The organism is Lichenifustis flavocetrariae, from assembly GCF_026130545.1.
GTDB classification, from domain to species: Bacteria; Pseudomonadota; Alphaproteobacteria; order Rhizobiales; family Beijerinckiaceae; genus Lichenihabitans; species Lichenihabitans flavocetrariae.
The window spans coordinates 1-115,343 of record NZ_JAMOIM010000016.1 but is presented as its reverse complement, the minus strand read 5'-3'; the positions used below and the strand labels follow the sequence as shown (position 1 = coordinate 115,343).

Sequence of the window (115,343 nt, the reverse complement as noted above, 5' to 3'; positions counted from 1 at the left end):
AATTGCGGTACGACCTCGTCGACCGCGTCCTGCGCTTTCCACCCTCGGAGCACCGCCGGGTGAAGCCGGCCGAAATCGCAACCATGATCAAGGACGAGGTCGAGCCCCTCGGTGGCTTCATTGGCGACGCCTTCGTCCAGCCGGTCTTCCTCGGCGGTCAAATCATCACGGCCCTGATTTTCATCCTGACACAGAATTTCATGCTGGGGTTGATCGCGCTCGCCCTATTGGCCGTCCAGGGCGTCGTCATTCCGCGATTGCGGCGCAAGCAATTGGTTCTCGGCCGCCAGCGGCAGCTGACCTCCCGGTCTCTCGCGGGGCGCATCGGCGAGATCATCGACGATATGCCGAATATTTTGACGAACGACGTGTCCAATTACCATCGGGCCGATATCGCCAATCGCTTGACCACCATCTTCGGCATCCGGTTCGCGCTGTATCAGTGGAAGTTTTTCGTCAAATTTCTCAATAACCTACTCGCGCAGATCACGCCGTTCCTGTTCTACATGGTGGGGGGATTGCTGGCCATCGGCGGGCACCTGAACATCGGGCAGCTTGTCGCCGTCATTTCCGCCTACAAAGACCTGCCTTCGCCGGTGAAGGATCTGATCGACTGGGATCAGCAGCGACTCGACGTCGAGGTGAAATACACCCAGGTCATCGAGCAATTCTCCGTCGATCCCAGTCTGGAGCTCCTACCGCCCTCCGACTTCGACGGCCCGGTTCCCCACCTGTCAGGCGATATCGTCGCGAGCGGTCTCACCGTGATCGACACGGCCAGCAGCCGTCTCCTCGACAACCTCTCCCTCGCGATCAAGCTCAGCGAGTTCACGGCGATCGATGGCAATGCGACAAGCGGTGGCGAGACGTTGATCGAAGTCCTGGCCCGGCTTGTGTCGCCCGATGCCGGGCGGGTGCTGCTGGCGGGACGTGATCTTCGTGATTGGCCGACGGCGGTCACGGGCCGCCGGATCTCCTTCGTCGGCGCCGAGCCGTTCTTCGCGCAATCGACCATCACGGACGCCCTCCTATACGGACTGCGCCACAAGGTCTTGCGGCCGAGTGAGGGAAGCCAGCGGCATAAAATCATCAAGTCGGGAAGCAACAGCCTGGATTTCGAGGCCGACTGGGTCGACTACGAGGCAGCCGGCGCCACGGGACCCGAGGACATCAACGAGCGCCTGCAGGCGACCTTGCAAGTTGTGGATCTGGAGGCCGAGGTCGTGGGGTTCGGATTGAACCGGACCTTGGCAGAGCCCACCTCAGAACAGGAGCAGGCTTTTGTCGAGGCACGTGCTTCGTTCCGCCAGAAGTTGGAGGAAACCGGGACGGTGCATCTGATCGAGCCATTCGATCCCGAGCGCTACAATGTCCAGGCGTCGATCGGGGAGAATCTGATCTTCGGCATGCCGATCAACGAGGCGTATGAACTCAGGCGCCTCGGTTCCAACACCGAAATGCGCAAAATCCTGGCCGATCTCCGTCTCGACGACACGTTGTTCGGCATGGGCCGCGCAATTGCGTCGACCATTATGGAACTTTTTGAAGGCCTCGAGGCGGACAATCCCCTGTTCGAGCAACTCAGCCTCATGACACCTGAGCAATTCCCCGACTATCAGGCCGCCCTGAAGCGGGTCGGCTCCAAGCCGTTGCGCAATGCCATTCCAGGGGATCAGGCGATCTTTCTCGACCTTGCCTTCAACTATATCGAGCCGCGCGATCGCCTCGGCCTCCTGGACGACGCGCTGATCGGAAAACTCGTCTTGGCACGCAAAGCCTTTCATCAGGCGCTCGGCGACGAGCAGGACAAAATCGCCTTCTTTCACCCGGACGTTTATATTGTCGCGGCCTCTGTCAAGGACAACGTGCTGATGGGCCGCGTCGCTTTCGGGATCGCCGAGGCTGAATATCGGATTGGCGTGTTGTTGCATGAGGTCATCGAGGAACGTGGTCTTCGACCTGCCGTGTTCGAAGCGGGCCTCAGCTTCAACATTGGTTCGGGTGGGAAGCGTTTGACCGGGAGCCAGCGACAGAAGCTCGCGATGGCCCGAGCTCTTCTCCGCCGTCCCGACTTCCTACTCGTTCATCGAGGCCTCTCGCAGCTCGATGTGCACGGGCAGACTGCGATCCTCGATCGTATTTTAGGACTCGGCAAGCCGGAGGATGGTGGGCAAGGGTTCGGGGTTTTGTGGAACCTGGAAAACCCGCAATTGGCCGACCACTTCGATCGTATCGTTCACATGGAAGACGGGCGGGTGGTTTCGGACGATCATCATCATCTGGACGATCGAGAAGACGCTTCGGAGCGGCAAGAAGCGCTGAAAATCCCGGCCTGAGGCAGATCGGGCCGGACACTGTGTGGGGCAGGGGGAACTCGTGAACGCGTTCAAGGAAGATGTCGAGGTTCTGCGTGGAGTTCCCATTTTCGCGTCGGTCGATGCCGCCAAGCTCAAATTGCTGGCCTTCGCCTCACAGCGGCTCGTGTTCGATGAGGGCCAGACCCTGTGCAAGGAAGGCGAGCGCGGCGAGCAGGCCTATGTCATCGTCAAGGGAGAAGCGGACGTTTTCGTGCGAGCCGGTGAATACGATATCCGGGTCGCGAGCGTCGGGCGCAATGACTTCGTGGGAGACATCGCGATCCTCTGCGACACACCCCGCACCGCGACCGTTCGAGCCACCTCGCGCTGTGAGACGCTTGCGATCGGCAAAGCGCAATTGATGGGACTGCTTCGAAGTTTCCCGGAAATGAGCATAGCGATCATGCGCGTTCTGGCGAGCCGTCTCGAGCGCACCAACCATGCTTTGGCCGAGGCGCAACGCCTTGCCAAGGCGCATTGACGCGAAGGAATGAGGCGGCGTCAAATCTCGGGAGGCCGCGAAACAACGTCTGCGGCAACGGCTCTGCGTGCCAGGATCGCGTCGGCCGAGGTGAGGCGCACCGAGCCGTGACTGGCAAGCCACCCAAAGGCGTGATCAAGAAATTGCCACGCTTCGTCATCATGGACCAGATGATGGGTCAGGATGCCGATCGGCTCCGGTCGATCGATAAGGTCGCTCAGACGTTGCACGAGCTTTGCCTCGGCGTGGCAGCGTCGCCCGTTGCGCCAGTCGATGATGTCCAGGGTGCTGTTCAATACGGGTAAGTCGCGGTTGCCGGCATGCGCGTCCGCAAAGGTCGACAGAGCGCAGAACCTGGCGTCGGGCAGGTGGGGCAGCAGGGCAGGATCGACTCTGTTCCAGGGCGGCACGAGAATGTGCGCGTGCCGTCGCCCAAACAGCGCTGCGAGCTTGTCGCGACCCCGCATGACATCGTCGAGAACGGAGGTCAGCGGACGATCACCGCCCATTTCGCAGGCGCGCTCCCCGGCGCGGGCATGATTGGTGTGGGAGAACCCATGCTGGGTGGGTGTAAACAAGGGTTCGGCTGCGATGAAGTCCGCCAGGTTCCAATCGGCCCGTTGTGGAATAACGGCCAGCAAGACGGGCAGCTGTCTGCTCCGCGCGAGTGCAGCCAGTCGGTCAAGGGCCGCGGTCGAACTGACGGCATCGTCATCGCGCAGCCAAACCTCGATGGTTCGACCGCTTTCGGCCGCACGATCGAGGGCGGCGGAGACAGGCGCCCACCGATCAAGCATTGTGCCTATCCACTGCGGCTCTCAAAGTGCGGTCCAAGGCGGCGGCCGCAATATCGAGTGTCCGTTCCGTCCTGACGAATTGGGCAGCGGCTCTCCCGAGGCGCAGGCGTTGATCCGCATTGTCCACAAGCCGTTCGATCGCTGCCGCGTAGATGGCGGGCGTCGAACCGGTGACCAGGATCCCGGTTTGGTCGGATCTGACAACGCTTGACACGCCAGCCGTGTCGAGCCCCACGACAGGTAGCCCCGCAGCCTGAGCTTCCAGGTAAGCCAAACCGAAGGCCTCACCAAATCCCGGCCAGACGAAGACATCGGCTTTCATCAAGCGATCCAGCACCTCCGGACCCGAAACCGCGCCGTGCCACGTGACGCGATACGGCGGCACGCGCGAGAATGCGGCCACGACATCGGGGCGAGCCGGACCATCGCCGACAATATCGAGGTGCCAGTCTCGCCCGGCGATGAGCCTGAGCGACTCGGCCAGCAAGCGGTAGCTGGCAAGCTTGTCGCCCGCCCGCATCATCGCCACCGCGATCAATCGAACCGGGCGACCATCGCGGCGCTCCGGAACCGAGACATCCGCGACATCGATGAAAGGCGGCAGATCGAGGATGGTCGCAGTCGGCCGCACCAGGCTCGCAATCCCCGCTCGATCGCGTGCCGTGAAGCAGACATGGACGTCGGCCATCCGGATTGCCTCTTCGGCTGCCTGATGCCACGTCGTCCACTCTTGTGTCCGCCGAGGCGCGTAACTCGCCTCGGCAACCACATAGGGGATATTGAAGCGACCGCAGAGCCGAGGACCGAGCAGGTCCGGCGCTTTGTAATGATTATGATAGGTGAACCAAAGCTCGGGCCGAGACGTCCTGCCCCAACATTGCGAAATCCGATCGACTTCCTTCTGGGCAGTCAGGGTCAATGCCGATTGGCGATCGGCATCAGGGCTCCCGAGAAAAAGCCGCAGATCGGACACAAGCGCAACTTCATGGCCTTTCGAGCTCAGTGCTCGCATCAAGGCGCGGGCCATGGCTCGATCTCCCGAGGGAACTGGGTGGTCAGGCGACTTCAAAGGCGCGAAGAACGCAATCCGCAAGTTTTGGATCCGTCAGTTATACGGATCCGCCGCATCCCGAAGACCATCACCGAGAAAGTTGAAGGTCAGAATCACCAGGATCACGGGCACGACCGGCAGCATGAGCCAGGGATACAGCGCCACGACATTCATGTTTTGGGCTTCGTTCAGCATCACACCCCAGGAGATGACGGGTGGCCGCAGGCCGAGTCCCAGAAAGCTCAACGCGGTCTCACCCAAGATCATACTTGGAATCGTGATGGTCGCAGACGCGATGAGGTGACTGATAAATCCCGGAAGCAGGTGTCGAAACAACACACGCGGGGTTCCCGCGCCCATGAGGCGCGCTGCCAGGACATAATCCTCCTCCCGGAGCGACAAGAGCTTTGCCCTGACGGCGCGGGCCAGCCCGGTCCAGTCCATCAGCCCGAGAATGACCGTGATGCCGAAATAGACCAGCATCGGACTCCAGGTCACGGGCATCACCGCCGCAAGCGCCAGCCAGAGGGGGATGTGCGGAATCGAATGCACGATCTCGATGGCGCGTTGGCTCAGAAGATCAAACCAGCCGCCGTAGTAGCCGGCCAATCCGCCGATCGTGATGCCAAGCAGGAATGAGATGGAGATCCCGATGAGGCCGACCGTGAGTGAGATGCGGGCGCCGTAAACCATACGCGAAAGGACATCCCGTCCCAGGCGGTCGCTTCCCAGCAAGAATAACGTGCCACCATCGGCGGGGCACATGAGGTGGACGTCGGCGGGAACAAGGCCCCAGAACTGGTAGGGGTCTCCATGGCAGAAGAACCGGATGCGCTGCAGATTGGCATGATTGACCGTATAGTCCCGCTTAAGGTCGGTCATGTTCAACCGATAGTCCTTGCCATAGACGAACGGCCCGACGAATTGCCCGTCGTGGAAGAGATGCATCTTCTGTGGCGGTGACCGGATGAAATCCGTGTTGCGGGTCGACCCGTTGTAGGGCGCCAGGAATTCAGAAAACGGGATGGTCCCGTACAGCACCAGGAGAACCAGGCTCGCCACCACGGCTAGTCGGTGACGTTTGAACTTCCACCACATCAAGCGCCACTGCGAGGCGAGGTAGACCCGCTCCTGCTCAGGGGTCAGCCGTTTGACCGACTGGACGTCGAATGGCGCATCCGAGACATAGTGAACAAGCTTGCCCGAGGAGGGGGGAAGAGCATTCATCAGCGGGCACCTCCCTGCAGCCGAATGCGTGGGTCAAGAAACGCCAGCGCAATGTCGGAGATCAGAACACCGACGATCGTCAGTGTGGCCAAAAACATCAGAAATGATCCGGCGAGATACATATCCTGCGTCTGCAGCGCGTGGATGAGCAAAGGACCTGTCGTTTGTAGCGACAACACGATCGCAACAAGCTCTGCCCCTGACACGACCGAAGGCAAAATGCTGCCGATGTCCGAAATGAAGAAGTTCATGGCCAGCCGCAGCGGATATTTGATCAATATCCGGAAGGGGTGCAGCCCCTTGGCTCGCGCCGTGGTGACATATTGTTTCTGGAGTTCTTCAAGAAGGTTCGCCCGAACGGTCCGGATCATGGCCCCGGTTCCGGCCGTTCCGATGATGAGGACCGGAATCCAGACATGCGCCAGCACCGACCTGACTTTGCCCCAACTCATTGACGCATTGAGGTATTGCGGGTCCATCAGGCCTCCGATGGAGAGGCCGAACCACACATTGGCGAAATACATAAATAGCAGTGCCAGAAGAAAGTGTGGAATGGCCAGGCCAAGCAGGCCCAGGGTGGTCAATCCATAGTCGGCCCAAGAATATTGGTGCGTTGCCGAATAGATCCCGATCGGGAATGCGATCAACCATGTGAACAGGATGGTCGAGAAGGAAACCAGGATCGTCAGATAGAGGCGGTCGCCGACCACGTCCTTGACGGGCAATTGGTACTCGAATGAGTAACCATAATCCCCGTGCAGAAGGCCGCCGACCCAGAGAAAATACCGTTCGACCGGTGGCTTGTCGAAACCATATTCCCGCTTCAGGAATTCGACCCGGCTCATGTCGGCTTTCTCACCCTGAGCCTGGAGTTCGGCCACATAGTTACTGAAATAATCCGTTGGCGACAGGTTGATCACGGTGAAGATGATCGCGCTGGTGAAGAACAGCGTCGGGATCATGATCATGAACCGTCGGATCAGATAACGAAGCACGCGCTCACTCCGACTTCACGTCGTACCAGAACGTGTCCGGCATATAGATGCCGAAGAACGAGCCGGGTTCAAACGAGAACAGCGCGGACTTGGGCACATTGCGCATGTTGCCGTCGACGACGACGGGCTGCTGCGTCCCGTTCACGATGCCAATCGTGTAGACCTGATCGGCGTTGATGCTCAGCATCTCATCCCAGATCGTCTTGCGCTGCGCGTCGCTGGTCGAATGACGCCAGTCATGCAGGAGATCCAACAGATGCTGCGGCTCGGGCATGTCGACCGCTTCGCCTTGACTGCCGCCGGATTCGAAATAGAGGCCCCAGCGTGACCATTGAAACTGCGACTCCGCGCTGGGTGCCAGAGCGTCGGGTTCGAACTTCTCTGTCGGCACGGCATTGTCCAATCCCTCGGCCATCGACATGATCACTTGACCACTGAAGATGCGCTGCCGGAAGGCGTCCCGCTGCGAGGGGTGGTTGAAGATCCGAATGCCGAGTTTGGCGAAATCGTCGCCAACCAACTCCAGAATGTCGGTGTCGACCGTGTCGTTCTCCGCCGTCTCGATGACGATGTCGGCCCGACGCCCGTCCGGCAACAACCGGAAGCCTTCTCCATCGCGCTTGTCGAGCCCTACCAAGTCGAGCAGGCGATTCGCCTCGGCCGGATCGTAGTTGGTATAGGCGTCCGCGTAGGATTGCTTATAAAGTGGGCTTTCCGGCAGAACGGTATTCCCGCTTTCGCGGGCCAAGCCGAAAAACAGCACGCGATTGATGTCGCGCCGATTGATGCCGAGCGACAAGGCCCGACGAAATCGAACGTCGCGCAGGATCTTGCGCCAGATGGGATCGGCCGCATTCAGGTTTGGCATCAGGGCGGCGCGCGCCCCATAGCCCTGTTGCCAAAGTTCAACCTGATAGTTGTTGGCCTGCTCGGCATGTTTGAGGAACGTATAATCCTCGAAATTGATATAGCGGGCTTGAAGGTCGGCTTCCCCACTCGCCACTTTGGCCGGGATCAGATTCGTGGTGCCGAGCATCATGGCGATCTTGTCGATATAGGGAAGCTGGCGACCATTCTCGTCGACGCGATGGTAGAATGGGTTTCTTTCAAAAACAAAGAAATCGGCCGGCGGCGGCGTGGTGTTGCGCCAGGGCTCGAGGGTAGGAAGTTCGGGATTTTCGGGCCGATATTGACGCGACATTCGCTCGTGCAGGGCGCTCCAATCCTTGACGTGCGCATCTTTGATCTTCTTGGCGAGGTCGTCTTTGCCTGCGTAACGGGGATTGAATTGCTTGAGGTAATGAGCCGGCATGAAGATATACACGGGCTGGGATGCCGCCAGGGAGGGCAAGAACGCCGGGTTCGGTGTGTCCCATGTGAAGCGGATCGTCTCCGGATCGATGATCTCGAATTTCGGCTTCTGACCATTCGCCAACAGCGCGACATTCGGCCCGGTCGGCGAGAGCTTGGGGTTAAGGGCTACGTCTTCCCAATAGTACCGGAAGTCCTCCGCCGTAAAAGGCTGCCCGTCACTCCATTTATGTCCCTTGCGCAAATGGAAGGTGAAGACTTTGTCGTCCTGATCCTCAAAGCTTTCGAGTATATCCGGGACAAGCTGCAGCTTCTCGTCGAATACTACGAGCCGCGCATAGGAATAGAGCGTGACCATTCGCAGGTCCCGCTGGTCGCCCATCAACATCCGCCACGTACCACCGGGCTTGCCGGGGATCCGCCCCATGCTCTGCATGTCGAGCACCCGCGGTTGCTCGGGAAGGCGTTGATCGATGGCCGGCAACTTACCCGTCGCGACCCGCTCAGCGAAAAAAGGGGTCTCGATCGCGGCCGCAGCCGCACCCGTCAAGCCGGCCAGAAGGAGCAGCGCGAGGGCGACCAGCCGCTTCATGCCACAAGTTCCTTACGGTCGATGGTCGCTCGGGCCAGAACGATGTGTCCCTGGCCGAGGTCGATGGGCGTCAACGACGCGGGATCGCCTTCATCCTGAAATTGCGGAGCCCAGTTCTTGGGGTTGGAGGCACCACGCAGCGCCACTGATGTGAAGTCGAGCGGATGATCGAGATCAGGAAACGGCACCGCTTTGAGCAGCGCTTGCGTGTAGGAATGGGCAGGTGAGCGAAATAGGACGCCGCGAGGTGCGATCTCGACGATGCGACCATTGGCCAAGACGGCAATGCGCTGCGCGATATAGTCGACCACGGCGAGATTGTGCGAAATGAAAAGGTAGGTGAGGCCCAGTTCGCGCTGGAGATCCTTGAGGAGGTTCAGCACCTGGGCCTGCACCGAAACATCAAGGGCCGAGACGGGCTCGTCGCAGATGATCAATTCGGGATCGAGCGCGAGAGCGCGTGCAATGCCGATGCGTTGCCTCTGACCGCCCGAAAAACTATGCGGATAGCGATTTAAAAAACGACGATCGAGGCCGACTGCGCTCATCAGGTCGGCGACGCGCGCGGTCTGCTCGCTTGGGCTGCCTTGGTTGTGGATCTCCAACGGCTCGCGGATGATGTTCAGCACGGTCATGCGCGGAGAGAGCGAACTCACCGGATCCTGGAAGATCATCTGAATGGCCGTGCGGAACCGACGCCCAGCCGGGCCATGAAGGGCGAGAACATCGACCGGGCCCGACCCATTGTTGAACACGACGCTTCCAGAATCTGCTTTGATGGCGCGCATGATCAGCTTGCCGATGCTGGTTTTGCCGCTGCCACTTTCGCCGACCAAGCCCAGGCATTCGCCCCGCTTGATCTCGAAACTCACGTCGGACACCGCCACGACGCGCTCTGCACGCTTGCCCAGAATACCGGATCTCTTGCCCGGGTAGGTCTTGCGCAGGTTGTTCACCGCGAGGATCGGCGTGCTTGGTTGCGCCGTGCTTGTCTGCTCAGCCAGGGTCTGCCGGCGCGAGGTCATCACCGGAGCGAGATCTCCACTCGTATCGCGTAGTGCGGTCAGCCGCTCGCCTGGCTTCATGTCGAAATGCGGGAGTGCAGCCAGCAAAGCCTTCAGATAGGGATGCTGCGGATGTCGGAAGATGTCGTTTGCGCTTCCGGCCTCCATGATCTCGCCATGGTAGATCACCACCACTTCATCGGCCATGTTGGCTACCACGCCGAGATCGTGGGTGATCAAGAGAATCGACATGCCGAGATCGCTCTGGAGCGATCGCATCAAGTTGAGAACTTGGGCCTGGATCGTCACATCGAGGGCCGTCGTGGGTTCGTCGGCGATGAGCAAAGCGGGGTGGCAGATGAGGGCCATGGCCAGCATCGCGCGCTGCCGAAGGCCACCGGAGAGCTCAAACGCATATTGCCGGTAGGCACGATGCGGATTTTTAAACCCGACCATTTCGAGCATGGCTTCGGTGATGCTGCGACCTTCGCCGGCTTTGATCGGGCGATGCAGGCGCAGGGCCTCCTCGATCTGGTTGCCGATCGTATGGACCGGGGACAGGGACGACATCGGCTCCTGAAAGATCATCCCGATACGGCCGCCCCGCAGGTGGCGGATCTCGCGTCCGTCGCGCGGTAGTCTCGCAATGTCGACCGGCTCCCCGCCGTCGACTTTCAGCGGATCGTCGAACAGGATCTGGCCCCCGCTGATCGATCCCGCTTTCGGCAACAATCCCATAATGGCCTGGGAGATCACCGTCTTGCCGGACCCCGACTCACCAACGAGCGCCACAGTCTTGCCAAGCGGAACCCGGAACGACACGCCCCGCACGACATCCAACGCGCCACGTTGAAGCTGGAAGCTGATCCTGAGTTGGTTGACCCGAAGGATGTCCGGTGTCTCACTCATGGCTGATCCAGAATCCCTTCCTGCTTGTGGCCCCGGAGAATGCGACCCTTCGGCTAACGATGTCACGACTCAGCCGAGGGCACCAGAGAGCTCGCTCTGCGCCATGGTTTGTCCGCGAATTCGAGCCTGCTTGAGGTTTTGCGCTGCCATCGTGTAGCCGCCGCCGGCGCCATCGACGAAATGGATATGGCCGGGCAGGCTCGGGGACGGGACAATACATGTCAGGAGCGCTGAATCCTGGCGATGGATGCCGAATTCAATGAAGCCTTGGCCTCGCGCCTCCGTAAGGCGCGCCTCGATCGAATCGCTGAGGGCGGGACTGCAGTCGACCGTCATCATCAGCCCATCCTCGAATTTGCGGAAATCGGAGTTCTCGCCGATTTGCGCGCGATACCGCTTGGGCGAGAAGCCCCCGACGGGTCGGCCCAAGTTGACGATGACGGCTGCCGCCAAGGTGCGCAACCCGACGGTGATGCGGCTCATCAGCAGAGATTGGCCGGGGCGCCGCTGTAGTCGCGCCTCGGCATCCAAACCGTCCGGCGGCCAGCCCCAGTTCGGTCCTTCAATTGGCACAGGCCGACCGGCGCCTGCGCCGATCATGGTGAGCAAGTCGTTGACGAGTTCGCGGAACGAGGCATCCGCACCCGTCCCTCGTGGCGTGACAATCAGCGACAGCATCACCCCTTCTTGTGCCGGGATCGGCTTGAAACGACATGAAAGGCCGGAAAGATCAGGATGTTTGTTGTCATACCGTTCGACCTGGGGCAGGGCGCCCGACTTCAAGGCTGCTTCCGCCCAAGCCAGGCCTCCGCCTGAGAACATCGCATAAGTCACATGGGGCGACGGTTTGAAGCGGGCCACACGCACGTCATGCCCAGCCTCGCGGATTTGCGCGACCGTCACGACAGCACTCCGCAATTCCAGGCTCAGGGCAGCCCCGACCCAGCCGACGGTAGCACCAAGAGCTAAACGCAAGTTACCTTCGAGCGACGGAGCAACCGCACAGGCCATTCCGTCGCCCGTGAACACATAGGCGAAATCAAGCGTCTTCAACGCATTTGCGACCGCAGACACGACCGCTGCGCCGGCCGTGTTAACCGCCTTGTAGCGGCCTTGCGCAACCGCCGCGGTCGAGGACACGACATCGGCGATCCCGATGACCCAGTCGGCCGGCAACGCCCTATAGGCGTCAGCATCGACGATGCGCTCGAAGGCCGTAAAGGTCGGGAGGGACGCATAAAAGTCGTTCATTCCATCGATGTGCCCCTCACCTCAAGAGCAAATCGCTTCGAGGCGGAAGAGTTGCGACCTAAGCGCTGCTATGAGGGTTATAGCATGGCATTTTCAAGCTTGACGCGGAGGCGATCGCCATGACCTCTTGCATCGGGATCTGCTGGCACGAAGATTGTTTAATACGAACGTCATGGACGCGGTCGTTGGGAGAGTAGGCTACGTGTCATTGCCAGGGCTGTTTTTCGACGAAATGAGCGAAGCGGGCGGCCAGCCGCGCCAAGTCTATCAACGTTTGGCGCGTTGGCTTGAGACCGTGCCGCCGGACCTGCTCGCTTCGAGGCGGCGCCAGGCGGATCTCCTATTCCGACGCATCGGCATCACCTTCGCGGTCTATGGCGACAAGGACGCAACCGAGCGGTTGATTCCGTTCGACCTTGTTCCGAGGCTTATTTCACGGACCGAATGGGCCAGGCTCGAAATCGGCCTGATTCAGCGCGTCAAGGCACTCAACATGTTCTTGGCGGACCTTTACGGCGCCCGCGAGATCATCAAGGCTGGCGTGGTGCCGTCCGACCTCATCTACCGGAACCCGTACTTCCGGCCCGAGATGGTGGGCCTCAAAGTCCCCCATGATGTCTATGTCCATATCGCGGGAATCGACATCGTCCGAATCGACGACAAGGACTTCTATGTCCTCGAAGACAATGCCCGAACTCCTTCAGGCGTGTCCTACATGTTGGAGAACCGGGAGGTGATGATGCGGCTCTTCCCCGAATTGTTCGGGTCGCATCGTGTTGCCCCGGTCGAGAACTATCCCGACATCCTCCTGAATTCGCTGCGCAGCGTTGCGCCCCCGACCGCCGGCAGCGACCCCACCGTGGTGCTTCTGACGCCCGGAATGTTCAATTCCGCCTATTACGAGCATTCGTTCCTGGCCGACAAGCTGGGTGTCGAGCTGGTCGAGGGCCGCGATCTGTTCGTGGACAACGACGTGGTCTTCATGCGCACCACCGAAGGGCCGAAACGGGTCGACGTGATTTACCGCCGACTCGACGACGACTTCCTCGACCCTCTCGCGTTCCGACCCGACAGCGCGCTTGGCGTGCCTGGACTTATGAATGCCTACCGGGCCGGGTCGGTGACCCTCGCAAATGCGGTCGGCACCGGCGTCGCCGACGACAAGGCGACCTACACCTACATGCCGGAGATCATTCGCTTTTACCTGGGGGAAGAAGCGATCTTGAAGAATGTGCCGACCTATCGGTGCCGCGAGCCCGAAGCTCTCAGCTATGTGCTTGACCATCTGGACGAACTCGTCGTCAAGGAAGTCAACGGCTCGGGTGGCTATGGAATGCTGGTCGGCCCGCATGCCACCAGGGATCAACTGGCGACCTTTGCGGCGAAGCTGAAGCACGACCCCGCCAACTTCATCGCCCAGCCGACATTGGCCCTTTCGACATGCCCGACCGCGGATGCGACGGGCATCGGGCCGCGGCACGTCGATCTCCGGCCCTTCGTTCTCACAGGCGCCAAAGGGACGCGTGTGGTGCCGGGCGGTCTGACCCGCGTGGCCATGAAGGAAGGGTCGCTGGTGGTCAATTCGAGCCAGGGCGGCGGCACCAAGGACACATGGGTCGTCGATGATGGGGAGGCAGGCCGATGATCCGGGCTGGATCCGAATTCGAAGCGCCGACGCTCGCCTTGGTGCGACCCGCGCGAAAATACACCTTGCTGTCGCGCACGGGCGACAGCCTGTTCTGGCTGGCTCGCTACATGGAAAGGTCGGACTTTCTCGCCCGCACCGTCGAAGCTGCTCAGCGTCTCGCAGCCTTGCCCCAGGCCTACAACGAAACCGGCAGCGAGTGGGACAGCGCGCTCGAATCCTCGGGGGCCGTCGAGGCCTATCACGCCAAATACGGTACCACCGAGCCGGACTCGGTTGTGGACTTCCTGACGTTCGATCCCGACAATCCCTCCTCGATCCGCAACTGCCTGGAGGCGGCACGGACAAACGCCCGTTCCGTACGAACGGCGCTGACCGCCGAAATGTGGGACGCCATCAATGGCGCGTGGCTTGAACTCAAGAGCTTTGAGCAGGCGGCCCCGGTCAAGGGTGAGGAACGGGAACGACTGAGCCGTTTTCTCGAATTCGTGAAGCAGACATCGCTGCACTTCGACGGCGCCGTCATTCGCACGATGTTGCGCGACCCCTCGTTCTGGTTCTGCCGGCTGGGCCTGCATATGGAGCGCGCCGACAACACGGCGCGGATTCTCGACGTGAAATATCATGTGCTTCTGCCGGATACCGAGCAGGTCGGCGGGTCTCTCGACTATTTCCAGTGGACCGCGATTCTCCGCGCGGTCTCGGCCGTGACGGCCTATCACTGGGTCTATCGCGAGAACATCAAGCCCTGGCTGGTCGCCGACCTTCTGATCCTGCGGCCGGAAATGCCTCGGTCCCTTATTTCCTGCTATGACAATATCGTCAGGTCGCTCGACTCGATCAGTCAGGCCTATGGCCGGCAGGGCCCTTCGCAGCGGCTCTCCCACAAGACCCTGGCCCAACTGGAAAACAGCTCGATCGAAGCGATCTTCCAGAGCGGACTGCACGAATTCATCACGACCTTTCTGGAAGACAACAACCAGCTCGGGTCAGCGATCACAGAACAATATCTCGTCTGAAAGCCGCCCGATGCGTCTTCGCCTTCGCCATCATCTCCGCGTCCGATTTTCCGAGCCGACCCGAAACGCCATCAGCATCCTGCGCATGACACCACGGAGCCACGAGGGCCAACGGGTGACGAACTGGCGAATCGATGTCGAGCCCGACTGCCTGCTGAAGTCCGGTGAAGATCACTTCGGCAATCTGACCCATACCCTCACGGTCCCGGGCATCGTCTCCGAATTGAGCATCACGGCCCAAGGCGAACTCACGTGTTTCGATGCGGCCGGCGTGGTACGAGGAACGGCAGAGCGACTGCCCCTTGATATCTATCGCCGCGACACCGCAACGACGATGCCGTCCGAAGAATTGCGGAGTTTCGCCAGCGATGTTGCGGCGGCTTCCGACAATGACCTCGGCAAGTTGCATCAACTTCTCGGGGCCGTACATCAGCGCATCGCGACCTCATCCGAACCCACGGCGGTTGTCACGGCTGACGCTGCCTTCAAGGCTTGCAAGGGGACGAGCGGGGATCACGCGCAGATCTTTGCAACATGTGCGCGTCACCTTGGATTTCCGGCGCGTTGTGCTCACGGGTTTTATTTGGACGATGACGGGCAGTCGACCCGGCACGCCTGGGCGGAAGCCTATGTGGACGGTCTCGGTTGGGTCGGATTCGACCCGGTCCACGACATCTGTCCACAGGATTATCATGTCCGGGTGGCTGTCGGGCTCGACGCCCTCGACGCCGCCGCATTGCGCGGAACACCGGGGCAGAACGCGGCCGAAACCGTCGACGTCAACTGGATGTTCGGGCTCGATCAGCGGCGCAATGCGCAGGCCGCGACAATCTCCTTCTCGTAACGGCGGCTATGGCGACGCGAGCGTCGCTCGTGCGTGAGCCGACGGCGCCGAAATCCGGCTGAATCCAGGACGCGTCGCATGGCGCGCAGGACAGCAGGGCTTCGGATGAGCGGCATCGTGATCGTTGGCACAGGGCAGGCCGGCTTCCAACTTGGCGCATCGTTGCGACAAGGCGGCTACCGCGAGCCGATTACGCTGATCGGGGACGAAACGCATCTCCCCTATGGCCGGCCGGCGCTGTCCAAGGCCTATTTGATGGGCAAAACCAACGCTGCCGCCCTGCAATTGCGACCGTCGGCCTTCTATGCCGACCAATCTTTGACGCTGCGGGTCGGAGAGCGCGTGGCTGAAATCGCCCCAACGCTCCAGCGGGTCATTCTGACCTCCGGCGAAAAGCTCTCCTACGATCACCTCGTTCTTGCGACCGGGTCGCGCAACCGGCCGCTTCCGGTCCCGGGCGCTGCTCTCCCCGGTGTGTTTCAATTGCGAACCCTGGCTGATGCGGACGCGCTGAAAGCGGCTCTCCACGACGTCAAGGCGGTGGCGATCGTCGGCGCCGGCTTCATCGGCCTTGAATTCGCAGCCGTCTGCGCCGGGAAGGGCATCGCGGTCACGGTGATCGAGGGTGCGAACCGTATCCTGGCCCGTTCAGTCTCCCCCCTCATGGCGACCGCAGTCGAGGCGACCCACAGGGCCGCCGGTGTGCACTTCGCATTCGGGGCTGTCGTCAGCGCCATCCTCGAGCGAAACGGCCGTGCTGTGGGAGTCGCGGCGACGGACGGGTCGAACTATGCGGCCGACCTGGTTCTGGTCGGCATCGGTGTGCTCCCGAACCAGGAACTGGCGCGTGACGCGGGATTGCCGGTGTCCAATGGGATTGAGGTGGACGAGACGTTGTTGACGGTTGATCCCGCAATTTCGGCTATCGGCGATTGCGCCCACCACCCGTCGCCACATTCGCATGAGGGACGAGTCCGCATCGAATCGGTCCAGAGCGCTGTCGACGGCGCGCGATGCGTGGCCGCTCGGATCAATGGCCAACCCGGTTCGCACGTCGCGGTGCCCTGGTTCTGGAGCGATCAGGGCGCCTATAAGCTGCAGATTGCCGGCTTGGCGGCCCCGCACGATCTGGCCGTATTGAGGGGCTCTCCCGACGACGGCGCGTTTTCGGTCTTCTGTTTTCGTGAGGGGTCCCTTGTGGGCGTCGAATCGCTGAACAAGCCGGGTGATCACATGATCGCCCGCAGACTGCTCGAAGATCGCCAAGCGAATCTTACACCCGAACAGGCGGCTGATACGACCTTCGACCTGAAGGCCAGCGTTGCGGGTCATCGGCGGCAGAACTGACACCGGAGAGAGCAGCCGAGTTGCCTGTAGGCGGTCCTGATCGGGACCTATCTCGCCGGGAGATCTGCAACCGGCCCTTCCGAAGCAAGGGGCGGGCACTTACACCGATGCCCTTTCCCGTGGATGTGGCTTGTTGTTGTGCGGCGCCCCTTGCACGGCATCGCCGATCTCGGATCGAAAATCTGCTGCGGCCTAGATTTCCGTTAGTCCCTTTACGTTCTGGAGTTCGGTCTCCAGGTCGTTAAAGCTCCCTGCCTGTTCGGGCTTTTGGCCGTCAGACAGAACCTGCATGGCAGCGAGCCATTCCACGGAATCCTTCTTGGTCGGATCGGCGACCACCCGGCGCGCTGCGGCGCGAGCTTGCAGGACACTGTCCGGTATTGCGGGCCCGCCAGACCCAAGGACTGACGAGCGGCCAGCCAGGATCTCGTCAAGCCACGTCGTGTGCATCTCCGGAACTGAGGTGATCAGCTTCTCGGTGTAGGGGTGGAAGGGAGGCGAGAAGATCTCGGCGGTCGGGCCCTGGGCGATGATTTCGCCTTTGAGCATCACGGCCGTACGGTGCGCAATCCGGCGAACGGTTCCGAGATCATGCGTGATGAAAATGTAGGCAATACCCAGCTCGTCTTGCAGGCGTTTGAGCAGTTTCAGGACGCCTTCCGCGACCAGTGGATCGAGCGCCGACGTGGGTTCGTCGCAGATGATCACTTCAGGGTTGGCCGCAAGCGCCCGGGCGATACAGACGCGCTGCTTCTGCCCCCCCGACAATTGCCCAGGCCGGCGCGTGGCGAAATCTTCCGGCAGTCCGACCAAGGCCAGCAACTCGTGAACACGGGTGCGGACATCCTTGGTGAGAGCGTTGAAAAAAAACGAGACCGGGCGGCCGATGATCTGTTCCAAGGTTTGGCGCGGGTTGAGCGCGACATCCGGCATCTGATGCACCATCTGAAGGCGTCGAAGAGTGTCGGGTGCGCGGCTGGCGAGCGCGGCCGGCAAGCTTTTACCCGACAGGTCGATCTCGCCTTCCCATCGCGGCAGGAGGCCCGTGATGATGCGGGCGACAGTGCTCTTGCCCGACCCTGATTCTCCCACGACGGCCAGGGTTTCACCCTTGGCGAGGTCGAAGGAGACGTTCTTGACGATCGCGGTGGGACCATAGCCGGCCGTGACGTTCGCGACGCGCAGGATGGGCTGGACCACCTTGTCGGGAATGCCCAGCGCGAGGTGCTCAGCCTCACGGCGCTCGTTCACCAGCGCACGGGCATATTCGGTCTTGGGTTGTTCGAGGATCTGTTTGGTTTCTCCCATCTCGATCATCTTGCCGTGACGCAGCACCATGATCCGGTGCGCAATCTGCGCCACGACGGCGAGGTCATGGGTGATGTAGAGCCCGGCCGTGCCGAATTCGCGGATCAGGTCGCGCAGCAGCGACAGAACCTCGATCTGGGTGGTAACGTCGAGCGCGGTGGTCGGTTCGTCGAGCACGATGACGTCCGGGCGGCAGCTCATCGCCATGGCGGCCATCACGCGTTGCAGCTGCCCGCCAGAGACCTGATGCGGATAACGCTCGCCGATCGTATCGGGATTGGGCAGTTGCAGCTTGCGGAACAATTGTTTCGCATAGACCTCGGCATCGGCCCGGGACATGACGCCATGCGTCACAGGCGCCTCGCAGACCTGATCCATCAAGGTCATGCTCGGGTTGAACGACGCCGCGGCGCTCTGGGCGATATATGCGATGCTCTTGCCGCGCATGTGGCGCCGTGCGGAGGCAGTCGAGGCGCGCAGTTCTGTTCCGTCGAGCGTGATGCGGCCCCCGGTGATCCGCATGCCGGCACGCGCATAGGCCATCGAAGCGAGGCCGATGGTCGATTTGCCTGCGCCTGACTCACCGATGAGGCCGAGGATCTCGCCACGTTTCAGGGTGACGTCGACATCATCGACGAGCACACGCCCCGTGATGGTCTCGACCTTGAGTTTCTGCAGTTCGAGGATCGAGTCATCGGCCACGGCGTGCCTCCTACATTTCGGCTTGGGCACCCGACGGGCGGGCATCGATCGACAGGAACCAGTCGACCACGAGATTGATCCCGACCGTCAGGATCGCGATGGCAGCCGCGGGATAGAGCGCCGCCGGCAGACCAAACGAAATGCCGCCGACATTGTCCTTCACCATACCGCCCCAGTCCGCATAGGGCAGGGGGACGCCGAGTCCGAGGAAGCTCAAGGCGGCGATGAACAAAAAGTTGAAGCAGAAGCGGAGACCGAATTCCGACATGAGCGGCGCGGCGGCGTTCGGCAGCACCTCGCGTCCGATGATCCACCACAGGCCTTCGCCGCGCATCCGAGCGACTTCAACGAAATCGAGTGCGACGAGATTTATGCCGAGGGCCCTGGACAACCGGAACACACGGGTCGAATCCAGGAACGCGATGGTGAGCACCAGCGATGTCAGCGACTGCCCCAGCACGTTGAGGATCATCAAGGCCCAAATGAGCAGCGGGATCGAAAGGACGACGTCGACGAGCCGCGAAATCACCACGTCGACCCATTTGCCGAGCACGGCCGCCACCAAGCCCAACGTGATGCCGATGAAGAAGGACAGGATGGTGGTCACGAAGGCGATGCCGATCGTCATTCGCGCCCCATAGATCAGGCGGGTCAGCATGTCGCGACCGATCTGATCCGTGCCGAACCAGGTGGTGGCCGAGGAGGGGTCCCAGCCCCCGCCCACGACCTGCGTTTCGCCGTAAGGTGCCACCATGGGGCCGGCGACCGCGACCAGCACGTTGAGCAGGATGATCAGAAGACCCACGAGTGCGGTGGCGGGCGCTTTTTGTCCGAAAATGGTCATGCCGGACTCCTAACGCGGGTGACGTAAGCGGGGATTGAGCACGATGGCCAGCACGTCGGCCAAGGTGTTCAGGGTGATGAACACGGAGGCGAACACGATGCCGCACGCCTCGATCACCGGCACGTCCCGCTTGGTCACCGCATCGATCATATACTGGCCCACGCCGGGATAGGTGAAGACGTTCTCGACCACCACCACGCCCACCACGAGATAGGCCAGGTTGAGGGCGATCACCGAGATGATGGGTGACGCGGCATTGGGCAGTGCATGCCGCGTCACCACGCGACCGCGCGTGAGGCCCTTGAGGAAGGCCATTTCGACGTAGGGGGTCGACATGATTGCAAGAACCGAATTGCGCGTCATGCGCAGCATATGGGCGGTCACCAGGAGCGTCATGGTGATCGCCGGCAAAGTCACGGCCCAGACCCGCTCACCGAACGGCGTGTCGGAACTCACGGTCGCGAGCGACGGGAAATATTCGTGGTTCACGGAGAAATTGAGGATCAGCAGATAACCGACGAAGAATTCGGGCATCGAGATGCAGATCAAAGCCAGGATATTGGCCACACGATCTGTGAGCCGACCTTCGCGAACAGCCGCCAGAATGCCGAAACCCACCGAGATCGGCAGGGCCAGCAGGGCGGCATAACCTGCCAGAAAAAGGGTATTGCGAAAGCGGGGGGCGAGTTCCTGGATGATGTCCCGCTTGTTCGTCAATGCGACGCCGAAATCTCCATGCAGGACGCCCCAGAGCCAAGTGAGGTAGCGGGACAGCGCTGGTTGATCGAGCCCAAGTTCGTGCCGGAAGGCCGCAAGGTTCTCCGGCGTCGCGTTCTGGCCCAGTACGGACGAGGCCACGTCACCGGGGAGGATCTGCGTCAAGAGGAAGATGACCGCGGAGACGACGAATAACGTGAGCAGCCCGAGACCGATGCGCATCAAGATCAGGCGTATCACGAAAGGCGTCTCCTTGAAGGCTTACCGCGGACGGTTTGAGGTGATGGGTTCAGACCGAGGGGCACCGATCTTCGGCCCCTCGGTTTCGCGGCGATGTGAGAACAGCGAAGCCGAGAAGACCGGCTTCGCCCTAGTTCAGGAGAACCAGGCCTTCTCGGCCACTTTCTGGTCGCACATGTCGTAGCGGGGATGGGGTGCTGTTCCCTGCACCTTCTTCGAATATCCGTCGAGGTAGTCGCCTACCGCGAAGCACACCATGCCACCCGTATCGGCGATCATGTTCTGCGCCTCCGCATACATCTGCTTGCGCTTGGCCTCGTCGAGCTCGACCCGCGCGGCCGTGATGATCTTGTCGAACGCCGGCTCGCGCCAATGGGTATCGTTCCAGTTGGCGGTGGAGATGAAGGTCTGAGACAGCTGAAGATCGACAGTCGGTCGGCCGCCCCAATAAACGGCGCAGAACGGCGCCTTGAGCCAGACATTGTCCCAATAGCCGTCGCCCGAGACGCGTTTGACGTTGAGATTGATGCCGGCCTTCTTCATGGCTTCCTGATAGAGGATGCCCGCATCGGTCGCGCCCGAGAAGGCACCTTCCGATACCTGCAGCTCGATGGCCGGGCTGCCGGCCTTCTTCCACAGTGAAGCGGCCTTATCAGGGTCATAGGTGTGAGGGGGATTGTTCGGCGCGTAATATTTGTTTGCCGGCCCAATGGTCGTGTCGTTGCCGATCGACGCATAGCCTTTATAGACGGTGTCGACGATCTTCTGACGATCGATCCCGTATTTCAGGGCCATCCTGAGATCGTTCGACTTGAACGGATCGGTGTCACACAAGGCCACGAAGGCGAAACGGTTACCGGTGCCCTTGGTTTGCAGCACAGAGACCTTGGGCGACTTTTGCACGAAACTGACGGTTTTCGGATCGAGACGGTTGGCGGCATCGATCTGACCGGAAATCAGCGCCTGTGTGCGCGACGAGGTATCCGGAATATATTTGAGTTCGATCGAGTCGAACCAAGCGGAATTCGGCTTCCAATAATGGCCGGTGTTCTTGGTCAGGACACGAACGCCGGGCTCGAAGCTCTCGAGCGCATAGGCACCTGTCCCGTCCGGCTTCGAGAAATCCGTGAAGCCGTTCGGAACCACCAGCATGTGGTAGTCGGTCAGGTTGTAGGGCAGGTCGGCATTGCCGCTCGATAGCGTGATCTGGATCTGGTTTGCACTTAGCTTCTTGATGTCGCTGATCGCGCTGAGCAGGTCTTTTGCGGCGGACTTTGTCTCTCCGCGATGAAGGTTCAGGGAGTAGATGATGTCGTCCGCGTCGAGCGTCTTGCCGGAATGAAACGTGATTCCCTTGCGCACGTTGAAGATCCACTCGGTCGCACCAGGCTTTGTCTCCCAGCTCTCCAGCAGCTCGCCTTTCGCATTGCCGTCCGCATCCAACTCGACCAAACCGTTGAAGATTTGGTACCCATAGGAGATCGGGATCGAATCCGCGTAGGTCCGAGGATCAAGGCTGTCCGACGCGCTGCCGCCTTCCATTCCAAGTCGCAGCGTTCCGCCTTTCTTGGGCGTCTCTGCCGCTTTCGCGCTGCCGCCGAGGGAGCCGAATGCCAGCCCGAGCGCCGCGGCTCCGGCCATGATCTCGCGTCTGTCGAGAAGCAGGGTCGAGGCATGCGGGTTTGGTGATCTGGTGCTTGTCAATGCAAAAGCCCTTCAAGGTTGTCTTCGGACTGCACGCGTCCGTATGATCGATCCGCCCACCTCATCGTCGGTGGCTTGCAAGCAGCATGCCGAACCCGACATCGCTCTGATACACATTGTGAAAAGGGCTCAGAGTTCCCGATCCGAGCTTTGATCCATGCGGGTTGAAGCAGAACCGCCTTGCGATGCGGGGCACACGGCAAGGCGGCACAACCATCCGAGCAGACAAGGATACCGTCGATGAGCCGCAATCCGAAGTTCCAGATCGCGGCATGCGCCTCGCGGTTCTACTTGGGAAGTCGATCGGTGAAATCTCCGGTACGCTGCTCCGGCATGCGGAACAAAGGCAAAACCCACGGCTGCTCACGGTCCAATCCTCAGGTTCTCACCCGGACTATCACCCATGCACGGGCCGCAGACCAGCTTTTCTCTAAAATGCTGGCTCGCGCCATTCCACGCCCGACGGTGATCACCGCAAACGCGACCTTTGCCACAATCTCAAGAAGTTCGGTCACCGATATGCCGAGATCTCAACAAGATTGTCATCTGGATCACGCAGGTTGATCGACCGCATCGGTCCAGCACGCCCAATCCGATCAACCGGGCCAAGCTCGACGGAAAGCCCACGCTCGTCGAGGAGGACCATGACGGCCTCAAGCGGCCGATCCGCGATCAGGCAGAAGTCGGCGCTTCCGGGCGTGGGAGCATGCGCGCGCGGCCGGATCGGTGGCCCGTCTGCCGGGTGCAAGTTGAGTTTCTGCTGTCCAAATAAAAGTGCCGTGCGGCCGTCAACTGTCTGCGCTGTCATACCGAGCCCCCGCACGTAGAAATCGCACGAGCGCGCAACGCTATGGACGGTCAGAACGAGATGATCGAGCCGGTCTATCACGTCTGTCTCCTATCCGATCCACGAGGACGGCTCACGCCAGGACCTCCCGCCGATCTTTGAGGCTGATCGCCAGGCTCTCGCGCTTCGATGACAGGAGACCGTCGTCGATGGCCTCCAGCACGTCGCAAAGCTGCGAGGCCTCAGTGAGGCGGGTCACCATCACGTAATCGGCACCGGCCGCATAAAGGGCATCCACGTCGGAAATGAGCTCGGCCGGCGCGAGGATCGTTGCTGTCGGATTGAGCGAGCGAAGCTGGCGCACGAGACGCTCGTTGGTCACTCCCTTCAGCAGAAAGTCCGGCACGGTGCAGATCAAAACCTCCGCATGGCGGACGCCGGCGTGGATCAGGGTTTCTGGCTGGCTAATGTCGCCGTAGGCCACTTTGATCCCACGCTCCATAAGACCGCGATGCACCACAGGATTGAAGTCGACGACCGCGACGTCGGCCAAAGAGGCCGACTGGCGCGCCTCAAGCTCAGCGATCAGCGAACTCGCGGTGCGAAAGAAGCCTAGCAGCATGATCCGCGCGCCGTGCTCTGAGGTAACGGTTTCCAGGGGCATTTCGCCGTCCAGGTCTCGGAGCCCAAGACGCTTCAGGGCGGCAATTGCGCCGCGCACCAGTGCATCGCTGCGACCCATGCCGAAGGTGCTGATGGCTGCGAGAACCACGAAACTGATCGAGGTCGCGGCTTTGACGGCCGGGGCGACATGGCCGGCCGCTACACCGATCTGCAGGAGAACCAGTGAGAACTCGCTGAGTTGCGACAGGTTGATGGCCGGCAGCAGGCTAGTCCGCAATCCCTGCCGCAGCGCATAGAGTGGTGGGATGATCGTGACGAGACGGCTCGCGACCGTGAAAACCACCAATACCGCCGCAAAGCCGAAGACGTCGAGACTCGGGATTGGGATGGTCATCCCCACGCCGACGAAAAAGAGCGTGACGAAGAAGTCGCGCAGGCTCGTCACCTTGGCCGCGACATCGAGCGCGTAAGGGAAGGTCGACAAGGACACACCTGCCACGAGCGCCCCCATCTCGCGCGACAGGTGGAGGAGTTCGGCCAATTGTCCCAAAGCCAGACACCAGGCGAGGGCGCCGACGAGAACGAGTTCTGGCAACCGTGCGATGCGAAAGAAAAGGACGGGAAGAATGAAACGGCTGACCAGGAGTGCCGAGGCCACCAGCACGCCCACCCGGAGGATGGAAAGCACAATGACTTCTGCTCTCAGATCGTTGAGGCTCGGCTGGATGGCAAGGAACAGGATCACGAACAGGTCTTGCAGCACCAGGACGCCGAGCGTGATCCGCCCTGGCAGCGTGTCGAGTTCGCGCTTGTCGTAAAGCACCTTCACGATGATCACGGTGCTGCTGAGGGCTGCGGCAACGCCGAGATACAACGCGTCCCAATGGCCACCGCCCAACGGCAGCCCGATGTAGAGAAAGAAGAAGATGCCGAGCAGGCAGCATCCGCCGATCTGCGCCAGTGCCGCGACCAGGATCACCGGTCCCGATCTGATGATCTTCCGAAGATCGATCTCGAGCCCGATCATAAAAAGCAGAAAGATCAACCCGAGTTCCGAGATGGTTGCGATCGATTCCTCGGAACTGACCAGCCGGAACCCCGAAGGGCCAATCACGAACCCACCAATCAGATAGGCCAGGATCACCGGTTGCCCAATCGCCTGAGCCGCAACGGCGAGCGTCCATGCCGTCACCGTGCAAACCGCAATGTCGAAGACAAGATCGTGCATTTGTACTCGGCAGCAGCGGCCCCAGGACCTTTCTTGTGCCAAATCGCTTGGCGAAAGGAAACTCGTATCGGATGTGGTGCCCGCCCGCGACGGTCCGTCGGGTTGACGACATCGCGGCCCCGCGATATTTGTTTGCGTACAAATAAAATTAGGGATCGCTGCTGCTGTTATGCAGGGCTGCCTTGCAGCCCATTCGCATTTTCTGATCTTGACGGAGCGGCGCGAACCACTTTCAGACACGTCAAGACCAAGGTCGCGGCGCCACACATCGGATGTCAGCCGCCTTTGCGTGTGGAGATGATGTGAGCAGTTTGCACGAAGAGAAGGTTCTGGACGTTCGGCATTGGACGGACAGGCTGTTCAGCTTTCGCACGACTCGCGACCCGTCGTTCCGGTTCCGGAACGGTGAATTCACCATGATCGGCATCAAGGTGAATGGCAAACCGCTGCTGCGCGCCTACAGCCTCGCCAGCGCCAATTACGAAGAGCAGCTCGAATTTCTGTCCATCAAGGTCCCCGAGGGGCCGCTGACGTCGCAGTTGCAGCATCTTAAGGTCGGGGATCAGGTGATCGTCAGCCGCAAGGCAACCGGCACGCTCGTGGTGGATAATCTGCATGCCGGCCGGAACCTCTATCTGCTCTCGACCGGAACCGGGCTGGCGCCGTTCCTGAGCGTGATCAAGGATCCCGAAACCTACGACCGCTTCGAGAAAGTGGTTCTGGTTCATGGGGTCCGACACGTGTCCGAGCTTGCCTTCAAGGACTCGATCGCCGAGGATCTGCCCAAAGATGAGCTTCTGGGTGAACTCGTGAGCGAGAAGCTCATCTATTATCCGACGGTGACGCGCGAGCCATTCCGCAACAATGGGCGGATCACAGCCCTGATGGAATCAGGCAAGCTCTACGCCGATCTCGGCCTCGCGCCCCTCGAGGCCGAGCATGACCGCGTGATGATCTGCGGGGGTCCTCACATGTTGGCGGACATCAAGCAGCATCTCCTCGATCGCAATTTCATCGAGGGCAACCATGGCGAGCCCGGACAATTCGTTGTGGAAAAAGCCTTCGTGGACAAATAAGTGCCGCGGGGCGCCGGCTGATCCGGTGTCACCCAGCGGTTTAGGAATCGTCGCATGAGCCTGTCCGCCGTCTCTTCCTCCGCTTCCGCGAGTGCGGGTTTCGCCTGGGATGATCCGCTTCTTCTCGATGACCAGCTCACCGAGGACGAACGGATGATCCGGGACACGGCGCGTTCCTACGCGCAAGACAAGCTGCAACCGCGCGTGGTGGAAGCCTACGCTCAAGAGATTACCGACACGGCGATTTTCCGTGAAATGGGGGAACTCGGCCTTCTCGGTGTGACGATCCCGGAGACCTATGGCGGGGCCGAGGCCTCCTATGTGGCCTATGGACTTGTGGCCCGCGAGGTGGAGCGGGTCGATTCGGGCTATCGCTCGATGATGAGCGTCCAGTCCTCGCTCGTCATGTACCCGATCTACGCCTATGGCGACGAGACACAGCGCAAGAGCTATCTGCCCAAGCTGGCCTCGGGCGAGTGGATCGGCTGTTTCGGATTGACCGAGCCCGATGCAGGCTCAGACCCGGCCGGCATGAAGACCCGCGCCACGAAGATCGACGGCGGCTATCGCCTCAACGGCGCCAAGACATGGATCTCCAACGCGCCGATCGCCGATGTCTTCGTGGTCTGGGCCAAGTCGGATGCGCATGAGGGCGCGATCCGGGGTTTCGTGCTGCGCAAGGGTACGAAAGGCCTATCGGCGCCGAAGATCGGCGGAAAACTTTCGCTGCGTGCTTCGGTGACGGGTGAGATCGTGATGGAAGGCGTCGAGGTGGGCGAGGATGCCCTGCTGCCGAACGTTTCGGGTCTCAAGGGCCCGTTCGGATGCCTCAATCGGGCACGCTATGGCATCTCCTGGGGGACGATGGGCGCGGCCGAGGATTGCTGGCACCGGGCACGGCAATACACGCTCGATCGCAAGCAGTTCGGCCGCCCGCTGGCACAGACCCAGTTGATACAGAAGAAGCTCGCCGACATGCAGACCGAAATCGCGCTCGGCTTGCAGGCAAGCCTTCGTGTTGGACGGCTCTTCGACGAAGGCCGCATGGCCCCGGAGATGATCTCGCTCATCAAGCGCAACAATTGCGGCAAGGCGCTCACGATCGCCCGCGAAGCCCGCGACATGCATGGCGGCAACGGGATCATGGGCGAGTACCATGTGATGCGTCACCTCCAGAACCTTGAAACGGTGAACACCTACGAGGGCACGCATGACGTCCATGCCCTGATCCTCGGGCGAGCGCAGACCGGGCTGCAGGCCTTCTTCTGACGGGACGGGGTGGTCATGAGCCCCACCAAGCCGCTGGCCGGCCTCAAGGTTCTTGAACTCGCCCGCATCCTGGCGGGACCGTGGATCGGCCAGGTGCTGGCCGACCTCGGTGCCGATGTCGTGAAGGTCGAACGGCCGGGAACCGGCGACGACACGCGGACCTGGGGGCCGCCCTTCGTGCAAGGCGCTGACGGCGAACATTTGTCGGCCGCCTATTTCCATGCCGCCAATCGCGGCAAGCGCTCGGTCGCCGCGGATTTCGAGACACCCGAGGGGCGCCGGATCGTCCTCGGCTTGGCGAGCCGCGCGGATGTGGTGGTCGAAAACTTCAAGGTTGGCGGTCTAGCGAAATACGGGCTCGATTTCGCAAGCCTTAGCGCCGGAAATCCCGGTCTCGTCTATTGTTCGGTCACCGGGTTCGGCCAGACCGGGCCCTATGCGGCCCGTGCGGGCTATGATTTCATGATTCAAGGCATGGGCGGCATCATGGACCTCACGGGGGTGCCCGAGGGAGAGCCGCAGAAGATCGGCGTCGCCTTCGCGGATATCTTCACGGGCGTCTATGGCGTCATCGGCATCTTGGCCTCCCTGCGCCGCCGCGATGCGACCGGCAAAGGCGGCCACGTCGATATGGCGTTGCTTGACACGCAGGTCGGGGTGCTGGCCAACCAGGCCATGAACTATCTGGTGTCGGGCCATGCGCCCCGGCGCATGGGCAACGCCCACCCAAATATCGTTCCCTACCAGATCTTCCCGGTCGGCGACGGGCATGTGATCGTGGCCGTGGGCAACGACGGGCAGTTTACAAGGTTCGTCAATGTGCTGGGGCAGGGCGCTCTCGCCCTGGATCCACGCTTTGCGACAAACCCGCTGCGGGTCGCCAATAGGGCCGCCCTGGTTCCGCTGCTCACCGCCTTGACCATCACCGTGCCGCGAGCCGAATTGCTTCGGCGCCTCGAAATCGAAGGGGTGCCGTGCGGGCCGATCAATTCTGTGGCCGATGTCTTCGACGATCCGCAGGTTGTCGCCCGCGGGCTCAAGGTCGACCTTCCGGACCCGCGCGCGGCGGGCGGCAGCATTCCCGGCGTGGCCTCGCCGATCGTGATCGACGGCCTCCGGATGGTGGCCGGGCGACCGTCGCCGGGGCTCGGCGCCGATACGGCGGACGTGCTTGACGATCCAGCCTGGTCGGCTTTGACGCGCGCTACCTGAAGCCGCCTCCGGTCGCCCCGACATAGCCGCCGCCAAAAGCGTATGGCGCGCTCGACGGTCGCTCGACGGCCTGATTCAAGACAGGCTTCTCGCCGTGCGGCCCGGCGCAGGCGGCGAGCAGGCAAGAGGTGCCGATGGCGATGATCATGGGTTTCAAATAACGCGTCATTCTTACTCTCGGGTGCTTGCCACGGATGTGAAGACTTGGCCGCCTGCCGGTTCCGGAGACGTTAACCAGGGAGGTGGGATATTCAGGCCGCAGTCTGGCCTTCTGGCGCGAAGCTGCTGCGGGGGTAACCTTGCGCGAACAACAAAGCCGTCAGGTCGTTGTGATCGATCTGGGCGGCGGCGGCGGCGGCCACGGCCGGTTTCGCCCGGAACGCGACGCCGAGCCCCGCCTCCCCGATCATCGCCAGATCGTTGGCGCCGTCGCCGACCGCGAGCGTCTCGTGCGGCGCGAGTCCGAAGCGGTCCCGCAATTCGACAAGAGTCTGGAGTTTAGCGGCGCGGCCGAGGATCGGTTCGGCGACTTCGCCTGAGAGTTGGCCATTCTCGCTGAGGAGAATGTTGCCTCGGTGTTCGTCAAACCCGATCCGGGCCGCGATCGGCGAGGTGAATAGCGTGAATCCACCCGACACGAGGCAGCAATAGGCCCCGTGCGCCTGCATGGTTCGAACCAGTGCGGTGCCGCCAGGCGTCATCGTAATGCGCGTGCCGATGACCTCGTCGACGACACCGAGCGGCAACCCCTTCAGAAGGGACACGCGTTCGCGTAACGCAGGCTCGAAAGCGAGTTCGCCCCGCATCGCCCGCTCGGTGATCGCCGACACGCGTGGCTTCAATCCAGCGAAATCCGCCAGTTCGTCGATGCACTCCTGTCCGATCATGGTCGAATCCATGTCCGCCAGGAAGAGTCGCTTGCGACGGCCGCCGCTTGGCTGCACCACAATGTCGATGCCAGCATCTCGACTTCGCCGGGACATCAGAGTGTCTCGCAGCGACGCAAGGTCGTTCAGGTCGGCTTCGAAGAAAATGTCGGCGGCGCGTTCGGGATCGAGCCAGGTCGGCGCACCTGCCTTCGGCAACAGAGACTGCGCGGCCCGGAGGGTAGGAAGCAGTTCCGTGTTGGCATCGGGCGCGATAAATGTCGCAACGCAGGGAACGAAGTCGGAGGTCATGGGCGACGTGCAGCTTCCAGGGAAACGGGCCATCCTCATCGCAGGCCCGACCGCGAGCGGCAAGTCGGCGCTCGCCCTGACCCTGGCAGAGCGCTATGGCGGTGTGGTGATCAATGCCGATTCCATGCAGGTTTACGCGGACCTGCATATTGTGACGGCGCGCCCCTCGTTGGCCGACCTCACGCGCGTCCCACACCGCCTTTTTGGCCATGTGGATGCGGCCCAAGCTTACTCGGTTGGCCATTGGCTCGGCGAGGTCAAACGCGAGATCGAGGCGGCTCGGCTTGCCGACCGTGTGCCCGTTCTCGTTGGCGGAACCGGCCTCTACATCAAGGCGCTCACGCAGGGTCTGTCGCATATCCCCTCCGTCCCCGACGAGATCCGGACGCGCCTGCGTGCCGAAGCCGCGGTCTGCACGCCTTCGGACCTCCATGCGCGCTTGGCCGCTTTGGATCCCGGTATGGCGGCAAGGCTGCGTCCCACCGACCCGCAGCGAATCCTGCGCGCGCTTGAGATCTTCGAAACGACCGGAGAATCGCTTCTCAGCTTTCAGGCCGTCCGGGAATCGCCGGTCCTTCCGATGTCCGATGTTGCGGGTGTCTTCCTGGCCCCGCCCCGTCCCGAACTGAACGGACGCATCGACCGTCGTTTCGACATCATGATCGAAATGGGCGCCGAACAAGAGATCGCTGCCCTCGCGGCCCGCAAACTCGATCCGACGTTGCCGGCGCTCCGCTCCCTCGGAGTTCCGCCGCTCATGTCCGCCCTCGCGGGCGACCTGTCTCTCGCCGAGGCCATAAATCAGGCGAAGCTTGCAAGCCGGCGTTATGCCAAACGCCAGTTAACCTTCGCCCGGCATCAAATTGAGGGCCTGACTTGGATCGATCCGAGCGATGCCGAGGCTCACCTCACCCGCCAATGGGCGTCGTGATTTACTGCAAACGATCGCTGAACCGCCGACGTGACGACACCACTCCATCCGCCTGGGCCTTTGCCAGGGCAGCCTGCAGGCGTGGGTAGCTGGCCAAAGGCGCCTGCCACGAGTTCATACGGCGCTGGGCCGTCTTCATGCGATTGAAACCAACCTGTTTGCTCGCCGACGCGAGAGCCAACGACAGGCATTGATCCACAACGCTACTCAACATGATGCGACCTCCTGGCCGCCTCAACATACTCTGATTGCTCCACATTGACGCCACTTGTATGAAGATATGGTTACCGTGGCACAGGAACGTGCCGGAACGAAACAAGTTCCCGGCGAGACTGCTTTGGCTTTGCTTCGCCGCTTGTCAGCGATGCAGAATGAACATCTGGGCCAGGGTCAGGATGATCTCCATGACGATCAAAATGACGATAGTCCCTTCAAGCCGTGTCGCGCGATCCGCTTCGATCACATCCGTCAGAGCATGGGCGGTCTCGACGATGACATCGAGCTTGCGTTTCAGGGTGCGGGTTCGTTCCTGCAATTCGTATTCGTCCTCGACACGCGCATAGAGCCGCTCAAGGTCGGGCCGGTCCCACAGAACGTCGGGCTTTTCTTCCACCGCAACCCGGCCGGCTACCCGATGCTGCACCAGCAGCGCCTGTCCGATCAGCTTGAGCATGTTGCGTCGCGTCCCAGGGGGACGACCGGTGCGGCTCAGCCCAGCCGCGAATGGCTCGATAATGTCGAGGACGCTGTTGACCTCGCGCTCGTCGCGCCCGAGCGAGACGCTCTTGGCCAAGCCATCGGCAACCACGAGCAGGCGCTGCGGCGAAAGGTCCCGCATGCCGATCGGACCGCCGGGCGAAATGCGATCTTCGCCGTCGGCGGAAATCTCGAGGACCGCCGTCTCGTCGTCCACGCGATCGCGCTCGCCGGAGACGCGGGCCTTGATCTGGCGAATGAAATCGTCCTCCTCGACCGGCGAGAGGCCGACCAGCACCGCCACGCCGAACCGGTAGAGAGCCACAAAGCCGGATGTGCCAACATGGAAGGCCAGGGGGGTCGACGAGATCGTGTCGGGGCGCTCCAATCCATGCGCATCGAGCCGAGCCCCGAGGGCCAGGGCGCGGGCCGTCACACGGTGAGCCAGTACGCGGCTCGGGACGTTGGTGGGCTCATGCATTCCGGTCATGGATCCTTTTCACAAAACGACGCTGGGTGACCTGAAGCACTCCGTCAACCGAGTCGGTATGCGCCCCGGGAAAAAAGCCAACATGATTCAATTTCGAATGGTCTCGGCCATGGAGGCGTAGCGAAACATCGGCTTTGTGAGTGCTCGCGTCCCCGCGTGCACCGGAGTGAATTCACGTGCCCAATCCTGTTTCAGGCCCAGAATTCGCGCGGCTTTCGGCCCTTTTCAAATATGGCATCCTGGATAGCGAAGCTGAGCCGATATTTCACGTCATCGTGTCGGATCTTGCGCGGAAACTCGATGCACCTATGGCCCAGCTGGTCTTCGCCGATGCACATCGGATCTGGGCCAAGGCCGGGATAGGAAGCCTGCCGACGGAAATCCCGCGGCTCGGCAACCTGGCCGACCTTGTCATTTCAGAGCGCGCCGTCATCAGCGTGTCAGACGTGCTCGAAGATCCTCTCTGCTCAGGATTGTTGATTGGCGATTGCGATCTGCGCGCTTATCTCGCGACCCGGATCACGAGCCTGGAGGACGACGCGATCGGTGCCGTTTTCGTCGCTGACACGCGACCTCGCGTCTTCTCGGAGGCCGAAATCGAAGCCGTCAACCACGCCGCCGCGGATATCACGGCCCTTCTGGCCAGCCGCCGTGCGGCTCGGATCGATCGGGAAACCGGGGCCCTCGAAGGTAGCGCCTTTGTCGATCAAGTGCGCCGCATGATCGAGGTCGCTCAATCCGGCGGGCAGCCTCTCAGCCTGGTCCTGATCGACATTGCCGGCTTTCGCGCGCGCCTTGAATCCCTGCAGGCTGGTCTCGGCGCGATGGTGTTGCGTCGCCTGGCGGACCTTGGACGTGATCAGGTCCGCCGCCGAGACACGTTCGGTCGCCTGTCTGAGAATGTATTCGGACTGCTGCTGACCGACACCGAAGGGGCCGGAGCACAAGTCCTCGCGGGCCGCCTGACGAAGCACATGGAGCAGGGATGGTCTGCGCTGCTGGCCGTGCCACCGCTCCAGACCGTCAAGGTGGATATCTCCACCATGCGGGCCGGCGCGGCACCGGATGCCGCGGCTTTTCTCGCAGTGGCCGAGGCCGCTTGGCATTCGGAGCGCTTCCAGGACGGACGGGCGAGAGTTGCCTGAGGCTCTGACCGCAGATGAGCTTTGGATATGTCTTAGGTGACCGACGAGAAGCTCGTCGGCTGAAGCAGAGCGTTGGCGATGTCGGTGACGATCGGGCCGTTCTGTTCACTGGCGTTTTTGGCCGCGATCCACTCAGGATCCGTGGCGAACGCGGTCCATTTCGTGTCCCGCTCGGCAAGCGACTCCCAGGCGAGCAGATAGGTCAGAGTATGATTCGAGGGCCCGACCAGGGTGGTCCAAAAGCCTGCCTGCCTGATGCCGTGCTTGTCCCACATCTTTAGCGTCGTGGTTTGAAATCGGTTCAGAAGGTCGGGGAGACGCCCCGGGGCGCAGGTGTAGATGCGAAGCTCGTGGATCATGGTGGACCTTGTCGTGCCGCGGAGGGGAGCTCCTCGCGTTTCTTGACCCTAGAGCCGACGGCTTCGAGATGCCACGGGTTACAGCGCGGCTGTACGGCTTGCACTGGGATCGCACACGGGCCACAACCCAAGCATGCCCATGCTTGTCGCCGGACTCCTGCTGCTCTGGCTGTCGTCCATCATGCTGCGCGGCTTCGTCCGCAGCGATCCCGCAGCCCTCTCCCGTTTTCTCCGGAAAGGCGGTAGCGGACTGGCGCTCCTCCTGGCCGTCATTTTGATCTTGCGCGGGGAATTTAATATTGCGCTGCTGGTTGCCGGGTTTGGATTTTGGCTTGCGGGCTCCAAGCCGGCGTGGCTGCAGAGTCCTTTCTCGTTCGGAATGTCCCGCACAGGCCGGACGCCGGCGGGCGGCGGTTCCCATCTCAGGACCGCAACTCTCGATCTTACGCGCGATCCCGCGACCGGGCAGATCGGCGGCCACTATCACGCCGGCCCTATGGCCGGGCGGTGGCTCGACGAACTCTCACGAGAGGAGTGCATCCAGGGCTACTGGTGGTGTGTTCGAGTCGACTCGCAGGGAGCCCGGCATCTGGAAGCTTACTTCGACAGCCGCTTTTCCGGCTGGCGTGAAGCAGCGGATTTCCGACACGACGCCGGGGGCGCGGAGACGGGTCACCGGGGTGGCCGCTCGGCTGGCATGCCGGACCACGAGGCCTACCATGTCCTTGGCCTTGCGGAGGGCGCGAACCGGGAAGAGATCGCGCGGGCTCACCGGCGGCTGATGAAAAAATACCACCCCGACCACGGTGGCTCCACCGAAATGGCGGCCCGGGTGAACGAAGCCAAAGATGTCCTGATGCGCCGACATCCGTAAACTCGCTACGCTGGTTGGATACACGGTTTGGGGGCAGTGGTTCGTCACACAGCATCCCATGTGAAAATGCGGGCTACCGTCAGTCTTTCGTCGCGAAACATGCGAAGCCCGATCGCTTGAGGGTGCGGCACGCGGCTTGTGCCTGATCCGGTTCGAGTCCCGCAAAACGGGCACGATAGAGGGTCGCGCCACCCTTGCGCACCTTTTCGGTCATAGGCCGGGCGCCGTTCAGGGCCGAACGGCCATCGGTCTTGGCCTTGCTGAGGAGGTCGCTGGCCTCCCGCGCGCTCTCCGTGGCACCGATCTGTATCACCCAATCGCCACGACCGGCGGCCGATAAGCCGGCCTGGGTCGCCATGGCGGCGCGCGTGACGGGCTTAATTGTGGCGGTCTCATCATCGGCACTGGCCACCCGCACCAACTTGCCGGGAGCGCCAGCGGTCGGCCTCGCAGGAGGTGGGCCGGGAACCCAATGCATGGTCGAGGGCGTCGTCGTAGCGAGTGCGACGGCGTTGCTGCTGTCGTTCTCCGACCTGTTGCTGGTCGACCCATCAAGGGCGATCCGCCTCCGATCGCTTGCGGCGAGGGGCGGCGGCAAACGATCAGTGTCGATGACCCGAGGCGCGCCGGCCACAAAAGCGGGACGGGCCCGTTCCAGATCCGCCGGCCGGCTGCGTTTCAGCGGAAGCGGGAGTGGGGGCACGGCCATGGTGGGCGCAATGAGGCTCGGGCTCTGGTCGTGGGGGTCGTCGGCCGTGTCGGGAACATCATCCGTGCTGGCGCTGGCGACTGTTTCAGCCGGCGCCTCGATCTGCTTTTGCTCCTCGATCCGCCCCGCGATGCGGGTTGGGGCGGCTTCTTCGAGATGCTGGGCGATGAGCCCCTCCATGATCCGATCGCGTCCCGCGGCCGACTTGCCGCCCATCACGACGGCCACGATGTGATGGCCGTCGCGATTGACGTTCGACAAGAGATTGAAGCCCGATGCGTTGGTATAGCCGGTTTTGATGCCGTCCATGCCTTCGACGCGTTCCATCAGATGATTGTGGTTCGCCATGAACTCGCCCGCATAGGTGAAGCTCGGCGTCGAGAAGAAATGGTAGTAGGTCGGGAAACGATCCTGGATCGCGCGCCCGAGCAAGGCCAGGTCTTTCGCCGTGGTGATCTGGCGATTGTCCGGCAGGCCGGAGGCGTTCACGTAGGTCGTGCGGAACATGCCCAGCGCGTGCGCCTTGCGGGTCATCATTCTGGCGAAGCTGTCTTCGTCGCCGCCGATTGCTTCGGCCACGGCGACCGCCATGTCGTTGGCCGACTTTGTCACAATAGCCTTGATGGCGTCTTCGACCCGAATGGTGGAGCCCGGCCGAAGTCCGAGTTTCGTGGGTGACATGCTGGCAGCGTGCCGCGAGACGGAAATCCGCGTGTCCAGGCTCATTTCGCCGGACTGCAGCTTCTCGAACAGCAGAAACAGCGTCATGACTTTGGTGATCGATGCCGGATGCCGGAGCTCGTTTTCCCGATCGGCATAGAGTGTCCGACCCGTGTTGACGTCGATGACAAGAGCCGCGAAGTTCGCCGACGAAGCCGCTGGCGACGACGCACGAGCATGGACGGCATGCGATCGCATCGGCCTGTGCCGATGTCCGCGCGCTTCCGCGCTTCCCGTCGTAACGAGCGCAAGAGCCAGCCCTAGGCTCGCGACTGCGAGCCGGCGGCTGCCTGTTGTGCTGTTGCGAACCGCCATTGCTCACCTCGCCTGCGCCCGCCCGTCCGGATGCGCCGTGACCGTGACCGGAAGGGCACTGATCGTGAGGCTATGACGGCGCGGTTACAGGGCGGTTAATGGCGGCTTTCCCGCTTCAATTGGGTTGTCGGAATTTTGGTGCACTGCGGGAGCATTTGACGAAATTGCGGCATTGCAATAAATGCTGGCGGTGATGCTGGTAGCAGTGTGCCGGCACCGCTAGGGAGAGCTACATGTTCAAGTCCGTCGAGGATTTCCAGAAGTTCAGCAAGGAGCAGATGGAAGCGGCCACGCAGTCGGCTACAGCTCTGGGCAACGGCGTGCAGCAGTTGTTCGCGGAAACGACCGAACTCTCGAAGAAATCGATCGAAACCGGGACGGATGCGTTTCAGAGCCTCATGGCGAGCCGATCGATGGACCGCGCCATTCAGGTGCAGATGGAGTTCGCCCGCACGGCCTATGACAGCATGATGGCCGGATCGCACAAGTTCAACGGCATTCTTTCGGTGACCGCCCAGGAGATGTTCAAGCCGATCGAAGGGGCGTTCCACAAGATCAAGAACACCGCGACCGGCGCCACCGGAGTCTGAGCGACGAACACCCCCCACGAAGCCTCTCGGGACCACCGCACCGTCGGCCTCGGGACCTCGTTTGGTTGACGACAAACCCGGCTCTCTGCCGGGTTTTTTGTTATGCGACGCCGTGGCGCGTAGCGTTGCAATGCATTGGCGGGCGTGTCAGCATCCCCCGCATCGCTTCGGCAGCCATGAACGCGCCATGATCGGAACCCAAACTTTATCCTGCTTCGCGTCACGACCTCCTTCTGGAAAAGACTTGGCGTCGTTCACATTTAGTCAACGGGGACGCTACCGGTGAGCGGTCCCACGATCTCTGGATATAAGGAACGATCACCGTGAAGGGCGGATCTTCGCGCCTGTTGCTCAAGCTCATGAAGCCGTTATGGCGTCCTTCGACTGTTGCGGCAAAAGAGCCTCGAAAGAATGGCGATGGTGCCGGTACAGCGGTCATCACCCGACCGAAGACCCAGACCAAAAAGCCAAGCATGTATCGCGTTCTGCTCTTGAACGACGATTACACACCAATGGAGTTCGTGGTCGCAGTGCTACGCAAATACTTCAACAAGACGGCTGACGAAGCCACGCATATCATGCTTCATGTTCACCACCATGGTGTGGGGGAATGTGGGGTCTTCACCTACGAGGTCGCCGAAACAAAAGTGACGCAGGTCATGGACTTCGCGCGCAAGAACCAACATCCTTTGCAGTGCATCATGGAAAAGAAGTGAGGCCGGTGCCGTCATGCCCGCATTTTCACGCTCGCTCGAACAATCCCTCCATCGCGCGCTGGCCATCGCCAACGACCACCATCATGAATACGCGACGCTGGAACATCTCCTCCTGGCTTTGATCGATGACGGCGACGCGAGCGCCGTGATGAAAGCCTGTTCGGTCGATGTCGATGTGCTGAAGAAAACGGTGGTCGATTACATCGACCAGGAGTTGGAAACGCTTGTTGCCGAAGGCAACGACGACGCCAAGCCCACCGCGGGCTTTCAGCGCGTCATCCAGCGTGCGCACATTCACGTCCAATCCTCGGGCCGCGAAGAAGTCACGGGCGCCAATGTGCTCGTCGCCATCTTCGCGGAGCGGGAAAGCCACGCGGCCTATTTCCTGCAGGAGCAGGATATGACGCGCTACGACGCGGTCAATTACATCAGTCACGGCATCGCCAAACGCCCTGGGCTCACGGAGTCGAGCAAGGGGCCGCGTGGCGCTGATGACGAGAATGAGGGACGTGACGGTAAGGAAGCCAAGGAGAGCGGCGACTCCAAGAAGAAGGAGGGTGCTCTCGAAGCTTATTGCGTGAACCTGAACAAGAAGGCCCGCGATGGTCGAATCGACCCTCTCATCGGCCGCGAGCTCGAGGTGCAACGCACCATACAGGTGCTTTGCCGCCGGCAGAAGAACAATCCGCTTCTCGTCGGTGACCCGGGTGTCGGCAAGACAGCCATTGCCGAGGGGCTTGCGCGCAAGATCATCAAGAACGAGGTCCCGGAGGTCCTGGTCGGCGCCACTGTGTTCGCGCTCGATATGGGGACACTTCTGGCCGGCACGCGTTATCGTGGCGACTTCGAGGAACGCCTGAAGCAGGTCATGAAGGAGATCGAGAACCACAAGGGCGCGATCCTCTTCATCGACGAGATCCACACGGTCATCGGGGCCGGTGCGACCTCTGGAGGCGCCATGGATGCGTCGAACCTGCTCAAGCCCGCGCTCGCGCAAGGCTCGCTGCGATGCATTGGCTCGACGACCTACAAGGAATATCGGCAATATTTCGAGAAGGATCGCGCACTGGTTCGCCGGTTCCAGAAGATCGACGTCAAGGAGCCGACAGTTACCGATGCGATCGAAATCCTGAAGGGGTTGAAGCCCTATTTCGAGGAGTTCCATAAGGTTCGGTACACGGGAGAGGCCGTGAAGGCGGCAGTCGAACTCTCGGCTCGGTACATCCATGACCGCAAGCTTCCCGACAAGGCGATCGACGTGATCGACGAAACAGGCGCGTCGCAGATGCTCCTGCCGGAACCGAAGCGGAAGAAAACGATCGGCATCAAGGAGATCGAGGCGACAATCGCGACGATGGCGCGGATCCCGCCGAAATCGGTCTCCAAGGATGACGCGGAAGTGCTCGCCCATCTCGACGAAACCCTGAAGAGGGTCGTCTATGGGCAGGACACGGCCATCGCGGCGCTGACTTCGGCCATCAAGCTGGCGCGAGCAGGCCTGCGAGATGGCGAGAAGCCGATCGGCTGCTACCTGTTCTCCGGCCCGACCGGCGTGGGAAAGACCGAAGCCGCGCGGCAGCTCGCGTCGGGCCTCGGGGTTGAACTCATCCGGTTCGACATGTCCGAGTATATGGAGCGGCACACCGTCAGTCGTTTGATCGGTGCTCCCCCCGGCTACGTGGGCTTTGACCAGGGAGGTCAGCTGACCGATGCCGTCGACCAACACCCGCACTGCGTGCTGCTGCTCGATGAGATCGAAAAGGCCCATCCGGACCTCTACAATATCCTTCTGCAGGTGATGGATCACGGCAAACTCAGCGACCAGCACGGCAAGCAGGTCGATTTCCGGAACGTGATTCTGATCATGACCACAAATGCCGGTGCGGCCGATATGGCGCGAGCCACGATTGGCTTCACACGGGCCCGGCGTGAAGGCGATGACGTCGAGGCCATCAACCGGATGTTCACGCCCGAGTTTCGAAACCGGCTCGACGCCGTGGTCCCGTTTGGCCACCTTCCGGCGTCGGTCATCGGCAAGGTCGTGGATAAATTCATCCTGCAGCTCGAAGCGCAGCTCGCGGACCGCAACGTTACGATTGAGCTGACCGATGAGGCACGGAGATGGCTTGTCGAGAATGGCTATGACGAGGCTATGGGCGCACGGCCCATGGCACGCGTCATCCAAACGCACATCAAGACGCCGTTGGCGGATGAAGTCCTGTTTGGACGACTGAAAAATGGTGGGACCGTTCGCGTCGTGGTGGCGACCGATGAGCAGGGCACCAAGAAGCTGAGCTTCGTGTTCCCTGACGGTCCCGTTTTGCCTCGGCCGGAACGCGACATCCTCGAAGCGGGTAAAAAGCGCAAAGCTCGGACTGAGGCTGACGCGCCCGAAGCCAGTAGTGAAGATGATGATCCGGGTGACGCCGATCCCGACGGTTCGGATGCCAAGCCGGTGACCGCTCGCTCCTGAGATGATGCGACAAAGACAGGCAGGCCTCGAACCTCTATGGTTCGGGGCCTGTTCCCGTTGCGGCCTGTCGCTGGCGGGCCTTCGTCACCAATGAATGTGTTCTCGTCCATGCCGACCCAAGACGATATTGTTGCAGCCTTGTCCGATATGGCTGGCCTCGACGGCCACACGCCCCTGGCGCAATCGGGCTTGCTCGGTGGCGTCGTGGTGCGGGATGGGCGCGTCTTCGTGTCGCTTGAAGGGCAAGGCCGGAAAGCGTCGGATATTGAGCCGTTGCGGGCTGAGGTGGAGCAGCGCATCAAAGCGGTGCCTGGTGTCGCGGCCGTGTTTGTGACGGTTACGGCCGAGAAAGCGCCTGGTTCGGCGCCGGCAACGCCGCCAGCGCCCGGTCATAGCCACGCGCCCGGACCTCGCGCCCAAGCCGCTCGGGCCAACCAAAATGTTCCGGGCGTGAAGACCATCATCGCGGTCGCATCCGGTAAGGGGGGTGTCGGCAAATCGACGACGGCCTGCAATCTGGCCCTCGCCCTGTCAGGCTTCGGCCTGTCGGTCGGTCTCCTCGACGCGGACATCTACGGGCCCTCGATGCCACGGCTCCTGGGTCTTACCGGCAAGCCGGAGGTCGTCGAAGGGCGCATGATGCGTCCGCTGCAGGCGTTCGGTGTCAAGGTGATGTCGATCGGCTTCCTGGTCGAAGAGGAAACGCCCATGATCTGGCGTGGCCCGATGGTGATGTCTGCCCTCACCCAAATGCTGCGGGAAGTGCAATGGGGTGAGCTCGACGTGATGGTGGTCGACATGCCCCCGGGCACCGGAGACGCGCAACTCACCATGGCGCAATCCGTGCCACTCGCCGGAGCCGTGATCGTGTCGACACCGCAGGATCTCGCTTTGATCGACGCGCGCAGGGGCATTGCCATGTTCCGCCGCACCGAAGTGCCGATCCTCGGGATCGTCGAAAACATGAGCACGTTCATCTGCCCGAACTGCGGGCATAGGTCTGATATCTTCCATCATGGCGGGGCGAAGCGTGAAGCCGAGCGGCTCGGTGTTCCCTACCTAGGTGAAATCCCCCTCTCGATGCCGATCCGTGAGAGTTCCGACGCGGGACGGCCTATCGTCGTGTCCGATCCGTCAGGGCCCCAGGCTCAGGTCTACCAGCAGATCGCGCGGGGGGTCCTGGATGCGCTGGCCGGCTCACGGCAACGTGCCGCACCGCGCATCGTGATTGAGTAGGGCATTTTCGGTAAGCGTCCAAGCCGGACGCGAATGTGAGACTCGGGGCGAACTCATGACGAACGACCTTGGGCGCCGGGGCGTGCTGGCCGGCCTTTCCGTGGGCTTGGTGACCAGCGCTACCCTTCCGGTGCGTGCCCAGGCGCCCGAAGCTGCGCCCGATGTGACGTGGCGCCTCGTTTCGAGTTTCCCGAAGACGCTGGATCTCCTCTACGGCGGCGCGGAGCGTTTTGCCCGGACGGTGGCCGATCTGACGGGTGGCAAGTTCAAGATCGAGGTCTCGCCGCCAAGCGAGGCGATCGGCGGGGTGCAGGTGCTCGATGCCCTTGAAGCGGGCACGATCCAGGCCTGCCAGACTTCGCTCGATTATTTCTACGGCAAGGACCCGGCTTTCGCGCTGGCGACAGCCATTCCGTTCGGCATGAACGCGCGCCAGCAATATGCCTTTGCGACCCAGGGGGCCGGGGGCGCTCAGGTCGACGACTTGCTGGCGTCGAGCAATGCCATGGCGTTCGCGGCCGGCAACACCGGCGCCCAGATGGGTGGCTTCTTCAAGCGGGAGATCAAATCCGCAGCCGATTTCAATGGGCTGAAGATCCGCATCGGGGGCCTGGCTGGTCGCGTGCTGCAGAAGCTCGGCGCGGTGCCTGTCGCCACACCACGGGTTGAGATCATGGGCGCGCTTCAGTCGGGTGCGCTTGATGCGGTCACCTGGGTCAGCCCGCATGATGATGAAGTGTTCAGCAAGGACGAGTCGAACGGCGTCCAGAAACTCGCCCCGAACTACTATTACCCGGGCTGGTGGAAAGGCGCCGCCATGGTGCATATCGTGGTCGACCGCACCAAGTTTCAGTCGCTTCCGCCCACCTATCAGGCGGCGGTCCGCGTCGCCGCGGCCGAGAGCGCTTCAGACATGCTCGCGCGCTACGACACCGCCAATGCCACGGCTCTCCGGCGTCTGGTGATCGCTGGCGCACAACTGCGCCCCTTCCCGCAGGATATCCTCGAACAGGCCTATAAGGCCGCAACCGACGTGTACCGGGAAATCGGCGAAGGTAATCCGCGCTTCAAGGCCAATCTCGAAGCACTCGTGACATTTCGCAACGAAGCCTATCTATGGTGGCAGGTCGGCGAATACACGTTCGACAACTTCAACATCCGGCAAAGGGCCCGCGGCTGAAGGGTCGTCACAGATCGATAAAAGAGCGCTTCAGCCGCCCGTGACGCTCATAGGCCGGGCGACCCGGGCTTTGATCGACGCCCGATCGGCGACAAAGTCATGGCCCTTTGGTTTGCGGAGGATCGCTTCATCGATAGCAGCATGCAGGGCATCGTCCTGGACCGAGGAGCGGAGCGGTGTGCGCAGATCGGCCGCATCGTTTTGGCCGAGGCACATGTACAACGTGCCGGTGCAGGTCACTCGAACGCGGTTGCAGGATTCGCAGAAATTATGTGTCAGCGGCGTGATAAAGCCGATGCGACCTCCCGTTTCGGCAACCGCATCGTAGCGAGCGGGTCCCCCGGTGCGCACGGCAAGAGGCGATAAAGTGAAGACCTCGGCGAGCTTGGCGCGCAACGCGTGAAGGGACAGGAACGTATCCGGCTTGCGGCCGAAATCGTTGCCGAGCGGCATGACCTCGATGAAAGTAAGATCCATTCCCCTGCCATGCGCCCAGCGCACCATGGCGGCGGCCTCATCGTCGTTGATGCCTTTCAACGCCACGACATTGATCTTCACATGCAGGCCGGCAGACTGCGCGGCATCCAGCCCCGCCATCACGCGGTCGAAGTCGCCGCGGCGGGTTATCTGATGAAATTTGTCAGCATCGAGCGTGTCGAGGGAAACGTTGATCCGCTTCACACCCGCATCGGCCAATGCGGCTGCGTGCTGCGCGAGCTGCGTGCCGTTCGTGGTCAAGGTCAGTTCGTGCAGGGCGCCGCTTACGAGGTGGCGTGACAAGGCGCGGAAGAGCGCCATGATGTCGCGCCGGACGAGCGGCTCACCCCCCGTGATCCGCAGCTTCCGGGTCCCGCGCGTCACGAAGGCGGTACAGAGCCGGTCGAGTTCCTCGAGCGTCAGCAACTCCCGCCGGGGCAAGAACGACATGGTCTCGTCCATGCAATAGGTGCAGCGCAGGTCACAGCGATCCGTCACCGAAACGCGCAGATAGGAGATTTCGCGGCCAAATGGGTCCACGAGTGGGGTCTGGCGCATGCGCGCCAATTCCGAGGTGGTGGGCTGGATCATTGCCACAACATAGGCTTCGGCACCTGCCGAGGGAAGTGCGGCCTAGATGTAGTCTGCCGGAAGCGTGCTGTCTCGGGTCTCGGGCCCCCCATTCAGGATATTGATCACGACGGTTGCGGCCGTGCCGACCACGATATTGACGAGCAACCCGTAGATAGCCGCATAGGCCGGTACCGTAAGCCCGAACAAGGTCAGGCTGTAGGTCGCGGATTTGAAGCCTGTCAGGGCAACCATCCAGGTGCCGAGGCCGATGCCCGCCGCCCAGCCAAGCAGCAAGCCCCAGGAATTCAGCCGGCGTGTGTAGAGGCCGATGAGGACTGCCGGCAAGGTCTGGCTCATCCACACTCCGCCCAAGAGCTGCAATTGGATCGCATAATCCAGGGGGAGGAAGAGGATGAAGAACAGGGCGCCGAACTTGACGATCAGCGACATCAGTTTGGCCATGCGGGCCTCCTGACGGGCCGAGGCATTCGGATTGATGAATTCGAGGTGGATGTTGCGGGTCCAGAGATTGGCGGCCGCAATGGACATGACTGCGGCGGGCACCAACGCCCCGATGCCGATGGCGGCAAAAGCGAAACCTGCGAACCAAGCGGGAAAGAGCTGCAGAAACAAGGCCGGGACGGCAAAGTTTGCCTTGTATTGCTTGAACATGGCCGCAAAGGCCGGGTTCTGATCCACATGCGCCGCATAGGCCATGAAACCCAGCAGGGCGATCAGCGCGAGCACGATCGAATAGGCCGGCAGCAGAGCCGAATTGCGTCGAATGACGTCGCGGGTCGATGAACTCAGGACGGCCGTAATGGCGTGTGGATAGAGAAACAGCGCTGCGGCGGAGCCGAGCGCCAAGGTCGCATAGGCCGAATAGGCGCCCGTCGAGCCAGGCTGTGGGGTCGCGAGGATCAGATTCTTGGCCGGAATGGCGGCGAAGATGGCACCGAAGCCGCCGAGTTTCGCCGGGATGATGATCAGCGCGGCAAAAATCGTGATGTAGATCATCACGTCCTTGACGACGGCGATCGCCGCGGGGGCGCGGAGGCCGGACGTGTAGGTGAAGGCGGCCAGGATCACAAAGGCGACGATAAGAGGCAATTCACCAAGCCAGCCCGACGATTCGACGCCCAAGGCCGCGATCACCACCTGCAAGCCTTCGAGCTGGAGCGCGATATACGGCATGGTGGCCAGAAGGCCGGTCGCCGCGATCGCCAACGCCAGCCAGCGATTGCCGAAGCGGCCTCGCACGAAATCGGCTGCGGTGACGAAGCCGTTTTGCCGACAGACCGACCAAAGGCGTGGGAACACCACGAAGGTCATGGGATACACGATGGTCGTGTAGGGGACCGCGAAGAACGCGATGGCTCCCGCGCCAAACGCCAGGGCCGGGACTGCAATGAACGTGTAGGCGGTGTAGAGATCGCCGCCGAGGAGAAACCAGGTGATTAGAGTGCCGAAACGTCCGCCGCCCAGGCCCCATTCGTGCAAGAGGTCGAGGTCGCCGCGCCGCCAGTTCGCCGCCATGAAGCCGACCAGCGTGACAAAGCCGAAGAAGGCCACGAAAACCGCGAGCGCAATCCAGTTGACCGGCATCTTTCCGCTCCCAAAATCTTCTTATTGTTGACGCGTCGCGAAGAAGACGATGCCGGTCAGAACGGCGCTGATAAGCACCCAAATCATCTGATAGGCATAGAAGAACGGAAAACCGAGGATCGTCGGTTCGACCCGATTGAAGAACGGCACCCAGAGCACCGCCGCATAGGTGGGCAGCAGGAGGAGATACCAGTTCGACCACAGGCGCGTGCGTCGCGTCCTTTCGTTCCGGTCCATCCATTCCTCCGACTTGCTTTTGTTGCCCGTCTATAACCCATCACAATCTCGGCGCAATCCGCCATGGAGCCGTTTCGATGACGCAAGAGTCCACAGAGGTTTGGCCCACCGAATTGCGCGTGAGAGACGGAGGCACGCGGCTTGCGGTGACGTTCGATAGCGGAAGGTCCTTCGACTTGCCGGCGGAGTATCTTCGGGTGGAAAGCCCAAGCGCCGAAGTGCAAGGCCACTCCGCGGCAGAGAAGAAGACGGTCGCCGGAAAGCGCCAGGTGCGTATTGCGGCCGCGACCCCAGTCGGTCATTACGCGGTGAAGCTGACCTTCGATGACGGACATGATTCAGGTTTATTCACCTGGACCTATCTGTTCGAGCTGGGGCAGGAACATGATCAGCGGTGGCAGACCTATCTGGCTGCACTCGCGGCGCGAGGACTCGGCCGTTGAGCATCACGAGGTCGACCATGTCGACCTCGTCATTTCGGTGGGCTCAGCGGGCCACGACAGCCTTGGCGCCCACTTTCACACGATCATAGAGATCGGCGACATCCTCGTTCGTCATGCGGATACATCCCGACGACACGGCTTGGCCGATCGTATCGGGCTCATTCGATCCGTGAATGCGATATTCGCTGCTGCCGAGATACATGGCGCGCGCACCGAGCGGATTTTCGATGCCGCCGGCCATGTGACGGGGCAGGTCGGGGCGGCGACGCAGCATTGCGGCGGGAGGCGTCCAATCTGGCCATTCCCGCTTGGCCGTGATGGTCTTCACGCCGGACCATTCAAAACCTGGGCGACCGACGCCCACGCCGTAACGGAGGGCCTGATGATCGGGCATGATCAGATAGAGGCGCTTCTCTTCCGTCGAAATGACGATCGTGCCGGGGGCGTATGGGCCGTCGTAGGCCACGACCTCGCGGGGAATGGGGCTCGCCATCGGACGGGTCTGGTCATAGCTCGGGGTGGCGTAGGCTGGAGCGCTGCTGCCGGGGTCGACAGAGGTTTGATCGGCGTCCGGCTGAGCCGAAGCCCTTGCGCCGCCATCCGGCGGATTCAGGAAGAACGAGCCTTCATAAGCCTGGGCCGAGCTTGCGAACGCGATCACGCTCGCCACGGCTCCCAACAGGGCAAGAGATGAACGATGCATCGATGTGCCTCTCAAGAGATCCGTCCAGATGATGGACGGGTTGCGGCATGATCAGCCGCTTCTTTCTTTAATCGGCTAACGAGAGCCCGATCGGCAATCGAAACACGTGCCTTTCTATGGCCTTGATGCAGATCTTCGCGACGCGTGATCCGGCGACAACAGTGGCACCATTATGGCGCGCCTTCAGATGGCACGCGCCAGGGAGATCAGCTTTCGCGCCAGATCACGCTGGCTTTGCCGCAATTCGGCGGCCTTCGCGGCGTCGGATCGGCCATCGCCACGTGTCTGGGTCAACAGCGCCACTTCGGCCGCATGGACCTCCACGTCGCAGCGGCGCATGACAAACCCGACCGCGGCTTCGATCGCGGTGGCGCTGGACGAGATCACCTTGGACTCGGTTGCAATACAATCATCCGCATAATTGACCGCAGTCTTCTGATAGATCGGCTGAAAAAGGGCGCAAGCGGAGAGCACAAGAGCGGCGGGGACGACGTAAAGGAAACGGTAGCTGAACATGCCCTGCCTCGTTAGAACACAATCACATTACCTGAAAGGCTGAAGCTCGGCTGTTGGTCTCAAGCCACAGTGCCGGATTTTTTCAGGCGTCTTGCTCGGAATGGTCACACTCACACCACCACGATCCCGGAATGTTTGGCCTTCTCCTCGGGCTCGACATGGATCGAAACGGTCGTGTCGGGAATCGCCGCCCGCAAGACCCGTTCCAGACGATCGCAAATCTCGTGAGCCGTCGACACCGTCATGTCGCCGGATACAACGAGGTGGAACTCGATGAACGTCATCTTGCCGGCCCGCCGGGTTTTGACGTCATGTGCCTCGACGGCTCCGGTGGCATTGGTGGAAATCAGTTCGCGGACCTGGCCCAGGGTGGCCTCGGGAATGGCCTCATCCATCAGACCGCCCACACTTTCGCGCATGATCTGCCAGCCGGCCCACAGGACGTTGACGGCGACGAGAGCGGCGATCACCGCATCGAGAACGGCCACATGCGTCAGGTACACGATGGCGACGCCGACCACGACACCGACAGATGAGACCACGTCCGTAAACAGATGGCGACCGTCGGCCTCGATCGCAGCCGATCGGTTCGATCGACCTTCACGCACGAGCAACGTCGCCCAGGCCGCATTGAGCCCGGTCGCCACAAGGCTGATCGCCAATCCCGCGACCGGGGCTTCGAGCGGGCGGGGGGCGATGAAGCCCTCATAGGACTCGCGCAGGATCGCGCAGGCCGCGACAACGATCAGGACGCCTTCGACGACGGCGGAAAGATACTCGGCCTTGGAGTGCCCATACGGATGATTGTCGTCGGCGGGCCGCGATGCGATGCGCAGAGCCACGAAGGCTGCGATCGCCGTCGCAACGTTGACGATGCTTTCCAGCGCATCCGACAGTAAGCCCACGCTGCCCGTGACCGCATAGGCCGCGAACTTGATCCCGAGCACGAGGCATCCGACCGCAATGCTCCCCAGAGCAATGCGTTGCAACCTGTCCATTGGCCGTCGCTCCTCCGGGTCGTTCCCAAGCAGGCGCACGTCAATGCGCAAACCCGCGCCAGAAGGCAAGCCGCAGCTCTGTGGCCCGGGATTGACGCTCCGCACAATTCGCGCGACCTGAGATGTATCGCTGACGGCAGGATCTCTCATGACGCGCAAGATCATCATCGACACGGATCCGGGCCAGGACGACGCCGTTGCGATTCTATTGGCACTCGCGTCGCCGGAGGAAATCGAAGTTCTTGGGGTCGTTTCGGTGGCCGGCAACGTGCCCTTGTGGCGGACGACCGAGAACGCCCGCAAGATCGTGGAATTGGCTGGAAAAACGAGCGTCCCAGTATTTGCCGGCTGTGCTCGACCGATGCGGCGGCAACCGGTGACGGCGGAACATGTGCACGGCGAAACGGGCCTGAACGGGATCGATCTTCCGTCGCCGTCGGTTCCGCAGCAGGCTCAGCACGGTGTCGATTTCATCATCGAAACCGTGTTGGCTCACGCCGATAAGGAGATCACGCTCTGCACGCTGGGTCCACTGACCAACATCGCCATGGCCTTAATCAAGGCGCCCGAGATCGCCCTCAAGATACGCGAGATCGTCAGCATGGGCGGTGCGTATTTCGAGGTCGGCAACATCACGCCGGCGGCCGAGTTCAACATCTACGTCGACCCGGAAGCGGCGGCCGTGGTCCTGGAGAGCGGGGTTCCTGTCACGCTCCTGCCGCTCGACGTGACGCACCAAGTGCTGAACACGCATGAGCGGCTCGCCCGGATCGCAAGTCTCGGCAACCGGTGCGGCACCGCCGTCGCGGCGCTGCTCAGCTTTTCCGAGCGCTTCGACCTCGAAAAATACGGATGGACGGGCGCACCGTTGCACGACCCCAACGTGATCGCCTATCTGCTCGACGCGACGCTTTACGAGGGGCGGCACATCAATGTGGCCATAGAAACCGGCAGTGCGCTCACGCAAGGTATGACCGTCGCGGATTTCTGGCGGGTCACCAAGCGCCCGGCCAATTGCAACTACATCCGCAACGTCGATGTCGAGCGATTTTACGCGCTGCTCATCGAGCGGCTCGCCCAGCTTCCGTAAGCTTCATCTCAACAAAACCGGGTACCGCGCGTTGGCTCGCCGAGTTTCCATGGAGAATCGACTTGGCAGGACGCATCGAGGATTACGCGCTGATCGGCAATTGTGAAGGGGCCGGTCTCGTCGGAAAAGATGGATCGATCGACTGGCTAGGTCTGCCCCGCTTCGACTCCCCTGCGTGTTTTGCGGCCATCCTCGGGGACGAAGACAATGGGTTCTGGCGGATCGCGCCAGTGGACCAGGAGGTGCAGGTCGCGCGGCGATACCGCAAAGGCACGCTCGTTCTCGAAACATCGTTCACCACGGCCACCGGAACTGTCGTTGTCACCGACTGCATGGGTCGGCGCGAGGGGCATTCGGATGTCGTTCGCCTAGTTCGTTGCACGCGTGGATCGGTCGCGATGCGCATGTCTCTCTCCATTCGCTTCGAGTATGGGCTGGTTGTGCCTTGGGTGAGCCGGCTCGACGACGGCCGGCTTTCCGCAGTCGCGGGCCCCGAACGTCTGGTCCTCGATTCGAGTGTGCCCCTCCGGGGCGAGGGCATGCGGACGATTGGCGAATTCACACTGTCCGAAGAGGATGACGCGTCCTTCGTCCTGACATGGTCTCCCTCCTTCCGTCCCGTGCCGCCGCGCTGTTCCGCCGGGGAGGTCATCGAGCGGGCGACCTGGGGCTGGCGTGAATGGTCCAAGACCTTCAAATCCGAGGCGAGCGGCCCCTGGGCCGACCTGGTGCTTCGCTCGCTCATCACCCTGAAGGCCCTTACCCATTTCGAAACCGGCGGCATCGTGGCCGCGCCGACGACATCGTTGCCCGAGCAACTGGGCGGTGGCCGAAATTGGGACTACCGCTATTGCTGGCTGCGGGACGCCACGCTGACGCTCTATGCGCTCGTCGATTCCGGCTTCCTCTCCGAAGCCGTCGCCTGGCGAGCCTGGCTTCTTCGGGCAGTGGCGGGATCGCCGGACCAGATGCAGATCATGTATGGAGTCGCTGGAGAGCGGCGGCTCAGCGAATATCAGCTCGGCTGGTTGAACGGCTATGAGGGCGCGCGGCCCGTGCGCGTCGGCAACGCGGCCGCGAATCAACTTCAGCTCGACGTATACGGTGAAGTCCTCGGGGCCATGTATCAGGCCCGGTGCTTCGGCATGGATCACGACAGCGCCGGCTGGCAACTCGAGAAAAAATTGGTGGAGCATCTCGGGACGATCTGGATGGACCCAGATGAGGGAATCTGGGAGGTCCGTGGCGGACGCCGTCAGTTTACCCACTCCAAGGTGATGGCGTGGTCGGCCTACAACGCCGCCATCAAATCGATCGAGGAGTTCGGCCTCGATGGGCCTGTTGATGAATGGAGGGCCACCCGCGAAGAAATTCACCGCCAGGTCTGCGAACAGGGTTTCGACCGGGACCTCAACAGTTTCACGCAGTCCTACGGTTCCAAGACACTCGACGCGAGCCTGTTGCTGATTCCGATCGTTGGTTTCCTGCCGCCAGAAGATCCACGCGTGCTCGGGACCGTGACCGCCATCGAGACCCATCTGCTTCAAGATGGCTTGGTGGCTCGCTACGACACGGGCACATCCGTGGATGGCCTTACGGGCACCGAAGGGACCTTCCTTCCGTGTTCGTTCTGGCTTGTCGACGTCTACACGATGATCGATCGCCACGATGAAGCCCAAGCCTTGTTCGAGCGGCTCGCAAGCTTCTGTAACGACGTCGGCCTTTTGTCGGAGGAATATGATGCGACCGCCAAACGGCAGGTCGGGAATTTTCCTCAGGCGTTCACGCATGTTGGCTTGATTAACAGTGCTCGCAATCTGCTCCGGCCTAAAGGGCCGAGGCTAGCGGCGACCGAGATGGCGACACACTGAGGCAGCCATCGCCCGGAGCTACAGGACCTAGGAGCGACGTGCCGCATAAACTTTTTTGGCCTTGCGAAGTTGACCTCAAATCGCATCACCCCGCAGGGAAGCTCTCACGGCTTCGGACGAATAGCGCGATAGCCGCTGCGCACGAGACGAGAGGGCGAAAGGATTTCGAATGCAGAAAAGAATGGCAGGTGTTTGCGGCATGTTGGTTCTTGCCGCAGCGGTTACGGGTCTTGGCAGCGGGACTTTCGCGCAGGACCGCGGTTCGATGGAAGATCAAATGGCCTGCACACCCGACGTCTATCGCCTCTGCGGCAGCTATGTGCCTGACGAGGATGCGATCGTTCAGTGTCTGAAGCGCAATCTTCAGTCCCTCAGTCCTGCCTGCCATAAAGTCTTCTCGCAGCCGGACACGTCGGCCCGGAAGGGCGGCGATGAGGATGATAATTAGCCGGCGCGAGAACGCTTTACAGGACCGTTCCGTCAGGAACCGCTGGGGGAGACCTACCCCCAGCCTTGCCGGCCCGGGCCCGCAGCCGCTAGAAGACGCCTCGTCCGTTCACCGAGGCCCCAATGCCAACCGCTTCTCCGCAAGAGCCCACGCTCGCCAAAGCCCGCCTGCCGCGGGGGCTCGTCGACCGGCTCCCGACCGATATTGCGGCGACAGACCGGCTCGTCGCCGCCATTCGCGAGGTCTATACGCTGTATGGCTTCGAGCCTGTCGAGACCCCTTTCATCGAATATACCGAGGCTTTGGGCAAGTTCCTGCCCGACCTCGATCGGCCGAACGAAGGTGTGTTCTCCTTCAAGGACGATGACGAATCCTGGCTCTCCTTACGCTATGACCTGACAGCGCCGCTCGCGCGTTTCGTTGCAGAGAACTACGCCAGCCTGCCGAAGCCTTACCGCAGTTTTCGTGCCGGTTACGTGTTTCGCAATGAAAAACCAGGTCCGGGCCGGTTTCGGCAGTTCATGCAATTCGACGCCGACACGGTTGGAACGGCCTCGGTCGCGGCCGATGCCGAGTTTTGCATCATGGCCGCGGATTGCCTGGAACGGCTCGGCATCTCCCGCGGCGACTATGTCATCAAGGTCAATAACCGCAAGGTGCTCGACGGTGTCATGGAGGCCATTGGTCTCGGCGAAGCGGCCGAGGCCGGTCGTCGACTGACGGTTCTGCGCGCCATCGACAAGCTTGACCGCCTTGGCCCGGCCGGTGTCACTGCCCTTCTTGGGTCCGGTCGCAAGGACGAGAGCGGCGATTTCACGAAAGGCGCGGGGCTCGATGACGCGTCGATCAGCCGTGTTCTGGCTTTCACGGAAGCGGGTGCGGCCACGGCAGGTGCGACACTCGATCAATTGCGTTCGGTGGTCGGTTCCTCCGAACGCGGCCTGGAGGGGGTCGCCGAGCTCGGCGACATCGCTGATTTGATCGCTGCAGCCTGCTATGATGACGGGCGGATTCGCATCGACCCGTCTGTGGTGCGCGGCCTTGAATATTATACCGGCCCCGTCTTCGAAGCCGAGCTCACCTTCTCGATCACGGGAGACGATGGCAAGGCGGTGCGGTTTGGATCTGTCGGCGGCGGTGGACGTTACGACGGGCTTGTGGCGCGATTTCGCGGTGAAACGGTGCCGGCTACGGGTTTCTCGATTGGTATCTCAAGGTTGCAGGCCGCGCTGCAGGCGGTAGGTAGCCCCATCGTCACCAGTGTCGTCCCCCCTGGGCCTGTCGTCGTGCTGGTTCTCGACCGTGATCATCTCGCTCACTACCAGGCTCTTGTCACCACTCTCCGAAAGGCCGGCATCGCGGCGGAACTCTATCTCGGTACATCCGGCATGAACGCCCAATTGAAATATGCCGACAAACGCAACAGCCGGTGCGCGGTGATCCAGGGGACCAACGAGCGCGACGCCGCCGGCGGGGCCCAGGTCATGATCCGGGATCTTGTCCTGGGCGCGGAGTTGGCCAAAGCCAGCAAGGACCGCACAGACTACCTTGAGCTTCGGCAGAAAGCACAGGCGGCGGTGCCGGAAGCCCAGATGGTCGAGGCCGTTCGCGAGGTGCTCGGCCGACATGGTGCGTGATCGGCGGACGTGATGCCCTTTGTTCACGCTCGGCTGCGAAACACCTCGCGCTGCCGACAGGGCGCTGCTAGAAGCCGCGCCACAGATGGAGCAGCGGACGCGTGCTGGACCGACCCTTGATATCGACCCTTGAAGCCGTGGGACCGGAGACGGGCAAGATGCAGGTCCTGCTGGCTCAACTGGTGCAGGCGGGTTATCCGCGGATCGAGCCGGCGATCCTTCAGGACGCGTCGCATTTCCTTGATCTCGGCGGCGAAGACATTCGCGCAAGTCTTTACTTTACCAGCGACCGAGGCGGGGCTGAACTCTGCCTGCGGCCAGAGTTCACGATTCCCGTCTGCCGCGCTTATCTGGATTCGCGCAGAGGCGGCGAGGCGGCCTCCTTCAGCTATTGCGGACCCGTGTTCCGATTTCGGGCCGGCGAGCCGGACGAGTTCATTCAGGCCGGGCTGGAAAGCTTCGGGCGCACCGACGCGGCAGCTGCCGACGCGGAGATCCTGGGGCTTGCTCTCGAAGCTGCAACCGGCGCCGGGGCGCCCTCCCTCGCGACGACTTTCGGCGATGCGGGGCTCCTGGCGCAGCTTCTCGATGCCTTGAAGCTGCCTCCGACCTGGCAGCGGCGGCTCAAACGTGGCCTCGACAAGGGAGAGACGCCGAGTGTGATACTTGCGGCCGCTCCTACCCAAAGCGGCGACCATGCAGGTGTGCTTGCGGCGCTTGCCGGGACGGATGCCACAGGTGCCCGCGCTCTCGTCGACGATCTTCTGTCGATCGCCGGCATCACAAGCGTGGGCGGACGTAGCGCGACCGAAATCGCCGAGCGCTTCCTGTCTCAGGTCGCGATGCGGTCTGCACCGCCGTTCGGCGAGGAACAGCGTGCGGTGCTCGATCGCTTCCTGGCCATAGCGGGACATCCGGACGAAGCCGCAACCGACCTGCGGAGGCTCGCGGCGGAAGCGGGGCTCGACCTAGGGACGGCTCTCGACCTGTTCGAGGAGCGGATCAGCTTCATGGCAGTCCATGGCGTCGATCTCGCAACAGTGAGCTTCTCGGGATCGTTCGGACGCAAGCTCGATTACTACACAGGGTTCGTCTTCGAATGCCGTAACCCGACGGCTTCGATCGGACCGGTGGTGGGCGGAGGGCGCTACGACCGTTTGGCGCAATCGCTCGGTAGCAAGGTCGCCGTGCCGGCCGTGGGCGCAGCCATCTGGGTCGATCGGCTGCATGGGGGCGAGCTGGCGTCATGACCAAAAACGCGCTCGTCCTGGCAGTTCCTTCTAAGGGTCGGCTTCAGGAAAACGCCGCACGCTTCTTCTCCCGCGCGGGCCTCGATCTGGTGCAAGGCCGCGGCCTCCGCGACTATCGTGGCACTCTTGCGGGCTTTGATGCTGTGGAGGTCGCCTATCTTCCGGTCTCCGACATTGTCGGGCAGTTGGCCGACGGCTCGGTTCATCTCGGCATCGCCGGGGAGGACCTCCTTCGCGAGCAGGTGCGGGAGGCCGATCAGCGCGTGGCTTTGCTGGCACCGCTTGGTTTCGGCAATGCCGACGTCGTCGTGGCGGTCCCACAGGCCTGGATTGATGTGCGCACAACGGCCGATCTCGAAGACGTGGCGGCGATCTTCCACGCACGCCGGGGCCGGCGGATGCGTGTCGCCACAAAATATCTCAATCTGACCCGCGCGTTTTTTGCGACGCATGGCGTCACCGACTACCGCATCGTCGAGAGCTTCGGCGCCACTGAGGGGGCTCCTGCCGCAGGGACCGCAGAACTCATCGTCGACATCACCACGACCGGCGCGACCCTGGCGGCGAACGGGCTCAAGGTGCTGGACGATGGCGTGATGTTGCGCTCCGAAGCGAACCTCATGGCCTCGCTCCGGGCGACTTGGTCGAACGAGGCGCTCGCGGCGGTCCGCATGATTCTGGCCAGGATCGCCGCCGAGGAAGCCGCTCGCACCTCGCGCGAGCTCCGCGCGCGGTTCAGCCGTCCTGATGCGGCGCTGGCCGATGAGGCACGTCACCTGTTCGACGCCGTGTTCTTTCCCTCGGGATCGCCGGACATGCAGACGTACCATTGCCGCATCAACCGGGTTGGCCCCATGGCGGATTGGCTGGTGGGCAAAGGCGCGGAACAGGTTATCGTCACTCCGCTCGATTATGTCTTCGCCAGCAGCAACGGGCTCTACGAGACATTGGCGGGCCGGTTGTCCGCTGTGGGATGACCGTGCCGCGATTCTTCCGGGATCGCCCCGTCTTTGTCGCGGTGCCGACATTGTCCTGCCCCGGCTCATCTGCTAACGCGAGGCCCGCTTAAGATCCGGGCCGGAGAGATATGGCACGCTCGTACCCTTTTCATGATCGCCTCACCGGAGGTGTCTTTCGCTCTCTCAAAATCGCGGGAGTCTGTGCTTTCGCGGCGGTACTCAGTCTTTCGTCCATGGAAAGGGCTGCGGCGCAAATCGGCGCGAAGGTGAGAAAACAGGAGGAGAAGGCGCCGACACCGTCGGGGCCCGTCGAGCAACAGTTCCCCTTCGGTGCGACCTGGATCCTCGCCGATCTCGGCGGTAAATCCATCGGAGGCGATGCCCCGAGCTTCAACCTGGATGACAAGCTGCGCGCCGTCGGGTTCGGCGGCTGCAACACCTTCTCGATGTCGCTCTATCCGATCAAAGAGCAGAAGCTCGCCGCCGGTTCGATCGCGATGACGCGTAAAACGTGCGGCAAGGAGATCGACGACACCGAACATACGATGCTGGTGACGCTTCACTCGCTTCCTAAGTGGCACCTGGAATCCAACGGCGACCTCACCGTCTCGGGCGTGGGCGGCACCTTGCGTTTCAAGCGCGGTCTCTGAGCGCCTCGGCCGGGTCCTCTCGTCGCTGGCTCGGCGTCCACCTCACCGGAATTGCTTCGACAGTTTGAGGCCCTGGCCCTGGTAGTTCGACCGGATCCCTTGCCCATAGAGCTGGTCAGGACGTTCGAGCATCGGTTCGTATTCGAGCGTACCGACGTGCTGGCCGTGTTCCAGGAGAAAAGGCACATCGTGACTGCGAACTTCCAGCACCACTTTGCTGCCCGTCCCCCCGGCCTCCGGCAGACCGAAACCGGGGTCGAGAAAGCCGGCGTAATGAACGCGCGCTTCCCCGACAGACGTGTCGTAGGCGATCATCTCGGCCGCCTCGCCGGCTTCTACCCGGACGTCTTCGAACGATGCCAGAATGTAGAACTCATCGGGCACGAGAACGAGGTCGCCGCGATCGGCCTCAATCGTCAAGGGCTCCCAGAAATCCCCACGTCGGTGTGCGCCCACGGCGGCTAGATCGACGAGACCGGCCGCGCGCCGCGCCCGATAGCCGATGATCCGGTCGGGGCTGGTCGGCTGAAGGTTGATTGTCACGGCGCTGGTTCGCTTTGCTTCGGCCGGCCCGGCGCCTCGTTCGCGGAAGCGGATCTGGTTGAGAGTCGTGCCCCGGCCGACGATTACCGGGAAGGAACGGGGCACAACCTCGGCGAAGAGGGGACCCTGGTAGCCTTCAGGAATGTCGTCGAAGGCGGTCCCGTAATCCGTGATCAGGCGGACGAAGATATCGAGCCGCCCGGAGGAGCTTTTCGGGTTGGCGCGCGCGCTCGTTGTCGGTCCTAGCCGGATCTCTTCCAGCAGCGGGATGATGTGAACACAGTTGCGTTCCAGCACGCGCGGTTGGGTCAGGTCGAGCACGTGGGTGGACAGGCTCGTCAGGCGTTCGCGCACCGTCCTGTGGGGGCCGGGCAGGAAACTCGCCGGGACCCGATAGGCGCGATCGGCGATCCGGAGATCCATGCTGGCCGGCTGGATCTGGTCCGGAGCCAATGGCATCGCCGGGATGATTATGCCTGTCTCGACGGCCTGCCTGATCCGTTGTGACGGCCAGATACGGAAGGTCATCATTCTGCTTTCTAAATGTCGCTCGGCCGTCATTGCGATCGGGGAATTGAGTTTCCTCCTAGCCCGCTCTCGATCCCCCGTCCATCTCAAGCGGGCAGTCTGCCGCCCCTGGACGGTTGACCACGGGGGCGGAGACCAGCATGTGCAGGGCAGTCGGCCAACCACCGAGCTGGCGCTTCACCCCGGCCCGTCACCCATGATCCAGCTCGTCCCCTTCGGCACTCAGCTCTACGCCCGGATGCTCGATTTTCGCGCGGCGCATCTTCGGCAGCCCCTTGGCCTGACCCAGGATGCTGCGGATCTGGCTGGCGAGGAGCAACAACTGCATCTCGCCAATGTGGAGAACGGGATCGTCCTTGCCACGCTTGTCCTGAAGCCCGTCAATGCTACGACGATCAAGCTGCGGCAGATGGCGGTGGCTGAATCGATGCGCGGGCAGGGGGTCGGGCGCGATATGGTCCGTTTCGCTGAGACCGTTGCGCGCGACCGCGGCTTTGCGAGAGTGGAACTCCATGCACGGGTCACCGCGCAGCCGTTCTATGAGGCGCTCGGCTATCGGGTGATTGGCCCTGCATTCATCGAAGTGACGGTGCCACACGTCCCCATGGCGCGAGATCTTGACGACCGATCGTTGACGGCAGCTTTGCCGGCAGTGTAGTTTCTTCGCGTGGTGATTTTGCTGACTTGCCGCCACGGTAAATAAAGCGCTAAGGGCCGAGCTCTCTCGAGATCCTCTTCCCGCGTCGCCTTTCGCATTGTCGTACCTACGTACGGCTGCGAAACGGGGACAAGTGTCGGCTTAGTGGAACGGAGACGACGATGACAGGCAATGACGGTAGGGATCGGACAAGAGCCGCGACCCGCCTGGTACACGGCGGGACGCTCCGCTCGCAGTTCGGGGAAACCTCCGAAGCCTTGTTCCTCACTCAGGGCTTTATCTACGACACGATGGAAGCCGCGGAAGCACGCTTCAAGGGCGACGCTCCAGGCTTCATCTACTCACGCTTCTCGAACCCGACGGTGGCGATGTTCGAGGAGCGGATGGCGTTGCTCGAAGGCGCCGAGGCGGCACGCGCCACGGCAAGCGGCATGGCGGCCGTGACCGCCTCAATCTTGGGTCAGCTCAAGGCCGGCGATCACGCCATCGGGGCGAAAGCCCTCTTCGGGTCGTGTCGCTATGTGCTTGAAGACCTGCTGCCCCGTTTCGGCGTTGAGACCACGCTGGTCGATGGCGAGGATCTGGATCAATGGCGTGCCGCGATGCGGCCCAACACCAAGACGCTGTTTCTCGAAAGCCCCACGAACCCCACCCTGAGCCTCGTCGATATCGCGGCTGTGGCCGAGATCGCGCATGCGGGCGGCGCGACCCTGGTGGTGGACAACGTCTTCGCCACGCCTTTGCTGCAAAGTCCACTCGCTCTCGGCGCCGATTGCGTGGTCTATTCCGTGACGAAGCACGTCGATGGCCAAGGCCGTTGCCTGGGCGGCGTCATCCTGGCCAGCAAGGCCTTCATCGACACACACGTCCATAATTTGCTCCGGCAGACCGGACCGGCCATGTCGCCCTTCAATGCCTGGGTCATGTTGAAAGGACTCGAGACATTGACCCTCAGGGTGCGGGCCCAGACGGCGGGGGCCGAGGTCATTGCCGATTTCCTGGCTGCACAGCGGGGAATAAAACGCGTGATCTACCCATTCCGTCCCGACCATCCGCAATACGCGCTGGCGCGCCGGCAGATGAGCGGTGGCGGCACGCTCGTCGCCTTTGAGCTCGCCGACAAGCAGGCTGCCTTCCGGATGGCCAATGCGCTGCGGATCATCGGCATCTCGAACAATTTGGGTGACTCGAAGAGCTTGATCACCCATCCCGCGACGACCACGCATCAGCGCTTGGCGCCCGAGGCGCGTGCCGAACTTGGCATCAGCGAAGGCATGTTGCGGCTGTCTGTCGGCCTTGAGGACGTGGAGGATTTGACGGACGATCTCGGCGGTGCTCTTGCGGGGCTCGACGGCGGCAAAATATCTGACCTCGCGTCGCGCTAACCCTCAGTTCGGCGGACACCAAGATGTACACGGCCATCACCCATGACATCCAAGTGACTGTCATTCCCGAGTTCTTGCCGGACCGTTCCGATCCGGACAGCGGGCAGTATTTCTGGGCCTATACGGTCGAGATCGCCAATCTCGGGTCAAAGCTCGTCCAGCTCATTGCCCGGCACTGGCTGATCACGGACGCGAGCGGCAAGGTCGAGGAGGTCCAAGGCCTCGGTGTCGTGGGCGAACAGCCCGTGCTGCAGCCGGGGGAGAGCTTCCGCTATACCTCCGGCTGTCCGCTCTCCACACCGAGCGGCATCATGGCCGGGACCTATCGTATGGCCGATGAGCATGGGAGCGCCTTCCAGGTGCTCATTCCGACCTTCTCGCTTGATAGTCCGCAAGCCAAACGAACTTTGAACTGAGGGGCGGGTTGGAGTTTCCTCTCGATCGACGGACCAGATGCACGGCCAAGTCGATTGCCTCAAAATGCCCGGCCGGAGCCAGGGATCACGCAGGAGACCTCTCCAACCGTCACGGAGACAGCGCGCCCTGTTCAATGCGCATAAGTCTTGCATGGATGTGAACGCCGATCGATGATGCCGGTTCAAACGACGCGAGCCTGACGAACGCTTGATCGCAACCGCCGGCTGCAAGCTTCGACTGCGGCGCACATTTGGCCGGCTCATATCGGTGGGCCGGATCGAAAGGCTTGGGAGCTTCATTCATGCGTGACGATGATCAACACAAAGGGCTGAACAGGCGTGTGCTGCTGAAGACGGCCGCCGTCGGCCTTGGCGCTCTCAGCGCGCCTGCCCTGATTTCCGCCAAAGCGCGGGCCTCGTCCGGCGAAGTCAATTTCATGGGATGGTCGGGCTACAAGTTCGACGATCTTTTCGCCGCTTTCACGAAACAGACCGGCATCAAGGTGAACTTCCTGGATCAGCCCGACCAGGATACGATGTATGCGAAATGCAAGGTCGCGCTGCAGACGGGGGGCGTCGATTTCGTCGAGCCGACGCTCGATCGTGTGCCGGCCTGGGTGTCGAACGGCATCGTTCAACCCTGGGATCTGACCAAGATCAAGCTCGACAACTACGACCCGGCCTTCGTGTCGGGCGCGGCCGGCGCCGCGGCGGAGGTTGGCGGGAAGCGTTACTACCTGCCGAGCGTCTGGGGTACGGAAGCGCTGGTCCATTCGACCGCCGATGCGCCGATGGATTACCCGGACACCACGCTGGCGTCGCTCTTCGACCCCAAATTCGAGGGCAAGGTCGTTGTGCGTGGCCATTCGGCTCTCGCCGCGATGGGTCGCGTGCTCGACGAGCAAGGCAAACTGCCGAAGCCCTTCCTCGACAGCTACAAGGATGAGGCCACGATGAAGCAGATCTGGGACATCGTCCTGGCTGCGGCCATCAAGGCCAAGCCGAATGTCGCCCAATTCTGGAATGGTGAAAACGACGCCCAGGCGGCGTTCCGCACGAATGGCTGCACACTCGGCCTGTGCTGGGATTCCACCGGCTACAACCTTGGCAAGGACGGTCTGCCTTTCGCCTATGTGTCGCCCAAGGAAGGCGCATTCGGCTGGATGCAGGGATATTTTCTGATGAAAAATGCGGCGAACCTCGAGCAGGCGGCGGAATTTGCCAATTTCGTCTCGACCGCTCAAGGCTCCGCGCTCAATGCGACGGCATTCTCGGCCAATCCAACCGGCAAAGGCGCAGCTGCCTTGCTCGATCCGAAGGTCGCGGCCTTCTACAAGGCCGCCTACCCCGGCGATGCTCTGGCCAAGATGTGGTGGTGGCCGGCCCAGGATTCCTGGTTCCTGAAGCTTCGCGGCGAGTATGCGGACAAATACAAAGCCGCCTGAACGCAGCTTCGTGCATGGCATCCGCCATGCATAGTGCAAGGGAGAGACGGCATCCGTTGTCTCTCCGATCCTCGGGTCGATTGATCTCGACACCGCAGGATGAGTTCGATGTGCGCGTAGGAGGCGAATGAGCGAAGACGTTCAACTTTCTCATGTCTGCGTCGATTTCGGCGCCTTCCGGGCTGTCGACGATGTCGACCTGACCATCAGGGCCGGCGAATTCTTTTCGTTTCTAGGGCCGTCAGGGTGTGGCAAGACCACGATTCTGCGGATGATTTCGGGCTTCATCGAACCGACCTCGGGCGAGATCAAGATCGGTGGCCAGAACATGCGCGGCATCGGGCCGAACAAACGCCCGACGGCGCTGATCTTCCAGAATCTCGCCCTTTTTCCCCTTATGACCGTATGGGAGAACATCGCCTTCGGGCTGGAAGTCCGTGGCGTCTCGAAGGACAAGCGAAAGGCCCGCGCCGAGGAGCTCCTGCGCGTCGTCGACCTTGTGGGTTCGGGCGACAAACGCATCAGCCAATTGTCGGGGGGGCAGAAGCAGCGTGTCGCGATCGCCCGTGCGCTCGCGGTCGAGCCCAAGGTCATGCTGCTCGACGAGCCCTTGTCGGCGCTCGATCTTAAGCTGCGGCAGCATATGCGCAGTGAATTGCGCGCGATCCAGAAGCGGACTGATGTGACCTTTGTCTACATCACCCACGATCAGGGCGAAGCTTTGGCCATGTCCGATCGTGTCGCCGTGATGTCGGCGGGCGTGCTGCAGCAGGTCGGCACCCCGGCCGATATCTACAACCAGCCCGCCAATGGCTTCGTGGCGTCGTTCGTGGGCGAAAACAACCGCGTTCCCGGCAAGGTCGTCGGGCTCGAGAACGGCATGGCCCGCTTCCACACGCCCGCAGGCCTCTTTCTGGCTCGCCTGGGTCCCGGCATTCAGGTCGGATCGACGGCCAAACTCTATGTGCGGCCCGAGAACGCCCGGCTGACCGATGCGGTGGAGGGCGACAACAATGTTCCACTGCGCATCAGTGAAGTCGCCTTCGAGGGGAGCTTTATCAACATTCACGGTCACGACGCTGGCGGCCACGCGCATATCGTGCAGATGCGCAACGACCGGGATGCCTCTGTTCCGGCCGTGGGCGATCAGCGCGGACTAACCTTTTCACCGGAACATGCCGTCGTGCTGGCCGATGCCGGAGCGCGGCCGTGACAGCTCTCGTCCAGCGCTATGGCGGTGCGTTAACGGGGATCATCATCGCGCTCACGGCCTTCTGGCTGCTTGCGATGGTGATCCTGCCAAATCTCATCCTGCTTGAATTCTCGTTCCGGCCCTACATTCCGGTCGACCAGATGGGCGGCCCGAACGACCATTACACGCTTGCCAATTATGCAACCTTCTTCACCAGTCCGATCCATCTGCAGATCTTTGGTCTGACGGTCTTCTACAGCAGTGTCGTCACGCTGATCTGCCTCGTTCTCGCCTACCCGCTGGCGTACTTCCTGGCAAAAGTCTCAACGCCGCGCAACGCGGGCACTTGGTTTCTGCTGCTCCTGATCCCGCTCTGGGTCAGCGAGGTGCTTCGCTCCTTCGCCTGGTCGATCATCCTGGCCTATCAGGGACCGCTGAATGCCGCGCTGCACGGTCTCGGTCTGATCGACAAGGGCATCCGGTGGCGCACAGGGTTCAACGGGGTCCTGATCGGCCTCGTCTACACCTATGTGCTGTTCATGGTGTTCCCGATCTATAATGCGATCCAGTCGCTCGACACCAACCAGATCGAGGCCGCGCAGGATCTTGGGGCTCCGTTGTGGCGCATCCATTGGCGCGTGGTGATTCCGCATGCGAAACCAGGCATCGGCTCCGGCTGCATCATGGTGTTCATGCTGTCGGCGGGCTCGATCCTGGTCCCCAGCATTCTAGGCTCGACCACGTCGCGCTGGTTCACCGAAATCATTCAGCAATGGTTTTTCGAGTCGGTCGATTGGAACACGGGTTCGGCCTACGCCTTTCTCCTGCTCGTGCTCTGCACCGTCTTCGTCAGCCTCATGATGCGGATGCTCAACGTCCGCCTCGTCGATATCGCCCGGTGAGGTAGAATGAGACCCTTCAGCCTCGGACGATTGATCATCACCGCCTATATGGTGCTCTTCATCGTCTATTTGCTCGCCCCCCTCGTCGTCATGGGTGGCGCGGCCGTGAATAATTCGCGATTTCCGTCGATTTACCCTTGGGTTGGACTGACGGGGCGATGGTTCGGTGAACTTTGGTCGGACCAGCAGATGTGGCGCGCGCTGCTCAACACTGTACTGGTCGCTGTTGCGGTCGTGGTCCTGTCCGTTCCGATCGGAACAGCCGCCGCGCTGCTCATCAACAGTGTTCAGTCGCGGATGCGGTCGACACTTTATGGCTTGATGGTCGCGCCCATCCTGACCCCGGGAGCGGTGATCGGCATCTCGACGATTCTGTTTTGGAACAAGCTCTCGGTGCCGGCCGGCCTCCATCTGTCCGTGCTCGGCCAATCCTCGTTCATCAGCGCCTATGCGATGCTTCTCGTGCTCGCGCGGCTGCAGAGCCTAGATGCCTCGCTTGAGGAAGCGGCGCTCGATCTTGGCGCGTCGCACGCCCAGGTGATGCGGCGCATTGTCGTTCCGCATCTCTATCCCGCGTTTGGTGCGGCGGCCGTGATCGCGTTCTTTCAGTCGGTGGAGAACTTCAACGTCACGCTGTTCACCGGCGGCAATTCCTCGACATTAACGGTGTACGTCTTTTCCCAAGTCAGGGCCGGCATCACACCGAAGATCAATGCGCTCGCCCTCATCATGGTGCTGATCACGGTGGTCGGCGTCATCCTCTATGAGGTCAAGCGCCGCCAATCGGAGCGGCGGTTGAAGGTGGAGCAGGAGGACACGCTCGAAGACGACGTGATCGAGGGGCTTGGTTTGCCCCAGCTCACCTCGCCGGCTTGAGCTGATCGGGTTTTCGGCTGTCTGTAGCGAGACGTGCCGGGACTCTAGCTTTCGCGCGATCTGGAGCTGGATCGCATTGCTATCGCTCGGTTCTCCGTCATCGCGAGCAAAGCATGGCGATCCATGTCCAGAGCGTTGTAGGCGTTGCCACGGCAACTCCGCTGCCTCCCACTGACCGTGAAGGGTCGCAGCGCCCCACCGCCGGCATTGATCTGGACCGTCACAAACCTTTGGAAGGCGAAAGATCTAGGGATCGTGACCACCTCAGGGCCGGCCATCAAGATCCCCCAGGAGGAGGAGACATCCTCCTCCTCCTGAGTGTCGGCCCTCGTTTCGAGCCCAGCGACGAAACGCCCCTTTGGGCTACTTCTTGGCGTAACCGTAATAGACCACGTCCTGCGTCGGCCCGACGATGAAGTTCTGCAGATTGCTGCGCTCGGCCGTCTGCTTCACCTCCTGGAACATGATGATGAAGGGGCTGTCGTCCAGCAGCGTCTGCTGGAGATCCTTGTACATGGCCTCGCGCTTGACCCCATCCCGTTCTTCCACGGCGGCTTCGGTGCGCTTGCTGATCTCGGGAATGAGCCAGGAATTGCGCCAAGCGAGGGGCTTGGTCGCCGGAGTGTCCGAATTGTCGGTGTTGCGGGCGAAGCTGTCGGCGTTGGAATGCGGGTCCATGTAATCCGGTCCCCAGTAGATCAGCAGGAGCTGGTGCTGTCGCGCCCGGAACTTGGTGATCACCGACTTCTGCTCGCCAGGCAGGATTGTGACTTTGACGCCGCCCTGAGCCATGCTGGATTGAATGGCTTGTGCCATCGTCATGTAGGGTGATGAATTCGAGGCATCGAGCGTGATGTCGAAACCGTTCGGATAGCCCGCTTCCGTCAGCAATTGCTTGGCCTTGGCAGGATCGAACGTGAAGGGATTCTTGTCGAGCGCGGCCCAGAAGCCCGAGGGCCAGAAGGTCTGATGGACCTGGAACTGTCCCTTGAGGAACGAGTCCGCCATTCCCTGATAGTCCACCAGATAGTGGAGGGCGAGCCGCACCTTCGGATTGTTGAGCGGCGCGGCCTTCACGTTGATGCCAACATAGTGAAGGGCCGCCTGAGGCGAGGCCACGATCTTGATGTCTTTGTTGCCCGCGACGGCCGCGACGAGGTCCGGCGAAAGATCGCGGGCGACATCGGCATCGCCCTTCTCGATGAGAAGCCGCTGCGCGGCCGGTTCGGGCACATGGCGGATGATCACCCGCTTCAAGGGTGGCGCGCCTTCGCGGTAGGTCGGGTTGGCATCGAGCACCACGCTCTCGTTGGCCTTCCAGCTCTTCAGTGCAAAGGGTCCGGACCCGGCCGAATGCGTCTTCAGCCAGGCGTTCCCGAGGTCGCCACCCTGGTCATGTTCCATGGCGACGGCCTTCTCGACGACCGAGCCGACGATGGAGGACATCAGGGCCAACACCAGCGTCGAGGCATAATTCGGCCCGATCGTGATCTGCAGGGTCGCGGGGTCGACCGCTTTCACCATCTGATCGACGTTGTCCTTGGTCCAGCCCAGTTGCGAGATCAGAAAGGCCGGCGATTTGTCGAGCTTGATGACGCGGCTGAGCGAGAAGGCTGCATCCTCGGCCGTAACCGGCTTGCCGGACGTGAAGGTGAGCCCCGGATGCAGCTTGAACGTCATGGTCTTGCCGTCGGGGCTTACGGTCCAGCTGTCCGCCACGCCGCCGACGAGCTTCGTTGCGTCCTTGGGGTCATTGCGCACCAATCGGTCATAGATGTTGGCGTCCACCTCGACGCCGGTCAGTTCATAACATTCGGCCGGATCGAGACTGATCATGTCGTCGATGTTCTTCGCCATCACCAGCGTGTCGGCCGGCGTCGTGGCATGAGCCATGGAAGGGGCGGCTAGCAGCGCCCCCAGTGCGAGACCCGTTAAGGCCCTAAGCTTCAACCGATCCGACATAGATTTCTCCTCATCGATGCGGCGTCAGAGCGCCGGATCCTATTAGGACGGTGCAAGCGGCATGCCCTCATGCGGGCTGCCGACACGTCGGTATCCCCGGCTCGCGGCCAGGAGCGTGTGCGTATAGGGGTGCCGCGCCTCACCACGCCGCAGGGCTTCGGCGGTCAGCACTTCGACGAGGGTGCCACGCTGCATCACGGCGACACGTTCGCATAGGTGCGCCACGACGGCGAGATCGTGGCTGACAAGAAGGCTCGTCAGGGCGCGCGTCGAGCGGATGGTCTGGAACAGGTTCAGCACCTCGGCCTGGACCGACACGTCGAGCGCCGAGGTCGGCTCGTCGAGCAGCAGGAGTTTCGGCGACAGGATGAGAGCGCGGGCAATGGCGACGCGTTGGCGCTGCCCGCCCGAAAGCTGGTGCGGATAACGAAACCGCAACGCCGGGTCGAGATCGACGTCCGCCATCGCCGTAGTGATGAGCCGCTCGGGTTCGGCGATTGCGTGGATGGCGAGAGGCTCCTGCAGCGCGCGGTCGACCGTATGCCGGGGATGGAGAGACGCATAGGGGTCCTGAAAAACCATCTGCATGGCGCTGCGCTGCGCCTTGGTGCGCCGCAAGCCGAGCGCTTCACCCGCCATCCTGATGTGGCCTCCACTCGCGGCCACAAGACCCGCAATGGCGCGCAGGACGGTCGACTTGCCCGAGCCGGATTCTCCGACGATGCCGAACGTCTCCCCTGGCTCAACCGCGAAGGAGAGGTCTCGGACGGCCGAAACGGGTCCGTGCGGGCCTTTGAAGCTCACGGAGAGGTTCTGGACAGCGATCATCGGCGGGTTCATGTGAGCCAAGCCGGATCGCGGACAACCGAAGCAAGGCTCGCACGCGGCTCATCGAGGCTTGGGGCGGCGGCGAGCAGAGCGCGGGTGTAGGGGTGGCGCGCGTGCGCGAGATCGCGCGCCGCGCATTCCTCCACCACCCGACCGCCATACATCACAACCACGCGGTCGCAGAGGCCCGCGACAGCCGTAAGGTTGTGGCTGATGAAGATCAGTCCCATGCCGCGTTCGGCGACGAGGCGGTCGAGGATCGCCAAGACCTCGTTGCCGACCGTCACGTCGAGCGCCGAAATCGCTTCGTCGGCAATCAACAGTTCGGGCTCGGCAATCAGCATCGCGGCGATCATGACGCGTTGTCCCATGCCGCCGGACAACTGGTGCGGATAGAGCCTCAACACACGCTCGGGATCGTCGATGCTGACTGCCTCGAGCATCGCGGCAGCGTGCTTGCGGGCCTCGGCGGCGGTCGTTCGGCGATGCAGGCGCCAGGCTTCTGTGATCTGCTTCTCGACCGTCATGATCGGGTTGAGCGAGAACTTGGGGTCCTGCATCACCAATGCCATGCGGCGACCGCGATAGCGGCTCCACTGGTGCTGCGTCAGATGCCGCAGATCCTCGCCGTTCAAGGCAAGGCGGCTTGCGCTGACGGAGCCGTGCGCGGGCACCAATCCCAACACAGCCCGACCCGTCGTGGACTTGCCCGATCCGGATTCGCCCACGATGCCAAGCCGTTCGCGGCCGAGCACGAAAGACACGTTCCGGACTGCCTGAGTCACCACGCCTTCGGTCCGGAACGTTACGCTCAGATCGCGGACTTCGAGCAGCGGCACCGTCATTGTCATGCGCTTTTTGGATCGAAGATGTCGCGCAAGCCGTCGCCCAGGATGTTGAACGCGAGGCTAACCACGAAGATGGCGAGGCCCGGGATCGTCGAGACCCACCATTGGTCAAGCACCACGCTGCGTCCGGTCGCCACCATGGCGCCCCATTCAGGCGTCGGGGGCTGCGCGCCGAGGCCAAGGAATCCGAGTCCGGCGGCGGTGAGAATGATGCCGGCCATGTCGAGTGTCAGACGGATGATGACGGACGACATGCAGAGCGGAACGATGTGCCGCAGCAGGATCCGCCACTTCGAGGCGCCCATGAGCACCACGGCCGCGATAAAATCGGTGTGGGCGATGGAGGCGGTCTCGGCGCGCGCGAGCCGCGCATAGGGCGGCCAAGCCGTCAGCGCGATGGCGATGACGGCGTTGACGATGCCGGGCCCGAGCGCCGCCGCGAAGGCGAGCGCCAGCACGAGGCTCGGAAAGGCGAGGAAGATATCGGTGATCCGCATCAATACGGCATCGAGAAATCCGCCCGTATAGCCCGCCAATGTCCCAACGAGCAGCCCGACGGGAACCACGATCACCCCGACGAGCGCCACGATGGCCAAGGTGGCCCGGGCGCCATAGACCGTGCGGGCGAAGATGTCGCGCCCGAGTTCATCGGTGCCGAACCAATGGGCAGCACCCGGCGGCTGCAGCCGACCCGAGAGATCCTGGGCGATGGGCGAGACGCCGCCCGTCATCGCCGGCGCGAGAAGCGCCATTAGGACCAGGATCACGACGACCGCGAGGCCCAGTATCGTGAGCGGACTGCGGCCCAGTTTGCGAGTCAGGACGGCGGCATGGTTCCACCGCGCCTGCGACGATGACAGCGGATTCTGGGTTGGCGGCAGAGCGAGCAGCCCGTCGACGCGATTTTGGGTAGGCAGGCTCGTCATTGCAGTCGGAGCCGCGGGTCGATGATCCGATACAGGACGTCGCTCAGGAGATTGATGCCGATGAAGACCGCGCCGACCACGATTGTGCCGCCCAGCACGGCGTTCATGTCGGCGTTGAACAGGGATTGGGTGATGTAGAGGCCGAGGCCCGGCCACGCGAACACCGTCTCGGTCAGAACCGCACCTTCGAGCAAGGTCGCGTAGCTGAGGCCGATGACCGTGACGAGCGGTACGAGGATGTTGGGAAAGGCATGGCGCCAGACCATGCCCCAGAAGCTCCGCCCCTTGAGGAGCGCGGTCGTGGCATATTCCTGCGACAATTGCCCGATCGTGAAGCTTCGCGTCATGCGCGCGATATAGGCCAGAGACAGGTAGCCCAGGATGATCGACGGGAGCACAAGATGGGCCGCGGCGCTGCGAAACGCGTCCCATTCGCCCGCGAGCGCGCTATCCAGGAGAAGAATCCCGGTTTTCGGGTCCACGACGTCCTCGTATCCGACATCGATCCGGCCGGGACCAGCGGTCCAGTTCAGCTTTCCATAGAAGACGAACAGGCCGACCAAACCCATCCAGAAGACCGGCATCGAATAGCCGAACAGGCCGACCACCCGCACGATCTGGTCCGGCCAGCGTCCGCGTGTGGCCCCCGCCAGAACGCCGGCCGGGACTCCAACGATCACGCCTAGGACGGTTGCCACCGTGGCCAACTCCAAGGTGGCGGGAAAGAAGTGCAACAGGTCGGTCAACACCGGCTGGGAGGTGATGACCGACGTCCCGAGATCGCCGTGGATCAGCTTGTTCAAGTAAATGAGATATTGCTCGGGAATCGGCCGATCGAGCCCGATCGAGAGACGTGTCTTCTCGTAGGTGCTTTGCGTCGCATGGTCGCCCACGATGGCGAGCACTGGATCGACCGGGATGAAGCGGCCGATCACGAAGGTCACAGCAGTCAGCCCGAGCAGGCTGAGGACCGCTGATACGACGAATTGAAGAAGAAGATCTAAGAAGCGCGCCAGAGTTTGGAGATCCAGGTTGCTGAAGCGGAAGCACGAAGGATGCCAGCATCCTCATCGGGTACGTGGCTTGCTACGATCGCCGCTTATACGCCCTTGCGGCATTGCCGAATGCCTCGAACAAGGTGCGGTTGACGGGATTGCAATGCGGATTGTATTCGGCGTGCCACTGTACACCGAGGGCAAAGCCCGGTGCGTCGGCAACCCGCACGGCTTCGATCGTCCCGTCTTCGGCGACCCCTTCGATGACGATGCGGTCGCCGAAGTCGAGAATGCCCTGGCCGTGCAGCGAATTCACCCGGATCGTCTCTTGGCCGAGCATGCGGGAGAACACGCCGCCCGGGACAAGCCGCACATCATGCCGGTCCGCGAAAACGACTTCGGGGTCCGGGTGGATCTCGCCGGTCTCCAATCGCGGCATGCGATGGTTCATGCGGCCCGGCAGCTCCCGGATTTCAGGATGAAGCGTGCCGCCGAACGCCACATTCATCTCCTGGAAGCCGCGGCAGATGCTGAAGAGCGGCACGCCCCGCGCCACGCAGGCTTCGATCAACGGCAAGGCCACGGCATCCCGCTCTTGATCATAGGGTTCGTGCTTGACGTCGGGTTCGGCGCGGAAATGGGTGGGATGCACGTTGGCGCGGGCGCCCGTCAGCAACACGCCGTCGACGACATCGAGCAAATCAGCGATGCGCGTGATGGCCGGAGAGCCGGCGAACATCAGCGGAAGTGCGTCGGCGACTTCGGCAACTGCGCGGAGGTTGTGGTCTCCGACGAGTTGCGTGGAAAAGCGGTTCTCGACGAGATGCGCGTTCCCGATCACGCCGATCACCGGTCTCTTCATCGCGTCGACCTCAGCCTTCCTTTGCAATGCGTGCCGATTGGGAGAGCCATTTCTTTGCAACCCGGCATACCATCGTATAGGCCGGATCGAAGACGTTGCCGACATCGTAACGCACGACTTGGCCTAACAGATGGCTCGCCGACACGATTGAGAGGCCATAATCGGTCGTCAGCCATGCGAGCATCTCGCTCGTGGCATGCTGCAGGGCCTGATCGAGCGGGCGGGCGTTGCCCACCGTGAAGATGTCGGTCGCGGTTTCGCCTCGCGGCCAGGTGAGCATGCGGTTCTTTTCGACCGTGAGACGGATTTCAACCTCGAAGGTCGTCTCAATGCCAGTTCCGACGATCTCGCCGTCACCCTGAACCGCGTGGCAGTCCCCCAGCGCGAAAAGCGCGCCGGGAACCGCGACAGGGAACCAAGCCGTCGTACCGGGCCCGAATCCGCGGTAATCCATATTGCCGCCGTTCTCGGCACTTGTGGCGTTCGACAAGGCCTGGCCCAGCGCCGGCGCCACTCCGAAACACCCGATCATCGGATCGAGGTCGAGCAGAAAGCCGTCCAGATCGTCCGGCGGATCTTGAAGGCGCACGGTTCGCTTCTCCCGGTCGATCATCCAGGTGAACCGCTGAGGCTTTGGCAGCGAGTGGACGTGGGCGGGATCGACGACATTGGTCGCCAGCGGCGAGTAGGTCCACCCCGTATCGCGGGTCGGCGTCATGCGCAGAATTTCGACACGCAACGCGTCGCCTGGCTCCGCGCCTTCAACGAAAATAGGTCCATTCACCGGATTGGGCCTGGACGCGCGCGCAACGCCGTTCCGGTCGACACCGGCCGCGTCGAGTGTCTCGGTCACGATGATGTCGCCGCTGCTACACCGGAGGGCGGGCTCGAACGTGCCCAATACGTTGTACCATCGTGTCGCTGCGAACTGGTGTGTCGTCATACGTCGCGTTTCATCGGCTGGACCTGCCGGGACCGAACTGGCTTGCAGGAAGGTTCGTGATCATCGACCCATGCAGCCCCTGTTGCAACCGCGAGAACGCTCCTGGCGTGTACCAGGAAGGGGGCTGGTGCCTGGGCCGCCGTTCGATGTCTCGGACCAGTGTTTAGGGAGCCCTGGGCGAGCAGAGCCTCAGGGTGGTGACCGGTGTTGTGTTCTCCTCGAACGCCGAATGCCGATTGGCAGAACGCCTGAAGGGTTCTTCGAAGCGTCTTCAGGTCCCTGATCGATGATCATTGCATGCAGGTGGCGCGCGGAAAGAACCGCTCGCGTCGACGGACTTCACGCAACCCGAGGGCGGGCGTTGGCCGCGCTCCGCCGCGGCACCACGGCGGTCGGACGCCATTAAGAGAGGGAGCCAACTCATCAGAACGAAGAAGATGTTCAAGACGATGAAGATCAGCAGCACCACTTCGACCGCCCGTGCAGTCGGCGGTTTCGGCGCAGGAGGCCTCGAAGGACGAGGGGCCGCGGGCAAGGGTGGAAGAAAGCAGAGCATCGCGCTTCGCCCGACAGACCCATTCAGAATGGGGTAGCCTAAGCGACACGACCCGGTTCTGTCACGTATTCGAGGTGCGGTGTCCTGCCGCTGAGTGGTCAGGCGATGCCGATGCTTCCAAAGGCTGCGGCAGTGGCTCGCACTAGCGTGGCCCTTAGGGCCCCACTCTTCCTTCAGCCGGGCCTACCAACTTCTCGGGTGGGCTCCGATCGGTGCCGACGGCCGTCCCTGCATCCGAGAAGCGGCCGGCCAATGTCCAACTCACCAAGGCGCAGAACAGGCCGCCGGCCCATCCGCCCAGAACGTCGGTGGGCCAATGAACTGCCAGATAGATTCGGCTCAGCCCGATCAGGCCAGTACCGATCCCCGCCATGACGAAGCAGAATCGGGCGAGAGATCGAGACGTGCTGGAGGCCGCAACGATCCCGGCCAGGGTGAAGAAGGTCGCGGCGGACAGCATGGCGTGGGAGCTCGGAAAGCTGGTCGTAAACACCAGGGGCGTGCCGGGCACGAGATGTGGTCGGGGACGGTGAACAGCGATTTTGAGGAGCGCGTTGCAGAGAAGAGCGGAGCCGCTCGACAGCACCAGCGCAAGCAAGTGTTGCCACCGATGCAGCAAAAGCAATCCCCCAGCGACCGTGAAAACGACGAGCCCCATCACGCCGTTGCTGCCGAGACCGGTTAGGTCTCTGCCCGTCTCGGCGAGCCAGGCGGGGCCGAGTGGGTCGGCCAGGTATCCCGGTGTTCTAAGGCTCAGGATGATAGCGACGTCGAGCCCATTCTGTCCCAAGCTGACGACGTAGAGGTCTCCCGCGACGATGAGCAAAAGCGTCAGGCCAACCCAGAGCCGCGCGGAACGGATGAGACCCACCTCAGTGGTGACTCACGTTGCCCTTCACGAATCCAAGCACTTCGGCCGGATGCCACGGTTTGGGGATGAAGCGCGCCCGTGACGGGAGATCATCGGGCGCATCACTGTGAAACCCGGATGTGACGAGCACCGCGATATGCGGCCAGGCGCTGATCACGATGGCCGCAAGGTCGAAACCGCTGGCAGAGCCCAGCATCTCGACATCCGTGAAGATCGCGGCGACTTCCTCCGTACAATCCCAGACATAGGCGAGTGCATCGTCTGCCGAGTCGAACTCGGCGACATCGAAGCCCGCTTCCTCGAACAACAGGGTCGCGTCCATGCGCAGCATTGGATCGTCCTCGACGACCAATATCTTTCCGTGTCGCATGACCAACTCCCGGTTGCCATTGCACTGACGTGACACGTCGGCAGAGTTGGTTGCCGCCGGGACAACATAAGTGCCTGAGAGCGATATGGGGCTGCAACTCCGCCAGTCCAGGCCGACGGCCGACCGCACACGGGAACTTTCGTCAACGAGGGGACGTTGGCTGACCAGAGCAATGGTGCTCGCAAGGAGAGCCGTTATGGGTAGCACGAGCGACAAAGTTTCCGGCGTTGCGAACCAAGCGATCGGCAAGGCAAAGCAGGGGATCGGCGAAGCAGTCGGTTCTGCAAAGCTTCAAGGTGAAGGTCACGCGCAGGAAGTCCAGGGTCAGGCCCAGAAGGCAACTGGCGACGCCAAGGCGGCCGTGAAGGACACGGCTGACAAAGCCTCAGATGCGGTCAATCGGAAGCTCTGATTTCGAGCGAAGGCTTTTTGAAGCTGACCGCGACCCTGTCGCGGTCAGCTTTTTTTTGCCTCTGGCTCACCGCTGTCGTCGACAGCCGCCTCGTCATCCTCCGTCTCTTCGGCCGGAACCGCGTAGGCACCTGAGAGCCACCTGTGCAAATCAACGTCGGCGCAACGCTTTGAGCAGAATGGGCGCAGGACCGGATCGCTCGGCCGCCGGCAGATCGGGCACCGTGCATGACCCACGGGACTTTCGTGATCGATCGGAAGCTTAGCCACTGTCGCCGAACCTCCCACCAAGAACCGGGTAACCCTCTCCCACGAGCAGGGCTGCAGTCTCGTACAACGGCAGTCCGACCACGCCTGAGTAGGAGCCGATCAGCCTTGCGACGAACATCGCGGCTTGACCCTGGATCGCATAGCCGCCCGCTTTGCCCCGCCACTCATCGGTGGCCAGATACATCTCAACCTCACGGCCCGACAAACGCTTGAACCTCAAGCGCGACTCCACGACCCGTTCCCGCGTCTTCCCGTTGCTCGTACAGAGAGCAATACCCGTGAACACACGGTGCGCACGACCCGAAAGAAGGCGCAGGCAATCCTGAGCCTCTTCACGGATCTCGCATTTTGGCAGAATCCGCCGACCGACACAGACCACCGTATCTCCTGCCAGAATCAGGCTATCCGCAAGATCGTCTCGCTTGGAGGCGACGTCGCGGGCCGCGAACGCCTTCTCTAAAGCAAGTCGCGACGCTAAAGCCCGGGGGGCCTCGTTGCGGCGCGGCGTTTCATCGAGATCTGTCGGCAGGAGTGCGGTCGGCTCGATGCCGATCTGTTGCAGAAGGGCAAGGCGCCGCGGGGATGCTGAAGCAAGAACGAGCGGCCTTCGCGGTGGAAGAGACTTGTCCATCGTCGTGCGGCCGAGCCGCTTATTTGAATCGATAGGTAATACGGCCCTTTGTGAGGTCGTAGGGGGTCATCTCCACCAAGACCTTGTCGCCAGTGAGAACCCTGATCCGGTTTTTTCGCATTTTGCCGGCCGTGTGGGCCGTGATCTCGTGCTCGTTCTCAAGCTTGACCCGGAACATTGCATTCGGCAGCAATTCCGTTACCGTGCCTGGAAATTCGAGCAATTCTTCCTTCGCCATATTGTCCAACTGTTCGGCGCCAGCTCAGATGTTGGCCGGCGCGGTGTTCATCGCGGCGGACCCTAATCGAGAACCCGGCGTTTGTGAACAGATGATAGGGACTTGCCTTCACTGCAAGGCCGGGGGAGACCGCGTATGTCACGCAAGACACCTACTTTTCTCGGCCTTTGGGGCTCGGCCGTCGAAGCCCAGATGGCCATGTGGGTTACGCTTGGCGTGCGCGTACCCCAATTGATGGCCGGCACGATGAGCGCAGCTGAACAGACCCGCATGGTGTCTGAAAAGGCCGCGGCGCTGACCGAAAGTTCTCACGCTGCAGCTGTAACATTGGGCCGAATGATGATGACGCCGGCTCGAACGCCCGCGTGCTTGGTCGGATCCATGATGGCGCTCACCGCTGCCGCGTCCAACCCATTCCACCGACGGGTGACCGCCAATGCCAAACGGCTTGGTCGCAACAGCTCGCGTCCGTCACGCTGAAGCTCGCGTCCGTCACGCTGAATTCAGCTCCGCCGCTGCCGCGTGTGACCGCTCATCCTCCTGAAGGTAAAGACGAAAGCGTCTGATGCTGAAGGGAATGAAGCAGAGATAGAACACCGTCATGACGGCCAGCATCTCCATCGTGAACGTCGCTAACAGCAGCAGGGCGGTCGCCACGCCGAACAGCACGACAATAACGTTCTCGCGGGGCACGCGTCCGAGGTTTTTTGCCGAGAAATGAGGAATGCGGCTGGCCATGAGCCCCGCCACGATGAGCAGATAAACGATCTGGGCGACGACCCAGGCGCGACTGTTCTGTAGGTCGAGAACCGAGAAATGGAGATAGAGCGGCAGCATGGCGACGACCGCACCGGCGGGCGCCGGCATACCTGTAAAGAAATGCGACGTCCATGCCGGCTTGTCCGGGTCTTCCAGCGCGACGTTGAAACGTGCCAAGCGGAGCGCGCAGGCGACGGCGAAGACCAGGGCCGCGAACCATCCAAAGCTTTTGATCGAGCTCAGGGACCAGAGATAGAGTGTGAGGGCGGGCGCGACGCCAAAATCGACAAAATCCGCCAGCGAGTCGAGTTCCGCCCCAAACTTCGTCGTGCCTTGCAACGCACGCGCGATCCGCCCATCGAGCCCGTCGAAAACGGCGGCGGCGAGAATCGTCAAGACTGCAAGTTCGAAACGCCCCTCCACCGCGAACCGGATCGCGGTCAGCCCAAGGCACAGGGCCACGAGCGTGATCAGGTTCGGCAGAATGTAGCGGACAGGCACCTTCCGGAAACGTCGCTGGCGCGGCAGGGTCTCCAGCCGGGGTGGAAGATCCTGTAAGTCGTCGTCGAGTTCGGAATCGGTCATTTTGGGCCCGAGGCTAGTCATTGTGGGCGAAACACGGCGACGGGAGTGGAAAATCCCCGGACCGTAAATGCGCCGATCGGCTCGGCATCCTGCCCGAGCTTCGTGACAAAATCGGACGACATGAGAATTGGCTCAGCCAGCCGGGCATTGAGCCCGCCGATGCGACTCGCAAGCCCCACGTCGCGGCCGATCACCGTAAAGTCCAACCGCAGCCCCGACCCCACGTTGCCGTAAGCGGCTTCTCCGTAATGAAGCGCGATGCCGAGTTCAATCGGTCTGCGGTCCGGCCGTCCTTCGTTATAGGCGGCGACACGGGCAATCCCTTCCTTGGCGGCACGCAGAGCGCGGGTCGCGGCATTCTCGGTGCCGTCCCGACCTTCCCGGAAGATCGCCAGCAGACCGTCGCCGATATATTTGAGAACCTCGCCGCCGCGCGTCTCGATCGGCGGCACGAGGCAATCGAAAAAGTCGTTGAAGAGATCGACAGCCTCGACTGCGCTGATCTCGGCCGTATGACCGGTCGAATCCCGCATGTCGGCAAACAGGATGGCCGACCGGATGGTGGAGACTTGCCCTCGCTTGACGTTACCATCGAGGATCGCCCGATGCGGCTCGTCGCCCACATAGGTGCGCAACAAGTGATCGAGCGTCAGCCGGGCGATCCGCATGTTGATCTGCGACCCGATCACCGGAACCACCAGGGCAAGCACCATCTGGTGATCACGCGTGAACCCCGTCGGGGACTTCGTGGCCACTGTGAGCCAGCCCTGAATTCCTGGAGGCGTGCTGAATTGCATGCAGAGATAGTGCGTGTAGCCGCTGGCTTTGAGTTCGGGCACGATCCCAAACCTGTCATCAGGTGTTTCCGGCAGCCACATCTCGACCCATGTTCCAGTGCGAGCGGCTTCGTAGAAGGGACTGTTGAGATAATTGGGGTCCTCGCCGCTCGGTCCCACATAGCGTGTTTCGGTGATGCCCTGGCCTCTCACCCAAATACGCCCGATTGAGTCGGCATCCGCCATCACGACCGTCGTGGATGTGCGATACCGGTCAAGCGGCAGCCCGAGAGCTAATAGTCCGTTGCAGATGGCGTCCACGAGCTTGGTCGGGCCGACAACCTGAGGCGTCGATCTCAACAGCCAGTCGATGTAATCCAGCGTCCCTCGGGCGAGCTCAGGGGGCAGAGCTGCGATCAACGCATGAGAAGGCATTGTAGGGATCGCCGACGCAGTCGGCTCCCCGCGCTGGACGAGGGAGGCGGGGACAGCCCGGTCCGAGGTCATGGCGGTTCCTAGCCGGCCTTGAAGCTACGGGCCGGTTCGGACGCGCGAATGTCGGCCAGCACGGTCTCGCCGGCGATCGCCTTTGAGCCCTGACCCACCAGAACCCGCACCCCGTCGGGCAGGAAGACATCGACCCGCGACCCAAACCGAATAAGGCCGAAACGATCGCCAACCCCGATCGTTTCGCCCTCGCGCACGAAGCACACGATACGTCGGGCCAGCAGGCCGGCAATCTGGACGACGCCGATACGACCCGAAGTCGTATCGAGGATCATTCCCGAGCGCTCGTTGTCCTCGCTGGCTTTGTCGAGATCCGCATTGACGAAGGTACCGGGTCGATACGTGATCTTGGTGATCCGGCCCGAAGCCGGCGCCCTGTTCACGTGGCAATCGAAGACGCTCATGAAGACCGACACACGCTGAAGCGGGCGATCGCCGAGGCCAAGTTCCGGCGGCGGCACGAAGAAGCCGATGGAAGAGATGATGCCGTCGGCTGGCGACACTACGAGACCGTCGCGCATGGGCGTGATGCGGGCCGGATCGCGAAAGAAATACACGCACCAGACGGTTAGAATGCCGCCGATCCAGCCGAGCGGGGACCATAACCATTGCAGGACCAATGTCGCCACCGCGAAGGCGGCGATGAACACATACCCTTCGGGATGCACCGGCACGATCTGCCGCCGGATGCTGGATAGAATCGACATCACTCAAACCTGTTCAAAGTCCGCGCTTGAGTTCAGCTGAACCAAGTGTTCTGCAGACCCGTCGGCGCGCACGGAGAGACGGCCCCCAAGGCACGTCCCTCCGGAAAGGCGGTCTTCTCGCATTGTTTAAGTGCGAAGTCACGCAAGCTTCCGCGAGCGGGCGGACGCTTTCCTGTCGGGTGAGGTTAGAGGGGCCGGAACTCCTTGAAGTCGGAGCTCCGAGACCGCGAGTCCTTAACCTCCGTGCCGGCAGTTTCATTCCTTCGGATAAGCGTCCCGCCCTATTCAGCCGCCGCTACAAGGTCGGGCGGCAGAGCGGACCCATCCTGCTCGGCGTCGACATCCGCTTCCCTCTGGCGGTTCCACAGCCGGGCATAGAGGCCGCCCTTTGCAACCAGCGCCTCGTGGCGGCCCCGTTCCGCGATGACGCCTTTATCGAGAACGATGATCTCGTCGGCATCGACGATGGTGGTCAATCGATGGGCGATCACAAGCGTGGTGCGATTCTCTGAGACGCGCCGCAAAGCCTCCTGGATGTCACGCTCGGTAAAAGTATCGAGCGCCGAGGTTGCCTCATCGAGCACCAGAATGGGCGGCCCCTTGAGGATCGTGCGGGCGATCGCCACGCGTTGCTTTTCTCCGCCAGACAGTTTCAGCCCGCGCTCGCCCACCTGAGCCTCGTAGCTGCCGGTCACGCGCTGGATGAAGCCATCGATCTGCGCTGCTCGCGCGGCCTCGCGCACCTCGTCCTCGCCCGCATCCCAGCGGCCATAGCGGATGTTGTACCCGATGGAATCGTTGAACAGGACGGTGTCCTGCGGGACCATGCCGATCGCCGCGCGCAACGACGTCTGCGTAACGCCGGCGATGTCCTGCCCGTCGATCGTGATTCGGCCCGACCAAGGTTCGTAGAAGCGGAACAAAAGCCTGGAGAGCGTCGATTTGCCGGCGCCGGACGATCCCACGACCGCGACCGTATGGCCCGCCGGGATCGTGAAGGACAGACCTTTCAGCACCTCGCGCGCCGAGTCGTAGCCGAATCGCACATTCTCGAATCGGACGTCGCCACGCGTGACATTCAGGGTTGTGGCATCGCCACGATCCTCGACTTCGGGTGCCTGACCCAGAATGTTGAACATCAGCTCGATATCGATCACCGCCTGCTTAACCTCGCGGTACAGCAGTCCCATGAAGTTCAGCGGCTGATAGAGCTGGATCATCATGGCGTTGATGAGCACGAAGTCGCCGACCGTATTGCGGCCGGCGCGGATACCGGACACGCAAAGCGCCATGACGGCCACCAGGCCGAAGGTGAAGATCGCCGCCTGCCCGGCATTCAGCACGGCCAGCGAGATGTAGGTGCGCACGCTCAGTTTCTCGTAGCGCTCCATGGCTATGTCGTAGCGCGCGGCCTCACGGTCTTCGGCCCCGAAATACTTGACGGTCTCGAAATTGAGCAGGCTGTCGATGGCCTTTGTGTTGGCGTCCTGGTCACTCTCGTTCATCGACCGGCGGATCCCGATGCGCCAGTTGGTGGCAAGGGCAGTGAAACCCAGATAGGCCGCTATCATAATCAGGACGGCCGCGACGTAGCGCCAGTCGAACTGGAACAGGAAGACGCCGAGGATCAGCACGAACTCGACGGCGGTCGGGACCCCCGTCAGCATGATCATCCGGACGATCGTCTCGATGGCGTTTCGGCCGCGTTCGAGCACGCGTGTCAGCCCGCCGGTCTTGCGTTCCAGATGGTAACGCAGCGAAAGGGCGTGCAGATGCACGAAGACATCGTAGGCGAGCCGGCGCACCGCATGCATGGCCACCGAGGCGAATAGAGCATCGCGGCCCTGTGTGAGCAGGGCCATCAGGATTCGAAGAGCACCGTATCCTATCGTCAGTCCCAGAGCGCCGGCGGCGAATGCCGGCAGGTGCTCCGTGAAGGCGTCACGCTTGCCCGTGAGTGCGTCAGTCGCGAATTTGAAGCCGTACGGCACCGCGATCGTGACCACTTTGGCGAGGATCAAGAGACCAAGCGCAAGATAGATACGGGTTTTGAGATCCGCTCGACCGTGCGGCCAGATGTAGGGCCAAAGCCGATCGATTGTGCCGAGCAACGATGCCTGAGCATCGATGCGAAACTGATCGCCACCGGGTGAGGGGGTGTTTGAGCGTTTTGGGCGGGCCATGGACAGCAGAACGAGACGCGGGGATGAGACGCCGCGGCGCCGCAGCTTTCATATAGGAGCTGCGGCGCGGTTCTACACCCTTTCAGGCACAGCGAAGTTCACGCCGCTTCGTCGCGCGCATAGGAAGCCGGCTCGTAGTTGAGAATCGGAGCGAGCCAACGCTCCGCCTCCCGCAGGCTCATGCCTTTGCGTCCCGCGTAGTCCTCGGCCTGGTCGCGTTCCACCTTGGCGACCCCGAAGTAATGGGCATCCGGATGGGCGAGATAGAGCCCCGAGACGGACGAACCGGGCCACATGGCGAGGCTTTCGGTAAGTTTCACACCAATCCGCGCCTCGGCGTCGAGCAGGCGGAACAGCGTGAGCTTTTCCGTGTGGTCGGGCTGGCTCGGGTACCCAGGGGCGGGGCGGATGCCGCGATAGCTCTCCTGCAGGATGTCCTGATTCGAAAGGCTCTCGCCCGCCGCATAGCCCCAGAACTCCCGCCTCACGCGTTCGTGCATGCGCTCCGCCAAGGCTTCGGCGAAGCGATCCGCCAGGGCCTTGGCCAGGATCGACGAGTAATCGTCATTGGCCTTGGCGAACCGGGCCGAGATCTCTTCCTCCTCGGCGCCCGCCGTGACCACGAAACCGCCGATATAGTCGCCGAGGCCGGAGGCCTCGGGCGCCACGAAGTCGGACAAAGCCGTATTCGGGCGACCGTCGCGCCTGAGCAGCTGCTGGCGCAGGGTGAAGAACGTCTCTTCCCGCACCTGCCGCGTCTCGTCGGCATAGACCGAGATGTCGTCGCCATGCGCGGATGCCGGCCAAAAGCCGATCACGGCCTTGGGTTTGAACCAGCCCTCGGCGACGATGCGATCCAGCATGGCTTTTGCGTCATCGTAGAGTTGGCGCGCGGCCGCGCCCTGCTTGGGATCGTCAAGGATCGCCGGAAAACGGCCTTTCATTTCCCAGGTCTGGAAGAACGGTGTCCAGTCGATATAGGGGACGAGCTCGGCAAGGTCATAGCTCTCGAACACCTTTGTTCCGAGAAATGAAGGTTTCGTAGGCTGATAGGCCGTCCAGTCGGGCCGAAACGCATTCGCGCGAGCCTTGGCCAGCGGCATGCGCTGCTTGTCGCGCTCCGATCGGGCGTGGGCTTCCGCCACGCGGCCATACTCCGCCCGCACCGTCGCGACCGTGCTGTCCCGAGTCTCAGGTGACAGGAGCGACGACACGACACCCACGGCGCGGCTGGCATCCGTGACATAGACGGCTTGGCCGCGCAGATAGTTGGGGTGAATCTTGACGGCCGTGTGCACGCGGCTCGTGGTGGCGCCGCCGATCAGCAGCGGAATGTCCATGCCCTCGCGCTCCATCTCGGCCGCCATGAAGCACATTTCATCGAGCGAGGGCGTGATCAGGCCCGAGAGCCCGATCGCATCGACCTTCTCGCGCTTGGCCGTTTCGATGATCCTGGCCGCCGGCACCATCACGCCGAGGTCGATGATATCGTAATTGTTGCAGGCCAGCACGACGCCGACGATGTTCTTGCCGATATCATGGACGTCGCCCTTGACGGTCGCCATCAGGATCTTGCCGGCGCTCGACCGGCCAGATCCGCCGTTCAGGCGCTTCTCTTCCTCCATGTAAGGCAGAAGCAGGGCCACGGCTTGCTTCATGACGCGGGCGGACTTGACCACCTGGGGCAGGAACATCTTTCCAGACCCGAACAGGTCGCCAACCACATTCATGCCGGCCATCAGCGGCCCCTCGATCACGTCGAGCGGCTTTTTGGCCTCCAGGCGGGCCTCCTCGGTGTCGGCATCGACGAATTCCGTGATGCCATTGACGAGCGCATGTTCGAGCCGCTTGGCGACAGACCCTTCGCGCCACGTCATGTCCCTGACTTTCGCGGCCTGGCCGGCGCCCTTGAACTGTTCGGCGAGTGTCAGCAGTCGCTCGGTCGCGTCCGGCCGGCGATTGAGCACCACATCTTCGCAGGCGTCACGCAACGCGGGTTCGATGTCGTCGTAGACGGCAAGTTGGCCGGCATTCACGATCCCCATATCCATGCCAGACGTGATGGCGTGGTAGAGGAACACCGAGTGCATGGCCTCGCGAACCTTCTCGTTGCCGCGGAACGAGAAAGAGAGGTTGGAAACCCCGCCGGAGATGTGGGCGTGGGGCAGGGTGTTGCGGATCGCCCGCGTGGCCTCGATGAAGTCGACCCCGTAGTTGTTGTGCTCCTCGATGCCGGTCGCGACCGCGAAGACGTTGGGATCGAAGATGATGTCCTCGGGCGGGAAGCCGACCTCCTGCGTAAGGATGCGATAGGCGCGGCCGCAGATCTCGACCTTGCGGGCCTGCGTATCCGCCTGTCCTTGTTCGTCGAAGGCCATCACCACGACGGCGGCGCCGTAGCGGCGCACCACCTTGGCGTCATGGATGAACTTCGCCTCACCCTCCTTGAGCGAGATCGAATTCACCACCGACTTGCCCTGCACGCATTTCAGCCCGGCCTCGATGATGCCGAACTTGGAGGAGTCGATCATCACGGGCACGCGGGCGATGTCGGGTTCGGCGGCGATCAGGTTGAGGAACTCGACCATGGCGCGCTCGGAATCGAGCAGGCCCTCGTCCATGTTGATATCGATGATCTGAGCGCCATTGGCGACTTGGTCCCGCGCCACATCGAGCGCGGCCGCGAGATCGCCTTCCTTGATCAGCTTGCGGAATTTCGCGGAGCCGGTGACGTTGGTGCGCTCCCCCACGTTGACGAAGCGGATATCCTGCGTGAGCGTGAACGGTTCGAGGCCCGACAGGCGTAGCTTCGGCCCGACCTCGGGGATGGTGCGCGGCGCGATGCCTTTCACCCGCTGTGCGATGGCGCGGATGTGGTCCGGTGTCGTGCCGCAGCAACCGCCCACCACATTGACGAGGCCCGCCTCGGCGAATTCGCCCACGAGTTCGGCCATGAACTCCGGGCTTTCGTCGTAGAGGCCGAATTCGTTGGGCAAGCCCGCATTCGGATAGGCACACACGAAAGTGTCGGCGCCGCGTGCGATCTCGGCCAAATGCGCGCGCATCTCGCGTGCGCCCAGCGCGCAATTGAGCCCGATCGAGAAGGGGCTGGCGTGTCGCACCGAATGCCAGAAGGCGGTCGGGGTCTGGCCCGACAGCGTCCGGCCGGACAGGTCCGTGATCGTGCCGGAGATCATGATCGGCAGACGCCGCCCCATGTCGTCGAACACTTCATCGATCCCGGCCAAGGCCGCTTTGGCGTTCAGCGTGTCGAAGATGGTCTCGACCAGAATGATGTCGGCGCCACCTTCGATCAGCGCGCGGGTGGCTTCCGCATAGGCGATGCGCAAATCGTCAAACGATACAGCACGGAAGCCGGGATTGTTCACGTCAGGGGAAATGGAGGCGGTACGGTTGGTGGGGCCGATGGCACCGGCCACGAAGCGGCGGCGGCCGTCCTCCTTCTCGGCCAAATCGGCCGCCTCGCGGGCCAAGCGCGCGCCCTCACGGTTGAGTTCCACCGCGATCGCCTCCATGCCGTAATCCGCCTGGGCGATGGTGGTCGACGAGAACGTGTTGGTTTCGACGATGTCGGCTCCGGCCAGGAAGTAGGCGAGATGGATGTTCCGGATCGCCTCGGGTTGGGTGAGGTTGAGAAGGTCGTTGTTGCCACGCAGGTCGCGTGACCATTCGACGAATCGGCCACCCCTGAAGTCCTCTTCCGTAAACCTGTGCCCTTGGATGACGGTGCCCATCGCGCCGTCGAGCACGAGGATCCGTTCCCGGGCGGCAGCATGGAGGGCGTCGGTTGTCTGATGCATAAGGCGATCCACGGCTTCTCCTTCTCCCGTACGAACGGGAGAAGGTGGCCCGGCGGAGCCGGGTCGGATGAGGGTGGCTCGGCGCTGAGGTGGCCCTCATCCGCCCTGCCGGGCACCTTCTCCCGTTTACAAGGGAGAAGGGAATAGCGTGGCTAGGCCGCAACCTGCACGGGCTTCGGCCGCAGGCCCAGCAGGTGGCAGATGGCAAAGACGAGTTCGGACTTGTTCATCGTGTAGAAGTGGAACTCCCGCACGCCGCGTTCGAGCAGACCGAAGACTTGTTCGGAGGCGACGGTCGCGGCCACAAGCTTGCGGGTGGCGGGGTCCTGATCGAGCCCCTCATAGCGGTCGGCCAGCCATTGCGGCACCGACGCTCCCGTCTTCTTCGCGAAAGCCGCCGTCTGCTTGAAATTCTCGACCGGCACGATGCCGGGCATCACCGGAATGTCGATGCCCGCGCCTCGCACCCGGTCCATGTAACGGAGATAGAGTTCATTATCGAAGAAGAACTGCGTGATGGCACGGGTCGCGCCCGCATCGATTTTGGCCTTGAGCCCGTCGAGATCAGCCTCGAACGAAGCGCTTTCCGGGTGCTTTTCGGGATAAGCCGAGACCGAAACTTCAAAATCGCCGATGTTCCTGATGCCCCGCACGAGCGCCGCCGCGCCCGAATAGCCGCCGGGATGGGCTTCGAACTTGCTCCCGAGACCGCCAGCCGGATCGCCGCGCAGCGCCACGATGTGCCGCACGCCAGCCTCCCAATAGCCACGGATCACGTCATCAACCTCGGCCTTTGCGGCGGACACGCAGGTGAGATGGGCCGCAGGGCGCAAATGCGTTTCGTTGACGATGCGGGCCACGGTGTTGTGGGTGCGCTCGCGTGTCGAACCGCCCGCCCCATAGGTGACCGAGACGAAATTGGGGTTGAGCGGGGCGAGACGATTGATGGCCGACCACAGACCCAATTCCATCTCGGCGGTCTTGGGCGGGAAGAATTCGAACGAAACTTCCAAAGCGGCGCGGGCCGGTGGACGTTTGTGCTGTTCGGACGCGGTCATGCAACGGCCCTTTGTGGAATCGTCAGGGGAGCATCGGTGAGGAGGCGGCGATCGCGCCCGATCCAGAGCGAGACAGTGAGCTTGCCGGCTTCGTGGCCCAGCGGTGAGACGTCGTCAGATGCCTCGATGTCCAGCCCGGCATCGGTCATGAGATCGTCGATCTCGCTCCGAGCGAAACCGAGCCGTCGATGTGCGTGCTGGTCGCGAAGCGATTCCTCGTGGTGTGGGGCAAAATCGACCACGACGAGCCGACCGCCCGGCCGTAGAACGCGTGCAGCCTCGCGGATCGCCCGTCCGGGCTCGTCGAGATAGTGGAGCACCTGATGGATCACCACCAGGTCGTAGCCGTCCCGCTCGACCGGCAGAGCATAGAGGTCGCCCTGCCGCAATTGCACTTGGGGCAGGGCCTTCCGGTCAAGCCGGGCGCGCGCGACGCTCAGCATGGCCGGGCTCCCATCAATGCCCACCGCGCGCCGCGCCCGCCCGGCCAGCAGTTCGAGCATGCGACCCGTACCGGTCCCAAGGTCGAGCATGGCGTGGAACGGCCCAGGGCCGACAGCGTCGAGCACAGCCTGTTCGACCCGCTCTTCGGCGACGTGAAGAACGCGCAACCGGTCCCAATCCGCCGCCTTCGTGGCGAAATAGCGCTCGGCCTGGGCCAGGCGCCCCGCGCGGACCTCGGCCAACCGGGCGCGATCTGCCGTCAGGACGGAATCGGCCGGATCGAGACGACGAATGACCTCACGGGCGAGATCCGCCAAGGGCGTACGATGCGCCACCGCGAAAAAGGCCCAGGCGCCCTCGCGATGACGTTCGACCAGTCCTGCTTCGGTCAGGAGCTTCAGGTGGCGCGACACGCGTGGCTGCGACTGACCCAGGATCGCCACGAGCTCGCTGACCGTCAACTCCGCCTCCAGCAGCAACGCAAGGAGCCGCAGGCGCGTTTCCTCGCCGGCGGCTTCGAGCGCCGCCAAGACAGTGGGAAAGGAAGACACCATCACCATCGCAACCATTCACTCAACATATAAAGATATGTTTATGCGTAAAGCAAAACTGTTGCAAGCGGGATAGCTGAGGACATGGTGAATGCTTCCTTACCGGATCACCAATTCGTCGGCACGGCCGGCTGGTCCATTGCGGCCGACTATGCTGACCTATTTCCAGCGGGCGGCAGTCACCTCGAGCGCTATGCAGCACGCCTCGACGCGGTCGAGATCAACTCCTCCTTCTACCGTCCTCACAGACGAGCCACCTATGCGCGTTGGGCCGCGAGCGTCCCTCCGAGGTTCCGGTTCGCCGTGAAGCTCCCGAAGGCAATGACGCACGAGCGGCGTCTCGAACATTGCGAGGATTTGCTCGACCGCTTCACCGAGGAGGTCAGCGGGCTCGGTGAGAAACTCGGCGTCCTGCTTGTGCAACTGCCGCCGAGCCTCGCCTTCGAGCCTGACCGAGCTGAGGCTTTCTTCGCCGCTCTCGCGCGCCGCACACCCGCGGCACTGGCCTGCGAACCCCGCCATCCAGGCTGGTTCAGCCGTGAGGCCGACGAGTTCCTCCGCGGGCTCGGGGTGGCGCGTGTCGCCGCCGATCCTGCGCCCGTTGTGGGTGCCGGCGAGCCGGGTGGTTCCGAAAGCCTCGCCTATTGGCGCCTGCATGGGACGCCGCGCATTTATTATTCGAATTATGACGAGGCAGCCCTGGCCGACATCGGTGCGCGGCTTGACCGGTCTTCTCGGCACAATGCCCCGGTCTGGTGCGTGTTCGACAACACCGCCGCGTTCCACGCCTTGGGGAACGCCCTTGCGATCAGGGAGCAGTGGACGCAAACAGGTAAATCGGTAGGTCCGTCGCGTACCGGTACAACGCATCAGGTCGACACAGACAGGAGCAAGCGATGAACGGAGCCGACCACCTGTGCGACGGATTGCTGGCGCAGGGCGTGGACATCTGCTTCGCCAATCCGGGCACGTCTGAGATGCATTTCGTGGCCGCACTCGATCGCCGGCCCGCCATGCGCTGCATTTTGGGCCTCAGCGAGGGCGTGGTCACCGGAGCTGCCGACGGCTACGGCCGCATGGCCGAGAGGCCGGCCGCGACACTGCTGCACACTGGGCCCGGTCTCGCCAATGGCCTCGCCAATCTTCACAATGCTCGGCGCGCCCGTACCCCGATCGTCAATATCGTCGGCGATCACGCCGCCTATCATCTTCCGTTCGACGCGCTACTGACGTCGGACATCGAGAGTTTCGCGAAGCCCGTATCGCATTGGCTTCACCGCATCACCGGCCCGGGAGACGTGACGCCCTCGGTCGAAGCCGCCGTGCAGGCCGCGAGCTCCTTGCCCGGCATCGCGACGTTGATCCTGCCGGCCGACGCAGCCTGGGGCGAGCCGTCGTCACAAGGTGCCGCGCCTCACAAGCGGCTCCCCTGTAAGGCGGCGCCGGCGGAAGGCCTCGTCAAGCAAGTGGCGGCCGCGATCCGGGCCGCCGGTGCGGGCCGAGTCGGTTTGCTGCTCGGCGGTGCTGCCACCCGAGGCTCAGCGCTTGCCGTCGCAGGACGCCTTGCCGAAAGCCATGGCGTTAAGCTCCTCGGTGAGGTCTTCGTCAATCGGGCGGAACGTGGCCACGGCCGCCCGCAACTCGCGCGCATTCCCTATCCGGTCGACGCCGCCCTCGCTGCCCTTCAAGACATCGATGTGCTGGTGCTGGTCGCGGCGGCGCCCCCTGTGGCGTTCTTTGCCTATCCGAACAAGCCCAGCCGTCTTGTCCGGCCGGATTGTTCCACCCTGACGCTGGCGGAGCCGGGGCAGGAAATTGCCGCGGCCTTGCTGGCCCTGGAAGACGAACTCGGTCGCGGATCGGGGCAGGGAGTTTCGAAGGCACATGCGGAGCCCGCACCCGCCCCTCCCTCCGGCGTCCTGACCGAGGACGCCATCGCGGTTCTTCTCGCCGCCCGCCTCCCCGATCAGGCCATCGTCTGCGACGAAGCCTTGACCTCCGCGCGTCGTTTCTTTGCGCTCACGGCCGAGGTGGCGCCGCACGATTACCTGATGAACACGGGTGGTGCGATCGGCATCGGCATCCCGCTTGCCACAGGCGCGGCCGTGGCTTGTCCGAACCGCAAGGTGATCGCACTGCAGGCGGACGGCAGCGGGCTCTATACGGTCCAGGGCCTGTGGACGCAGGCTCGCGAGAACCTCGATGTCGTGACGATCATCCTGGCCAACAACGCCTATGCGATCCTGCAAGGTGAAATGCACGCCGTCGGCGTACACCAATTCGGCCGCAACGCGGCCCGCATGCTGACGCTCGACGCGCCGCGACTCGACTGGGTCAGTCTTGCCTCAGGGTTCGGGGTCGAGGCCGCGCGGGCGACCACCTGCGAGCGCTTCTTGGATCTCCTCGATCGCGCCTTGAGGCAGAGGGGTCCGTTTTTGATCGAGGCCGTGATCTGACGGCCTGCGGGAACTTCAGCTTGGCCATGGCGTTCCCTCGAACCCGATGGAGTTCCATATGCGTCGATCGATCATCTCTGTTGCCATCCTGGCCGTCTTGGCGGGCCTCTCCGCTCCGGCCATGGCGCAAAACCCGACAGCAGCGGGCGCGGCCAGCGGAGCCGCGACAGGCGGCCGGGTCGCCGGGCCGGTCGGCTCCTTCGTGGGTGGTGTCACGGGAGCGGCTGTGGGCACTGCCGGTGGTATCGTCGATGCGGTCACGTCGCCCTTTCGACCCCGTCACCGCTACGAGGGTCGTCGCATGCGCCGCACCACCTGCGTCACACGGCCGAATGGCACACGCCGCTGCCGGACCGTCCGTTACTGAACGGTTTCGCCACCTTCTGCGATTGAGAGGGTGAGGAGCACGATCGCGACGACCGCGACCGCGAGCACAAAAGCGATGGCGGCGACCATCACATTGCCGGCAATCACGGTCATGATGGCAAGCCACGCCAGGACGGCATTGCCGACCAGCACGCGAACGAGCACGGGCCAGGGGCCGCACCGCTGGGCTGCCACCTGGTAGAAGTGGCTGCGATGGGGCTCCCAGATTCTCTCACGGCGCTGGAGCCGGCGGAGAAGCGTGATGCCGCTATCGGCGATATAATAGAGGGGTAGAATGACCGCGGCCGCAAGCGCCCCCGGCCCTGCGGCGGCGTTGCCGGCGAGACAGAACAACGCATAGGCCAGCAGAAAGCCGATCGGCAGCGAGCCCACGTCGCCGAGAAAGAGCCGCGCCGGAGGCCTGTTGAAAGGCGCGAATCCGAGCAGCCCCCCCAACAACCCGAGTGCCAACAATCCTCCCGCCGGCGGAAGAAATCCGGATGCCGCGAACAGTGCCAGGCAGGCCGTGACAGGAACCGCCTCGGCGACCGTGATCCAATCCATCCCGTCCATGAAATTCGTCAGATTGATGAACCAGGTGCCGGCAATCACCAGAAGGCCGAATTCGAGCTCGGCGGGCATCCAGGCAAATACGCGTGTGCCCTCGGGCAGCATCGCGACGCCGACACTCATGAGGACCAGCTGTATGATCAACCGGGGCAGGGGGGGCAGCGGGCGTATGTCGTCGACGAAACCGAGGAGGCCCAGCCCCAACGCGGCAGCCAGGACCGCGAAGAGCCGGTTGCTCTGAGCTTGCGGCAAATTGAGCAGGAGCGCGCCACACCCGGCTGCGACCGCGCAGGCCAACTGCACCGCGATCCCACCCCCTTGTGGGGTCGGCACGCTGTGGAGGCCGCGCGCACTCGGTCGTGCCAAGGCGTAGCGAAGGAGCCAGGGCTTGAGAACCACGATGGCGGCCGCCGAGATCGCCGCGGCCGCGATGAGCAAGGCCGGCCAGGCGAGCAGCCATGCGTTGGCTCCTGTTGCGATTTCCGTCACGCGTTCCCACCCTTGCATGCATGCGTGTTGGATCCATCCGCATGCACTCGCCCGTTGCGGCCCCTCGGGGTGCCGGTTAGAAGCACGGGCCTGAACGCCCGGGACGCCGTCACTCTATGTCTCAACCCTTGACCCCTCACCTGCGCCGCCTCGAAGCGGAGGCGATCCATATCATGCGGGAGGTCGCGGCCGAATTCGCCAATCCGGTCATGCTCTATTCGGTCGGGAAGGATTCGAGCGTGATGCTGCATCTCGCCCTGAAGGCCTTCTATCCGGCCAAGCCGCCGTTTCCCTTGATGCATGTCGACACGACCTGGAAGTTCAAGGAGATGATCGCTTTCCGGGACGAAGCCGCGAAGCGCGCCGGCATGGACCTCATCGTGCACATCAACCAAGAGGGCGTGCGGGCCGGGGTCAATCCCATCGCCTCGGGATCGAACGTCCACACGCAGGTGATGAAGACCGAGGGGCTCCGTCAGGCCATGGACAAGTACAAGTTCGACGCGGCCTTCGGCGGCGCACGGCGCGACGAGGAAAAGAGCCGCGCCAAGGAACGCATCTTTTCCCACCGGTCGGCCACACATGCGTGGGACCCGCGCAATCAGCGGCCCGAACTCTGGCATCTGTTCAACACCCGCATCAAGGCGGGCGAGTCGATGCGGGTATTCCCGATTTCGAACTGGACCGAGCATGACGTATGGGACTACATCCGCGCCGAGGACATCCCGGTGGTGCCGCTCTACTTCGCGGCCCGACGTCCTGTCGTTGAGCGCGGCGGCACGCTGATCATGGTCGATGACGACCGTCTCCCGCTCCATCCGGGTGAGACGCCGCAGGACGTCATGGTGCGGTTCCGCACCCTCGGCTGCTATCCACTGACCGGCGCCGTTCCGTCTGAGGCCGCGACGCTCGACGACATCATCATGGAAATGCGCAACTCCACCACCTCGGAGCGCCAGGGTCGGCTGATCGACTCGGACGAGGCGGGATCGATGGAGAAGAAGAAGCGCGAGGGCTATTTCTGATGACCGCCGTACGCCCTGCCGATGCACGCCCCACCTTACGTTTTCTCACCTGCGGCTCGGTCGACGATGGCAAGTCGACGCTGATCGGGCGGCTGCTCTACGAGCAGAATTCCATCTTCGACGATCAGCTTTCGGCGCTCGAGCGCGACTCGCGCAAGCACGGGACGGTCGGCGAGGACATCGATTTCGCGCTTCTGGTCGATGGCCTGGAGGCTGAACGTGAGCAGGGCATCACGATCGATGTCGCCTACCGGTATTTCTCGACGGCACGCCGTTCCTTCATCGTGGCCGATACGCCAGGTCACGAACAATACACCCGCAACATGGCGACCGGCGCCTCCAACGCGGATCTCGCGATCCTGCTGGTCGATGCCCGTAAGGGCCTGCTTACGCAGACCCGTCGGCATGCCTTCATCGTCTCGCTGCTCGGCATCCGCCATGTGGTGCTGGCCGTGAACAAGATCGATCTGGTGGGCTATGACCAGAGCATCTTTACAGCCATCGTGACGGCGTTCGAAACCTTCGCGAAGGACCTCGGCTTCAAGACCATCACGCCGATCCCGCTTTCGGCGCGGTTCGGCGACAATGTGTCGGAACCGAGCCGCAACATGCCTTGGTATCAGGGCGTACCTCTGCTGACCGCGCTCGAAGACGCCGACATGTCGGACGACAAGGCCGGCAAGTCCATGCGGTTTCCGGTGCAATGGGTGAACCGGCCCAATCTCGACTTCCGTGGTTACGCGGGCACCATCGCCAGCGGGTCGATCGCCAAGGGTGACACGATCGTCGTGGCCAATTCGGGCAAGTCGACGCTGGTGGAGCGGGTGATCGGTCCTGGTGGCGATGTCGAGAGGGCTGAGGCCGGGGAGGCCGTCACTCTCACGCTGCGCGACGAGGTTGATATCGCGCGCGGCGATATTCTGTCCCATGCCCAGGACCGCCCGATTGTGGCCGACCAATTCGCGGCCACGCTCATCTGGATGTCGGACGAAAAACTGCTCCCCGGCCGCTCCTATCTGATGAAGCTCGCGACCCGGACCGTGCCGGTCACCGTAACGTCCCTCAAGCACCGGATCGACGTTAACACGCTGGAACAGCATATCGCGGCCAAGACGCTGAGTTTGAACGAAATCGGCCTCTGCAATCTGGCGGCATCGACCGCCATCGCGTTCGATCCTTATCGCGAGAATGCCGACACCGGCGCCTTCATCCTGATCGACCGCATGACAAATGCGACGGCCGCCGCCGGCCTCGTCGATTTCGCCCTGCGCCGTGCCACGAATATCCACACCCACGACCAGACCGTCACGCGTTCGGCCCGGGCGATCCTCAAACACCAGCATCCGGCGATCCTGTGGTTCACCGGCCTGTCGGGATCGGGCAAGTCGACCGTCGCCAACATCGTTGAATCTCGGCTCCATGCCGTCGGCGTACATACGACGCTGCTCGACGGCGACAATGTCCGGCATGGCCTGAACAAGGACCTCGGCTTCACGGATGCCGACCGCGTCGAGAATATCCGCCGGGTGGGCGAGGTCGCCAAGCTGATGACCGATGCCGGTCTCGTGGTGCTTTGTTCCTTCATCTCGCCTTTCGAGGCCGAGCGCCGCATGGTGCGCGGGCTCGTGGGCGACGGCGAGTTTCTCGAGATCTTCGTCGACACGCCCATCGAAGATTGCATCGCCCGTGATCCCAAGGGTCTCTACAAACGGGCGCTTGCCGGGGAGATCCAGAATTTCACGGGGGTGAGCCACCCCTACGAGCGCCCGAACAGCCCCGACCTGAGACTTGCCACACGCGGACACACGCCCGAGCAGCTGGCCGATCAGGTGGTCGCATTGCTCGAAGCGCGAGGGATTTTCGGCGACGCCTGGTGGTCGCTGCGGGAAGGCGAGGGGATCTGAGTCACGGGAAGACGTGAGGTAGTGTGTAGATCGCGTCGGGTCGCAGTGCCCGGACGCGGACCTATATCCCGCGCGAATTTGACGAGGGGCTTAATCAGCACCGCGAGTCCCCTTGCCTACGAGCACCGCGACCGCAGTTACTAGAGTTTTCACAGGACCAAGGCGGTACCAGTCAGCTCACATCGCTCACGGAAATCGTCGGGGAGTCATGGGCTCAAGTGTTCAATTCAGCGCTACGAGGGCAGCGGACACGATCCACTAAGAACAGGACGTGAAGCTGGTAATCTCTACTGCCTTCCGAACAACCGTTCGATGTCTGCCAGCTTCAACTTGATGAACGTGGGGCGGCCATGATTGCACTGGCCGGAGCCGGGGGTGCGCTCCATGTCGCGCAGCAGCGCGTTCATTTCCTCGACCAGCAGGCGACGCCCGGCTCGAACTGAATGGTGGCATGCCATGGTGGCCAACACGTGGTCGAGCTTTCGTTCAAGCGGCTGCGTATGGCCGTCGGCCTGCAGGGTTTCGGCGACGTCACGCACCATGCCGGCGATGTCGCCTTTGGCGAGTTCGGCCGGGACCTCACGCACCGTCACGGCACCCGGCCCAAAGCTCTCGACCACCAAGCCCAGTTCGGCGAGGGTGTCGGCCTGTTCGAGGACATCCGCAATGGCTTGAGGGTCGAGCTCCACAACGACGGGGATCAACAAAATCTGCCGCGCGATGCCGGCCGCAGCCCGCGCCTGCTTCATCCGCTCATACACAAGGCGCTCATGGGCCGCATGCTGGTCGACGATCACGACGCCATCGTGGGTCTGGGCCACGATATAGGTTTCATGCAATTGCGCGCGCGCCGCACCGAGGGGCGTCGTTGCTTCGGCGTCAGTTGGCACCTGATCCCTCACTGTCGTCGGGTGGGGAGTGACAAAAAACGGTTCGTCGCGGCGCAGGTCCGCCGAAGGTCTGGCGAAATCTCGGAAAGACCGCTGGGCCTGCTCCTCGAAGCCCGCCGGGGCCTGCGGTGAGGCGGCGGCCGACCAGGCGCTCTCGGAGGGAGTCTCCCGGCGCAACATCGGGTCCCCGAACACCTGCCTGACGCGGTCCACGCCCGTCGCAGCGGCGCGGTGAATGGCACCGCCGATCGCCTCCCGGATGGCGCCGACGATCAGGCCGCGGATGAGGCCGGGATCACGGAACCGGACCTCGGCCTTGGCCGGATGGACGTTGACGTCAACCTGCTTGGGGTCGCAGCTCAAGAATAGCGCCACCACGGGAAAGCGCTCGCGCGGCACATGATCGATATAGGCGGCGTGGACCGCGGCGATCAGAACCTTGTCGCGGACCGGCCGGCCGTTGACGAAGAGATACTGGCTTTCCCGCGTGGCGCGGTGAAAGGTCGGGACGGCCGCAAAGCCCGAAAGCGCCGCGCCCTCGCGCAGCGCGTCGAGCGGCATGGCATTCTCGACGAAGTCCGTGCCAAGGATCTGCCCCAACCGCTCCAACAGCCCCGCCGGCGTTGGCTGGCACGCCTGCCACTCGAAGCCTGAGAGATGGTCGCCGCTGAGGCTGAAGCGCACCTGCGGCGACGCCATCGCAAGGCGCCGGATGACGCCCGCGACGGCCTGCGCCTCGGTGCGATCCGACTTCAGGAATTTGAGCCGCGCCGGTGTCGCGCCAAACAGGTCGCGCACTTCGACCGTCGTTCCTGGGGGACGGGCGGCCGGAACGACTGGGCCCTTGATGCCAGACTCCACGACCAGCGCATGGCCGGTCGCGCCAGACGTGAACTGGCGCGTGCTGATGTCGAGCCGCGCCACCGCCCCGATCGAGGGAAGGGCTTCGCCGCGAAAGCCGAGCGTCGCGATGCGGCCGAGATCACCGTGGTCGAGCTTGGAGGTCGCATGTCGTTCGACCGCGAGTTCGAGATCGTCGGCCGACATCCCGCCGCCGTCGTCGACGATCCGGATCAGGCTGCGGCCGCCGTGCTCAATAACGACGTCGATCCGGCCGGCGCCCGCGTCGAGCGCATTCTCGACCAGCTCCTTCACGGCCGCGGCCGGCCGTTCGATCACCTCGCCGGCCGCGATGCGGTCGATCAGAATCGTATCGAGGCGACGGACGGGCATGGCAGAGCCGCTTGTGTTGACGATTCTGAGCGGAAGGCCTTCAGAGTGAAGAGGCAGCTCTTCAACTCACGCTCTTCAATCCGTTCGCACGCCTTCGGATCAATCCTGTGCCACCATCTTGGTCAATCGGACGCCTGCGCAAGCGGATGATACTCAGGCCATGCCTTCCGGCCGCCCCACCACCGTCACGAGCAATCCACGGCCACCGAACAGGCGCTTTGCCACACGATGTGCGTGGTCCAGCGTCACGGCTTCGATCAGGCCGTTACGTTCGTCAAGGTAGTCCACGCCGATGCCTTCCGTCTGTAGATTGACGAGCTGGCTTGCGATTTTCAGGGACGTATCGAAACGCAGCGCATAGGACCCTGTCAGATACTTCTTGGCCTTGACCAACTCCTCCTCGGTCGGGCCCTCGTTGGTCAGCTTGGCGATTTCGTCTTCGATGACGGAAAGCGACTCGGCGGCGCGCTCGTTCTTGGTCGACGTCCCACCGGAGAAGATCGCGGCATGATCGAATGTGGAGAGTTGGCTATAGACCGAATAGGCCAGGCCACGTTTTTCCCGCACCTCCCGGAACAGGCGCGCCGAGAAAACGCCACCGCCGAGGATGTGGTTCACCACGACGGCCGCCATATGGTCATCGTCCAACCGGGCAATGCCATTCGTCCCGAACCGCAAGGTCGCCTGCGGAATGTCGAGGTCGATCACCTCGCGGCGCTCGCCCGGGGCGATGGCGATATCGGCGACGGGGCTGAGATGGGCCTGTTCGGGCAGATCCCCGAAGACGCGGTCGAGAATCGTGCGAAGTCGCTCGGCATCGATCGCGCCGACCACGGCGATCTTCAGCGTCTGCCGCGTCAGGAGGGAGCGATGCAGCCCTACGATGTCGTCCCGGGTCACGGCCGCCAGCGACTCGAGCGTGCCGCGCACGGGATTGCCGTAGGGATGGCTCGGGAAGGCCGCTTCCCGCCAGGCGCGGCTCGCGAGGGCGTCAGGATCCTTCGCTTCGCGCCGAAGCGAAGCGCCGATCTGGGAGCGGACGCGGTCGATCGCAGACGCATCGAAACGCGGCTCGCAAACCGCGAGGCGCAGCAGTTCGACAGCCGCATCGACGTTTCGGCTCAGCGACTTGGCCCGGCCACCGATGGCGTCCCGATCGGCGCTGAAGGAGATCTCGATCGCCTTGTCGTCGAGCGCGCGGTGAAAGGCATCGGCGTCGAGCGAGCCGGCACCTTCGTCAAGCAGGCTGGCCATCATGGCCACCGCACCGCTCTTGCCCTTGGGATCTTGCGCGGCGCCGCCGTGAAACGCCATTTCGAAGGCGACCAGCGGCACCGCGTAATCTTCCACGAGCCAAGCCGTGATGCCGCCGGCGGACCGGACGATCTGGACGCCCGCCGCGCGGGAGGCAATCCGCGGTGTCGCAAGTGTGATGGTCATGAACTCAGACTTTCGGAACGAATCGATCGAACGGCCGCCTCAGGCCGCGGCCTGCTCAGCGTCGTGCATCAGGAACCCTGTGACGCACCGGCGCTTCGTCAGCCAATGCGCGGCGGCTTGCCGAACGGCGGCTGCCGTGACAGCCTCGATGTCCTCCGGCCAGCGCGCGATGTCGGCGACCGTCAGCCCTGTCGCCAGGGAAGCACCGTACCAGCGGGCCAACGAGGCCTGCGAGTCCTGGGCGTAGACGGCATCGGCGATGAGACGCGTCTTGGCGCGCTCCAGGTCGTCCACCGCAACATCCTTGGTGGCTAGAACATCCAGCACATCGTCGATGGCCTTATCGAGTGCTTCGAGCGTAACGTCCGGTGCAGGAACGGCCCACACGTAGAAGCGGGTGTCGTCGAGAGCCGTTCCCATGTAATAGGCGCCGGCCGCGACCGCGATGCCGCGATCAAGAACGAGTGTCTTGTACAGGAGGCTGGTCGAACCGCCACCGAGGTGATGCGCCAGCACTTCAAGCGCCGCGCCCTCGCCGGCCTTCCCGGACGCATAGGACGGCACCACATAAAGCCGCTGCACGCTCGGCTGTTCGACTTTCGGATCGGCCAGCGTCACCAGCCGGTGAGCACGCGACTCAGGTTCGCGGGTCCTAACCCGTACCGGGGCTGCTCCCGATGCCGGGATCTCACCATAGGTCTTGCGGGCGAGTTCTTCGACCTCGGGGTAGGTGACGTCGCCGGCCACGATCAGGATCGCGTTTTCCGGCGTGTAAAAGCGGCGATAATAGTTCAGCGCGTCGGTCCGATCGAGCCCTTCGATCTCATGGTTCCAGCCGATGATCGGCGTGCCATAAGGATGATGCGTGAAGAGGGCGGCCTGCACGGCCTCCTGCAGCTGGGCGCTCGGATCTGTGTCCGTGCGCATGCGACGCTCTTCGAGCACCACATCGCGTTCCGGCACCACCACGTCGTCGCTCAGCACCAGATTGGTCATCCGGTCAGCCTCGAACGCCATCAAGGTGCCGAGGTGTTCCTTGGACACTCGCTGGAAGTAGGCCGTGTAATCATTTGACGTAAAGGCGTTTTCCTGCCCGCCCAGTTCGGCCACGATATCCGAGAACTGCCCCTGCGGATGCTTGGTCGTCCCCTTGAACATCAAATGTTCCAGGAAATGCGCGATGCCTGACTTTCCGGCCGGATCATCAGCCGACCCATTGCGATACCAGACCATATGGGTCACGACCGGGGCGCGATGGTCGGGAATGACGACGACTTCGAGACCATTGTCGAGCCGCCCGGACTGGATCTCTGGACCAGTTTCGGGGGCCGGATTGGACGGCGCGTCCGGCCGAAGGCCTAGCGGTGGAGCAAGGGGCGTTGAAACAGGCGCGACATCAGCAGGCATGGGGTTCACTGTTCGATACATCGGACCAAATTGCCCGCCGCCGAAACGAGGGGCGGAGTCCGGCCGGGAGGTTCAGATCACAATGTGAGAACTATTCTCAGTTTGTCAAAGCGCAGCGTCGATCATTGCGTACGATCATCAAGCCAATTGGCTGCGGCTTGATGATCCAGAAGAAACCCTCTCAGGCGACAGCTTTGATGACGCGGCCCATCTTCTCAGCGACTTCGCCGATCTGGTCCTCAGTGATGACCAACGGCGGTGTGAGGGCGAGCGTGTCGCCCGTGCTGCGGACCATGAGCCCTTCATCGTGGAAGGCGCGTTCGAGCGCGTCATAGCCGCGCGCACCGACGGCATCGGGCTTTGAGGCGAGATCGACGGCGCCGACGAGGCCGACCGTGCGGATATCGAGCACGTTCGGGAGGCCCTTGAGGCTATGGATGGCGTCGGCCCAGATCGGTTCGAGTGTCTTGGCACGCTCGAACAGCCCTTCGTCGCGATAGACATCGAGCGTGGCGAGCGCGGCCGCGCAGGCGAGCGGGTGCGCCGAATAGGTGTAGCCGTGAAACAGCTCGATCATTCTGTCGGGGCCATTCATGAAGGCATCGTAGATCCCCTTGCGGACCAGCACGCCGCCCATCGGCACGGTGCCGGAGGTCACGCCCTTGGCAAAGGTGATCATGTCCGGGATCACGCCATAGCGCTCGGCCGCGAAGGCCGCGCCAAGGCGTCCGAAACCACTGATGACCTCGTCGAAGATCAGCAGAATGCCGTGCTTGTCGCAGATCGCGCGCAGACGCTGCAGATAACCCTTTGGAGGCGGCAGCACACCGGTCGAGCCTGCCATCGGCTCCACCACGACGGCCGCGATCGTCGAAGCATCATGCAGGGCGACGATGCGGTCGAGATCGTCCGCCAGATGCGCGCCCCAATCCGGCTCGCCCTTGGTGAAGGCCTGATGCTCCCGGCTGTAAGTATGGGACATATGGTCGACGCCATTCAGCAGCGAGCCGAAATATTTGCGGTTCGACACGATGCCGCCGACCGAAATGCCGCCGAAACCCACGCCGTGATAGCCACGCTCGCGGCCGATCAGCCTCTGGCGGCCAGCCTGACCGCGGACATTGTTGTACGCGATCGCGATCTTCAGGGCCGTATCGATCGCCTCCGACCCGGAGTTCGTGAAGAACACGTGGTCGAGATCGCCCGGTGCAAGGGCGGCGATCCGAGACGCGACCGCGAAGGCCTTGGGATGACCGAATTGAAAATTTGGCGCGAAATCAAGCTCGGCCGCTTGAGCCTGGATGGCGCTGACGATCGAGTCGCGGTTGTGGCCGGCATTCGTGCACCACAGCCCGGCCGTGCCGTCCAGAACCGCTCGATTTTCCGGAGTGTAGTAATGCATGTCCTTGGCGCGGGAGATCATGCGCGGCCGCTGCTTGAACGCGCGGTTCGCCGTGAACGGCATCCAAAACGCCTCAAGGTCGTTGGGAATGTCGATCTGCTTGAGCACGGCGGACGAAGAAGACGGCATGAACGGCTCCCTGACGAGGCAGCGCGACCTGCGCTGCAGTGCAACTTTCATGGCCTGTGTAGCGGTATTGTGACAAAAGGTCGATGGCAGGGCTCGTCGGATTGGGCCGCACCCCCGCGAAAAAGGTTTTCTTTCGGCACTGGCCTTTGGAAGCCCGGCGGCGCACATGGGTCGTTTCATGTGACGCGGTTACTGACCAAATTCATCGTTCGGTAGTCGGGATCAATCCGCATCTTGACACGGCGACAGTGGGTCCGTAGCCGCCACGTATGGATCAGCAATCCCCGCCTTCCCCAGCGCCATATTCCGCCCGGATCGTCTCCGGTCTCTCCGAACTCGCAAGCGGCTATGACGTCGTGCTCAGCGATATCTGGGGTGTGCTGCACAATGGCGAGAGCTATTTCCACGCCGCCGCGGACGCGCTGACGCGGTTTCGTGCCAGCGGCGGTACTGTCATCCTCATCACCAACGCGCCGCGGCCCCACGGGCCGATTCGGGAGCAACTCGATCGTCTCGGCGTCCCGAGGTCCGCCTACGATAGCGTCGTCACCTCGGGTGACGTGACCATCGCGTCGATCGTCGAGCAAGGCGGAGCCCCGTTATTCCATATCGGTCCCGAGCGTGATCATGCGCTCTACGAGGCTGTGGCACAGGCAACCGGGACGGCCCCCCTGCTTAAGCCGCTCGCGGAAGCCGGATTCGTGGTGGCGACAGGCCTGTTTCAGGAGGAAACCGATACGCCGGAAGATTACGATGCCGATCTTGCCGTGATGCTACGGCGTAAGATGCCGTTGATCTGCGCCAATCCCGATCTCATCGTGCATGTCGGCGACCGGCTGCGCTATTGCGCCGGTGCGATCGCGGAACGCTATGCGGCGCAAGGCGGGCGGGTGATCTATGCGGGGAAGCCGCATGCCGCGATCTACCGGGCCGCGCTCGATGACGCCGCGGCGAAACGCGGGGCTGCGGTTCGCCCGGAGCGCGTCTTGGCGATCGGCGACGCGCTGCGAACCGACGTGGCTGGAGCGGTGCTGCAGGGCCTTGACGTCCTGTTTGTCACCTCCGGCATTCACCGTGACGAGTCTCACCGCACCGGTGACGGACAGCTCGATCCCGACGCCTACCAGGCCATGATCGAAGCGGCGGAGCTTCGCCCGGTGGCTGCCATTCCGGCGCTCGCATGGTAGACAGCGGCGACGAGAGGACACGAGGACAGCTCATGCGAATTCATCTGGCGGCGTTCACATTGGCCTTTCTGGCAGCTGGGCTGAGCGCGGCTCCGGCGGCGGACTATAGCGGGCCGGTTCGCCATCATCGTCATTATAGCGCCTTCGGCCGTGCGAGCGTCGGCGAATGTGTGCGGACCAGAGTCGAGACGATCGGCACCGTGCCGGGCAGTTCGGCTTCACCCGTGATTCGGTACCGCGACGGCGTGATCCAGGATTTCGACGGCGGCATGTTGGGCCAGACCGAAACCCGTCCCGGCGACCCCATTCAACTCTGCCTCGTTTCCTTCACGCGCGATTGCGGTACCGTCTTCGAGAACGAATTGCCCGGGCGGACCTACGCGACCGGCAATCTGCGCACCGGGGCCGCCTGGACTTCGCCCGACATTCGGTCGAGCTGCGCGGTTCGATAGGGGCACTCGTGACAGCCGACAGGTCGGACGAGGTGTCTCGGGAAGCTTCTGTGGGCTCAGTGGCGACGCCGTTGTTCGACCCGCGCTTTATGATCGTCGCGGATCCCGAGCGCTTGCCGGCTGCGTTGGCGAAACCCGTTGTGGCTATCGGAAACTTCGATGGCGTGCATCGTGGTCATCAAGCGGTAATCGCGCGGGCGCAGGAGCTCGCCCGGCGGCTTGGGCGCCCTTGCGCGCTTCTGACCTTCGAGCCGCATCCCGCCAACTACTTTGCCGGAGCCCCCGTGATCTTTCGGTTGACCCCGGAAGACGCGAAGGCCCTCGTTCTGTCGCGTCTGGGGCTGGACGGTATGATCGTGCTCAGCTTCGGCCAGGCCTTGGCCGAACTCGATCGTGAAGCCTTCGTCGGCGAAATTCTGGTCCAGCGGCTCGGCATTTCGGCGGCCGTGATCGGCTATGACTTCCATTTCGGCCGGCAGCGGCTCGGAACGCCGGCCTATCTGCGGGACGAAGGAGCCCGTTGTGGATTCGAGGTCGAGATGATCGAGAAGATCAGGGGCGATGCGGAGGGCGATCTTTCGGCCGTTTCGTCGACGGCGGTGCGCCGGGCGCTGGAAGACGGCGACGTCGCCTTGGGGGCAAAGCTCCTCGGGCACCCTTACTTTGTCCTTGGTACGGTCATCCACGGCCAGAAGCTCGGCCGGACGCTCGGCTTCCCGACCGCCAACCTGAAGCTCGACCCGACCTCCCGTCTGCGCCACGGCATCTATGCGGTCCGGGTGCGGGGCGAGGGGTTGGATCATGGCGGTGTCGCCAGCTTCGGCCGGCGGCCGACCTTCGACAACGGGGCGCCGCTGCTCGAAGTCGTGCTGTTCGATTTCGAGGGTGATCTGTACGGTCGTACCCTCGAGGTCGACTTCGTGGCCTGGATCCGCGGCGAGGAGAAATTCGACAGCGTCGACGCTCTCGTGGTTCGCATGAACCAGGATGCGCGGGAGGCACGCACGGCGTTGAACAAGGATCGAAAACGGGATTGAGCGAGCCGGTCGACGCACCGGGGTGATCCCCTTTATCGAGGTTCAGTCTTTGTCGTCGACCTCGTGGCAACCATAGAAGCGTCTCTCTGACATGACCTTGATGAACTGCGCGGCCAGCGCGTCGATGCCCTTCCTGCGGAGCGCATCGACGACGAATAAACTCCGTGTGGCTCCAATCTTCCCGTGGCGGCCCTGTCCTGTTAGACACACGCCACTTTAGCGCCCGATCGATGGCCGCGGGTTTGGTGAGCCGATAGGCGCTCCACCGTTCCTGCCGGACCGATCGCGCCCATGGCTAGCAGATCGATGAACAAACAAACCCAGGCCGCCGAGACGGCGCAGGACTATTCCAAGACGCTCTTCCTGCCCAAGACCGACTTTCCGATGCGGGCCGGGCTGCCCCAGAAGGAGCCGGAGCTGCTGGCGCGCTGGCACGCCATCGGGCTCTACGGCAAGCTGCGGGACGCGGCGCAGGGGCGGGACAAATTCGTCCTGCACGACGGACCGCCCTATGCCAACGGCAACATCCACATTGGCCATGCGCTGAACAAAATCCTCAAGGACTTTGTCATGAAGTCTCAGCAGATGCTTGGGCGCGATAGCAATTACGTGCCGGGCTGGGACTGCCACGGACTACCGATCGAGTGGAAGATCGAGGAGGAATATCGCGCCAAGGGTCGCAACAAGGACGACGTGCCGGTGGTCGAGTTCCGCCGTCAGTGCCGGGCCTTCGCGACCAAATGGCTCGACATTCAGCGCGAGGAGTTCAAGCGGCTCGGCATCGTCGGCGACTGGGCGCATCCCTACACGACGATGAGTTTTCCGGCCGAGGCCCAGATTGCCCGGGAAATCATGACCTTCGCCAAGAACGGCTCGCTCTACCGCGGTTCGAAGCCGGTGATGTGGAGCGTCGTCGAGAAGACCGCGCTCGCCGAAGCCGAGGTCGAATACGAGGACCATACGAGCGACACGGTCTTTGTGGCGTTTCCGTCCGCGACGCTCGGCGGCAGCGTGGTGATCTGGACCACGACTCCCTGGACCATGCCGGGGAACCGCGCCATCGCCTATTCGACGCGGATTCCCTATGGGCTTTACGAAGTGACCGAGGCGGCGGCCGACAATTGGGCCAGGACCGGCATGCGCTACATCGTGGCCGACAAGCTGGCTGAAAGCCTGTTCAAGGCGGCGCGGGTTGCCGGATATAGCCGCATCGGCGATGTGCCGGCCGCGCGGCTGGCCGGCCAGAATGTCGCGCACCCTTTCGCCGACACTCTGCCGGGCTATGGGTTTCAAGTCCCGCTGCTGCCCGGAGACCATGTCACTGACGAGGCCGGCACGGGCTTCGTTCACACCGCGCCGGGGCATGGCCGCGAGGATTTCGACCTTTGGATGGCGCAGGGCAAGGCTCTCGCGCTGATGGGGATCGATACCCGGATCCCCTACACGGTCGACGAGAACGGCGCCTATACGGCTGACGCGCCTGGCTTCGAAGGCAAGCGCGTGCTGACCGAAATTGGTGCGCGGGGCGACGCCAACGATGCCGTGATGGCGGCGCTGGTCGCTGCCGGGAACCTCGTGGCGCGCGGCAAGCTGAAACATTCCTATCCGCATTCGTGGCGCTCGAAGAAGCCGGTAATCTTCCGCAACACGCCGCAATGGTTCATCGCAATGGACAAGCCGATCCCGGTCGGCACGGACGCCGCTCACGGCGGGCCGGGACACAATGCACCCGATACGCTGCGAGACATCGCCCTCGGGGCCATCGAGGAGACGCGCTGGGTGCCGGCGGCGGGCCAGAACCGCATCACCGGCATGATCGCCAACCGGCCCGATTGGGTGGTGTCGCGCCAGCGGGCCTGGGGTGTGCCGATCGCCATCTTCGTGCGCGACGCCGGTGTTGGCGAGGTCGAGATCTTGCGCGACGACGCTATTAATGCCGCAGTGATCGCGGCCTTCGAAGCCGAGGGAGCCGACGCCTGGTATGCGGAAGGCGCTGCGGAACGATTTCTGGGAGCGCGCGCGTCTGAGGGGTGGCGCAAGGTCGACGACATTCTGGATGTCTGGTTCGATTCGGGCTCGACCCATGCCTTCGTCCTGGAAGACGCCGTTCACTTTCCGAGCCTTGCGGGTATCAAGCGCAAGGTCGACGGGGGCGCCGACGAGGTCATGTATCTCGAAGGCTCCGACCAGCACCGTGGCTGGTTCCATTCCTCGCTGCTGGAAAGCTGCGGGACGCGGGGCCGCGCGCCCTTCGATGTTGTGCTGACGCACGGCTTCACGCTCGACGAGCATGGCCGCAAAATGTCGAAATCGGCCGGCAACGTCACCGCCCCGCAGGATATCATCAAGGCGAGCGGCGCCGATATCCTGCGCCTTTGGGTAGCAGGCGCCGACTATTCGGACGACCAGCGGATCGGCAAGGAAATTTTGGCCAGCACGGCCGACACCTACCGCAAACTCCGCAACACGCTGCGCTGGATGCTCGGAACGCTCGCCCATTTCGACGAAGGCGAGCGCATCGCGGCCGACGCTATGCCGGGCCTCGAACGCTTCATCCTTCACCGCCTGTCCGAACTCGACGAGGTCGTGCGCGCCGCCTATGCGGCTTTTGACTACAACAAGGTCGTGGCGGCGCTGTCGGGCTTCATGAACAGCGATCTGTCCGCTTTCTACTTCGACATCCGAAAGGACGCGCTCTACTGCGATCCCCTGTCGAGTCTGACGCGGCGCAGCGCCTTGAGCGTGGTGGACGAGACGTTCCGTCGTCTTGCCGTCTGGCTCGCCCCCATCCTGTCCTTCACGGCCGAGGAGGCTTGGCTCGCCCGCTATCCGAGCGAGGCCGGCTCGGTGCATCTTGAACTCTTCCCCGAGACACCGGCAGGCTGGCGCGATGAGGCACTCGCGGCGCAATGGAAGGCCGTCCGCACCGTCCGCCGGGTGGTGACGGGCGCCATCGAGATCGAACGCGCGAGCAAGCGCATCGGCTCGTCGCTGGAAGCAGCGCCTCGGGTGTTCGTCACGGACGCGGCCTTGCGAAAGGCCCTCAACGGTATCGATTTCGCGGAAGTCTGCATCACATCGGATCTCGTGCTGGAGACCATAGAGGCGCCCCCCGAGGCCTATCGGTTGGACGATGTTGCTGGGGTTGCCGTGCTTCCGGCGCGGGCGGAAGGGCGCAAATGTGCCCGCTCTTGGCGCATCAGCCCCGACGTCGGAAATGACCCCGAGTTTCCCGATGTGACGCCGCGGGACGCCCAGGCGCTACGCGAATTGCGGCAGGCTGGTCGCTTACCATGGTGAGGTTGCGTCTCATCGGCGCCATCGTGGCCTTGCTTGCTCTCGTCATCGACCAGGCCAGCAAGCAATGGCTGCTTCATGTCTATGGGATCGCCGACAAACAGCCGGTCCGCGTGGCGTCGTTTCTTGACATCGTGCTCGCCTGGAACCGCGGCATTTCCTATTCGCTGTTCACGACCGACAGCGCCAGGGGGCCTTGGATTCTGTTGGCCCTAACGCTGACCGCCACGGTCCTGTTGATGGCCTGGTTGTGGCGGACCGATCAGTCCGGAACCGCTTTCGCGCTCGGCCTCCTGATCGGCGGCGCGCTCGGCAACGCCTATGACCGGTTCGCCTATGGGGCTGTGGTCGATTTCGTGCATTTCCACATCGCCGGTTTTTCCTGGTATATCTTCAACGGGGCCGATGTAGCGATCTGCATGGGTGTTGCGGTTTTGCTGCTGTCATCGCTCATCACGCAGCCTGCCGTGGAGCCCGCCTCCAAAATGCCGAAAAACACCGGTTGATGGTATCCGAAGTGGAATAGTCCAAGCTCCAGGCTTGGCATTCGGAGGAATGCGATGTCCTTGACCAGATTGTCTTTCGTGGTGACGGGTGCGCTGGCTGTGGCGGCCGGCTTCGGCCCGGCCTTTGCTGCGGACGACGGTTACCAGGACGTGCTCTCATCTGTTGCGACGGCCATCGGGATTATGACTCCCGATACGACGCCTAACATCGACTATCGCGAGCGGGCGCCGCTCGTACTGCCGCCCAAGATGGAACTGGTGAAGCCGAGCGCCTCCCTGGCTCGTCCTGCCTCATGGCCGCAGGATCCGGATGTCACCCGCCGAAATAGGGCGGCAAGCGGAGGACGCGCACCTTTGGCGAACTCCTCTGGCAACGGCAACCCGCTGCTTTCCAGGGACGAGTTGATGCAGGGCCGTATCAATGGGGAGGGCGCAGATGCGCCACCTGAGAGCGCGCTCCGAACAGCTAGATGCGGCATGAACGGCAATGGCCGCGGCTGCCTCGTCGAAAGTCCCGATAAGCTCAAAGCCGAGGGCGATCATTATGCCGCGACGAACCCCGATACCGGCAAGGGGGAACTTCAGCCCGGCCAGGAGCCGGATCGCGTGTACCTGACACAACCGCCCAAGGGGTATTTGAAGGCCACCAAGGTCGTGAAGGCCACGACGGAAGCCCCGAAGCCGATCACCGACACGGCCAATCCGAATGCGGCGTTGGTCTACAAACCGAAACCCGAAGACGAGTAATTCTTAATCGCGGGTCCGGGAGCCATTCAGTCGATCCACAACCCGCGCTCGCGATGCCATTCCTCGATCGAAGCGTCTGGATAGAGGTCGAAAGTCTTGTCCTTCGGTCCGATCTTGGGAACCACCCAGTGGGGCTTAAACCTGAGCATCAAATGTGTCCGCTCTGACGCATTTGGCAAAGCCGTATCGATGATGGATGCGAACGGATGGACAAGCTCGGGCCACGTCGGGTCCCATAGCCAGAGAGCTGCACCGCAGGACCCACAGAAGTTGCGCTGCCCCTTGCTTTTGCGACATGAGCCGTCTTCTTCGTTGATCTCGGCCTGATAAACGCGAATCGCCTTCTCGCCCTTGACCACGAGGCTCGACTTGTCGCCCATGATGTTGATGGCATAGCCACCGCCGCCCGCGGTCTTTCGGCAAATGCTGCAATAGCAAAGTTGATAAGGGACGGGCGTGTGACTCGCGACCGAGAACGTCACGCATCGGCAGTGGCAAGAGCCTTCAAGATGCAACGGCATGTCCGACTTTCCAATTGAGGTTCGGCTACTTACACCAGACGAGCCGAAGTGGCCGCATCTGCTGACCTGATCGCTGCGCGCAAAGCGGGACGTTCAGGGCAAGCCGGCGCACCGACGACACGAGAATTCCATAGCGGAATCATTTACTCTAGCTTGCATATGTCCCGCCGAAGGCGAGCTTGTGCGGTATGATCGCGTACCCTTCGTCATGTTGTCGGTCGCATGTTGTTTGATCAAGATCCGCAAGCGCATGTCCCATCTTCGTCGCCTGGCGGTGCAGGCACTTGCCGTACGTGGAACCATCCCGAGGCCGACGTCGCGGTCATCGGTGCGGGGCTTGCCGGCAGTCTTACGGCCCTGAGCCTGAGTCGCCGGGGGTGCAGCGTCACGCTCATCGACCTTCACGCCGAGCCGCAAGTCGAATTCCGGGCGGAGCAGTTGGTCGGCCCGCAGATGTCGCGTCTGGCCGCGCTTGGTGTACTCGACGCGATGCTGGACGGAAGCGCCGCCAATCGTTCGACCGTGAATGGGCGTAGGGGCCAAGTCCTCGATCGCAGCACCGTCGATCAATTCGGTTTGCCCTACCATCGCATGGTGTCCGCAGTCCGCGCCGCGATGCCGCCGACGGTCAGGGTCGTGACCGCGCCTGTCGCCAATATCGACACCAGCCTGGATCGCCAAACCATCTGTTTCAAAGACGGATCGAGGCTTGAAGCCCGTCTCGTCGTCCTTGCCACAGGCCTCTCCACCGCATTGCCAAAACGGATGGGGATTGGTTTTCGAACGATCAGCGCCGCGCATTCGATGGCCTTCGGTTTTGACGTCGCGCTCGAACGACCGCAAAAACAGCTGATGCCGTTGGTGTATTACGCCGACGATATCGGCAAGCAGCTGGATTACCTCGCCCTGTTCGACATGGAAGGGACCATCCGGGCGAACCTGTTCGGCTACCAGGACAAACAGTCCGGATGGATCAAGGATTTTTGCGCCAATCCCACCAATGAATTGCGGGCCGCCCTACCAAAACTCGGCGATCTGCTCGGGCCCTATCGCGTGACGTCGGCGGTACAGCTTCGCAGCAACGATCTGCGGGTCGCTTGCGAGCCGGCGCGGGCCGGCGTGGTCCTCGTGGGTGACGCCTTTCAGACACCCTGTCCCGCCGCCGGCACCGGCATCGACCGACTGCTGTCGGATGTGATGACCTTATCGCGTCACGCACCGAGTTGGCTCGCAAGCCCAGGAATGTCGGCCGACAAGATCGCCGCCTATTACGCCGATCCTGACAAGCTGTCGGTCGATGCCGAATGCCTGCGAATCGCGGATTATCGACGCGCAGTCTCGACGGAGCCCGGGGTTGCCTGGGCGTTCCATCGGAAGCAGGTTCTGGTCCGCCGCAGACTGCGGGCCGCCTGGGCGTCCCTGTCGTCCGCGAAAATGGCCGCAAACGCCCTGGCGGTCGCGTCCCTTTCCTGAGCCAGGAGCCTCGACGGACGCGCGCTCTCGCCAGGGCCGTTTGGACGCGCTACATCCCCCGCGACGAAACACGACGGGGGAGGATTACAGATGACGCGGGTGAAAGTGGCGGACCTTGCCGTCGAGAAGCCTCTGTTCGACTTCGTCGCCAACGAGGCGCTTCCAGGGACGGGCATCGAGAGCGACGACTTCTGGAACGATTTCGCGAAGCTCATTCGGGATCTCGCACCGAAGAATCGCCAATTGCTGGTGGTTCGAGAGGACATGCAGGCCCGTGTCGACGCCTACCTGCGCGAGCACCACGGGCCTGGTTTCGACCAAGTCCATTATCTCGGCTTCCTCCGGGAGATCGGCTACCTTCTTCCCGACGTGCCGGCCGCATCGATTCGAACGGTAGGGATAGACGACGAGATCGCCCGCATCGCGGGTCCGCAGCTCGTCGTACCCATGTCGAATGCCCGCTATGCGCTGAACGCCGCGAATGCGCGGTGGGGCAGCCTCTACGATGCGCTCTACGGGACCGATGCCATTCCCGATGTCGGCGATGCCGCGCGCGGCCGTGGCTTCAACACGCATCGCGCCGCTCGTGTGGTCGAGTTTGCCAAAGGTGTTCTCGACAAGATCGCACCGCTTGCACAAGGGTCGCACAGCGAAGTGATCGCCTATACGGTTGAGGACGGCGTCCTCAAGGCGGATCTTGCGAAGGGTATCCCGCCGGTCGGTCTCGCCAATCCGAGTCTTTTCGTCGGCTATCGGGGACTCTCGCCCACGCCGGAATCGCTGCTGCTGCGCCACAACAACCTGCACGTCGAACTCGTGATCGATCGTGCCCACCCGATCGGCCGCACCGATCCGGCTGGCGTTGCAGACGTGGTGCTTGAATCGGCCGTCAGCACGATTATGGACATGGAAGACAGCGTCGCGGCCGTCGATGCTGCGGACAAGACGGAGGTCTACCGCAACTGGCTCGGCCTCGTGAAAGGCACGCTGTCGGCGTCGGTCCCGAAGGCCGGATCGTCGATCGAGCGGCGTCTGAACGACGACAAGGTCTTCACCACGCCGGACGGCGGCACGCTCACTCTGCATGGCCGCAGCCTGATGCTGATCCGCAATGTGGGCCACCATATGAGCACCGATGCCGTACTGGACGGGCAGGGGAACGAAATCCCGGAAGGCCTGCTCGACGCCGCCGTCAGCGTGCTGATCGGCAAGCGCGATCTTGAAAAACAATCGGGCATCCGCAACAGCCGGACCGGCTCCATTTATATCGTCAAGCCGAAGATGCACGGACCCGATGAGGTCGCCTTCACGGACGAAATCTTTGCGCGGGTCGAACAGATGCTCGGCTTGCCGCCTCACACCGTGAAGGTCGGCATCATGGATGAAGAACGCCGCACATCGATCAACCTCAAGGCCTGCATCGCCGCGGCGCGGGACCGGGTCGTGTTCATCAATACGGGCTTTCTCGACCGCACGGGCGATGAGATCCACAGCTCCATGGAAGCCGGCCCCATGGTGCGCAAGAACGACATGAAGAACCAGCCCTGGATCAAGGCCTACGAAGATAACAACGTCGATTGTGGGCTCGCGATGGGCCTTCCTGGCCGCGCGCAGATCGGCAAAGGCATGTGGGCGGCCCCCGATCGCATGAGCGACATGTTGGCCCAGAAGGGCGGACATCCACGCTCCGGCGCAACAACCGCCTGGGTGCCGTCGCCGACCGCCGCGACCCTGCACGCGCTTCACTACCATGAGATCGATGTGGCCGCGCAGCAGCGCGAGATCGCGACGCGCGCCCCCGCGCGCGTCGAAGACATCCTGACCATCCCGGTCGCTCAATCCAATTGGCAGCCCGACGCTGTACAGGAAGAACTCGACAACAACATCCAAGGCATTCTCGGCTATGTGGTGCGCTGGATCGACCAGGGGGTCGGCTGCTCGAAGGTGCCCGACATCCACGATGTCGGACTGATGGAGGACCGGGCCACCCTTCGCATCTCAAGCCAGCACGTCGCCAATTGGTTGGAACACGGCGTCGTCGATGAGGCCCAGGTCAACGAAACCCTGCGGCGGATGGCAGCTATCGTCGACAAGCAGAATGCGGATGATGCCGGTTACATGCCGATGGCGCCTGGGTTCGACGGGGAGGCCTTCGCGGCAGCCGCGGATCTGATCTTCAAAGGCCGTGCTCAGCCGAACGGTTACACGGAGTGGATCCTTCATGCCCGCCGCCGCGCCGCCAAGGCCAAGATGGCCGCTGTCTGACGCTCTTGTGACGTGAAGTTCCAGGAGATCGTTTGCCGGAAAGACTTGTAGTGGGCCGAGGTAAGGCCGATGTATAACCTTTAGTGTTTGTCAAACCATGCCGGAGGCATGGTCGCGCTGGCTTATGTCGAGCGGACCAAAGAGTGGCCGCCTCGACGGAGGCCGGGTTTAGGTTTGACAAACGGGTCTCGGTCTCAATCCGTGACGAAAGAGGTTTGCATGCCCGTTCTTTCCGTACTCGATCTCGCGCCCGTGCCGCACGGCAGCACACCGGGCGACGCCCTTCGGCGTTCGCTCGAACTCGCTCGCCACGCCGAGGCTTTGGGTTACCGTCGGCACTGGGTGGCCGAACATCACAACATGACGGGGATCGCCAGCGCCGCCACGGCGGTGGTGATCGGCTACCTTGCGGCCGGCACCTCGACCATCCGGCTTGGCGCGGGGGGCATCATGCTGCCCAATCATTCCCCATTGGTCATCGCCGAGCAGTTCGGTACGCTTGAGGCACTTTATCCCGGCCGTATCGACCTTGGCCTGGGTCGCGCGCCCGGAACCGATCAGCGCACATTGCGGGCCCTGCGACGCGATCCCGCAGCCTCGGATACGTTCCCGCAGGATGTGCTCGAACTGCAGGCTCTGTTCGCGCCGGCCGAGCCGACGCAACTCGTCCGCGCGGTGCCGGGCGCGGGATTGGACGTCCCCTTGTGGATCCTCGGCTCAAGTCTGTTCGGCGCGCAATTGGCCGGAATGCTAGGCTTGCCTTACGCTTTTGCATCGCATTTCGCACCCGACGCCCTGCTGCCGGCCCTCGAGACCTATCGCACCCGCTTCGAACCCTCGGCTCAGCTGGCCCGGCCGCATGCTATGGTGGGACTGAACGTGATCGCTGCCGAGACGGACGAAGAGGCGCGCCGGCTGTTCACCTCGGTCCAGCAATCCTTCGCCAACATGGTGCGCGGCACGCGAGGTCTGCTGTCGCCACCTATCGACGACATCGAGACCTACTGGTCGCCGGCCGAAAAAGCCCATGCATCACGCATGTTGGCCTGCTCGATCGTCGGCTCTCCGGCGACAGTCAGACGAGAATTGCAGCGCTTTGTGACGCAAACCGGTGCCGATGAATTCATGGTCGTCTCCGCGATTTACGACCAGGGCGCCCGGCTGAGATCCTACGAGATCTTGGCCGATGTGGCACGATCGCTCGATGAGGACATCCGCCAGGTCGCCTAATTCAGGCGGAGCGGAGGATCGCGACGATCACGAGCGCCAATCCGGCCATCGAGGTGAGCCACATGATCGAGCGCAAGTAGGGCACGCCGCCCGCATAGAGTGGCACGTAGACCACGCGTGCCACGAGGTAGAGCCAGGCACCATAAAGCGTCAGGGCGCCTTCGCGGCCGGCCACATGAGCGATCAGGATCGCGGCGGCGAACAACGGCAGGGTCTCGAAGAGGTTCTGCTGCGCCCGCCTCATTCGGCCAGTGGCGACGCCAACCGGTGGGCCGGGATCGTCGCGTGGACCGGCATTGTAGGTGGTGCCGGTCTCCAGAGTGCGGAGATGCGCCGGCAGCAGGATCTGCACGATGGCGAGCACCAATGTCCAGGCCAGCAGTGTGAGTTCAGTGTTCATGCGCAGGTGGTTCGCATTCGATGGCCGCCTTTAGGGCAGGGAGGGAAGGTGCGGTGATGCGCCTTCAATCGCGATATCCACACTCTCGTCCTTCAGGGCAACCCCGGTTTCGCCGCGGCGAAAAGCCTCTTCGATCAACCAAAGGATGGCCCGCGCGGCGCGGGGCGGTACGAGCCCCCCGCCTCGGATGTTGGAAACGCAGTTCCGCTCGTTGTCGCGGCGTCCAGGTTTCGGGCCGAAGGTGAGATAGGCGCCGAGTGAGTCAGGTGAGGACAATCCTGGCCGTTCGCCGATCAGCACCAGGACCATGCGGGCATCAAGCGCGGCACCCACCTCATCGCCGAGTGCGACTCGAGCCTGCGTCGCCACGACGATTGGACCAAGCGACCAACCTTTCCGCCGAATGGCTGGCACGAGAAGGTCGAGCAACGCCGCCGCATTGGCGTGGACGGCGGTGGCTGAAAGGCCATCAGCCACCACGATCACGAGATCTGATCCGCTGGCCCGTTTCGCGTCGAGGGAGATGCGGCTCTCGTCCGACAATCGTCGGCCGAGGTCGGGGCGTCGAAGATAGGCGGTGCGCCCCTCCGCCGCACTTCGGACTTCCGTAAGGTCGCAGTCGAGTACGGCCAGGTCACGCCGCAGCGCTTGAACGTCGAGCGTGGCGTGGACCGCATCCCGGGCCAGCGAATGGGCATGACCAAACCGTAGGATCTCATGGGTCGGGAGGGAGGCCCCGGTGCGACCAAGCGCGACCCGGGCGGGGGTCAACTCGCGGAGCATGGTCCAAGGATCGATGCGTGGAACGGGAGGCGTGTCGTCGTTCATGCTGCGAAAGCCGGGGGCAGGGCGCCGAGCAGCTTGGTCGAGTCCGCCTGTGACACCAACCTCCCGTCGGCATCGGTCAACCCCGCGTCGCGCAGCCAGGCCTCGAACTCAGGGGCTCGCTTGAGACCCAGCACCTCGCGCACGTAGAGCGCGTCGTGGAATGAGGTCGACTGATAGTTGAGCATCACATCGTCGCTGCCGGGAATGCCCATGATGAACGACACGCCGGCCGCGCCGAGCAGCGTCAGCAGTGTGTCCATGTCATCCTGATCGGCTTCGGCATGATTGGTGTGGCAGATGTCGCATCCAAGTGGCAAGCCGAGAAGCTTCCCACAGAAATGGTCTTCGAGGCCGGCCCGGATGATCTGCTTGCCATCGTATAGATATTCGGGGCCGATGAATCCCACCACGGTGTTGACCAGCAGCGGCTCGAAGGCGCGGGCGACCGCGTAGGCGCGCGCTTCGCAGGTCTGCTGATCGACGCCGCCATGCGCGTCCGCCGACAAGGCAGACCCCTGGCCGGTCTCGAAATACATGACATTGTCACCGAGCGTGCCACGCTTCAGGCTGCGGGCGGCCTCGAAACCCTCGCGCAGGATCGACAGGCTGACGCCAAAAGACATATTGGCAGCCTCCGTGCCGGCGATCGATTGGAACACCAGGTCGACGGGCACGCCGCGCTCGATCAGTTGCGTCGCCGTCGTCACGTGGGTCAGAATGCAGGCCTGGGTGGGAATGCCAAGGCGATGGATCACTTCGTCGAGAAGCCGGCACAGATCACCCAGGACCGCGACATTGTCGGAGGCCGGGTTGACGCCGATCACCGCATCGCCGCTGCCGTAGGCCAGCCCGTCGATGATCGATGCCGCGATGCCGCGCGCATCGTCGGTCGGATGATTGGGTTGCAGGCGTGCCGCCATCGTGCCCCGAAGACCGATCGTGTTCCGGAAACGCGTGACGACTTCCACCTTTCGGGCTGTGAGGATCAGATCCTGGTTGCGCATGATCTTCGATGTGGCCGCGACCATTTCCGGCGTCAGCCCGGCCGCGAGGCGGCCGAGAGCCAGCGGGGTAGCTGCCTCCGACAGCAGCCAATCCCGAAAGCCGCCCACCGTGAGATGGGCGACAGGCGCGAAGGCTCGCGCATCGTGGCTGTCCAAAATGAGCCGCGTGACCTCGTCGGTCTCATAGGGGATGAAGGTCTCGCTCAGGAATTGCCTCAGCGGGACGTCAGCGAGGCACAATCGGGCTACAGCCCTCTCCTCGCCGTTTGCCGCCGCGATGCCCGCCAGTCCGTCACCCGATCGTTCCGGCGAGGCTTTGGCCATGAGAGCTTTGAGGTCTCCGAAGGTCCAGAGCTTCTGCCCGACCATGTGCCTATAGCTCATGTTGCCTTTGTTCCCGGACTGCATCGCGCGCCGCAGCACTGTAGTCTCGCCGGTATGGGAACAGAAGGCCAGAATTGTAGCCGAAAACGGCCTACGAAACGGGCTAAGTTGCCATTTTGTTCTTGCGCACCCGCCAACCCGATCCTAGATTCCAGACGAACGGGATCAAGCATTGGGCAGACACGAATGGCAACGCTCAAGGAATTCGAAGAGGCGCTCCGGCTGAACGGGATGACCAATGCCTTGGCGATCCTTGACGGTCTCAAGAAACGTGATCGCGAGCGGCGTTCGATCGCGCCCGCGCGGCGCCTGGTGGGCCGAAAGATGACGGCCGAACTCGCGCGTTCAATCCTGGATCTTCATGCGACGACAGGCATGACGCAGCAGGAGATCGCGTTCAAGCTCGGCGTGAACCAAGGCCGGGTCAACGAAGTGATCAAGCGCGGCAAATGGTTGAGCGCCGATCCGCATGCGCCAGAGGCTCTGTCGCGTGACAAGGCCATGGATCGATTGACCCAGCGCGCCCAGGCGCGGCGCTCCGACAGGGCAGCGGCTCCTGTTCGGCCCAGCCAGCCTTCTGTCAAAGCTTCGCTACCGACAGTCCCGCCGCGAGCGATCCGCGAAGTGAAGGAACTTGGCTCGCCGGCGCTGCCGCTGGAGGTGGCCAGCCAGCCCGAGGCTGACCGCTCGATGACACGCATGCGCTCGGCAGCAACTCGGTCCGCCGCGGCACCGACCACAATTGTCTCAGCCCAACTTGCGTTTCTGGATCTCTGAACGCGGATTTTTGAGCAGGGCACCGCAGTCTGCCGGCGCTGTCCTGTGCTCTGCGGACCGGACGCGTCGCCCGAGCCTTTTTGGATCGACCCGTTTGCCGGTAACTCGTGTGACTTCAATCCATTAGATTGATCCTGAGCACCTTCCATCCTGCTGCCGTGACGATTTTCTGACGGATCTTTGTTTTCTGGTGTTGACGAGTTTGGGAGTGTGGTCCTATAAGGCGTTCATCGACGGCGGCGCTGCCAACGAGTTGGCGGCGGGCGC

General features: G+C 62.7%; 102 protein-coding genes, 1 pseudogene and 1 riboswitch (1 of these 104 running past the window's edge). Of the genes and pseudogenes, 49 read left to right on the top strand and 54 right to left on the bottom strand.

The genetic code is table 11. The annotated features are described in order from the left end of the window. Positions 1-2,336, top strand: partial view of an ABC transporter transmembrane domain-containing protein gene (locus tag M8523_RS21480; RefSeq protein ID WP_282586956.1) — the 3' portion only. The gene continues 376 nt to the left of window position 1, outside the view; only the last 2,336 of its 2,712 coding nucleotides appear in the window; the start codon falls outside the window, past its left edge; its stop codon occupies positions 2,334-2,336. Positions 2,337-2,376: 40 nt separating this feature from the next. Continuing rightward, the gene (locus tag M8523_RS21475) at positions 2,377-2,838 is read left to right on the top strand and encodes a cyclic nucleotide-binding domain-containing protein (RefSeq protein ID WP_282586955.1); all 462 of its coding nucleotides are present in this window, start codon (positions 2,377-2,379) and stop codon (positions 2,836-2,838) included. A 20-nt stretch (positions 2,839-2,858) separates the two neighbouring features. Here the strand turns inward: M8523_RS21475 and M8523_RS21470 are convergent, their stop codons facing one another. From M8523_RS21470 to M8523_RS21440, 7 genes are all read right to left on the bottom strand, one after another. Next, positions 2,859-3,635: a polysaccharide deacetylase family protein gene (locus M8523_RS21470; RefSeq protein ID WP_282586954.1), complete on the bottom strand. Its 777-nt coding sequence runs from the start codon at positions 3,633-3,635 to the stop codon at positions 2,859-2,861. Next, entirely contained in the window at positions 3,628-4,662 is a 1,035-nt protein-coding gene (locus tag M8523_RS21465) for a glycosyltransferase family 4 protein (protein ID WP_345894274.1), read from the bottom strand. The genes M8523_RS21470 and M8523_RS21465 overlap by 8 nt, the downstream gene beginning before the upstream one ends. A 78-nt stretch (positions 4,663-4,740) precedes the next feature. Then, complete coding sequence (locus M8523_RS21460) at positions 4,741-5,913, bottom strand: ABC transporter permease (protein ID WP_282586952.1); 1,173 nt, start codon at positions 5,911-5,913, stop codon at positions 4,741-4,743. Continuing rightward, positions 5,913-6,908, bottom strand: coding sequence for an ABC transporter permease (locus tag M8523_RS21455; RefSeq protein WP_282586951.1), 996 nt, complete (start codon positions 6,906-6,908; stop codon positions 5,913-5,915). The genes M8523_RS21460 and M8523_RS21455 overlap by 1 nt, the downstream gene beginning before the upstream one ends. 4 nt (positions 6,909-6,912) lie before the next feature. Then, a complete protein-coding gene (locus tag M8523_RS21450; protein WP_282586950.1) occupies positions 6,913-8,811 on the bottom strand; it encodes an ABC transporter substrate-binding protein in 1,899 nt (632 codons plus the stop codon). Then, complete coding sequence (locus M8523_RS21445) at positions 8,808-10,724, bottom strand: ABC transporter ATP-binding protein (RefSeq protein WP_282586949.1); 1,917 nt, start codon at positions 10,722-10,724, stop codon at positions 8,808-8,810. The genes M8523_RS21450 and M8523_RS21445 overlap by 4 nt, the downstream gene beginning before the upstream one ends. Before the next feature lie 69 nt (positions 10,725-10,793). After that, positions 10,794-11,975 (bottom strand): DUF3095 domain-containing protein, encoded by a 1,182-nt coding sequence (locus tag M8523_RS21440; protein WP_282586948.1) that lies wholly within the window; start codon positions 11,973-11,975, stop codon positions 10,794-10,796. A gap of 172 nt (positions 11,976-12,147) precedes the next feature. Between M8523_RS21440 and M8523_RS21435 the strand changes: the two genes are divergently transcribed. The 4 genes from M8523_RS21435 to M8523_RS21420 all read left to right on the top strand — a co-directional run bounded on the left by M8523_RS21435 (position 12,148) and on the right by M8523_RS21420 (position 16,830). Next, the gene (locus tag M8523_RS21435; RefSeq protein WP_428350982.1) at positions 12,148-13,620 is read left to right on the top strand and encodes a circularly permuted type 2 ATP-grasp protein; all 1,473 of its coding nucleotides are present in this window, start codon (positions 12,148-12,150) and stop codon (positions 13,618-13,620) included. Positions 13,621-13,685: 65 nt separating this feature from the next. Next, entirely contained in the window at positions 13,686-14,639 is a 954-nt protein-coding gene (locus M8523_RS21430; RefSeq protein ID WP_282587001.1) for an alpha-E domain-containing protein, read from the top strand. Between the two features lie 10 nt (positions 14,640-14,649). Further along, the gene (locus M8523_RS21425; protein ID WP_282586947.1) at positions 14,650-15,483 is read left to right on the top strand and encodes a transglutaminase family protein; all 834 of its coding nucleotides are present in this window, start codon (positions 14,650-14,652) and stop codon (positions 15,481-15,483) included. A 105-nt stretch (positions 15,484-15,588) separates the two neighbouring features. Further along, positions 15,589-16,830, top strand: coding sequence for an NAD(P)/FAD-dependent oxidoreductase (locus M8523_RS21420; RefSeq protein WP_282587000.1), 1,242 nt, complete (start codon positions 15,589-15,591; stop codon positions 16,828-16,830). 192 nt (positions 16,831-17,022) lie between these two features. On the opposite strand, the gene M8523_RS21415 is transcribed toward M8523_RS21420, so the two are convergent. The 4 genes from M8523_RS21415 to M8523_RS21400 form a co-directional block, all read right to left on the bottom strand. Beyond that, positions 17,023-18,840 (bottom strand): ABC transporter ATP-binding protein, encoded by a 1,818-nt coding sequence (locus tag M8523_RS21415; RefSeq protein ID WP_282586946.1) that lies wholly within the window; start codon positions 18,838-18,840, stop codon positions 17,023-17,025. Between the two features lie 10 nt (positions 18,841-18,850). Then, entirely contained in the window at positions 18,851-19,684 is an 834-nt protein-coding gene (locus tag M8523_RS21410; RefSeq protein WP_282586945.1) for an ABC transporter permease, read from the bottom strand. 9 nt (positions 19,685-19,693) lie between these two features. Continuing rightward, entirely contained in the window at positions 19,694-20,641 is a 948-nt protein-coding gene (locus tag M8523_RS21405; RefSeq protein ID WP_282586944.1) for an ABC transporter permease, read from the bottom strand. 135 nt (positions 20,642-20,776) lie between these two features. Next, the gene (locus M8523_RS21400) at positions 20,777-22,345 is read right to left on the bottom strand and encodes an ABC transporter substrate-binding protein (RefSeq protein WP_282586943.1); all 1,569 of its coding nucleotides are present in this window, start codon (positions 22,343-22,345) and stop codon (positions 20,777-20,779) included. Between the two features lie 240 nt (positions 22,346-22,585). Between M8523_RS21400 and M8523_RS21395 the strand changes: the two genes are divergently transcribed. Then, on the top strand, positions 22,586-22,909 hold the full coding sequence (locus M8523_RS21395) for a hypothetical protein (protein WP_282587004.1): 324 nt from the start codon (positions 22,586-22,588) through the stop codon (positions 22,907-22,909). Here M8523_RS21395 and M8523_RS21390 read toward each other — a convergent pair. Together M8523_RS21390 and M8523_RS21385 are read right to left on the bottom strand one after the other, a co-directional pair. Then, a complete protein-coding gene (locus M8523_RS21390) occupies positions 22,857-23,234 on the bottom strand; it encodes a VOC family protein (protein ID WP_282586942.1) in 378 nt (125 codons plus the stop codon). The two genes, M8523_RS21395 and M8523_RS21390, sit on opposite strands and share 53 nt — an antisense overlap. A 31-nt stretch (positions 23,235-23,265) precedes the next feature. Beyond that, positions 23,266-24,984, bottom strand: coding sequence for a cation:proton antiporter domain-containing protein (locus M8523_RS21385; protein WP_282586941.1), 1,719 nt, complete (start codon positions 24,982-24,984; stop codon positions 23,266-23,268). Between the two features lie 302 nt (positions 24,985-25,286). On the opposite strand from M8523_RS21385, the gene M8523_RS21380 reads away from it, so the two are divergent. The 3 genes from M8523_RS21380 to M8523_RS21370 are packed head-to-tail and all read left to right on the top strand — an operon-like array spanning position 25,287 to position 28,541. Beyond that, positions 25,287-26,060 (top strand): ferredoxin--NADP reductase, encoded by a 774-nt coding sequence (locus M8523_RS21380; RefSeq protein WP_282586940.1) that lies wholly within the window; start codon positions 25,287-25,289, stop codon positions 26,058-26,060. Positions 26,061-26,114: 54 nt separating this feature from the next. Next, positions 26,115-27,329 carry an acyl-CoA dehydrogenase gene (locus tag M8523_RS21375; RefSeq protein WP_282586939.1) on the top strand — a complete coding sequence of 405 codons (1,215 nt, stop codon included), beginning with the start codon at positions 26,115-26,117 and terminating at the stop codon, positions 27,327-27,329. A gap of 15 nt (positions 27,330-27,344) precedes the next feature. Then, a complete protein-coding gene (locus M8523_RS21370; protein ID WP_282586938.1) occupies positions 27,345-28,541 on the top strand; it encodes a CaiB/BaiF CoA transferase family protein in 1,197 nt (398 codons plus the stop codon). Here the strand turns inward: M8523_RS21370 and M8523_RS21365 are convergent. Both M8523_RS21365 and serB read right to left on the bottom strand, forming a co-directional pair. Beyond that, a complete protein-coding gene (locus tag M8523_RS21365) occupies positions 28,534-28,710 on the bottom strand; it encodes a hypothetical protein (RefSeq protein ID WP_282586937.1) in 177 nt (58 codons plus the stop codon). The genes M8523_RS21370 and M8523_RS21365 overlap by 8 nt on opposite strands. Before the next feature lie 82 nt (positions 28,711-28,792). Further along, a complete protein-coding gene (serB, locus tag M8523_RS21360) occupies positions 28,793-29,719 on the bottom strand; it encodes a phosphoserine phosphatase SerB (protein ID WP_282586936.1) in 927 nt (308 codons plus the stop codon). Here serB and miaA point away from each other — a divergent pair. Then, the gene (gene miaA / locus M8523_RS21355; RefSeq protein ID WP_282586935.1) at positions 29,718-30,650 is read left to right on the top strand and encodes a tRNA (adenosine(37)-N6)-dimethylallyltransferase MiaA; all 933 of its coding nucleotides are present in this window, start codon (positions 29,718-29,720) and stop codon (positions 30,648-30,650) included. The genes serB and miaA overlap by 2 nt on opposite strands. A 1-nt stretch (position 30,651) precedes the next feature. Here the strand turns inward: miaA and M8523_RS21350 are convergent, their stop codons facing one another. Next, positions 30,652-30,864, bottom strand: coding sequence for a hypothetical protein (locus M8523_RS21350; RefSeq protein WP_282586934.1), 213 nt, complete (start codon positions 30,862-30,864; stop codon positions 30,652-30,654). Between the two features lie 144 nt (positions 30,865-31,008). Further along, positions 31,009-31,827 (bottom strand): RMD1 family protein, encoded by an 819-nt coding sequence (locus M8523_RS21345; protein WP_282586933.1) that lies wholly within the window; start codon positions 31,825-31,827, stop codon positions 31,009-31,011. A gap of 185 nt (positions 31,828-32,012) precedes the next feature. Here M8523_RS21345 and M8523_RS21340 point away from each other — a divergent pair, with 185 nt between their 5' ends. After that, positions 32,013-32,981 (top strand): GGDEF domain-containing protein, encoded by a 969-nt coding sequence (locus M8523_RS21340; protein ID WP_282586932.1) that lies wholly within the window; start codon positions 32,013-32,015, stop codon positions 32,979-32,981. Between the two features lie 32 nt (positions 32,982-33,013). On the opposite strand, the gene M8523_RS21335 is transcribed toward M8523_RS21340, so the two are convergent. Further along, complete coding sequence (locus M8523_RS21335) at positions 33,014-33,340, bottom strand: NIPSNAP family protein (protein WP_282586931.1); 327 nt, start codon at positions 33,338-33,340, stop codon at positions 33,014-33,016. 133 nt (positions 33,341-33,473) lie between these two features. On the opposite strand from M8523_RS21335, the gene M8523_RS21330 reads away from it, so the two are divergent. After that, positions 33,474-34,214 carry a DnaJ domain-containing protein gene (locus M8523_RS21330; protein WP_282586930.1) on the top strand — a complete coding sequence of 247 codons (741 nt, stop codon included), beginning with the start codon at positions 33,474-33,476 and terminating at the stop codon, positions 34,212-34,214. Positions 34,215-34,293: 79 nt separating this feature from the next. Here the strand turns inward: M8523_RS21330 and M8523_RS21325 are convergent, their stop codons facing one another. Further along, positions 34,294-35,841 carry a serine hydrolase gene (locus tag M8523_RS21325; protein WP_282586929.1) on the bottom strand — a complete coding sequence of 516 codons (1,548 nt, stop codon included), beginning with the start codon at positions 35,839-35,841 and terminating at the stop codon, positions 34,294-34,296. 350 nt (positions 35,842-36,191) lie between these two features. Between M8523_RS21325 and M8523_RS21320 the strand changes: the two genes are divergently transcribed. The 5 genes from M8523_RS21320 to M8523_RS21300 all read left to right on the top strand — a co-directional run bounded on the left by M8523_RS21320 (position 36,192) and on the right by M8523_RS21300 (position 42,153). Continuing rightward, entirely contained in the window at positions 36,192-36,548 is a 357-nt protein-coding gene (locus M8523_RS21320) for a phasin family protein (protein ID WP_282586928.1), read from the top strand. A 359-nt stretch (positions 36,549-36,907) separates the two neighbouring features. Then, positions 36,908-37,264: an ATP-dependent Clp protease adapter ClpS gene (clpS, locus tag M8523_RS21315; protein WP_282586999.1), complete on the top strand. Its 357-nt coding sequence runs from the start codon at positions 36,908-36,910 to the stop codon at positions 37,262-37,264. A 13-nt stretch (positions 37,265-37,277) separates the two neighbouring features. Then, positions 37,278-39,737: an ATP-dependent Clp protease ATP-binding subunit ClpA gene (gene clpA / locus M8523_RS21310; protein WP_282586927.1), complete on the top strand. Its 2,460-nt coding sequence runs from the start codon at positions 37,278-37,280 to the stop codon at positions 39,735-39,737. A gap of 108 nt (positions 39,738-39,845) precedes the next feature. Then, positions 39,846-40,973, top strand: a complete 1,128-nt coding sequence (locus tag M8523_RS21305) for an Mrp/NBP35 family ATP-binding protein (RefSeq protein ID WP_282586926.1) — start codon at positions 39,846-39,848, stop codon at positions 40,971-40,973. 55 nt (positions 40,974-41,028) lie between these two features. Beyond that, positions 41,029-42,153, top strand: a complete 1,125-nt coding sequence (locus tag M8523_RS21300) for a TRAP transporter substrate-binding protein (protein WP_282586925.1) — start codon at positions 41,029-41,031, stop codon at positions 42,151-42,153. Between the two features lie 30 nt (positions 42,154-42,183). Here the strand turns inward: M8523_RS21300 and moaA are convergent, their stop codons facing one another. The 3 genes from moaA to M8523_RS21285 are packed head-to-tail and all read right to left on the bottom strand — an operon-like array spanning position 42,184 to position 45,045. After that, positions 42,184-43,221 (bottom strand): GTP 3',8-cyclase MoaA, encoded by a 1,038-nt coding sequence (moaA, locus tag M8523_RS21295; protein WP_282586924.1) that lies wholly within the window; start codon positions 43,219-43,221, stop codon positions 42,184-42,186. Positions 43,222-43,263: 42 nt separating this feature from the next. After that, on the bottom strand, positions 43,264-44,808 hold the full coding sequence (gene mctP / locus M8523_RS21290; protein WP_282586923.1) for a monocarboxylate uptake permease MctP: 1,545 nt from the start codon (positions 44,806-44,808) through the stop codon (positions 43,264-43,266). A 21-nt stretch (positions 44,809-44,829) separates the two neighbouring features. Then, on the bottom strand, positions 44,830-45,045 hold the full coding sequence (locus M8523_RS21285; RefSeq protein WP_282586922.1) for a DUF3311 domain-containing protein: 216 nt from the start codon (positions 45,043-45,045) through the stop codon (positions 44,830-44,832). Positions 45,046-45,122: 77 nt separating this feature from the next. Between M8523_RS21285 and M8523_RS21280 the strand changes: the two genes are divergently transcribed. Continuing rightward, positions 45,123-45,488, top strand: a complete 366-nt coding sequence (locus M8523_RS21280) for a gamma-butyrobetaine hydroxylase family protein (protein WP_282586921.1) — start codon at positions 45,123-45,125, stop codon at positions 45,486-45,488. Between the two features lie 43 nt (positions 45,489-45,531). Here M8523_RS21280 and M8523_RS21275 read toward each other — a convergent pair whose 3' ends face one another. From M8523_RS21275 to M8523_RS21265, 3 genes are all read right to left on the bottom strand, one after another. Then, positions 45,532-46,191, bottom strand: coding sequence for a L,D-transpeptidase (locus tag M8523_RS21275; protein ID WP_282586920.1), 660 nt, complete (start codon positions 46,189-46,191; stop codon positions 45,532-45,534). A gap of 183 nt (positions 46,192-46,374) precedes the next feature. Further along, positions 46,375-46,707 (bottom strand): hypothetical protein, encoded by a 333-nt coding sequence (locus M8523_RS21270; protein WP_282586919.1) that lies wholly within the window; start codon positions 46,705-46,707, stop codon positions 46,375-46,377. A gap of 110 nt (positions 46,708-46,817) precedes the next feature. After that, positions 46,818-47,705 (bottom strand): cation diffusion facilitator family transporter, encoded by an 888-nt coding sequence (locus M8523_RS21265; protein WP_282586918.1) that lies wholly within the window; start codon positions 47,703-47,705, stop codon positions 46,818-46,820. A gap of 148 nt (positions 47,706-47,853) precedes the next feature. Between M8523_RS21265 and M8523_RS21260 the strand changes: the two genes are divergently transcribed. From M8523_RS21260 to M8523_RS21230, 7 genes are all read left to right on the top strand, one after another. Continuing rightward, entirely contained in the window at positions 47,854-48,795 is a 942-nt protein-coding gene (locus tag M8523_RS21260; protein WP_282586917.1) for a nucleoside hydrolase, read from the top strand. 62 nt (positions 48,796-48,857) lie between these two features. Next, positions 48,858-50,666 carry a glycoside hydrolase family 15 protein gene (locus M8523_RS21255; RefSeq protein WP_282586916.1) on the top strand — a complete coding sequence of 603 codons (1,809 nt, stop codon included), beginning with the start codon at positions 48,858-48,860 and terminating at the stop codon, positions 50,664-50,666. 169 nt (positions 50,667-50,835) lie between these two features. Beyond that, positions 50,836-51,114, top strand: coding sequence for a hypothetical protein (locus tag M8523_RS21250; RefSeq protein ID WP_282586915.1), 279 nt, complete (start codon positions 50,836-50,838; stop codon positions 51,112-51,114). Positions 51,115-51,236: 122 nt separating this feature from the next. Beyond that, a complete protein-coding gene (gene hisS / locus M8523_RS21245; protein WP_282586914.1) occupies positions 51,237-52,751 on the top strand; it encodes a histidine--tRNA ligase in 1,515 nt (504 codons plus the stop codon). 158 nt (positions 52,752-52,909) lie between these two features. Then, positions 52,910-54,001 carry an ATP phosphoribosyltransferase regulatory subunit gene (locus M8523_RS21240; RefSeq protein WP_428351002.1) on the top strand — a complete coding sequence of 364 codons (1,092 nt, stop codon included), beginning with the start codon at positions 52,910-52,912 and terminating at the stop codon, positions 53,999-54,001. After that, on the top strand, positions 53,998-54,978 hold the full coding sequence (gene hisG / locus M8523_RS21235) for an ATP phosphoribosyltransferase (RefSeq protein ID WP_282586912.1): 981 nt from the start codon (positions 53,998-54,000) through the stop codon (positions 54,976-54,978). The genes M8523_RS21240 and hisG overlap by 4 nt, the downstream gene beginning before the upstream one ends. Before the next feature lie 215 nt (positions 54,979-55,193). Further along, positions 55,194-55,610, top strand: coding sequence for an META domain-containing protein (locus M8523_RS21230; protein WP_282586911.1), 417 nt, complete (start codon positions 55,194-55,196; stop codon positions 55,608-55,610). A 42-nt stretch (positions 55,611-55,652) separates the two neighbouring features. On the opposite strand, the gene M8523_RS21225 is transcribed toward M8523_RS21230, so the two are convergent. Further along, entirely contained in the window at positions 55,653-56,684 is a 1,032-nt protein-coding gene (locus M8523_RS21225; protein WP_282586910.1) for a 2'-deoxycytidine 5'-triphosphate deaminase domain-containing protein, read from the bottom strand. Positions 56,685-56,877: 193 nt separating this feature from the next. On the opposite strand from M8523_RS21225, the gene M8523_RS21220 reads away from it, so the two are divergent. From M8523_RS21220 to M8523_RS21190, 7 genes are all read left to right on the top strand, one after another. After that, a complete protein-coding gene (locus tag M8523_RS21220) occupies positions 56,878-57,339 on the top strand; it encodes a GNAT family N-acetyltransferase (RefSeq protein WP_282586909.1) in 462 nt (153 codons plus the stop codon). Further along, a riboswitch (SAM riboswitch) is annotated at positions 57,339-57,411 on the top strand. Its footprint overlaps the gene before it by 1 nt. An 89-nt stretch (positions 57,412-57,500) precedes the next feature. Then, positions 57,501-58,724: an O-succinylhomoserine sulfhydrylase gene (locus M8523_RS21215; protein WP_282586908.1), complete on the top strand. Its 1,224-nt coding sequence runs from the start codon at positions 57,501-57,503 to the stop codon at positions 58,722-58,724. Positions 58,725-58,747: 23 nt separating this feature from the next. Next, positions 58,748-59,140 (top strand): Co2+/Mg2+ efflux facilitator ApaG/CorD, encoded by a 393-nt coding sequence (apaG, locus tag M8523_RS21210; protein ID WP_282586907.1) that lies wholly within the window; start codon positions 58,748-58,750, stop codon positions 59,138-59,140. Between the two features lie 302 nt (positions 59,141-59,442). Next, on the top strand, positions 59,443-60,585 hold the full coding sequence (locus M8523_RS21205) for an extracellular solute-binding protein (RefSeq protein ID WP_282586906.1): 1,143 nt from the start codon (positions 59,443-59,445) through the stop codon (positions 60,583-60,585). Positions 60,586-60,712: 127 nt separating this feature from the next. Beyond that, positions 60,713-61,798 (top strand): ABC transporter ATP-binding protein, encoded by a 1,086-nt coding sequence (locus M8523_RS21200; RefSeq protein WP_282586905.1) that lies wholly within the window; start codon positions 60,713-60,715, stop codon positions 61,796-61,798. After that, the gene (locus M8523_RS21195) at positions 61,795-62,679 is read left to right on the top strand and encodes an ABC transporter permease (RefSeq protein WP_282586904.1); all 885 of its coding nucleotides are present in this window, start codon (positions 61,795-61,797) and stop codon (positions 62,677-62,679) included. Before M8523_RS21200 ends, M8523_RS21195 begins: the two co-directional genes overlap by 4 nt. A 6-nt stretch (positions 62,680-62,685) precedes the next feature. Continuing rightward, the gene (locus M8523_RS21190) at positions 62,686-63,555 is read left to right on the top strand and encodes an ABC transporter permease (RefSeq protein WP_282586903.1); all 870 of its coding nucleotides are present in this window, start codon (positions 62,686-62,688) and stop codon (positions 63,553-63,555) included. Between the two features lie 363 nt (positions 63,556-63,918). Here the strand turns inward: M8523_RS21190 and M8523_RS21185 are convergent, their stop codons facing one another. From M8523_RS21185 to M8523_RS21145, 9 genes are all read right to left on the bottom strand, one after another. Then, positions 63,919-65,517, bottom strand: coding sequence for an ABC transporter substrate-binding protein (locus tag M8523_RS21185; protein WP_282586902.1), 1,599 nt, complete (start codon positions 65,515-65,517; stop codon positions 63,919-63,921). A 42-nt stretch (positions 65,518-65,559) separates the two neighbouring features. Continuing rightward, positions 65,560-66,345 (bottom strand): ABC transporter ATP-binding protein, encoded by a 786-nt coding sequence (locus tag M8523_RS21180; protein ID WP_282586901.1) that lies wholly within the window; start codon positions 66,343-66,345, stop codon positions 65,560-65,562. A gap of 8 nt (positions 66,346-66,353) precedes the next feature. Beyond that, complete coding sequence (locus tag M8523_RS21175; protein WP_282586900.1) at positions 66,354-67,190, bottom strand: ABC transporter ATP-binding protein; 837 nt, start codon at positions 67,188-67,190, stop codon at positions 66,354-66,356. Positions 67,191-67,192: 2 nt separating this feature from the next. After that, entirely contained in the window at positions 67,193-68,119 is a 927-nt protein-coding gene (locus M8523_RS21170; protein ID WP_282586899.1) for an ABC transporter permease, read from the bottom strand. Next, a complete protein-coding gene (locus M8523_RS21165) occupies positions 68,116-69,135 on the bottom strand; it encodes an ABC transporter permease (protein WP_282586998.1) in 1,020 nt (339 codons plus the stop codon). Before M8523_RS21165 ends, M8523_RS21170 begins: the two co-directional genes overlap by 4 nt. Positions 69,136-69,205: 70 nt before the next feature. Further along, positions 69,206-69,976 (bottom strand): gamma-glutamyl-gamma-aminobutyrate hydrolase family protein, encoded by a 771-nt coding sequence (locus M8523_RS21160; protein ID WP_282586898.1) that lies wholly within the window; start codon positions 69,974-69,976, stop codon positions 69,206-69,208. A 10-nt stretch (positions 69,977-69,986) separates the two neighbouring features. Further along, entirely contained in the window at positions 69,987-70,919 is a 933-nt protein-coding gene (locus M8523_RS21155; RefSeq protein WP_282586897.1) for an acetamidase/formamidase family protein, read from the bottom strand. A gap of 710 nt (positions 70,920-71,629) precedes the next feature. Next, complete coding sequence (locus M8523_RS21150) at positions 71,630-72,346, bottom strand: phosphatase PAP2 family protein (protein WP_282586896.1); 717 nt, start codon at positions 72,344-72,346, stop codon at positions 71,630-71,632. Position 72,347: 1 nt separating this feature from the next. Continuing rightward, positions 72,348-72,716: a response regulator gene (locus M8523_RS21145; protein ID WP_282586895.1), complete on the bottom strand. Its 369-nt coding sequence runs from the start codon at positions 72,714-72,716 to the stop codon at positions 72,348-72,350. A 196-nt stretch (positions 72,717-72,912) separates the two neighbouring features. On the opposite strand from M8523_RS21145, the gene M8523_RS21140 reads away from it, so the two are divergent. Then, positions 72,913-73,128: a CsbD family protein gene (locus M8523_RS21140; RefSeq protein WP_282586894.1), complete on the top strand. Its 216-nt coding sequence runs from the start codon at positions 72,913-72,915 to the stop codon at positions 73,126-73,128. Positions 73,129-73,172: 44 nt separating this feature from the next. On the opposite strand, the gene M8523_RS21135 is transcribed toward M8523_RS21140, so the two are convergent. The 10 genes from M8523_RS21135 to M8523_RS21090 form a co-directional block, all read right to left on the bottom strand. After that, positions 73,173-73,364 carry a DNA gyrase inhibitor YacG gene (locus M8523_RS21135; RefSeq protein ID WP_428350974.1) on the bottom strand — a complete coding sequence of 64 codons (192 nt, stop codon included), beginning with the start codon at positions 73,362-73,364 and terminating at the stop codon, positions 73,173-73,175. A 25-nt stretch (positions 73,365-73,389) separates the two neighbouring features. Next, positions 73,390-74,028: a Maf family nucleotide pyrophosphatase gene (locus tag M8523_RS21130; protein ID WP_282586893.1), complete on the bottom strand. Its 639-nt coding sequence runs from the start codon at positions 74,026-74,028 to the stop codon at positions 73,390-73,392. 19 nt (positions 74,029-74,047) lie between these two features. Next, positions 74,048-74,266: a translation initiation factor IF-1 gene (infA, locus tag M8523_RS21125; RefSeq protein WP_282586892.1), complete on the bottom strand. Its 219-nt coding sequence runs from the start codon at positions 74,264-74,266 to the stop codon at positions 74,048-74,050. A gap of 492 nt (positions 74,267-74,758) precedes the next feature. Then, entirely contained in the window at positions 74,759-75,610 is an 852-nt protein-coding gene (locus M8523_RS21120; protein ID WP_282586891.1) for a CDP-alcohol phosphatidyltransferase family protein, read from the bottom strand. A gap of 17 nt (positions 75,611-75,627) precedes the next feature. After that, positions 75,628-76,821 carry an adenylate/guanylate cyclase domain-containing protein gene (locus M8523_RS21115; RefSeq protein WP_282586890.1) on the bottom strand — a complete coding sequence of 398 codons (1,194 nt, stop codon included), beginning with the start codon at positions 76,819-76,821 and terminating at the stop codon, positions 75,628-75,630. Between the two features lie 80 nt (positions 76,822-76,901). Further along, positions 76,902-77,600: a phosphatidylserine decarboxylase gene (locus tag M8523_RS21110; RefSeq protein WP_282586889.1), complete on the bottom strand. Its 699-nt coding sequence runs from the start codon at positions 77,598-77,600 to the stop codon at positions 76,902-76,904. Between the two features lie 281 nt (positions 77,601-77,881). Next, positions 77,882-79,783 carry an ABCB family ABC transporter ATP-binding protein/permease gene (locus M8523_RS21105; protein WP_282586888.1) on the bottom strand — a complete coding sequence of 634 codons (1,902 nt, stop codon included), beginning with the start codon at positions 79,781-79,783 and terminating at the stop codon, positions 77,882-77,884. Between the two features lie 98 nt (positions 79,784-79,881). After that, a complete protein-coding gene (metH, locus tag M8523_RS21100) occupies positions 79,882-83,604 on the bottom strand; it encodes a methionine synthase (protein WP_282586887.1) in 3,723 nt (1,240 codons plus the stop codon). 152 nt (positions 83,605-83,756) lie between these two features. Continuing rightward, the gene (gene metF, locus M8523_RS21095) at positions 83,757-84,662 is read right to left on the bottom strand and encodes a methylenetetrahydrofolate reductase [NAD(P)H] (protein WP_282586886.1); all 906 of its coding nucleotides are present in this window, start codon (positions 84,660-84,662) and stop codon (positions 83,757-83,759) included. Next, positions 84,659-85,660 (bottom strand): metalloregulator ArsR/SmtB family transcription factor, encoded by a 1,002-nt coding sequence (locus M8523_RS21090; protein ID WP_282586885.1) that lies wholly within the window; start codon positions 85,658-85,660, stop codon positions 84,659-84,661. Before M8523_RS21090 ends, metF begins: the two co-directional genes overlap by 4 nt. Before the next feature lie 81 nt (positions 85,661-85,741). Between M8523_RS21090 and M8523_RS21085 the strand changes: the two genes are divergently transcribed. The 3 genes from M8523_RS21085 to M8523_RS21075 are packed head-to-tail and all read left to right on the top strand — an operon-like array spanning position 85,742 to position 88,480. After that, positions 85,742-86,557 (top strand): DUF72 domain-containing protein, encoded by an 816-nt coding sequence (locus M8523_RS21085; protein ID WP_282586884.1) that lies wholly within the window; start codon positions 85,742-85,744, stop codon positions 86,555-86,557. Beyond that, complete coding sequence (locus M8523_RS21080) at positions 86,554-88,113, top strand: acetolactate synthase large subunit (protein WP_282586883.1); 1,560 nt, start codon at positions 86,554-86,556, stop codon at positions 88,111-88,113. The genes M8523_RS21085 and M8523_RS21080 overlap by 4 nt, the downstream gene beginning before the upstream one ends. A gap of 58 nt (positions 88,114-88,171) precedes the next feature. Continuing rightward, positions 88,172-88,480, top strand: a complete 309-nt coding sequence (locus M8523_RS21075) for a hypothetical protein (RefSeq protein WP_282586882.1) — start codon at positions 88,172-88,174, stop codon at positions 88,478-88,480. Here the strand turns inward: M8523_RS21075 and M8523_RS21070 are convergent. Continuing rightward, positions 88,474-89,538 carry an MraY family glycosyltransferase gene (locus M8523_RS21070; protein ID WP_282586881.1) on the bottom strand — a complete coding sequence of 355 codons (1,065 nt, stop codon included), beginning with the start codon at positions 89,536-89,538 and terminating at the stop codon, positions 88,474-88,476. The two genes, M8523_RS21075 and M8523_RS21070, sit on opposite strands and share 7 nt — an antisense overlap. Positions 89,539-89,654: 116 nt before the next feature. Between M8523_RS21070 and cysD the strand changes: the two genes are divergently transcribed. Next, positions 89,655-90,563: a sulfate adenylyltransferase subunit CysD gene (cysD, locus tag M8523_RS21065; RefSeq protein ID WP_282586880.1), complete on the top strand. Its 909-nt coding sequence runs from the start codon at positions 89,655-89,657 to the stop codon at positions 90,561-90,563. Further along, on the top strand, positions 90,563-92,467 hold the full coding sequence (gene cysN / locus M8523_RS21060; RefSeq protein ID WP_282586879.1) for a sulfate adenylyltransferase subunit CysN: 1,905 nt from the start codon (positions 90,563-90,565) through the stop codon (positions 92,465-92,467). Before cysD ends, cysN begins: the two co-directional genes overlap by 1 nt. A gap of 287 nt (positions 92,468-92,754) precedes the next feature. On the opposite strand, the gene mutL is transcribed toward cysN, so the two are convergent. The 4 genes from mutL to aptA form a co-directional block, all read right to left on the bottom strand. Then, positions 92,755-94,590 (bottom strand): DNA mismatch repair endonuclease MutL, encoded by a 1,836-nt coding sequence (gene mutL, locus M8523_RS21055; RefSeq protein WP_282586878.1) that lies wholly within the window; start codon positions 94,588-94,590, stop codon positions 92,755-92,757. 153 nt (positions 94,591-94,743) lie between these two features. Beyond that, positions 94,744-96,030: a M16 family metallopeptidase gene (locus M8523_RS21050; RefSeq protein ID WP_282586877.1), complete on the bottom strand. Its 1,287-nt coding sequence runs from the start codon at positions 96,028-96,030 to the stop codon at positions 94,744-94,746. A gap of 39 nt (positions 96,031-96,069) precedes the next feature. Further along, complete coding sequence (locus M8523_RS21045; protein WP_282586876.1) at positions 96,070-97,437, bottom strand: M16 family metallopeptidase; 1,368 nt, start codon at positions 97,435-97,437, stop codon at positions 96,070-96,072. Positions 97,438-97,618: 181 nt separating this feature from the next. Further along, on the bottom strand, positions 97,619-98,968 hold the full coding sequence (gene aptA, locus M8523_RS21040; protein WP_282586875.1) for an omega-aminotransferase AptA: 1,350 nt from the start codon (positions 98,966-98,968) through the stop codon (positions 97,619-97,621). A 269-nt stretch (positions 98,969-99,237) separates the two neighbouring features. On the opposite strand from aptA, the gene M8523_RS21035 reads away from it, so the two are divergent. From M8523_RS21035 to M8523_RS21010, 6 genes are all read left to right on the top strand, one after another. Beyond that, a complete protein-coding gene (locus M8523_RS21035) occupies positions 99,238-100,155 on the top strand; it encodes a TIGR01459 family HAD-type hydrolase (protein WP_282586874.1) in 918 nt (305 codons plus the stop codon). Between the two features lie 32 nt (positions 100,156-100,187). Continuing rightward, entirely contained in the window at positions 100,188-100,607 is a 420-nt protein-coding gene (locus tag M8523_RS21030) for a hypothetical protein (RefSeq protein ID WP_282586873.1), read from the top strand. Between the two features lie 89 nt (positions 100,608-100,696). Beyond that, the gene (locus M8523_RS21025) at positions 100,697-101,644 is read left to right on the top strand and encodes a bifunctional riboflavin kinase/FAD synthetase (protein WP_282586996.1); all 948 of its coding nucleotides are present in this window, start codon (positions 100,697-100,699) and stop codon (positions 101,642-101,644) included. A 306-nt stretch (positions 101,645-101,950) separates the two neighbouring features. After that, positions 101,951-104,944 carry an isoleucine--tRNA ligase gene (gene ileS, locus M8523_RS21020; protein WP_282586872.1) on the top strand — a complete coding sequence of 998 codons (2,994 nt, stop codon included), beginning with the start codon at positions 101,951-101,953 and terminating at the stop codon, positions 104,942-104,944. Beyond that, positions 104,938-105,447 carry a signal peptidase II gene (lspA, locus tag M8523_RS21015; protein ID WP_282586871.1) on the top strand — a complete coding sequence of 170 codons (510 nt, stop codon included), beginning with the start codon at positions 104,938-104,940 and terminating at the stop codon, positions 105,445-105,447. Before ileS ends, lspA begins: the two co-directional genes overlap by 7 nt. Before the next feature lie 54 nt (positions 105,448-105,501). After that, positions 105,502-106,194 (top strand): hypothetical protein, encoded by a 693-nt coding sequence (locus M8523_RS21010; protein WP_282586870.1) that lies wholly within the window; start codon positions 105,502-105,504, stop codon positions 106,192-106,194. Between the two features lie 26 nt (positions 106,195-106,220). Here M8523_RS21010 and M8523_RS21005 read toward each other — a convergent pair whose 3' ends face one another. Beyond that, positions 106,221-106,715, bottom strand: coding sequence for a GFA family protein (locus M8523_RS21005; protein WP_282586869.1), 495 nt, complete (start codon positions 106,713-106,715; stop codon positions 106,221-106,223). A 222-nt stretch (positions 106,716-106,937) separates the two neighbouring features. Here M8523_RS21005 and M8523_RS21000 point away from each other — a divergent pair, with 222 nt between their 5' ends. From M8523_RS21000 to M8523_RS20990, 3 genes are all read left to right on the top strand, one after another. Beyond that, positions 106,938-108,188: an FAD-dependent oxidoreductase gene (locus M8523_RS21000; RefSeq protein WP_282586868.1), complete on the top strand. Its 1,251-nt coding sequence runs from the start codon at positions 106,938-106,940 to the stop codon at positions 108,186-108,188. A 90-nt stretch (positions 108,189-108,278) separates the two neighbouring features. Continuing rightward, entirely contained in the window at positions 108,279-110,453 is a 2,175-nt protein-coding gene (locus tag M8523_RS20995; protein WP_282586867.1) for a malate synthase G, read from the top strand. Between the two features lie 219 nt (positions 110,454-110,672). Next, positions 110,673-111,683 carry an LLM class flavin-dependent oxidoreductase gene (locus M8523_RS20990; protein ID WP_282586866.1) on the top strand — a complete coding sequence of 337 codons (1,011 nt, stop codon included), beginning with the start codon at positions 110,673-110,675 and terminating at the stop codon, positions 111,681-111,683. A gap of 1 nt (position 111,684) precedes the next feature. Here M8523_RS20990 and M8523_RS20985 read toward each other — a convergent pair whose 3' ends face one another. From M8523_RS20985 to M8523_RS20975, 3 genes are read right to left on the bottom strand one after another with little or no spacing between them, the layout of a single operon-like run. Further along, positions 111,685-112,083, bottom strand: a complete 399-nt coding sequence (locus M8523_RS20985; RefSeq protein WP_282586865.1) for an MAPEG family protein — start codon at positions 112,081-112,083, stop codon at positions 111,685-111,687. Between the two features lie 30 nt (positions 112,084-112,113). Continuing rightward, positions 112,114-112,911, bottom strand: a complete 798-nt coding sequence (gene eutC / locus M8523_RS20980) for an ethanolamine ammonia-lyase subunit EutC (protein ID WP_282586864.1) — start codon at positions 112,909-112,911, stop codon at positions 112,114-112,116. Continuing rightward, positions 112,908-114,299, bottom strand: coding sequence for an ethanolamine ammonia-lyase subunit EutB (locus tag M8523_RS20975; RefSeq protein ID WP_282586863.1), 1,392 nt, complete (start codon positions 114,297-114,299; stop codon positions 112,908-112,910). The genes eutC and M8523_RS20975 overlap by 4 nt, the downstream gene beginning before the upstream one ends. A 186-nt stretch (positions 114,300-114,485) precedes the next feature. Between M8523_RS20975 and M8523_RS20970 the strand changes: the two are divergent. Continuing rightward, positions 114,486-114,875, top strand: a pseudogene (locus M8523_RS20970) (RNA polymerase subunit sigma-70); the annotation flags it as partial. Between the last annotated feature and the right edge of the window lie 468 nt (positions 114,876-115,343).

Bases quoted from the DNA above. Each gene is read 5' to 3' on its own strand.
- M8523_RS21470 (WP_282586954.1), bottom strand. From the start codon at position 3,635: ATGCTTGATCGGTGGGCGCCTGTCTCCGCCGCCCTCGATCGTGCGGCC.
- M8523_RS21465 (WP_345894274.1), bottom strand. From the start codon at position 4,662: ATGGCCCGCGCCTTGATGCGAGCACTGAGCTCGAAAGGCCATGAAGTT.
- M8523_RS21460 (WP_282586952.1), bottom strand. From the start codon at position 5,913: ATGAATGCTCTTCCCCCCTCCTCGGGCAAGCTTGTTCACTATGTCTCG.
- M8523_RS21450 (WP_282586950.1), bottom strand. From the start codon at position 8,811: ATGAAGCGGCTGGTCGCCCTCGCGCTGCTCCTTCTGGCCGGCTTGACG.
- M8523_RS21445 (WP_282586949.1), bottom strand. From the start codon at position 10,724: ATGAGTGAGACACCGGACATCCTTCGGGTCAACCAACTCAGGATCAGC.
- M8523_RS21440 (WP_282586948.1), bottom strand. From the start codon at position 11,975: ATGAACGACTTTTATGCGTCCCTCCCGACCTTTACGGCCTTCGAGCGC.
- M8523_RS21435 (WP_428350982.1), top strand. From the start codon at position 12,148: ATGGACGCGGTCGTTGGGAGAGTAGGCTACGTGTCATTGCCAGGGCTG.
- M8523_RS21425 (WP_282586947.1), top strand. From the start codon at position 14,650: ATGCGTCTTCGCCTTCGCCATCATCTCCGCGTCCGATTTTCCGAGCCG.
- M8523_RS21420 (WP_282587000.1), top strand. From the start codon at position 15,589: ATGAGCGGCATCGTGATCGTTGGCACAGGGCAGGCCGGCTTCCAACTT.
- M8523_RS21410 (WP_282586945.1), bottom strand. From the start codon at position 19,684: ATGACCATTTTCGGACAAAAAGCGCCCGCCACCGCACTCGTGGGTCTT.
- M8523_RS21395 (WP_282587004.1), top strand. From the start codon at position 22,586: ATGAGCCGCAATCCGAAGTTCCAGATCGCGGCATGCGCCTCGCGGTTC.
- M8523_RS21385 (WP_282586941.1), bottom strand. From the start codon at position 24,984: ATGCACGATCTTGTCTTCGACATTGCGGTTTGCACGGTGACGGCATGG.
- M8523_RS21375 (WP_282586939.1), top strand. From the start codon at position 26,115: ATGAGCCTGTCCGCCGTCTCTTCCTCCGCTTCCGCGAGTGCGGGTTTC.
- M8523_RS21370 (WP_282586938.1), top strand. From the start codon at position 27,345: ATGAGCCCCACCAAGCCGCTGGCCGGCCTCAAGGTTCTTGAACTCGCC.
- M8523_RS21365 (WP_282586937.1), bottom strand. From the start codon at position 28,710: ATGACGCGTTATTTGAAACCCATGATCATCGCCATCGGCACCTCTTGC.
- miaA (WP_282586935.1), top strand. From the start codon at position 29,718: ATGGGCGACGTGCAGCTTCCAGGGAAACGGGCCATCCTCATCGCAGGC.
- serB (WP_282586936.1), bottom strand. From the start codon at position 29,719: ATGACCTCCGACTTCGTTCCCTGCGTTGCGACATTTATCGCGCCCGAT.
- M8523_RS21350 (WP_282586934.1), bottom strand. From the start codon at position 30,864: ATGTTGAGTAGCGTTGTGGATCAATGCCTGTCGTTGGCTCTCGCGTCG.
- M8523_RS21345 (WP_282586933.1), bottom strand. From the start codon at position 31,827: ATGCATGAGCCCACCAACGTCCCGAGCCGCGTACTGGCTCACCGTGTG.
- M8523_RS21335 (WP_282586931.1), bottom strand. From the start codon at position 33,340: ATGATCCACGAGCTTCGCATCTACACCTGCGCCCCGGGGCGTCTCCCC.
- M8523_RS21330 (WP_282586930.1), top strand. From the start codon at position 33,474: ATGCCCATGCTTGTCGCCGGACTCCTGCTGCTCTGGCTGTCGTCCATC.
- M8523_RS21325 (WP_282586929.1), bottom strand. From the start codon at position 35,841: ATGCGATCGCATGCCGTCCATGCTCGTGCGTCGTCGCCAGCGGCTTCG.
- M8523_RS21320 (WP_282586928.1), top strand. From the start codon at position 36,192: ATGTTCAAGTCCGTCGAGGATTTCCAGAAGTTCAGCAAGGAGCAGATG.
- clpS (WP_282586999.1), top strand. From the start codon at position 36,908: ATGAAGCCGTTATGGCGTCCTTCGACTGTTGCGGCAAAAGAGCCTCGA.
- clpA (WP_282586927.1), top strand. From the start codon at position 37,278: ATGCCCGCATTTTCACGCTCGCTCGAACAATCCCTCCATCGCGCGCTG.
- M8523_RS21305 (WP_282586926.1), top strand. From the start codon at position 39,846: ATGCCGACCCAAGACGATATTGTTGCAGCCTTGTCCGATATGGCTGGC.
- M8523_RS21300 (WP_282586925.1), top strand. From the start codon at position 41,029: ATGACGAACGACCTTGGGCGCCGGGGCGTGCTGGCCGGCCTTTCCGTG.
- moaA (WP_282586924.1), bottom strand. From the start codon at position 43,221: ATGATCCAGCCCACCACCTCGGAATTGGCGCGCATGCGCCAGACCCCA.
- mctP (WP_282586923.1), bottom strand. From the start codon at position 44,808: ATGCCGGTCAACTGGATTGCGCTCGCGGTTTTCGTGGCCTTCTTCGGC.
- M8523_RS21285 (WP_282586922.1), bottom strand. From the start codon at position 45,045: ATGGACCGGAACGAAAGGACGCGACGCACGCGCCTGTGGTCGAACTGG.
- M8523_RS21280 (WP_282586921.1), top strand. From the start codon at position 45,123: ATGACGCAAGAGTCCACAGAGGTTTGGCCCACCGAATTGCGCGTGAGA.
- M8523_RS21275 (WP_282586920.1), bottom strand. From the start codon at position 46,191: ATGCATCGTTCATCTCTTGCCCTGTTGGGAGCCGTGGCGAGCGTGATC.
- M8523_RS21270 (WP_282586919.1), bottom strand. From the start codon at position 46,707: ATGTTCAGCTACCGTTTCCTTTACGTCGTCCCCGCCGCTCTTGTGCTC.
- M8523_RS21265 (WP_282586918.1), bottom strand. From the start codon at position 47,705: ATGGACAGGTTGCAACGCATTGCTCTGGGGAGCATTGCGGTCGGATGC.
- M8523_RS21260 (WP_282586917.1), top strand. From the start codon at position 47,854: ATGACGCGCAAGATCATCATCGACACGGATCCGGGCCAGGACGACGCC.
- M8523_RS21250 (WP_282586915.1), top strand. From the start codon at position 50,836: ATGCAGAAAAGAATGGCAGGTGTTTGCGGCATGTTGGTTCTTGCCGCA.
- hisS (WP_282586914.1), top strand. From the start codon at position 51,237: ATGCCAACCGCTTCTCCGCAAGAGCCCACGCTCGCCAAAGCCCGCCTG.
- M8523_RS21240 (WP_428351002.1), top strand. From the start codon at position 52,910: ATGCAGGTCCTGCTGGCTCAACTGGTGCAGGCGGGTTATCCGCGGATC.
- hisG (WP_282586912.1), top strand. From the start codon at position 53,998: ATGACCAAAAACGCGCTCGTCCTGGCAGTTCCTTCTAAGGGTCGGCTT.
- M8523_RS21230 (WP_282586911.1), top strand. From the start codon at position 55,194: ATGGAAAGGGCTGCGGCGCAAATCGGCGCGAAGGTGAGAAAACAGGAG.
- M8523_RS21225 (WP_282586910.1), bottom strand. From the start codon at position 56,684: ATGATGACCTTCCGTATCTGGCCGTCACAACGGATCAGGCAGGCCGTC.
- M8523_RS21220 (WP_282586909.1), top strand. From the start codon at position 56,878: ATGATCCAGCTCGTCCCCTTCGGCACTCAGCTCTACGCCCGGATGCTC.
- M8523_RS21215 (WP_282586908.1), top strand. From the start codon at position 57,501: ATGACAGGCAATGACGGTAGGGATCGGACAAGAGCCGCGACCCGCCTG.
- apaG (WP_282586907.1), top strand. From the start codon at position 58,748: ATGTACACGGCCATCACCCATGACATCCAAGTGACTGTCATTCCCGAG.
- M8523_RS21205 (WP_282586906.1), top strand. From the start codon at position 59,443: ATGCGTGACGATGATCAACACAAAGGGCTGAACAGGCGTGTGCTGCTG.
- M8523_RS21200 (WP_282586905.1), top strand. From the start codon at position 60,713: ATGAGCGAAGACGTTCAACTTTCTCATGTCTGCGTCGATTTCGGCGCC.
- M8523_RS21190 (WP_282586903.1), top strand. From the start codon at position 62,686: ATGAGACCCTTCAGCCTCGGACGATTGATCATCACCGCCTATATGGTG.
- M8523_RS21185 (WP_282586902.1), bottom strand. From the start codon at position 65,517: ATGTCGGATCGGTTGAAGCTTAGGGCCTTAACGGGTCTCGCACTGGGG.
- M8523_RS21180 (WP_282586901.1), bottom strand. From the start codon at position 66,345: ATGATCGCTGTCCAGAACCTCTCCGTGAGCTTCAAAGGCCCGCACGGA.
- M8523_RS21175 (WP_282586900.1), bottom strand. From the start codon at position 67,190: ATGACGGTGCCGCTGCTCGAAGTCCGCGATCTGAGCGTAACGTTCCGG.
- M8523_RS21170 (WP_282586899.1), bottom strand. From the start codon at position 68,119: ATGACGAGCCTGCCTACCCAAAATCGCGTCGACGGGCTGCTCGCTCTG.
- M8523_RS21160 (WP_282586898.1), bottom strand. From the start codon at position 69,976: ATGAAGAGACCGGTGATCGGCGTGATCGGGAACGCGCATCTCGTCGAG.
- M8523_RS21155 (WP_282586897.1), bottom strand. From the start codon at position 70,919: ATGACGACACACCAGTTCGCAGCGACACGATGGTACAACGTATTGGGC.
- M8523_RS21145 (WP_282586895.1), bottom strand. From the start codon at position 72,716: ATGCGACACGGAAAGATATTGGTCGTCGAGGACGATCCAATGCTGCGC.
- M8523_RS21140 (WP_282586894.1), top strand. From the start codon at position 72,913: ATGGGTAGCACGAGCGACAAAGTTTCCGGCGTTGCGAACCAAGCGATC.
- M8523_RS21130 (WP_282586893.1), bottom strand. From the start codon at position 74,028: ATGGACAAGTCTCTTCCACCGCGAAGGCCGCTCGTTCTTGCTTCAGCA.
- infA (WP_282586892.1), bottom strand. From the start codon at position 74,266: ATGGCGAAGGAAGAATTGCTCGAATTTCCAGGCACGGTAACGGAATTG.
- M8523_RS21120 (WP_282586891.1), bottom strand. From the start codon at position 75,610: ATGACCGATTCCGAACTCGACGACGACTTACAGGATCTTCCACCCCGG.
- M8523_RS21115 (WP_282586890.1), bottom strand. From the start codon at position 76,821: ATGCCTTCTCATGCGTTGATCGCAGCTCTGCCCCCTGAGCTCGCCCGA.
- M8523_RS21110 (WP_282586889.1), bottom strand. From the start codon at position 77,600: ATGTCGATTCTATCCAGCATCCGGCGGCAGATCGTGCCGGTGCATCCC.
- M8523_RS21105 (WP_282586888.1), bottom strand. From the start codon at position 79,783: ATGGCCCGCCCAAAACGCTCAAACACCCCCTCACCCGGTGGCGATCAG.
- metH (WP_282586887.1), bottom strand. From the start codon at position 83,604: ATGCATCAGACAACCGACGCCCTCCATGCTGCCGCCCGGGAACGGATC.
- metF (WP_282586886.1), bottom strand. From the start codon at position 84,662: ATGACCGCGTCCGAACAGCACAAACGTCCACCGGCCCGCGCCGCTTTG.
- M8523_RS21090 (WP_282586885.1), bottom strand. From the start codon at position 85,660: ATGGTGTCTTCCTTTCCCACTGTCTTGGCGGCGCTCGAAGCCGCCGGC.
- M8523_RS21085 (WP_282586884.1), top strand. From the start codon at position 85,742: ATGGTGAATGCTTCCTTACCGGATCACCAATTCGTCGGCACGGCCGGC.
- M8523_RS21080 (WP_282586883.1), top strand. From the start codon at position 86,554: ATGAACGGAGCCGACCACCTGTGCGACGGATTGCTGGCGCAGGGCGTG.
- M8523_RS21075 (WP_282586882.1), top strand. From the start codon at position 88,172: ATGCGTCGATCGATCATCTCTGTTGCCATCCTGGCCGTCTTGGCGGGC.
- cysD (WP_282586880.1), top strand. From the start codon at position 89,655: ATGTCTCAACCCTTGACCCCTCACCTGCGCCGCCTCGAAGCGGAGGCG.
- cysN (WP_282586879.1), top strand. From the start codon at position 90,563: ATGACCGCCGTACGCCCTGCCGATGCACGCCCCACCTTACGTTTTCTC.
- mutL (WP_282586878.1), bottom strand. From the start codon at position 94,590: ATGCCCGTCCGTCGCCTCGATACGATTCTGATCGACCGCATCGCGGCC.
- M8523_RS21050 (WP_282586877.1), bottom strand. From the start codon at position 96,030: ATGACCATCACACTTGCGACACCGCGGATTGCCTCCCGCGCGGCGGGC.
- M8523_RS21045 (WP_282586876.1), bottom strand. From the start codon at position 97,437: ATGCCTGCTGATGTCGCGCCTGTTTCAACGCCCCTTGCTCCACCGCTA.
- aptA (WP_282586875.1), bottom strand. From the start codon at position 98,968: ATGCCGTCTTCTTCGTCCGCCGTGCTCAAGCAGATCGACATTCCCAAC.
- M8523_RS21035 (WP_282586874.1), top strand. From the start codon at position 99,238: ATGGATCAGCAATCCCCGCCTTCCCCAGCGCCATATTCCGCCCGGATC.
- M8523_RS21030 (WP_282586873.1), top strand. From the start codon at position 100,188: ATGCGAATTCATCTGGCGGCGTTCACATTGGCCTTTCTGGCAGCTGGG.
- M8523_RS21025 (WP_282586996.1), top strand. From the start codon at position 100,697: ATGATCGTCGCGGATCCCGAGCGCTTGCCGGCTGCGTTGGCGAAACCC.
- ileS (WP_282586872.1), top strand. From the start codon at position 101,951: ATGAACAAACAAACCCAGGCCGCCGAGACGGCGCAGGACTATTCCAAG.
- lspA (WP_282586871.1), top strand. From the start codon at position 104,938: ATGGTGAGGTTGCGTCTCATCGGCGCCATCGTGGCCTTGCTTGCTCTC.
- M8523_RS21010 (WP_282586870.1), top strand. From the start codon at position 105,502: ATGTCCTTGACCAGATTGTCTTTCGTGGTGACGGGTGCGCTGGCTGTG.
- M8523_RS21005 (WP_282586869.1), bottom strand. From the start codon at position 106,715: ATGCCGTTGCATCTTGAAGGCTCTTGCCACTGCCGATGCGTGACGTTC.
- M8523_RS21000 (WP_282586868.1), top strand. From the start codon at position 106,938: ATGTTGTTTGATCAAGATCCGCAAGCGCATGTCCCATCTTCGTCGCCT.
- M8523_RS20995 (WP_282586867.1), top strand. From the start codon at position 108,279: ATGACGCGGGTGAAAGTGGCGGACCTTGCCGTCGAGAAGCCTCTGTTC.
- M8523_RS20990 (WP_282586866.1), top strand. From the start codon at position 110,673: ATGCCCGTTCTTTCCGTACTCGATCTCGCGCCCGTGCCGCACGGCAGC.
- M8523_RS20985 (WP_282586865.1), bottom strand. From the start codon at position 112,083: ATGAACACTGAACTCACACTGCTGGCCTGGACATTGGTGCTCGCCATC.
- eutC (WP_282586864.1), bottom strand. From the start codon at position 112,911: ATGAACGACGACACGCCTCCCGTTCCACGCATCGATCCTTGGACCATG.
- M8523_RS20975 (WP_282586863.1), bottom strand. From the start codon at position 114,299: ATGAGCTATAGGCACATGGTCGGGCAGAAGCTCTGGACCTTCGGAGAC.